We start from the raw sequence: 85575 nt of genomic DNA, 5'->3' as shown, positions 1-85575 counted from the left end.
TTGGGGCCGCTACGCAGCCCATCGCGACACAAGGCCGCTTCCCACGGGGACTGTGTTAAATCAATGAGTTGTAGTTTGTTCTATGAGAGCCGGCTGCCAGCGATGAGGCCGGTACAGGTTGCACAAGACCGTCCCGACAAGATCGATGTCGCGCTCGGCTTGGCCTGTGCTATCACTGCCCCCCGCCTGCCAGCAGCGCCAAAAGCGCATCGGCATCCAGCTTCGCGCTCACTTCACCCCCCTCAAGCAAGCTGTCAGCCAGGTCTCGTTTGCGCGCGTGCAGGCCGACGATCTGCTCCTCGATGGTGTTTTCGGCAACCAGTCGGTAAATCGTCACCGGGCGCTGCTGGCCGATGCGATAGGCGCGGTCACTGGCCTGGTCCTCGACTGCCGGATTCCACCAAGGGTCAAGGTGGATCACATAATCGGCGGCGGTCAGGTTGAGGCCGCTGCCGCCGGCCTTCAGGCTGATCAGGAAGATCTCGCCCGCGCCAGCCTGGAAGGCGTTCACCCGCCGCTCGCGGTCTTTGGCAGGTACGCTGCCGTCCAGGTACTGGTAGGCAATGCGTTTTTCATCGAGCAAGGTGCGCACGATGCTCAAGTGATCGACGTACTGGCTGAACACCAAGGCTTTGTGGCCATTGTCCAGCAACTCTTCGACGAGCGCAGTGAAGGCCTGCAGCTTGCTGCCTGGCAGGGTGGATTGCTCGACCACCAGGGTTGGATGGCAGCAGAAGCGGCGCAGGCGGGTGATTTCCGTCAGTATCTGGAACGACCTGCCAGCTCCGGGAACTGACTCGGACACGTTATCCAAGGCTTGTTGACGAAGCGCTTCGTAAAGATGCGCTTCCTCCTCGGACAACGGCACCTTGTAGGTGATCTCTGTGCGTGCGGGCAGCTCGTCGAGCACCTGGCTTTTCAAGCGGCGCAGGATGAAGGGTTGGATCAGCGCCTTCAATGCCCGTCGAGCCGCTGCATCGCCTTGTTCGATGGGGGTGGCGAAGCGGCTGTTGAAGCTTTCCTGGCTACCGAGCAGGCCTGGGTTGATGAAGCGGAACAGGCTCCACAGCTCACCCAGGTGGTTTTCCAATGGCGTACCCGTAGCAACCACACGCATGTTCGACTGCAAGGCCATGACCGCTTGTGAGCGCTTGGTCTGAGCATTCTTGATAGCCTGGGCTTCGTCCAGCACCACTGTATGCCATTGGCAGGCGGCGAAGGCTGCGCTGTCCTGCTGCATCAGGCCGTAGCTGGTGATGACTAGGTCGCCGGGGCCCAGGTCATCCAGGTTGCGTTGCTGGTGGTACAGATGCAGCTTCAACTGCGGGGCGAAGCGCCTGCTTTCGGCCTGCCAGTTGAGGGTGACCGAAGTCGGCGCCACAACCAGTTGCGGGCCATCGGCCGCGCGCTGCAGCAACAGGGCCAGAATCTGCACCGTCTTGCCCAGGCCCATGTCGTCGGCCAGGCAGGCGCCCACGCCCCATTGCGCCAGGCGTGCCAACCAGATGAAGCCTTCATGCTGATAGGCACGCAGATCGGCTTTCAAGGTTGCGGGTAGCCGAGGCTGGTAATCGCGCAGCGATTGCAGTTTCTGCAGGTGTGCCTGCCAGCTTTTATCGGCAGTGAACTCACCGGCCTCTGCTGCCAGCTCGGCCAGCAGGGGCGTGGTCAGCGGGCTGAGCCGAAGGCCCTGGTCGGTGACCCGATCAGCCAGGTGCGCAAGCTCTCCCAGGCGCTTGCGCAAGGTATCCTCAAGTGCCAGCCAGTCGCCTTCGCCAAGCTTGAGGAAGCGCCCGGGGCTGACCTTGAGCAGCTCCAGAAGCTGACGAAGTTGCAGTACCTTGCCGTCATCGAGCGCGACCTCGCCCTGCAGCATGAACCACTCACCCTGCGCGCGCAGGCCCAGCTTGAGTTCGTTCAGTTTCAGGTGGCCTTTCAAGCGCATGCGTTCGCCTTCCGGCCACACGCAGTGCACTTGGTTGCCGTCCAGTGCGTGCAATTCGCCGAGTACCTGCAAGGCGTCCTGCGGCTGTTCCAGTTGCCATTCCTGGCCGTCGCTGTTGGCGTTGGCAAGGCCGGGGCAGGCCTGCAGCACCTGCTGCAATGCCTGGCGTTCGCCCGCCAGGTCACGGCTGACCTGCAACGGCTTGCCATCGCGCTCGCCGAGCACGTTTTGTGCGCCAAGGCCCGGGCGCAACCAACTGCTTTCGGCCAGCGGGCGCACCAGCAACTGCAAGCGCAAACCCTCGGCAAGTGGCAGCAAATGTGCGTACAGGCGCGTATCTGCGGGCTCTTGGTCGAGCTGCGCGGCGAGCTCGGGCAGGTCCGAGTGCACCGCCAGCAACGGGGCGATCGCACTGACCGCCTCGATCAGGTGCGCCCTGCCTGATTGCGGAACGCTCAGGCCGTCGCCGATAACCTTGACGATCTGGCGCAGGTCGCCGTTAAGCGTAAATATCTGCAGACGGGTGGGCGTTTGCTTGTGCAGGTAGTAGGTGTCGGCATTGACGATGCCCTGCGGCTCGAGGCGCAGATGCATCTGCCCGTCGCGCGCTTCGAGGTGCAGGCTGGCATGGCCGGCCTCAAGCTCGATGCGCACGTCCGGCGCGTCCTGCCAGAACAGCGCCGGGTGGCCGATCAACTTGGGCAGGCCAACGTCGGGAGGCAGCTCGTACTCGGCGCCGGAGTAGGAATAGCGGCTGGCCTGGATCACGCTGATCGCCTGGCGGTCCTGCTCGCACAAAAAGTCCAGCCTGTCGCCTTCCTCCAGCAGCCGCTTGAGCGCCACCGGGCGGCCCTTGCTCCATTGCCCCTTGGCGCCCAGTTTCTGCTCGCGCGGTTCCAGTTGATTGGAATAGCGGTGAAGATCCACCAGCCACGCCAGGCGGGTGGTCTTCTTGGCCACGGGGCTGGCCGGTGTGTCGGCGGGTTTGAGTTGGCTCAGGGCGTCGAGTGCATGCTGCCAGGCTTCGCGGCGCTGGAGCAGCTCGGCCAGTGGTTTGAGCCCAGCTTGGTGATGCACATCCTGAGTGTGCCGAGGTACACCGAATTGCGCTGCGATCAGGGCATCGAACTCTGCGGCCAGCCAGGCGTAACCCCGCTGATCGAGTTGCGCCCGGTAATCTTGCAGGGTCGTGCACCAGTTCTGCTGGCGTGCTACCGGGGCATCCAGCCAGTACAGTGCCAGCGCCAGCATCAGGCCATCGAGGCCATAAAGTTCGAATGAGCGCAGGTACGACAGTTCAGGTGTATTGCCTTGCAGTTGCTCGAAGAATTTGTAGAGCACCGTATAGGCGCTGCCATAGTTCTGCTTTTCGCCCAGCATCAGTGCCTGCTTGAGTGCAGCGTGGTGCTGGCTGTCGTTTTCGGCGAAAAGCGCCAGGCAGTACAGCGCGTTGAGCAGCGGGTGCAGGTCGATCTTGCGTTTTTTGGTTTGCCTGCGCTGCTCGGTGAGCCAGGCCCGCATCCGTTGCAATGCCTCGGTGGTTTGGCCGCGCAGTACCAGCTGAGCGCTTTGCAGTGTCAGCGGGTACTGCCCGCCGAAGTGTTGCAGCGCTTCCCAGTCGCCTCGCCACAGCGCTTGCTGCATCAATTGCAGGCCAAGCTCGGGGGAGGGCGCATGCGCCATCTGCTGCTTGGCCAGCTGATAGCTGCCGTGCGCCTCACCCAGCAGGCTGTTGTGCAGGCAAAGATGATCTTCCAGCAGCAGCCCGCGTACGGTTTCGTCCAGCAGGCCAAACAGCTCAAGGCCCGCAGGGTCGGCCTGCAGAAGGTGCATGGGGTGTTGCGGGGCCCAATTATTCGCGTGCAGTGTCCTGGCCGACAGATACAACAAGTGCGGCACCTGGGCGCTGTTACCGCTCAACAGGTTGAGCCACAGCTCTTGTAATGCCTGGGGCGCGCCAGGGGTTTGCCATGGATTGAGCGCGGGCAGGCTGGCGGCAATCTGCTGCAAGTACGGCGCACTGTCGGCTGTGCCCAGCAGGCTGAGCAACACACTGGTGCGCCGTTGTGTCGCCACGATGAAATATTGGCCTTCCCTGCGCTGCTCCACGTCTACCCAGCCTTGTTCCCGCAATTCTTGCAGCAGGTCTGCCAATGTAGTGGCATCCAGCTGTTTGCCGGCGGCATCACAGATACCCATGGAGCGCAGCAGCTTGAGCAGCGAGGTTTTGCCTTTGCCGGGGAAGGCGGTTGCCAGGGCGTAGAGCAGCGCCCTGCAGTTGTCGGGGAGCGAATTGGGGCTGAGCGCTTGCATCCTGGGCCTCATCTGGAGCGGTCGGGCGATTGTATCTGCAGGCAGCCACGTGCAGGGCAGTTGGTTTTTTCTTTTCTTTGAGCTATTTCTTGCTGCAGGTTTCCACGTCGTTTTGTGTATTCAGTTCGGTGTGAATGCCAAGCCGGTACCAGCAGTAATCGATGATCCACTGACGCTCCTGCTCCGTGAGCCGTTCGACTTGGCGAATCTCCCCATCATTGGCGTGGATGTTGTAAAACTTCATCTGCAACGTCGGGTGCTTTTTCAGGAACAAGATGGTTTCGATGTCGCCATCCTCAAGCGCTTGGTAATACCCAACGTAGAGCACTGTCAGCAGCATCAGAACAATCAGGGCAAACAGTTTCTTCATGGTTGTGGCGCCGTAAGTGGATTTAGCCGGGCTTTCAGTACACGCGCGCTCAAACCAGCAACGCCAGTAGCGCCCCCACGAGCGCAGGCGGCATCACCAACAACCCCAGGCGCAGGAAGCGCCAGGCACTCACGTGCTCACCCTCGCGGCGGATCGCTACCAGCCACAGCAAGGTCGCCAGGGAGCCTGTGATCGACAGGTTCGGCCCCAGGTCGACGCCGATCAGCAGCGCAGCGGTGGTCTGCTGCGGCAACGCCGCCAGCGACCCCATGGACCCGGCAATCAGCCCGGTGGGCAGGTTGTTCATCAGGTTGCTGGCCAGGGCAACCGCGACGCCCGCCAGCCAACTGGCCTTGGCTGGCGAGGCTTGGGCAAGGCTGGCCAGCGCTTGAGCCAGGTGCAGCACCAGGCCGGTCTGGGCCAAGGCCTCGACCAGCACGAACAAGCCCGCCACCAGGGGCAGCACGCCCCACGCCACATGGCGTAGCACCGGCATTGGGCTGCGCCGCTGGCGCAGGTGGACGAGCGCTGCGGTGGCCACCCCGGCGCAGAAGGTCGGCAGGCCCAGTGGCCGGTCCAGGGCCGATGCGCCCAGCAACACGGCCGCGGTAAAACCGATGCCCAGCGCGCACAGGCGGGCGCCGGCGCCGAGGGGCTGGTGGTCGATCTGCAGGGCCAGCGGCTGGCGGATCTGTCGGCGCTGGGTCAAGCGCAGCATCAGGTAGGTGAGGGCGATCGCCGCCAGCGACGGCAGGCTGAACTGCCTCAGCCAGTCCAGCAGTGGCGGCATCTGGCTGCCGAACACCACCAGGTTGGCCGGGTTGGAAATCGGCAGCACGAAACTGGCCGCATTGGCGATGAAGGCGCAAATGAACAGGTAGGGCAAAGGTTCGGCCTTGGCAGCCTTGCACGCGGCGTACACGGCAGGGGTCAGCACCACGGCCGTGGCGTCGTTGGACAAAAACACCGTGACCAGCGTGCCCACCAGAAACACCAGGTCGAACAGCCGTTGCCCCGAGCCCCGGGCGTGGCGCACGGCATAACGCGCCAGCCAGTCGAACAAGCCTTGCTGGCGGGCAAGCTCCGCCAGCACCATCATGCCGACCAGAAACAGGTACACGTCGCCGCCTTCGGCCACGGCGGCCAGCGCGCTGCGGGGTGTGATCAGCCCAAGGCCGACCAGCAGCAACGCGCCGCCCAGGGCCCAGACGTACTCCGGAATACGCCAGGGGCGCAGGATGACGCCGCAGGTGGCCAGGGCGGCAATCGCCCAGATGATCGATGGGGCTGCGCTGACGGGCATAGGGTGTTCAGGTTCCGGCAGGGGGAGGTGAGGGTGGGGCAAATGTATCGTACTTGCTGGCTGCGCACGGTTGGGTATTGGGTCGTGCGCGGTTCTCAACCTGCGGCAGTAGGTGCGGTGACCTTCAAGAGGGTGTTGAGCGACTCGGGAGTGAGGACAGGCTGCAAAGTGGAAGTTGTGTCGCGAGGCAGGTTACTCAAATCGTTCATAGGCTCAAATCCGCTTCCCTGTGGGTGATCCACTGTCGTTTTTCGGGATGGTAGCGTTTGGCCATTTTGAAGTCTTCAGGAAATGACCGGCTTGCCTCGTTTCATGGGGACTGCGCAGCGTTCATTGTAGTTGCCGGCCAACTCGATGCGCCCAAAGCTTGCGCCAGCGTCCAGCGGGGTGATTGCCAGCAGGCGATCCAGGCGTATTTCCTTCCGGCCGGTGTCACCTTGCAGCACAAGAAACTCCTCCTTGCTGGGCGCCGTGCGCGTATCCAGCGCCCTGGCGACGAAGCCTTGCCCTTCGAGCAACTCGACGTGCAGCCGGTAGCCATGCAGGCAGGCAATTTCCAGGTAGTCGTGCAGGTCACAGTCCAGGGGCTGGTACGGGGTCATGGCGCGGGGCTCCTACAAGTCTTTCAGCACGATGATGTGGTAGCCCTGGCGGCTGATCGCGGCGGCGACCTGCGGATGGGCCGGCTGGCTGTGACAGAACTGGCAACGGCTCTGTGCGATATCCGCCTGGGCAACGCCGCGGCTGGCAAGCCAGTCGCGGGCGTAGCGGGCGGCGAGCGCCGGGTCGTTGCTGTCGATGAGCACGTCGAAGTGCAGGTAGCCCCCTTCGGTGGTGCGCACATGGGTATCGAAGACCTGGACGCTCACGGCTTTCCCCTTACTTCAGTGCGTCGATGGAAGCGCCGAAGTTCAGGTGCAGCACCTGGCCCTCGACCACCAGCGCCGGGACTGACTTGACGCCAGCTGCCTCGGCTTCGGCAACGCGCTGTGGCGTGTCGCCCAGGTGAACGATCTCGACCTCGACCTGAGGGTCGAGGAGGTTGAGCAGGGTCTGCTCGGCGGAGACACAAACGGGGCAACCGGCGTGGTAGAAGCGTGCAGTAGTCATGTCTATTTTCCTTTGGGTTGTTAGTATCGAATCGATACCTGATCACAGATTACGCTGGCGCTGCGCTTTGTCAATATGGTTTTTATTCGATACTATATTTCGACAGGAGACATGCCATGACCGCCACGACCTTCTTCGACCTGCTCGAACGCCTGACCAGCCTGATGCGCATCTGGAATCGCCAGCACCCGTTGCTGGCCGAGCTGCAGCCCATTCAGGTCAGCGCGTTGATTTACCTGTCGCGTTGCAACCGCTATTCGGACACCCCGCTGGCCGTCACCGAATACCTGGGGTTGACCAAAGGCACGGTGTCGCAGTCGCTCAAGGCGCTGGAGGCCAAGGGCCTGATCGAGAAGCGCCAAGACCCGCTGGACCGACGCAGCGTGCATCTGCAGTTGACTGCGCCGGCGCGCGCATTGCTGGAGGCGGTAGCGCCGCCGCAGTTCCTGGCCACGGCACTGGCGGGCATGGGCGAGCGGGCGCAAGGGTTGGAGCTGTTGCTTGCGGACCTGTTGCGGCAGATCCAGCGTGATGAAGATGTACCGGGGTTCGGCCTGTGCAACACCTGCCGCTTTCACCAACAACGTGATGGCCTGCCGTTCTGTGGCCTGACCCAGGAGCCACTGCGGCGCAGCGATGCTGCACTGATCTGCCGGGAACACCTTGCGCCGGAGGCCGCATGAACCTGCCCGTGCTGCACCTCGACACCTTGCTTACCGGCCGCGCGCAAGACTTCACCCGCCCCGGTTCGCGCAGTGCCATTGCCAAGTCGCCCCGTCGCGAGGCGCTACGCGTCACCGCCCTGGGGCTTGCGGGTGATGAACAGGGTGATCTGCGGATACATGGCGGCGTCGACAAGGCGATCCATCATTACCCGCGCGAACACTACGCGAACTGGGTAACCGAATTGGGCGAGCATCCTTTGCTCACCAACGCGGGTGCCTTTGGCGAGAATTTCAGCACTGCAGGCTGGACTGAGGAAGACGTGTGCCTGGGGGATCGCATCCGCGCGGGCACGGCGCTGCTGGAAGTATCCCAGGGGCGCATGCCGTGCTGGAAGCTCAGCGACCGCTTCGGCATCAAGGATATGGCCCTGCGGATGCAGGAATCCGGGCGTACCGGGTGGTACTACCGGGTGCTGGAAGAGGGGGTTATTGAAGCAGGCGGCAGCCTGCAATTGGTCGAGCGCCCGCATGCTGACTGGTCGCTTGCGCGGCTCGCCGGGGTGCTGTTCGACAAACAGGTGGAGCCTCGCCTGTTGCGTGAATGCCTGGCCCTGCCGCTGACGCCATCCTGGCGCCGCACCCTGGAGCGGCGGCTGGAAAAGCGTGAGGTCGAGGACTGGAACCCACGCTTGCAAGGCAAGAGTAGCTATCTTTAGCCGGACGTTGCAGGCGAGCGTCCCGGCCATTGAGTCCTTGTCTTTACCAAGATCTGCCAAGCGAGCCGCAGATCCCATGCTGCTTGGCTCTCGCTAATGCGCGAAGCCCCTAAAGACTGTCAGGGTCGCCAAAGAACATTTGGTCATGGCTCTAGGGCGGTATTTCTGCTTCGCAAAATCAAAAATGTACCCGCAAAAATACCCCCTGATACCCTCAGTGGGATGCGCGATCGAGAATGGCGATTTCTGACAGCTATCGAGGTGGTGCTCACTGGACTTCAGTGTACCTCCATGGAGGGGTAGTCGGAAGCAGGGTGGGGCCGCCCATTTGCAGAGCTCTTCGGCCGAGAGGGTTTCAAGGTGGAGCAGGGCCCGGGACCGAATGACGACGGAGTTGATGTCCGGGTTTGGGACCCGAGCCTGCTGGCAGGCAATAGCCCCCTGTGCCTGATCCAGTGCAAAGGCAGAAGGACTAGTTTGAGAAGGACGTCATCAAGAGCCTGCACGCCGACGTGCAGTGGGAGGGCGCGGAGTATGGCGTTATAGTCACGACCTCCTCCGTCAGCCCTGGATCCAGGTAGACAATCGAGGCGCGGGGATACCCGATCCAGGCAGTCGAGCGGGAGGCTGTGTTGAACTGGCTTGGCCAGTTGCGGACGCCGGGCACCGGAATCGTTCGGGTTTAGTTAGACCGGACAGCACCTGAGCCCTATGATGCGCCACAAAATGCAGGCTATGCCGGCGAACTAAAAGGAATGGTTTTGTATGGATAAACGGATATTCAGTGGCCTAACAGGGAATGGCGCCACAAGGGGCGCGAGTATCGTTTGTGCGAGTTTCGTGCTCCTGTCCGGCTGCGGTACCACTACGGTTTCCCCAGTGATTGCCAACAAGCCAGGCGTCGTCACTGGCGCCAACAAGGATGGGTATGCAATCGTCAAGTCGATCACCTTCTCCCGGCAGGCCGCCGACGTAACAAGGGTCTTGGTCTGTATGCAGTCAGAGGTGGACGGACTTACTGGCACTCCGGTTCAGATCGACGGCGCTGCCAAAGCGAACGGCAAGGCCTACGCCACCTTGCAGTACAGCAACTATGTCGCTTTCGCGCTGACGGTTCGCGGCTCTGAGTACCGATTTGACCGGCTCACTAATGCGGGCTTGAATGGGCCAAGTTACGAGCTGATGGGGTCGACCTGGGGAACACCTGAGAATGCTTACGCCGCACTTGAGGACATTGCGAATCGTGTGAGTGGGTGTGCTAGCCACGGCCGCAGTTGATTGTGAGAATTTGGTATCGCAAGCAGATAACTCAAGCTTAAGAGAGGCTCCAGCGCTGAAGCCTCGATGTGCTGGCGTAATCGATCGGGCGTTTCTGTCCACCGGTTAGGCGCACTGCCATCGCTGTGAGGTCGTCTTGGTGGCTGGATAATGCCGGTCGATCGCGCCCGCCTGAGTTCCACAAGGTAGAGGCCTCTCGGAGTAGATTGAGCAAAGGTCATTTGCACCTGAGTCTGAGCGTTCGGCAAGGGGCCGCTAGAGTTACATCTGTTGGAGCAATCTCTTCCACCATATAGCCGTATCATCCCCTGTGGCTGATCCTCGTACGCGGCCTGTAGCTGACGTTCGTGCTGGCAACGGCCGGCGGGTCCGAGTCTGTAGGGGCGTGAGGCAGGCTTTCGGTGTGCACTGGACTGGGCTCGACCAGCCAGGGGGCTTCGGTGGTTTTACTACGAGCGTCAGTACCCCCCGGTGTCACGCAGCAGTGTTTTTACGCTGCATTCCAATACACGTGCCGCCGCCTTCCAGCTCCCTTCAGCCGCTTTGGTTCGTAGTGCCAACTCTGCCTGGAATTGCTTCGTCTGTTCCTCACGGCTGCCTGTCCGGGCCTGCTCGGCAGTTGATGATCCATGGACGACAGCGGACCACTGTTGAAGCGCCTTGTCCAGCCAGCCCGTCGCGCTACCAGGTTCGAACCACGCCATGCACAGCGCCGCAAGGCGCTGCAGATCTCGCAGGTTGCCGGTCAGGGGGTGTTCTGCCAGCCGTTTCTGCAGTGCCTGCGACCAAGGGGCGGCCACTGGAAGGCCTGCATCGACTCGACAATCTGTCCAGACCCGCTGCCAGTCTTCCTGCAGGTCCTCGCGACATTCGCGCAAAGGGGGCAGCGCTACGCAAAGGTGGCTCAGGCGATCGCACAGGTCCTCGTCCAGCCGCTCGCGCAGTTGGGCCATGGTCAGGTTCGAAGCGCACACCAGCTCGAAGTCGGCGCTGTGCTCGGTGTCACTGCCGATCGGCCGGTAGCGTCGCTGGCGGTCCTGGAACACTCGCACCAGCTGGCGCTGCACAGGCCGCGGCAGGTCCTGGATTTCATCAAGAAACAGAATTCCGCCACTGGCCTGCGCGAGCAGGCCCTTGCGCGCTTGCGCAGCGCCGGTGAAGGCGCCCTTGATGTGGCCAAACAACAGGCTTTCCGCCAGGCTCGATTCCAGGCCGCCACAGGCGAGAGTGACCACCTTGCCCTGTCGCTGCTTGAGCGTTGCCACCTGGGTTTCCACCAGGCGGCTCTTGCCGGTGCCGCGCTCTCCCAGAATCAGCAACGGAGCCCCTGCCACCCGGGCATAGCGAAACAGGCAGTTCATTGCCTCGCGCCGTGCTGCCGAGCGTGCCTCTGGATCGTAGGAGGGCACGCCCGGCTCCAGCCGCTGTTGCTGGCGTATCTCGGCGAGGTAGGTACTGACCTCGAAGGGTACGGGGTCAAGCCGTCCGGGTTGTGATGACCACAGGTGTGTGCCCGCTGCGAATGCCCCGCCAGCATGCAGGATCAACCAGACGCTGTGCATGGCAGGAGTACCCGGCGAGAGGTTCAGGTGCAGGCTCCCGACAACCGTCTTCAGCCTGGGCAGTACCTGGTGCAGGATTGCGTCATGGATGGCCTGGTGCTGAGTGGGGTCAGGTAGTTTGATCCTGATCTGTTCGATCCGCGCCGCGCCGACGCTGGGCGGGATGTCGGCATCGCTGTGCGTCTGGACCAGGTAAATGACCCGGCTGATCCGGACGCCAAGCTCGGCAAACTTGCCGAGCGCGGCCTCCAGCACCACCAGACCAGCTCGTTCTGCGTGCCAGCAAAGTAGCGTATCGCTCATCGGCGTGGCCTGCTGTCGATGACCACGGCGGCGGCACCGATTTCACCGAGTAGCTGGACGGCGGAGGCCAGTTCGCCTGGCTGGCTGATCGCTACCGTGAGGCGCCCGCCTGGTTCGCGCAGTACGTTGGGGGCATAGGGCCGAGGTTTCTCCTTGCCTTGCGCGGGGCGCAGGTGCGGGCTTGCCTTCGGATTACTGCAGGGGGCCGTCACGCTCCAGTTGCAGGTCAACTGGTGGGCCGGGTCATTGCTCTGCGAGGGCTGGGAAACGTCCGGGCGTGGTGCCTCCAGGCGATGGGCGGACTCGGCGACCACCTCTCCCAGGTTGACCTCGGCTGCGGCCAGTATCTGCACCGTGTCCAGCCGACCGTTGCGCCACAATTGGACCTCTCCACTCAGGTCCCCCAGCACAGGGGCTGGCAGCAACTGCCAGGGCGCGACGGCCTGCCAGTGTTGCAGGCGCTGCTTGAGCTCTTCGGCCTGGCGCGCATCCAGCAGCGCGCCAAGCTCGAAGCCGTCGTCCAGCCCATGCGGTTCGAGGTTGGCCGACATCACCATGGCACCACCGGCATCGGTCCACAGCGCCTTGGCATGCAACCACTTGAACCCGTGAACCTGCGCACCGCTTTCGGCCAGTGCCAACAGCGCCGGCATGGCCGACGGGCGTACCCTTGCCAGCACCGTCACCTTCAGTCCTTCACGGGCGCGCTGGCACAGCAGTTCGACCACCGGATGCCGCAGGTCCCAGCCGAAGCTGCTGACGATGATGTGGCTTGAGGCATTGTTCAACGCCTGCAGCAGGTGTTGCGCGATGCCCGTGTGCTCGGCAGTGGTTGCGCGGATGCCGGCCTGGGGGGCCGGGTGCTGCACGCCCTGGACGGGTTTGGCAGCCTTGAAGTCGTGGCCGTCGAGCAATTCATGTTCCGCCGTTTGCCACATGGCCCAGCGCAGGTAGCCGGCGATGCCCACGGCTTGTGTCGGGCTCAGGCGCACTGCGAGTTCTTCGTTGCGCGTTAGGGCGCCCTCCGTGAGGTTGGCGGTGAGCAGAATACCGGCCGGCCGGGTGTAAGGGTCGATCAGGACGACCTTGGCGTGAAAGTGCGCAGCCGTGCGGAAAAACACGGACTTGCCCAATGCTTTGAGCATCGCCTTGTGGTGCGCGTGGGTCTTCTGGTCGAACTCGCCCTGGTTCGGCTCCCTGCCCAGGCGCGCTTCCGAAGCCACCATCACATACACGCGCACGCCACGCTCGGCGGTGGCCTTCAGTGCTGCCTCGAAGACGGGGTCGGCGATCAGGAAGCTGCAGATCACGGCCACGTCCACGGCCTGGTCCAGCAGTGCGATCAGTTCGGCGCGCAGTGCGCCCTGGTTGCCGGAAACGTGGATCGAGTGGCCTATCTCCGAGGTTGGCAGGCGCTGCGCCCGGGACCCTTGCCAGGCTGCTGGCATGGGCAAGGCACGTTGGTCGAGCACTTCGGTGTGGGTGCGTACCCAGGGGGTGGTCATTTTGCTGTTCATCACAGTCCCCAATCTTCAGCGGCAACCAAGTGCCAGAGGGTGGTGGCGCGGTTGTTCCCGCGCTGTTGCCAGGTTTGTTCGGCAAGGTCCTTGCGCCGGGGGGCGCTCAGCTCGAAGCTGAGGAATGGTTCGTATGCCTGCGCAGTCCAGGTATTGAAGCGTTCGCTGCTGGCATAGTGATTGACGTGTTCGAGCAGGCGCCATTGTGCCCAGCGTTGGGCATCGTCGTGCGATTGTGGGGTCAGTGCCACGCGGGCGATGCGCAGGTCATCGAAACTACCCAGCTTGGCAAGCTCCGGCGCGGTCACGAGCAGGTCGCCACGCAGGCTGTTGCGCTCGGCATCCAGGCAGCTGTCGAAGGACTTTTTCAAGGCCTGCACCTGATCATCCCAGTCGTCCAGCAGTCCGGTTGACTGCAGCAGTCCCTGCCAGACGGCTTGTGCGCTCAGTTGCGGCGCATCGGACGGGGTATCAATGGGCGTCCCTCCGAGATTGCCGTGCAGCTGCATGCGGCTCAAGTCGACGTCCCAGGTGGCGACCAGCGTCGCCTCGGTCTTCTGCGGCTGCAGGTTCTTTTCCAGAAACTCGATGCGCAGCGCTTCCTTGTTGCCTGGGGGGGTTATGGTCTTGCGCAGGGCCTGGTTCAGCCAGGCCGGGATTTTCTCGTGGGCTGGAGGCTCTTTGCTATAGACATCCTGCCTGGCACGGGGCTCCTCGAACGGTTCGACCAGCAGCACCGGGCACTCCAACAAGGGGTCATTACTGGCCCATAGCCGCCAGCAGGCGTACTCAGGCACGAACACTTGCTGGCGTTGCAAGGCGTCCCGGCCGAGTTCGGTCAGGCTGTAGCTGCGACGCCTGGCGCCCTGTGCGCCGAGCTCCGGCAACGGCTGCAGCAACCCCAGCCCGCAGGCGATGTCCAGCAGACGCTGGGCCGCAGCCTGCCGGGAGGGTTCACAGAACAGGTGCACGGCGATGTCGTGGGCGTCGATGGCTTCCCTCACGCCGGCCCGTTGCAGCACCGGCAGCAACTCCGGGCGCTGGGTGGCCCGCGCCACCTCACCGATCACGTGCCAGCAGAAAATGCTCACCTGACGGCTCAGGACGATATCGCCGCGTTCGGCTTCAGTGTTTTTCATGCAGCGAGGTCTCCCAGGTCTTTTCAGCGGCGAGTTTGCCGAGCAGGCTGTCTTTGGCTTTACCCAGGGCATGGCGATCGCCCACGATGATCCGGCAGTGGCGCGCCCTGGTCAGGGCGACATTCAGGCGGTTCGGGCTGCGCAGGAAGGGGGTCATGTGATTGCGTACCAGCGACAGCAGCACCAGGTCGGCTTCGTGCCCCTGGAAGCGATCGACGGTGCACAGGTCCAGGGTGATGAACGGGCTGCCTTTCGGGCCCCTGGCGAAATGGTACTGTGCATGGCCGTTGGCAGACCACTTGCGTAGCGCGTTGCGCAATGCCCGCTCCTGCCCGCGGTAATAGGTGAGCACCGCGACCTCCCAAGGGTGGCCATCATCCCTGCGGTTTTTGCCGGCCCAACGCTCGAAGCGCTTGAGTTCTGCGATGAGCTCTTCGACCTCGGCCGGATTGCTGTCCGCTTGGCCGTCGGAGCGTGCCTTGACATGCCGCCAGGTGGCGGGGTGCCGGTCGTAGCCCCAGGTACGCTCGGCGGTCATCCGCGCCGGGCTGAACAGCGCCTGGCCCTGATAGATATACTGGTGCGAAAACGCCGCGATATCGGGGTGCATGCGGTGCTGATGACTCAGCCGCACGTGGCGTGAAGCCAGGACCGCCTCGGGCAGGCCATCGCTCAGCGCGTTACCGTTTCGCGCTTGCCGGTTGCGGCCAAATCCTTCCTGCAGGGATTCGAGGATCGAGGGCAGGGCCACCATGCGTACCCGATCGACGTTCCTGTTCACATGATCGGGTGTCGCCCCCGAACCTTCGACCGGCATCAAGGCCTCGATCTGGTGGGCTATGCGCGCCTGTTCTGAGCGGTCTTCCTGGCTGGCGTAGCGTTGCTCGTATTCAGCGTTGATGCGCCACGCAACCTCCATGCTCCAGTCTGGCACGGGCTCTGCGACACTCAGGCGCGGGGTCCGCCGGCGGGCTGCCGCCGCACGGCGCTCGAGCATGGCCGGGGCTTGGCCGCGCACAAGGGTGGTATCCAGCGGTAGTTCATCCAGGCGCGCGCCGAGGGTTTCGCCTGCCCCCAGCACGATCCAGGCATCCTCTAACGAGGCAGGCTCCTCGGCCTGGGCAAGCTTTACCCCCAATGCGTTGGCTTGAGCCACGTAGGCTTGGCGCGCCTGTGCGTCGGGGTTGGCGATCACGCAGCCACGCCTTTTATGGCGGGCCATGAACGCATCGACGCAGGCGTTTCGCAGCCATGCCTTGGGCTGGCAGGCGTCAAGGTTCGCTGCCATGGCCTGTTCATCCACGAAAGGTGCGAGCTGCAGCGGATCGCCAACGATGACCCAGCGCTTTGCCAGTACGGCGGGGACGAGAAATTCGTGAAACGTGGTCTTGGAGGCCTCGTCGAGAATCAGCATGTCGTATGGAGGGTGGTTGCTGCGCCGGCGCTTGAGGTCCGGGTGCTGCAGGATGCCTGTGGTGGTGCCGCAGGTCAGGTTGGCGGTGCTCAGGACCAGCTCGGTGATCAAGTGATCATCCTGGCGCAGTGCATCGAGCAGTGTCCGTTGCGCCTGGCTCGGATTCTGCTGGCGGCTCAATGCCGCTTGCAGGCGCTTGCGCTCGGTTGTGCGAAAAGTCTCCAGCTGCCATTTGCGGGCTTTTTCGGAAACGTTGCGGGTATCGCCGATACGGATGGGGATGATCTGGTCGCGATGGCGGTTTCGGGCGTCCATGAGTTTTTCCAGGACATTGTCGACGGCTACGTGGGTAGAAGCGCACAACAGTACGCGCTTGCCCTGTTCGGCCATCTGCAGGATCAGCTCGCAGATCGCGGTGGTTTTACCAGAGCCTGGCGGGCCTTCCAGCAGCATGAAATCAGTGGTGTGCAAGGCCTGTTCGACGAAGCGGCGCTGCTCGTCGGTACCGGGACGCTCGAGGTCCAGCAGCAGTTTCCAGGCGTCGCCCGCCAGGGCGGGGGCAGCAAGTTCTGGCCAGCGCGCATGGTCGTGGCTCTCCAGCAGGCGCAGCAATGGGCGGTGCGCGACCGAAGGAGTGTCCTGCAGGCAAGCGATGGCTTCCTGCTGGCGCCGGAGCGTATTGGTGTTGGGGCGCAGCAACAAGTGGCTCTCGCTGGGTTGGCGCTCCAGCAACAGCCGCTGGCCGGCCGGGTCGCGGTCGAGGATGCGTAGGGAACGCTGGCGATTGAACCTGAACTGCGCGCCCAGGCCATCGGGCGCAGCAGATTCGTAGACCTCACGCGCGTCTTCGCCAAGAAACGCACGGAAGGTCGCTTCCGGTTCGCTGGGCCGGTCTTCGGGCGGCTCCAGGCTGATCCAGAAGCCCGCAGGGTTGTCATCGAGGCCCTCCGGCCGGAGGGCGGCCGCCCAGCCCAGCCGCTTGACGGCGTGCTCGCTGCTGAGATGTTTTTCAGAGACCTGAAGGAACTCGTTGAAATCTTTGAAGCCATGGAACACCCGGCGCATGAGAATGTCGGGGCGGTGGTGTTGAAGATTTTGGTAATAGAGCAAAGCCATCGGTCAATTCCTGTTGGTACGGTCGGCAGGGTCCTTTGCAAGCGCTGTGCCTAAGTGAATTTATTACTCAACCTGTTGATTTATAAGTTTATTTTATAGAGAGGCGAGCGCATTTTTGGTCATATCTGTCTATTCGAGGACGGATTTGTCCCATTTGGCGAACGAGCTTAACGGGTGATGGCTAAAAGCTATATCCTGTGGCACCTGCGCGAAGAGGACAAGGAGTGAGACAGGGTGTCGAACCGTAGCCAACTGGGATGGGTGGACTTTTCCAACGAAGACCGTGATCGAGTCAAGCATGCGCTCAGCCAGCTTGCGCAGCCCGGCACCTTGGACGAACTGGGCATCGGAGGCTTGCGCGATGCGTTTGCAGACTTGATGTTCCCCGGGTTCTCCACCCTGCAGACCCGGGCCAAGTATTTCATCAGCGTGCCGCGGATCATTCGCGATTACTTACAGCTCAGTTGTGCGCGCCAGCGCAAGCAGCCATTCGGTCACTACCTGGAAGAGCAGGAGGCGCAGCTTTCTGAATTGCTCAGAGAGCGCCACCGTGACTCTGGGCAGATCGGTATATCCGGGTTTTCCCTGCAAAAAGGCGAACGGGTTTCCAGGCAGCCGTCGTCCATTTACTGGGTCGGCTTGCGCACCTGGAAGCTGATCGATACCCAAGGGTCGCTGCGCCAGTTCGCGCAGGCCATCGGCTCGGCAGAGGAGCCCTGGGCCGGGCTGCAGGAAGAGACGGGGGATGATAGCGACGCTCACTGCCCGGCGAGGCTCGTCCACCTGGATCGCCATGAGCCGGCCTGGCTTGACGACATCCGCATAGAGCTGACCGGTTCGGAGGCGCGCTTCTTGAGCGAAAAACTCAAGGCCGGGCCTGAGCACAACCTTGTTACTGAGCTGGAACGGTCCGGTCTGCGCGAGCAGGCGCTGGTCAAGGGCGAGGGCGGCTTTCCTGCGTTGGCAGCCTGGGTGGGCGATCAGGCGCAACTGTCTGGCCAGGCCCGCGACAGCGTGGCCAAGGCGCAGGCGTTCAGTGAGCTGATTTATGGTGCCCATCTGCGCTTGAACATGCTGCTGGTGCGTAACGGCGCCGAACACCGGGCATTGCTGGATACCTACAGCGAATACTGGGACGGCTGGCGCTCGAAGGCTCATGCCCAACCGCAGCAGGTCGATCAATGGCTGGCCCACACCCAGGTTTCGCTGGCCGGCCACACCCGGGCATTTCTTGAAAACTGGGCCAGAGGGCTTGCCGGAAATGCACGGGAGGACGAGTTGGACCGTTTGGTCGCAGAGCAGGCCAGGGCCAACAAGAAGCAGCGCAGCATCCTCAACAGGCGCCTGCCCGAAGACTTCAAATGGCATGGTATGGCGCGGCTGGACTACCGCTGGGCACAGGTGCGTAACGTGCTGCGCGATGTTCAGGAGGGCCTGGCATGCTGAATCCGCATTCCGACCGTATCGACTACGGCGACAAGCTCACCGCGCCTGAAGGTTTTACCTTGAGTCACGCGGTGGCAACGACCTACTCGCTGGATCTTGAGACCTTGCTGTGCCTTCCCTTGGCGCTGTCGTTCAATTGCACGCCCGAAGGCGACCTGAAGGCCGACAAGCTGGCGCTGCTCGAAGCGATCAGTCAGCTCAAGGGCAAGGTCAAGGTGTTCTTCCAGCAGGGCTGCATCAAGGCGCCGCGCCAGTTCAACCTGCTTTTTTCGCTGCTTGAACCTTTGTTGGTGCCCCAGGTGCCGGCGCAAGCTTTCAGCGCGTTCCATCCAAAGCTGTGGCTGCTGCGCTTCACCGATCAGGGCAAAAAGGTGCGCTACCGGCTGCTGGTGATGTCGCGCAACCTGACCTTCGACCGCAGTTGGGACCTTGCGGTCGCCTTGGAAGGCGAGCTGACCAGCGCCCGCAGTGACGACAACCAAGGGCTGGTGGCGCTGCTCAAGTCATTGATGCCGGACGCCGAGGACTTTCGCAGCGAGCTTGCATTGCTGGCCAAAGAGCTGGCGCGGGTCACCTGGGACAGGCCTGATGGCTTCAGTGCCTTGAGCACCTTGCCCGAGCAACCCGGGCAGTCGCCGCTGCTGTCGTGCCCGAATGCTGACACCGTGATGGTCATGTCGCCGTTTCTGCACCCCGATGCGCTCGACCAGTTCAAGCAGGGGCGCGAACGCCGCTGGCTATTCAGTCGCGCGCAGGAGCTTGAGCGGTTGGGCAAGGAAGTGCTGCAAGGTTGGGAGTGCTTCGCGCTCAATCCCCGGCTGATCGAGGGCGAGGACGAACTCAGCCACGCCCGTCCACAGGATCTGCACGCCAAGATGGTATTGCTACAAGAGGGGTCGATCAGCCACTGGCATGTGGGGTCGGCCAATGCGACCAAGGCGGCCCTGGGCAGCATCGGTGCGCCGCCGCGCAATACCGAGTTCATGTTGCGTCTATCGAGCAGCAATGCCCGGCAGTCGGCGCAGCAGTTGCGTGCCGAACTGGTGGGCAGCGAGCAGGAACCCAATGGGATCTTCCTGCCCCATAGCTTTGGTTCATTTGTGTTGCAGCCCGAGCAGCCAACCGAAGAATGCCTGCGCAGGCTGCTTTACCGGTTGATCCAGGCCGACTGGTGCATGCGGGCGGTAGCCGATGCCAATGGCACCTACACCAGCGTCATCGAGTGTCCGCCAGAGCTACTGGAACCCGATGACACTTGGGTGATCGAAGCGCAGCCGCTGGTCAGTGGGCAGCCTAAGGTATTGGCGCCGCGCCTGGTGTGGGAGGGCGTAGGGCTCTCCCAGCTCAGCGCCTTCCTGATACTGCGCGTGGTCGCCGGGGGCGAGTTAGCGAGTGAACTGGTGATCAAGCTGTGCTTGGAGATTGAGGGCGGCGACAACCGGGAACAGCACATCACCACCACCCTGATCGACAGCCCGCACAAGCTGCTCGCCTACCTTCACATGCTGCTGAGCCCCATGCATGTGCACCGGGTCGGCCCCAGCGAAAGGGAAAGGGGAGGCAACGGCAGTGATGTCGACGCGTTTATCGGTCAGATGCTCAACGGGCCGCTGCATGAAGCGCTGCTGCGATGCGCCGCCCGCCAGCCGCAAAAGCTGCAACGCATCGACGACATCCTGGCGAAACTGGCCGAAACCGAGAACCTGATTCCCCCGGAACTCCACAGTTTGTGGGCACAGTACCAAGCGTTTTCGAGGAGCAAGGCATGACTGGGTGTGTATCGGACCGCGAAAGCATCGAGCTTGCTCTGCAGCATACCTGGTGCAAGCTCAAGGATTTTCAGCGCGCCACCGTCGAGCGCATCAGTGCGCAATTCAACGATCCGCAGCATGGTGGGCGGGTGCTGGTCGCCGATGAGGTGGGGTTGGGCAAGACGATCGTTGCCAAAGGCCTGATCGTGTCGATGTTGCGCGACTGGCGCAAGAGCGAGCCCATGCGGGTCACCTATATCTGCTCCAATCTGAGCCTGGCCGCCGAGAACCTGACCAAGCTGGCGGTATTTCCCAGCGGCAGTGGCTGGGTTCGCCAGCCTTCCTATGAACGCCTGGCCCACGTCGCCCTTTGTCAGTCCGAGCACAAAGGTGCGGTGCTGGAAATATGCACGCTCACCCCGGCCACGTCCTTTGCATTGACCAAGGGCACTGGCAATCGGCGTGAACGGGGCATCATCCTGGCGGCGCTGCTGCGCCACCCGCAGCTAAAAGGCTCGCGTCGCAGCTTGACGGCGCTGTTTCAGGACCGGGTGCAGGATGCCAAGGGGTGGGAAGATGAGCTGCGCCAGATCGAGCGACAAGGCTTGCTCAAGTCGATCGTGGAGGCCTTCCTTGCGCAGATCGACTGCGCGCAGCCAGACGAAGGGCCAACCCTACTGGAGCAGTTGCGCAGCGTTGCCTGCCTCCGTGCCCAGCGCCACCGCGCCAGCAAGCGCGAGATGATGCGCAAGCTGCGGGTGCTGTTCGCGCACTGTTGCGCCACGCAGTTGCGTGCCGACCTGTTCATTCTCGACGAGTTCCAGCGCTTCGAAAGCCTGCTGGACCAGGCTGAGGACAACGAGCACTCGCTGATTGCACGGGAGATCTTCAGCCGCGAGCGCGACTGCAAGGTGCTGCTGCTTTCGGCCACGCCGTTCAAGGCCATGAGCACGGTGGCGGACGACGAGAATGATGACAGCCACTTGAGCAAACTGAAGCAGATTCTGGCATTTCTGAGCCTGTCGCCGCTGCAGGCGTATGAGCCGGCGCGCAAGGCATTGCAGGCTGAACTGCTGCGTCTGAGGACCGACAGCGTCAACGCCAGGGCCCTTGATGACGCCCCCAGGAGAGCGGTGGAAGACTTATTACGCCCGCTGATCTGCCGTACGGAACGCGGCCAGATAGCGGAGGATGTCGATGGCCTGGTCGATGCTAAACCCTCGCGGCCCGGGCCCGAACTGCGGGCTGACGATATCCGAGCCTACGTCGAACTCGACCGGCTCGCCGTACTGCTCGAAAACGACAGCGCGCGTCAGCTGGCCAGCCAGCTCATGAGTTTCTTCAAGTCAGCGGCCTGGCCGTTGTCGTTCAGTACCGGTTACAACATCCAGCAGCTGTTACAGCGCCATTACCAGCGTTCGCCGCAGACGCTCAAGCGCATCAACGCCAGCAAGCAGCTTTGGTTGCCCCGAGAGCGGGTGCAAAAGTTCACACTCGATGTTGCCCGCGAAGCACCCAACCCCCAGCTTCGCTGGCTGACCAATCACCTGTTCGCACAAGGGCGCAAAGCCGGCCCGGAAATGCTGTTGTGGCTGCCGCCCAGCTGGCCGCACTATCCGCTAGACGGATTTTTCGCAGGCCATGAACAGTTCAGCAAAACCCTGTTGTTCTCCTCCTGGGCCATGGTGCCGCGGATGGTCAGTGGCCTGGTCAGCTACGAGGCGGAGCGGCGGGTACAGCAGCACATCGCCGATAAGACCGAGTACTTCAGCAGGCGCCGCGCGGGCTTGAGCCAGGACGCGCAAGACACCCATGCGCAGCAGCGGCGTGCCGTGATCAAGCTCGACAGTGGCGACTTGGCCAACTGGTCATTGATCTACCCCGCGCGCTGCCTGATCGAAATTCCTGTCCAGCGTTCGCCAGCCACTCTGCAGCAACGAATTGTCGAACTTACCCGGCACTTCAAGCAGCAACTGGCGCCGTTCAAGCGCAGGTATAGGGAAGGGCACAACAGCCATCATTGGTATCTGTTCGCGCTGATGTTGCTGGACAAAGTTCATGAGGGCTGGACCAGTGACTGGTTCGAAGCCCTGTCGAATCTGGTGTCCGGGGGAGTGCACCAGCGAGCTGCTGAGATTGCTCGTCGCGTCAAGCAACTGGACGACCTGGGCGCCATGCCGGCCGACCTGCCTGAGTACCTTGCCAGGCTGGCGCTGGGATCGCCGGCGGTCTGTGCGCACCGCGCCCTCAAGCAGTATTACCCGCAGCAGGACTGCTTGCATGGGCCTGTCAGCCGGGTGGCGCTGGGGTTCATCAGCCTGTTCAACGGGGTGGCCGGCAGTGCGATCGCCAGGCGGCTGGACGCCGAGCACCCCTGGCGCGGCATTGTCCGATACTGCGCCGATGGCGGTATCCAGGCGATGCTGGAGGAGTACCTGTATCTGCTGTTCCCCAACCGGTCACTCGAGGGCGTTGTTTCGACCCTGGAGAACGTACTGCGCACCTCACCGTCGAGCGTAAAGGTCTGGAAGCTAGACCGGGACCAGGACGACACCCACTTGCGTTGCCATTACGCGGTGCCGCTGGGCGCGCAGAAGTCCACAGATGATGCCGGCCAGGTTCGCATCGTCAGCATCCGGGAAAGCTTCAACTCGCCGTTTCGCCCCTTCGTGCTGGCATCGACGTCCATTGGCCAAGAGGGCCTGGACTTTCACTGGTACTGCAGTGAGGTAGTGCACTGGAACCTGCCCAGCAACCCCATCGATCTGGAACAACGCGAAGGGCGGGTCAATCGGTACCAGTCGCTGGTGGTCAGACGGCGGGTGGTACAGGCAGTGGCTGGGCCTGAAACGCCCCCGACCAGTTGGGAGCAGTTATTCACGTCAGCCGAGAGTCCGGGCTGGGGCACCGACCTGGTGCCTTACTGGCACTATCCGCAGGGTGACGCGAAGATTCGTCGCTTGATCCCAAGCCTGGCCTTCAGCGAGGAGGCAAGGCGTTATCCGAATATGCAGAAGGTGTTGTCCCTCTATCGCCTGGCCTTCGGCCAGCCCGGGCAAAGCGAGTTGCTTGAGCATTTGAAAAGCCTGGACCTTGACAGCGATGCGCTGGCCTACCTGAAACGTCAGCTGATGATCCGATTGGCACCGGTTTTGTACCGCACCGACGAACCGACACTGGGTTAGCCTTTCGAGATGCTCTGTTTCGCAGAGAGCGGGGCAGCAATCACCCGTCTGCGAAGATGGCCAGTCAAACGTGGCTGCAGGCGGCCCCACCACCGTTGAGACCCTAGCGCAGTGCTTATGGGATCGATTAGCACGCAACGGATCGTTTCCCAGGAAGTGGTGTGATTCACGATCGCTCTGCCGGTTTATCGCTACGAAGCAATCCGGCATGACCTTTTCGACCGTCTGGAACTCTATCTGCTCTCGGGTAGGTAAACATTCTTCGAATAGGTTTGCTCGAACAGTACATCGCGTGGTTCGCCGGTCGGGTTGCGGAAGGCCGCGACTAGCATCTTGGTGGATAAGGTGGCGCCCATGTGAAGTTCTCCTGAGATAGTGGGTAGCAACTGATGAGCCCATTTTCAGGTGTGTTCTGGCGTATCAGAACCGCGCACAGGCATAGTTTTTGGTCCACACGTGGTCGACTTTTTGCCCGTGCTTTGCCTTTGGCCTGATGGATCAGGCAGTTGAATATGCCTATGATCCACTCCCTGACTGCCTTCCCGAACGAGCGCAGAACAGTGGTTGAAACCTTGCCATGGGTGAGTGCGCCCCTCGGCCGCAGTGTCTCTACTGCGCATCATTACCCGCGCTGACTCAGCACCTCAAAAACTCAGATGGAAGCGGAACCCGTCATGAAGGCACCTAAGGCAACCCTGGCTCAACAGTGTGAAAGCATCGGTTGGAAGATCACCGACCTGTCCGCTCGCAAGCATGACAAACGCAGTTGGTCGATCGATGGTGGGCCGACTGGACTGCCGGAGGAAATCGTTGGTCAGACGTATGCCGACGCGGGAGCGCGGGTGAGCTACTGCGAGGGCGGTTCTGCTCTGCTCCTGCTGAAGGCTGCAGCTCTGGAGACGCTGGCCAAGTACAACAGCTTCAACGACAGAAACGATGCTGTGGTTCGGTTCCTGGAAGCGCAAATGACCATCCAGGCCGAGCACACCGCTGAGATTGTTGAAACCGTCCGGACCATTAAACCGAATGCCCTGGCCCGCAACGTTGCTGAACTGGCGGATAACGCGCATCTGCGAAACTATTTCCCACGTGTCCGGCATGAGTTCATGCTGGATCTCTACCAGAGAATCGGTAACGACAAGCTGGCGCATCTCATGGAGGCCTTCTCTGTGGCTCCATACGACTACCGAGCCGGCTGGCCTGATCTGATGGTGCTCACTGACGACGAAATCAAGTTTGTAGAGGTGAAGACCAATGACAGGCTCCGCGATACCCAGATCCGGTTTGCAACCGACATTGGGAAACCGATGAGCTTTGACTGCGAGGTCGTGCGCCTTACCGCGATCAAGAGCAAGTAGGGCGTTCCCCCGCCAGTGTCGAACCAAATAGCCCAGAAGCGAATGGAGTGTACGTGCTCCATAGGATGTACGAAGGTTTACGGTGTCACGTCTGCTAGAGGTCTGGTCAAGCCTTCAGCATCACTGGAAGTGAGTTGCCAGACTTTCTGGCAGCGCTTTGAAAAGCGTCGCTTGAGGCCTGAGTTCGGCTTGGCAAGCTATACCTGCGAGGAGGTATTACTCGGTTGCTCACGCACTTGGGCAGAGGAGGGCATCTTACCGGCCTACCTTCACTCCGCAGTGTGTGGGAACAACAAACGAGTGACTTTTCTAGAAGTGAACTGTTGAGCCTCAGGCTGGGGGATCCTTTTCAAACCATCCAAAGCATGCCCTCAAATGTGCCCCCAATGTAGCAATCCACTAGAAGTGAATGGAGCTCCATGGTTTGTGGAAAGGCAAAAATGATCAGATTAACGGCATGCCCGACGACACCTAAAGACTGTCAGGGTCGTCAAACAGTGGTTAGGAGTTTGGTAACCCAAAGCACGGGGCAACACTCAAGCTCTCCCAAGCTTTTGACTCACATGTTTTCATCGCTGCCAAAGAACATTTGGAAAGGCCTCTGTAACGGCGTTTCTGGCTTCAAAAAGCAGAAATGTACCCCCAAAAATACCCGCGATACCCCCAGCAGGATGCGCGATCGAGAATGGCGATTTCTGACAGCTGTCAAAGTCAGCCAGACGGCTTGCACTCGACCTGCCAGGCAGTCCGATGCAGCAACCTTGAAGTGCTCGCAGTCATACGCTTTAACCGTCCTCGGAAGCCGCTGCCATGCCGATCAAGATCGAACCAACGAGCGCCTGTGAAGAGCGCCGCACCAGCAGAAAGCCTCATCAGGCCGGTACCTGTCAATGGACCTGATCTGGCAAACAATCCAGGCCGAATTCGCCGACATTGGCGATGAGCGCGAGATCGTACGAATCCTCGTACGCCTGGTAATGGCTGCCGTACTCGGCGCAGTGCTGGGCTTCGAGCGCGAGCACAAGGGCAAGTCCGCCGGGGTGCGCACCCACATGCTGGTGTCGCTGGGGGCGGCGCTGTTCGTGCTGGCACCGAGCATGGCAGGTGCCGATGCGCAGGCGCTCAGCCGGGTGATTCAGGGCATCGTTGCCGGTATCGGCTTTCTGGGCGCGGGCACCATTCTCAAAGGCAATGGCCAGGACACCAGTCATGTGAAAGGCCTGACCACAGCCGCGGGGCTATGGATGACGGCGGCCATCGGTACGGCAGCCGGGATGGGACGCGAAGCCACGGCGCTGGTCAGCACGGTGCTGGCGCTGTTGGTGCTGGGCACGATGCCCTTGCTGGTGGAAAAGGTCGAAAGGCAAGACGAAGAAAAACAGAAGGAGGAGGGCAGGAAGCACTGAGGGGCGTGGGTCGCCCCCGCAAAGCCTGCCTTCCCTTATTCAGACCGACGCTGATCCATTCAGGCGCTCGATCGCTTCGATCAGGTCGTCATAGCCCACAGGCTTGTTCAGGTGACGGTCGAACCCGGACTGGCGAGACTTGTATTGGTCGGCGCTGGCCCCATAGCCTGTCAACGCGATGGCCGGGATGTAGCGCAGATGCTCCAGGCCGCGCAGCGCCCGGATCAGAGCATGGCCGTCCATGCCAGGCATGCCGATGTCGGAAATGATCACGTCGTAACGCGCATCTGCCGCCGACTGCAGCGCCAGTTTCGGGTCGCTGTAGGCATCGACGTCGGCATCTTCCATCAACAGCAATTGTTCCATCACTTCCAGCACATCGACCGAGTCATCCACCAGCAGGATACGAACCCCTTTCAGCCGACCTTCTGATGGCAGCACTTCGCCTTGCACCTGGGGTTGCTGGGCGTACGCGCACAAGGGCAGGGTGATGATGAACGTACAACCCTGGCCTATTCCGGGAGACTCTACGCTGACCGCTCCGCCATGGGCTTCTACCAATTGACGAACCAGGGAAAGGCCAATACCTAGCCCCTCTCGCCCATGGCCGGTGGGTGCAGCCTGGTTGAACAGCTCAAAAATATCTTCCAGGGAGTTTTTGGCGAGGCCTATGCCCTGATCGATGACTTCAAGTCGCGCCTGCTCATCCTGCCGAGCAAGTCTCAACAGAATTTCGCCATCGGCAGGGCTGAACTTCAGTGCGTTGTTCAGCAGGTTCCAGATGATCTGCTCGACACGGGTGCTGTCGGCCTCCACATAGACCGGTTCCCCATCGGCCGGCAGCGTCAGCCGAACACTTCGGCCGCGCTGCTCATTGCAAGCTACGGAGCAGATACCCTGCAGCACGGCGCACAAATCGACCGGCTGGGTCTTCAGTTTGAGTTTGCCCGTGCGGATGCGCGCTACATCGAGCAAGTCATCGATGATCCGCGCCTGGCTGGTGACCGCTTCGCGAATGACGTTGACCGCTTTGCTCGCCATGCCGGTACTTGTGACCGATGGTATACGTCGCAAGATATCGGCATTGAGCTGAATCAGGTTCAACGGGTGCTTGAGCTCGTGGGACATCACTGCGAAGAACTCGTCCTTCATGTGGCTGGAGCTTTGTGACTCGGCCAGGCGCTTGCTTTGTTCGTCCTGCAGGCGCTTGTGGCCGGTCAGGTCACGGGCGATCTTCACGTAACCGCGCAGGCTGCTGCCCTTGAGGCGTGACACTTCGCCACTGCAATAGAAGCGGCTGCCGTCCTTGCGCACATGCCAGCGTTCGTCCTGGCCGCGGCCATGCAGGCGCGCGGCACGCAGTTCACGTTCTGGTTCGCCATCTTCGCGGTCCTGATCGGTGAAGATCAGCGCATAGTGCTGGCCAATCACTTCATCCTTGGCGTAGCCGAAGATCAACGCAGCGCCCGTGTTCCAATCGATTATCAGGCCCTGTTCATCAAGCAGGATGATGGCGAAGTCATGGGTGCTCTCCGCGACCAGGCGCATGCGCTCCTCACCTTGGCGCAAGCGTTCTTCGGCTGCGCGGCTTTTGGTGATATCAATGAACGTCAGCACGGTGCCATCGACATTCTGCTCGCTGGCCCGGTACGGTAGCAGGCGCGCCAGGTACCAATGCTGGTCCTGGCCGATCACTTCACGCTCGATCGTGGTTTCGCGCTCGATCACCGCACGCGCATCGTCCGCCAGGCCTGGATATTCCAGGCGATGGGTGATGTCGAGCAGCGAGCGGCCGGTGTCGACCGGCAGTATGCTGAAAATGGCGGTGGCCCCAGGGGTGAACCAGCGAATGTGCAGGTTGCGGTCGACAAACACGGTGGCGATCTGGGTGGAGGCGATCAGGTTGCTCAGGTAGTCGTTGATCTTGTCGGTTTCATCGACCTTGGTCTTGAGCTCGTAGTTGACCGTCAGCAATTCCTCGTTGATGGATTGCAGCTCTTCCTTGCTGGTTTCCAGCTCTTCGCTGGCCAGGCGCAACTCTTCGTTGACCGCCTGCATTTCTTCGTTCGAGGCCATCAGCTCCTGGCTGGAGATGTCGGACTGCTCGATGGTTTCCTGCAACTGCTGACGGGTACGCTGCAGTTCGCGCTCCAGGGTGCTCAACACCATGCCTTCGGTTTGCTGAATGGCAGGCGGGTTGTGGGGATCAGCTTCGCGAACCTGGAAAATCACCAGCAGGCATTCGCTGCCACTGGGTTCGTCCTGGTGGGGCTGTACCTGTACCTGGACTTCGACGCGCTGATCGTCGACGGTGATGATCACTGCGCCCGAGCTGACCGGCTGGCCGGTGTTTTGAGCCTGCAACAGGGTACTGCGCAGGGCAGGGCGCAGCGGCGTGAGTACCAGGTTGAGCAGGCTGGGGCTGACTTCGCCACCGGCGTGGCGCAGGAAGCGGCCGACACCATCGCTCATGTGCAAGATGTTGCCGTCAGCATCGACGATCAGGCTGGGCGGTGTGCGCCTGGACAACGCCCGGTGATGGATTTCAGCATAGGACAGCTTGCGCAGGGGCTTGGGTTTGGCGCGTACTGCTGGCGTGTCGGGCGTCTGAAGCCGCCCCGGGCGGCGCGCCGGTTCCACTTCCCTGGCGCGGAAGATGCGATGGCGCTTGTCCACGGCAATAAACAGGTCGGCCGCCACGTCCGCTGATTCCGAACTGCCCAGGAACAGGTAACCTCCTTTACGCAGGGCGAAGTGGAACAGCCGCAGGATTTCCCGTTGCACTTCCCGGTCCAGGTAGATGAGCAAGTTACGGCATACCACCAGGTCCAACTGAGAGAACGGTGGATCGGACAACAGGTTGTGCCGGGCGAACAGCACTTTTTCGCGAATGTCCTTGCGTACGCGGTAATTCTGATTTTCCTTGATGAAGAACTGGCGCAGCCTGGCCGTGGGAACATCGGTGGCGATGGCATCGGGGTAAACGCCCAGCCGGCCGACATTGATCGCGCGCTCGTCGAGGTCGGTGGCGAACACCTGCACCTTGGCACTGCGCTGCTCCATCGCCAATTGCTCGGTTGCCATCATCGCCAGGCTATAGGCTTCCTCGCCGGATGAACACCCCGCCGACCAGATGCGTATTTCGCGCTGCGGATCCTCGCTGTCATCGTTGGCCAGCCCCGGCATCGCCTGTTGTTGCAACGCTTCGAAGGCGTCCCGGTCGCGAAAGAAGTTGGTGACCCCGATCAGCATGTCCGCCAACAGGGCGCGAGACTCCTCAGGATGCCGCTCGAGGTAGTCGCGGTAACCGGCAAGGTCGGTCTGCGCGGTGACGTGCAGGCGACGTTCAAGCCGGCGCAGCACCGTCGCGCGCTTGTAGTGCTGGAAGTCGTGGCCGGTGCTGGCATGCAGCCGGGCGAGGATGTCGTCGAGGAGCGGGTCGCATTGGGCTGGGTCGCCTGAGCGTTCGCCTAGCGGCGGCGGGAGGCTGTCATCCTCGATTTCCGGCAGTTTGACCTTCTGAGCCGAGCGACACAGTTCTACCAGCTTGCCCGGAATCTCGGTCACCGGAAGGATCAGGTCGACCATGCCGGTGGCGATGGCGGCCTTGGGCATGTCAGGGTACTGGGCGTCATCGGGCGACTGCACAAGCGTCACGCCACCTTGTTCCTTGATCCGCGATAGGCCCACTGCGCCATCGCTGCCGCTGCCCGAAAGGATTACGCAGAACGCATGGTCCTTGTGCACATCAGCAAGGTCGCGAAAGAACAGGTCGATGGCGACGTGGTCGCCGCGGCTGCGCCTGGCCGGGCTGACCCGCAGGTAGCCGTCATTGGTGGACAGGCGGTTGGCTGGCGAAATGACATAGACGTGATCACGCTCGATCGGTACCGGCTCGCTTACCTGGCACACCGGCATTCGCGTGACGCGCTGGATCAAGCGGTCTGCCTGGCTCTGGTGGTCCGGCGACAAGTGCAACACTACAACGAACGCCATGCCGCAGTTTTCGGGGACGCGCTGAAAAAACGCCTGGACCGCCTCCAGGCCGCCGGCCGATGCACCGATACCCACCACTGGAAAGTCCAGATGGCTGGGGCTTAGGGCAGGGTTTTGCGGCGAGGCGGGCGTGGGTTTGCTGGACGATTTCATGGGCACGAGCCTTGTGCGAACCGGGAGTGAGCAGTGGCAGCGATTATAGGCCTGGCACCGATCAATCTACGAGCGGGGTTCAAGTAGGACTGCCCATGCTGGCCAAAGTGCCGCTGTCGGTCAAAGGGCCTGGGGCTGCTCGAGGGATTGTGGCAGTGCGGTCACCTTGATGGCACGTACCGGTACGGCAAACTTGGCTCCGATCCTGTTGAAGCGCTCGAGCAGGTGGAAATTGATCGCCTGCTGAATATCCATGTAGAGGTTGTAGCCAGGGGCTCTCACGATATAGACGCATTCGAACTCCAGTGCCTCTTTGCCAAAGCCGCGCAAATGAGCGCGATCAAAACGCACCTGCTGTTGGGCTGTGATCGCCTCTTCGACGATGGCGGGCGCCTGTTTTACCGCATCAGTGGGCGTGTCGTACGACAAGCCGAACTCGAACACGATGCGTCGCTCCTGCAAGCGTTTGTAGTTCTGGATCGTGCTGCTGATCATGCTGGCATTGGCCATGACGATCTGCTCGCCACCCAGGCTGCGGATGCGTGTGGTCTTAAGCCCCACGTGCTCCACCGTGCCCGCCAGTGGACCGATGACGATGAAATCACCGACTTCGAACGGTTTGTCGACGGCGATCGACAATGAGGCGAACAGGTCACCCAGGATGTTCTGCACGGCCAGGGCGACGGCAATGCCGCCCACACCCAGGCTGGCCACGAAGGCGGTGACATTGACGCCCAGATTGGACAGCATGGCCAGCAACACCACCGACCACAACAGCACGCGCGCGCCCCAGGCCGAAAGCGTGGCCAGCGCACTGCCTTGGTATAGGCCGTCGGCGCTGTGCCGGCTGAAGTAGCGGGTGAGGCCCAGCGCGATGGCGCGATTGACCCAGAGGCCGATCTGCAGGGCAGCGACCACGAACCACAAGCTACTGACCCGGCCCAGCCAGCGCTCGGGCAGGTCCAGCATGCTCAAGCCGACCAGCAGCGAAGCGAGCAGCAGCAGGCTGTTGCTGGTGCCGGCCAGTACCTTGGCCAGCACCTGACTCATTGCCCCGTCATGTTCGGACCAGCGCTGCACCCGGCGCATCAACAGGCCGATGACAGCTCTGGCAATCACGAACGTCAGCACAGCAACGCACAGCGCTACCAGCAGGTTGAGGATGGAAATGCCGAAGAATGTGGTGTCGGTGAACAGTTCGATGATTCGATCATTCATGGGGAGCCCACCTCCAGATGGCTCAAGGCAGGGCCGCAGGGCGGCCCCTGGGATTACGTGGTGACGTGTGGGTTACTTGCCGTGAGTGGCTTGCAGCGCCTTGGCCTGTTCCAGATGGTGTTGCAGCGTTGGCAGCTTGTCGCTGGCGAAGGCCTTCAGCTCCGGCTTGTCGGAGGAGGCGGCCTCTTTCTTGAACAGTTCCACGGCCTTTTCGTGCGCGTCGACCTGGTTATTGACGTATGACCGGTCGAACGACTCGTCGCGCCATTCGAGGATCATCTTCTTCACCTTGTCGGTCAGCGCCGCTTCGTCGGGCACGCTGATGTCCAGCTTGCGGGCGATGTCACCGAGTTCCTGGTTGGCTTTGGTATGGTCTGTGACCATTTGCTGGGCGAATTGCTTGATGTCTGCGCTCTGGCTCTTTTCCTGCGCCAGGTTGCCGGTGACCACTTCGGCGATACCGGCTTCAGTGGCCGCATCGACGAAATCGTCCGAAGACGCTGCCTGTACCTGCAGCGAAGCCAAGCCCATCAACAGGGTAACGCCGGCGATTTTCAACAATGGTGTGTTCATGTCTCACTCCTTCGTTCTGTTGGCGCGACCTCAATGTCGCACTCGGTTGAACCGCAGGTGTGGGTGAAGGTTTAGTTTTTCTTGAAAACAGGGCCGCCGTGGCAGCGCAATCTGCGTGTCCGGGCACCGCTCATCCGCTATGTCGTAATCAGAACGAATTCAGGGGGACGGTGAGACTCGTTGGTTTAGGTCTTCACAAAAACGAGTAACCATCATGAAAAACAACCTGTTCGCCATGTTGCTGTTGACTGCCAGTTTCTCGCTGCTCGGAGGTTGCTTCGACCGCGACAGTGATCATCCAGCGAAGGATGCCGACCCAAGCAAACCGTCACTGCAGATGCAGCAACCCAGTGACCCTGTAATTAACCCTCCAGCTGAGACCAAACCGCAGAATCAATGAGTGAGGTACAGGGCATGGTGGCAACCACAAAGGCAGGTATAAGACCTCAAAATGCCGACTTAGGGCTGGAGCATCGCTATCGAGCGCTACTTGAGGGCCCGGAGCCCACCACCGAGGCCTGGCTGGAAGAGCAACTGCATCTGGCCCGTGCGCTTTGCGACGACCTGCCAGATGATCCTGGGCTACTCCCGCAATGGGCCGATAACCATGCGGGACGTGTCGCCAGCGAGCATGCGGCCTACCTGGAACAACGGCGTCAGGGCGGCCCCCGTCGTTTTTTTGCCAATCGGGCCCATGCCTTGTGGTTTCTGCAGCAAGTCGCGCCGACCAAAGCGGTCGACGGCGCCTGGCTACACGGAGCCCTATGGCATTGGCAGGACCCGCGCTTCCATGGGCTGATCCGCACCTTCCTCGAAGAACTCGGAGACGGTGACCCACGCTGCAATCACGTGTTGATCTACCAGCGCTTGCTCAGTCGCCTGGGTTGCCTGCAGGAGCCATCGCTTGACCCCGCTCGCTACCTGCAGGGCGCGTTGCAACTGGCGCTCGGCCAGCACTGCGAGCGTTTTCTTCCAGAAGTGATCGGTTACAACCTGGGTTACGAACAGCCCCCTTTGCATCTGCTGATCACCACCCACGAGCTGGCCGAGCTGGGTATCGACGCCCATTACTTCCAGTTGCATGTGACCATCGATAATGCCGCCAGCGGCCATGCGCGCCGCGCCGTAGAGAGCTTCACCGAGCTGGTGCGGGACGAGAAACCCGCGTTCTACGAGCGTGTCAGGCATGGCTACCGTCTTAATGACCTGGGGATCGACACGCCGTCGTTGATCGCCTCGTTCGACCTGCAGGCCGAATTGCTCGGCGCGCTGGAGCGCAAGCGCATCTATGGCCAGTGCATGCATTCGGACCGTTGTCGCCTGCAAGGACGCACCATCAACCAGTGGCTTGCCGAACCCGGCGCGATGCCTGATTTTCTGGAGGCGCTACAGGTTCAGGGTTGGATCAAGCGCGACAACGATCCCCGACAAAGCCGCTTCTGGTCGCTGATAGAAGGCCCTGTAGCGGCCATGTTCGGTGTGTTCGATGCTTATGAAAAGCAGCTTTGGCATGACTGGATCGCCGGAGACTGGCAAGGCGCAGAAATCCGTCGGGTGCTGCCAGGGCAGTGGGAGCACGCCTTGCAGTTGGCAGATGAAACACCCCTTGCGCCACCGGCTGCAGACATGGCTGCGCTGATCGAAGCGATGGCTGGCAATCGGCATGCTACCCCCCAGGGCCTGCAGGCCACCCGCGCGTTCATTCAGGCCACCGGCTTGATGCAAGGAGGGCTCTACTGATGCTGCTCGACCAAGACCAGATCCGTGCCGATGAGGCCTTGTTGCAGTTGGGGCGTCGCCTGCGTGCCGACGGCTATCGTTTCACTTGCGTGACGCCGGCGACCCAGGCCAGGGTCAATGCCCGGGCCGATGCGCAGCAGGCGCGTACCCTGCGTGATGTGTTCGGCTGGAGTAGGCCGTTCGCCGCGTCACTGCTCAGCCCCGATGAACTGGCGCAGCTGCGCCTCGCTGGCGTGCTGGAGGCCCAAGGTGCGCTGTGGCGCAGCACTGTGCGCTGGTCCAGCCTGGACGATCTGTTGCTGGTACATGCTGCCTGGCCAACGGACAGCCGCGACGCGGTGTTCTTTGGCCCCGACAGCTACCGTTTCGCCCAGCTGATACACGATCATTTGAGCAGCACGCCCGAGCGCGTGCAGCATGCCGTAGACATCGGCTGTGGCAGCGGTGTAGGGGCGTTGGTGATCGCTCGCGCCGCCCAACACGCTCAGGTTTGCGCAGTGGACATCAACCCTATGGCATTGCGCTACACCGCCATCAATGCCGCCTTGGCCGGTGTGGCCAATGTCTCGGTCGAGCACAGTGACCTGCTCAATGACATCGCAGGTACGTTCGACCTGATCGTCGCCAACCCGCCGTACATGCTTGACGCCGGACAGCGCGCCTACCGCCACGGCGGCGGCGCACTGGGTGCCGAGCTGTCGCTGCGCATCGTCGACCAAGCCCGGGAGCGCCTGTCGCCCGGGGGCACGTTGCTGCTGTACACCGGTGTCGCCATCGTCGAGGGGCGCGACGCGCTGCTCGAATCCGTGCGGTTACGCCTGGCAGGGCCTGCGTTCAGTTGGTTCTATCGTGAGCTGGACCCAGACGTATTCGGTGAGCAATTGCTTGAACCCGGTTACGAGCAGGTCGAGCGCATTGCCGCCGTGGCCCTGACCGTCACCCGTCGCGGCTGATAGCGTCGTGGCGCGGCAGTGCACGTTTGGCATCGAGGAAGAATACCTGCTGGTGAAGCTGGCCAGCGGGCAGGTCATGGCGGCTCCGTCAGCAGCCGTGGCCCGCTGTTGTCGGGACGCGTTGGGCCCGTGGTTCGCCGAAGAAATGTTCCATAGCCAGATAGAGATCGCTTCGCCGGTTTTCGACACGTTGCACCAGGCGCGTGAGTTCTTTGGCGAGCGGCGACAGTGCCTGGCCCAGGCGCTGGCCAACGAGGGAGCGGGGCTGTACGGCGCGGCGAGCCACCCCAGCGCCCAGTGGCTGCGTCAGCGCCCACGTGGCTCCCCGCACTATCGCCAGTTGTTCGACGATTACCAGCTGGTTGCCCGGCGCAGCCTGTTGAATGGCCTGCACGTGCACGTCGGCGTACCGGTGGGCATTGATCGGATGCGGGTGATCAATCGGGTGCTGTACTGGCTGCCCTTGTTGTTGGCGCTCAGTACTTCGTCTGCGTATTGGGGCGGTGAGGATACCGGCTACATGAGCTATCGCCGTGCAGTGTGCGGGGAATGGCCGCACATGGGGCTGCCAGAGCCGTTGCCGGACTGGAGTGCCTACCAGCGCTACCGGGCATTGCTGCAACGTACCGGTAGCCTGGCCGAGGACGGTGACTTCTGGTGGGCGATCAGGCCCTCGCGGCGGTTTCCGACGGTCGAGCTGCGTATCTGCGATGGCTGCCCGCGGCTGGAGGATGCCCTGGCCGTTGCCGGCCTGTTTCGCCACCTGGTCGAGCAGGCGCTGGCCCGCCACGATGACCCCGCCAGCCGCGAGATGCGCTGGGTCACCCAGGAAAACTACTGGCGCGCCCTGCGTCAGGGCCGCCTGGCCACCTTCATCGGTGTCCACGCGCAACAGCCGGTCAGCGCCGAGGGCTGGCTGATGCAGTTGCAGCAGCAGTGCCCGGCTGACACCGCCGATGCCGAGCGTTCATTCATCCAAGCGCGGCACATCCTGCGCGAGGGCAGCAGCGCCGATCGCCAGCGCCAAGCCTTCGTACTGGCCCGTGAACAGGGCCTGGATAACCGTCAGGCGATGCGCGCAGTGTACGGGCAAGTGATGAGTGACTTCCGGTAGGTGGCCTGATGGCTGCCCGGCAAATCCGGATAAACCTTCTCGGCGCCGCGCAGTCAGTCACAGTAAGGGCCTGTATTTCTCGGGCCAGGGAGGTGGCTGATGAAATTCGTCTGCCTGCTGCGAGGCTGCCAATGGCGCAGCCTGTTGGTGAGTGAAGTCGCCGGCCTTCACTGCCAGTGTTGCGAACGCTGTGGCGCGTTGCGCTACAGCCATCCCGGCCAATCTTTCGATGCATAGGAACCGACCATGGCGAGGGCAATCTGGAAAGGCGCGATCAGCTTTGGCTTGGTGCACATCCCCGTCTCGCTGAATACCGCCGTGCGCAGTGAGCGAGTGGACTTCGACTGGCTGGACAAGCGCAGTATGGAGCCGGTTGGCTACAAGCGGGTGAACAAGGTGACCGGCAAGGACATCGACAAGGAGCACATCGTCAAAGGGGTGGAGTACGAAAAGGGCCGCTACGTGGTGATCAGCGAGGAAGAAATCCGCAAGGCCAGGCCCGAGGCGACCCAGACCATCGACATCTTCTCGTTCGTCGACGCCGGCGACATTCCGCTGCAACAGTTTGACACCCCCTACTACCTGAGCCCCGATCGTCGTGGTGGCAAGGTCTATGCCTTGCTGCGCGAGACCCTGCACAGCACCGGCAAGGTGGCCTTGGCCACCGTGGTGCTGCACACCCGCCAGCACCTGGCCCTGCTGCGCCCGCTGGAAGATGCACTGGTCTTGATCACCCTGCGCTGGCCGGAGGAGGTGCGCGGGCTGGATACGCTGGAACTGGACAAGAGCGTGACCGAGACTAAGGTCGACAAGCGTGAGCTGGACATGGCCAGGCGCCTGGTGGAGGACATGAGCGGGCAATGGACGCCCGATGAGTACCATGATGCGTTTCGCCAGACCATCCTCGACCTGGTGGAGGAGAAAGCCAGCAAAGGCAAGATCGAAACCGTGGACAAAGGCGAGGGCGCGACGGCTGAGAAGGGCGCCGACATCATCGACCTCACCGAGCTGCTTAAACGCAGCCTCGGCGGCAAGACCAAAGCGAAGAAGCCGGCGGCCAAGCGACCGCGCAAGGCTTCATGAGTTACGCAAGCGGTCCCCCCAGCCCCTTGAGATAGTCCCCAAAGCCCTCGCGCGCACGGCTGTCCACCCGGCTGCTGGTGGTCACGCTGTGCGCTGCGGTCCAGACGATCTGTGCGCCGCTGGCTTCCAGGGCCAGCACCAGTTGCACATCTTCATGCGCCGGCAATGGCTGGAAGCCGCCCACGCGCTCGTAGGCCTTGGCGCATACGCCGAGGTTGGCGCCATGGATATGCCGATGCCCTTCACGGGCCTGATAACGGCTGCGGTACAACTGGCGTAACGCTGCGTTCTGCCAAGGCTGCCAGCGTTCGATGTGCACCGTGCCGCACACCGCGTCCGCGTGCCATTGCAGCTGTGACACCAGCCAATGCCTGGGCACGCGACTGTCGGCGTCGGTGAAGGCCAGCCACTGGGCACCGCGCTCGATCATCCACGCCGCCCCCAGGCGCCGGGCGATGCCGACGTTGCCGGCCTCCAGTTCCAGGGTATGCACGCCGTGGCGGCGGGCGATGCGCGCGCTGGCGTCGACACAGCGATCGAGCACCACCAGCACCTCCACCGCCAGCCCAGCCCCCTCGGCGTGTGCCACGGCCTGTTTGACCGCAGTCAGGCAGCGCCCCAACCGGCGCGCTTCGTTGTGCGCGGGGATGATGACGGCGATCATGGGCAGATCTCGTCAAGGTCCACGACGCTGGGCTGACACGACCAGTATTCGAGCAGGAAATCCGCCTCTTCGTGGCGCAGCACTGGGTAAAGTGGCAGATGCCGGGCCAGCAGGGCATGCACCTCGCGGCCATCCTGCGGGCAGCCGGCGATGGGATGGCGCCAGTGGCAGGCCAGCAAACCACCGTCATACGCCAGGCTGGCCACCGACTGCTCGATCACCTGCAACCAGTCGGTGGGGTCCAGGTAGTAGCCGATCTCACTGAACACGATCAGGTCAAACTGACCGCCCGGCCAGTCGCCCGGCAGGTGGCCCTGTTCGACATGGGCGTGGCTCACGCCTGCAAGCCGTTGACGGGCCAAGGCCACAGCGGTCGCGTCGATGTCCTGGCACGACAGGCTGGCGCAGCGCTCGGCCAGCAGAACGCTCAGCTCGCCGTTGGCGCAGGCCGGCTCGAATACGCGCTCGTAGCATTGGCGCGGCAGGCTGGCCAGGGTCAGCTCGCGCTTGCGCCGTTCGTACCAGCGGGTACGAAAGGCCCAGGGGTCATCGTTGCCGGCGTACAAGTCGGCGAAGTACTGTGCGTCCAGGCTCATGTTGCCTCCGTTGACAGAAAGAGCAGCTCGAATGGTTGCAACAGGCAAGCCTGCAGCTGTTCCGGCACAACCGGTGGGCGATCACCATCAGGCTGCAACTGGCTGGCATGTGCAGCGAGGGCTTGGCGCTTGAGCGCCAGGTGCTCATCGCACAGTTGCACGCGGTGTGCGCGGGGCCAGGGCAGGCGCGGGTCGTCGGGGCTTGCCCAGTGCCAGGCCCAGACTGGGGCCTCAGCGAGTTGTACACGCCTGGTCTGGGCCGCCTGGGCACAGGCGCGACCTGCTGCTTCGTGGTCGCAATGGCCGTCGCCGCGCCACGTGGTCAGCAGCAGGTCGCCAGGTTTGAGCAACTGGTTCAGGTGGTTGACCAAAAAGGCTTCATCGTGGGGCAGCGCGCCATCCTTGAGGTTGAGTCGTCGCCAGTCGAGGCGGTTGAGGTCCAGCCCAAGCAGTTGCAGGGCATGGCGGCTTTCCAGTGGGCGCTGATGGCGCAGGCGGCGCTCTGGCCATTGTGAGGAATGCGGGTGGCTGCCCTCGCCATTGGTGGCAGAAAGAAGCAGCACGTCCTGTTCTCGTCCCTGGAAGCTGGCCAGCAGCCCGCCGGCCATGAGGATTTCGTCGTCCGGGTGCGGAGCCAGCAGCACCAGGCGCCTCCCGGGTGGGCACAACTGCTCGGGCAGCGTCCAGCTGGCGCGGGCCAACTGAGCAGAATGCTGCCAGGCGCTCCACGGTGTGCCTTGCGCGGCCTGTATCAAGTTCTGGCTCATAGTTGCCATGCTCCCGCCGGCAGGCCGGTCAGTTGCCGGCCCAACTCGGCCAGGTCGCGTTCGGCGTGGCTCTGGCGTATGTATACCGGCAGGTCGGCACTGAGCCGGGCGAAATGGCTGCTGCAACAGAACGGCGTGGCACCGAGCGCCCGGCCGGCATGCTGAATGACCTGCTCGACCGCCTGCTCGACCTGGGCGCGGGTGCGCCGCACCTCGAAGCTGGCGTCATCCTGAGGGTGAAGGTCGATCCAGGTGGCGCATTCGCGAAGGGCGGCACGGGCACCGTACAAGGCTGCATCGACTGCGCCCAGATGCGCATCGGCATGCGGGTCGCGCCGGGGTTTGCGGCACTGTTCGTGAAGGTACCCGGCCAGTGCCTCGGCGGCGCCATACCAGCAAGCGGCGATACCCGCGCCGCCTTGCCAGAAGCCAGGACGGGACAGGTACTGGCCGGGCGAACCGATGGCCAGCCCTGGCGAGTCGTCGAATTCGATCACAACGCTGCGGGTGGCGGCCACGCCTACGGCCTGCCAATGTTCGGCCAAGATGCGCTGGCTGGGATGAGGCAATTCGATGGCCACCAACTGAGGCTGGTCGTCTTCCCAGGCCGTCAGCAGGGCACGGTCGACCTGCAACGCGCCCGAACACCAAGCCTTGCGGCCTTGCAGGCGCACGCGTTCACCGTCCCGCTCGACAATGTATGCCCGGGCATCTGGCGGCTCGGCGGCCCACACGCCCCAAATGCCGTTGAAGGCATGCTGGGCGGCGCCGCATTCGGCGAGGATTGCCAAGGCGTCGGTATGGCCTTCATAGAGTTTGGCCAGGCTTAGATCGTAACCGGCGACCCGCGCCAGGACGCGCCAGCGTTCGAGCGTGCAGCCCTGGCCGGGCAACGGGAGTACGTCGAGCCGGTCGCCCTGCAAGGCCTGCATCAGTTCTATTAGCGAAGCGTCGCGTTCGATGGCCTGCGAACGGTGAGCAAAACGGTGTAACAACGAATCGAAGTGGGTCAGTTCCATCATGCAATTCCCAACTGCTTGCGCATACGCAACGTGATCGACTGGCGTGTCTTGCCCATTTCGGCCCACGGGTCTTCGACCTGTGCAAGCCGCGTGTGAAGGTTGCCGATGTTCCACTGGTTGGCACCCTTGAGCTGGCTCAGTTCCTCACGCCAGATCGGCACCGACACCGGCAGGCCCTCGCGGGCCCGCAGCGAGTAGGCGGCGACGGTGGTGGCACCCTTGCCGTTACGCAGGTAGTCGATAAAGATCCGCCCGACCCGGTTCTTCGGCCCGGACACGGCGCTGAGACGATCAGGGAACAGCCCGGCCATGTGATTGACCAGGGCATGGCTGAAGTCCTTCACCTCGTCCCAGCCAGCGCGTCGGGTCAAGGGTACGACGAGGTGCATGCCCTTGCCGCCGCTGGTCTTGAGAAACACCTTCAGGCCCAGTTCGTCGAGCAGGGTAAGGGTCAGCTGGGTGGCCTCGAGCATGGCTTTCCACGGCAGCGCCGGGTCAGGGTCCAGGTCGAGGACAAAGCGGTCGGGTTTATCGAAATCCTTGGTGGTGGCATTCCAGGTGTGCAGTTCAAGCGTGTTCATCTGCACCGCGCCCAGCAGGCTTTCGGCGCCGTTGAGCACCATGGCCGCCTGGCCGGCCTGGGCCTTGTTGTAGCTGAGCACCTTGGGAATATGCAGCTGGCCGGCGTTTTTCTGAAAGAACAGTTCGCCGCTCAGACCATCCGGGGCGCGGACGAGGGCTACAGGTCGGTCCTTGAGCTGGGGCAGCAGCCAGTCGGCGACCTGAGCGTAGTACTGGGCGACCTCGCGCTTGGTGGTGCCCGTGGTTGCGTCGACCACGCGGTCGGGGTGGGTCAGGCGCAGGGTGCCCAGGTTCTCGGGTTCTGTCTGTGCTGCGCGCTTGGTGGGCATTGCTCGCTCCAGGTCGATGGCGGTGGCAGGTTTATCGTCACGCAGGCCGTGGAACACCGAGTGACGCACGATGCCTTCGCGGGTCATCTGGGCATAGGCGACCTCTGCCAGCAGCTGTGGCCTGAGCCAATGCACGCCGCGGGCTTCGGCACCGGTAGGTGGTTTCGGCAAGGGGGATCTGTCGGTTTGCAACGGCTTGAGGCGGGCGTGAATGCTGTCCAGGGTGGCCGCGCTGAAGCCCGTGCCGACCTTGCCGGCGTAACGCAGCTGGCCGCTGTCGTGGTCGTGCAAGGCCAGCAGCAGGGCGCCGAAGCCGTTGCGGCTGCCCTTGGGGTCGGTGTAGCCGACGATCACGAATTCCTGGCGCTGCTTGCACTTGAGCTTGACCCAGTCGCTACTGCGCCGGCCAACGTAAGGGCTGTCGGCACGTTTACCGATCAAGCCTTCGAGTTCCAGTCGGCAGGCGCTGTCGAGCAGTGACTCGACGGGCTCCTCAAAATCGGCGGAATACCTGAGTACCTGCGATGCATGGCCTTCCAGCAACCGGGCGAGGGTTGCACGGCGCTGTTGCAGCGTCAGTGCTCGCAGGTCCTCACCGCCCAGCCAGGGCAGGTCGAACAGGTAGTAGGTGATGCGCTCGTCATGCTCGGTGTCGAAGGCGTTCTGCAAAGCCTGGAAGTCGGCCACGCCGTTGTCGTCGACCACTACCATCTCGCCGTCCAGCCATGCCGAGTCGAGGCCCAGGGCCTTGAGCGCCTCGACCTGCCGGGGCATCTTCGCACTCCAGTCGTGGCCATTACGGGTAAACAGGCGTATGTCGTCACCGTCGATACGCGCCAGGATGCGGTAGCCGTCGAACTTGACTTCGTAGCGCCAATCGCCGCTTGGCGGGGAATCGACCAACGTGGCCAGTTGCGGCTGGAGTATATCCGGCAGGGCTTTGCGGCCGGCTCGCTTGTGCCTGGTGGTGGTCGCCTTGGCCGGGCTGCGCGGGGGCAGGGTGCGCTCGCTCAGCACGCTGTCCGGCAGGGCCTCGACAATGCTGTAGTCCGTTTCACTGCGTGCCTGCCCATCATGGGACTTGACCAGCATCCACTGCTCTTTCTTGCCGGCCAGGTGAGTGCGGAACAGGTTCCAGACCCCTGACAGTTTCTCGCCCTGCAGGCGAAAGCGCAGCTTGCCCTTTGCATAGGCTTCGCGCGGGTCGCCCTCGGGCTCCCACACACCCCGGTCCCAGACAATGACATCGCCGGCGCCGTAGTGGCCTTCAGGGATGCTTCCTTCGAAGTTGGCGTAATCCAGCGGATGATCCTCTACATGCACTGCCAGGCGCCGGACCTTGGGATCCAGTGAGGGGCCCTTGGGGATGGCCCAGCTCTTGAGGGTGCCGTCGAGCTCCAGGCGAAAATCGTAATGCAGGTGGCTGGCATCGTGCTTCTGGATGCAGTACTGCAGCGCATGGGCCGAGCGGGGGCGGGCGCGTTTACCAGCCGGCTCGGGCGTGGCATTGAAGTCGCGCTTGCGCTGGTACTCCTGTAGGGGTTTGGCCATGACGGGCTCCGGAAGGGTTCGCGGGTCTCAGGATTGGGAGGCGGCGGTGGCGCGAGGAGTTCAAAAAATGCGAGGGGTGGGGGGCTGGCAGAAACTCTGAATCATTTGCCGCTGGGGAGGGTCGACCGAGTGAAGCCCACAGACGGAGAACGTTCATGTCCACACCCGATGACCCAAGACCGCCCATTGAGATCGACGACACCGAGGACCGCATGGGCAGCGTCCACGAGCTGGATTTCAGCGAACGCCGCGATGAACGCCAGGGGCGTGTCGGCGACGAGCGACCGGCGCGGGAGATCGCCGAGGATTATCCGCCCCGGCGTGTCGCCGAAAGCGGGATGACCGGCGGCGAGGCGCTGAGCGACAGCCTGCACGAGGACAATGTCACCCTCGATGACCTGAGCCCCGATACGCTGCTCGATGAGACCGGTGCCCGCGATCCGGATGAGCCTGGCAGCGGCGGCCCGGCGGACAAGACCTTGCGCCAGGTGCAGGCCCACGAGATCGGTGGTGGGTTCGGCCTGGACGAGGCCGAACTGGCTCGCTCCGCGCCGCTGGACGGCGAGCTGTGGACCGATGACGTGGTACCCGATGACGAAGGGAGAGAGCCGAGATGAACGAGCAACGCTGTTCCTGCACCCATTGTTCTTGCACAGTGGATGCCAATGCTGTGGTCCAGGATGGCAAGGCCTATTGCTGCGAAGCCTGTGCGAAGGGCCATCGCAACGGCGAGCCCTGTCGTATGAGCGACTGCAAGTGTGGTGAGTTGGCTGAGTCGAAAGAATCCAATGTCGATAATGCACTGGATGAAACATTCCCGGCGAGCGATCCGATTTCGCCATGAGGCCCAGTGGCTGACAGATGTGAGACGGGAGAGCGACAGGACGTTGTTCAGATCATGTGGAAACTCACCCGTCACGCATCTGGTTTGAGTTACGCCCTCAATGGGTCTGCCAGACACCGTTGTTGCGTTCGCAATCGCTACGTGCCTGGCCCAAGCCAGGGGTGTCGTAGTAGTAGGTGATGATCCGCGCATCCTTGGGTAGTGCAGGGCGGGTGGCAGGCTCATCACGCCCAGCGGCATCGGGGTTGGCCAGCGTCTCCTGCGTCAGAGGCGCGATGCAGCTGCCAACGCTGCCGTCGGGGCAACGCTCCACCCGACGCTTCTGGCTGTTCAACATTTCCTTGCTTTCGTTGCTGCACGACCAGGCAATCGCCTCAGCGGGCATGTTGCCGTAGCTGTAACAGGTGTGTTGCTGCACCGGTTTGACCGCCTCGCTGGATGAGCGGGTGACCACGTCGCAACCTTCGGCCAGCACCTGCCCGCTGCTCAGGGTGCCCAGCATTGCCATGTACAGAGCGAATCGCATGATATACCTCCCGGGCACCAGGGCCCGTCAGCGCTTGTCGAGGGCTGCCCCGGCCTGTCTGCGCAAGGCCTTGGCACGCTTTTCGAGGATCAGGTAGGTCACCACCGCCATTAGCAGCGGGATCAGGTAGTACAACGTCCGATAGCCGAGCAGTGCGGCCACCAGGGTGCCTTGGCCTAGCTGGCCGTGGAGCAGCGCCAGGAATACGGCTTCCAGTACGCCGAGTCCGGCAGGAATGTGAGCGACCACGCCGGCGACGCAACTGATCAGCAACACACCCAGCACCGAGGGATAGAACAGCTCAGGGGGCAACAGCAGGTGAATCAGCGCTGCCATCAGCGCCCAGTTGCTTGCGCCCAGCGCCACCTGGCAGAGGGCCATACGCAGGCTCGGCAGAGTGACTTCGTGCCCGCGCAGCGCCCACGTGCGCCGCGTGGCGAAGGCACAGGCGCACAGGTATGCCAACGCTACCGCCACCATCAATACGCCGATCAGGCGCAGGCCGCTGGCACCCACCGCCCAGCTTTCCGGCAGTTTCACAAAGCCCAGGGCGAATACCGTACCGGCCAGCAGCAGGTAGCCCATCCAGTTGGTCAACAGCCCCAAGGTGATGATGCGGGTGATGGTTGGGGTATCCAGGCCCAGCCGGCTGTACAGGCGATAACGCAGGGCAACGCCACCGACCCAGGTGGTGAAGTTGAGGTTGAACGCATAGCAGACGAACGCTACCGGCAGTACCTGTCGGGCCGGCAGGTGGTGGCCTGTGTAGGCGCGGGCGAGCAGGTCGTAGCTGGCGAATACCAGGTAGCTGCACAGGGCCAGCAGCAACCCCAAGGCCAGGGTCGAGGGCCGTTACGCCAGCAGCGACTGGCGGACTTCGTTCCAGTCCAGGTTACGTGCCAGGGTGAACAGCAGTACCGGTATCAACACCAGGAACAGCACGGTCAGCAAGCGCTTGCCCCAGGTCTTCCAGCGTGAAGTGGCCATCATGTCTTGCCCCCGTGGTAGTCGGCCGGGGCCTCGCCGTCGCCTTGCAGCGACTGCAGGCGCTGCCGGTGCGCCGGAAACCAGCCGGCGATCCGCGGGAAATAGCGCGTGATGTGGAAGCCCAGAAAGATCAGCGGGGCACGCCACCAGTAGCCGCGCACCATGCGCTCCAGCGTCACGGTCTTGCAGTGCTCCCGGCTCAGTTCGGTCAAGTGCTGGTACAGGTGTTCGTTGAACGCGGGGTCGCGAATCAGCAGGTTGGCCTCAAGGTTGAACGACAGGCTCAGGGGGTCGAGGTTGCTTGAGCCTACGGTGGACCAGTCATTGTCCACCAACGCAACCTTGCCATGGAGCGGCCGCTGGCAGTACTCATGGATGCGCACGTCGTCGCGCAACAGGTAGTTGTAGAGCAGCCGCGAGAGCGCGCGTACCCAGCGCATGTCCGGTTGCCCCTGGAGGATCAGCGTCACCTCGACCCCGCGCCGGGCGGCGTTGCGCAGTTCGCGCAGCAAGCGGTAGCCCGGGAAGAAGTAGGCGTTGGCCACGACGATACGATGCCTTGCTTCACGGAAAACCTGCAGGTAGCAGGCTTCGATATCGTTGCGATGGCGCTGGTTGTCGCGCTCCACCAGCACGGCGCTCGTCGGGCCTGAAGCGATGCCGCCCGGCTGAACCCTGCTGGCGGCATCCAGCACCGGTGCGAGCATGCGGCAGGAAGAAGCATGCACCTGGGCCACCACCGGGCCGACGACCTCCACGGCGTAGTCCTGCTTGGCCTGTGGGCCGAAGTCATCCAGGTGGTCGGCACTGTAATTGATGCCGCCAATGAAGGCGCGTTGCCCGTCGATCACCAGGATCTTGCGGTGCAAGCGGCGAAACAGGTTGGTGCGCATGCCCACCAGCCGTGGTTGCGGATCGAAGGAATGGAAACGCACCCCGGCCTCGGTCATCGACGAGATGAAATCGTCAGGCAGGTCGGCGGTGCCGTAGCCGTCCACCGCCACCTCGACCCGCACCCCGCGCCGCGCGGCATCGATCAGGGCGTGGCGCAAGGGTTGACCGACCTTGTCGTCGTAAATGATGAAAGTTTCCAGGAGGATTTCCTCGCGTGCCTGGGCCATGGCCTCGAATACGCGGGGGTAATACTGCTCGCCGTTTATCAGCAACTCGACGCGGTTGCCGTCGCACCAATTCAGTTTCATAGCGTCACCTGCGCCACCAGCGGGGCATGGTCGGAGAGGTGGGACCATGGGTATCTGGACAACACCCGTGCTTCGCAAGCTTGTGCGTTACGCAGGTAGATGCGGTCCAGCCGCAGCATCGGCAAGCGCGCGGGAAAGCTGCGTGCCGGCTTGCCGAAAGCTTCCACCAGGTGGCCCGACAGCCGCGCATCTGCTTTCAGGCGCCAATCGTTGAAGTCGCCGGCGACGATGACCGGCTCATCCGGCGGCAGGCTGTCCAGCAATGTCAGCAGCAGGCCGACCTGACGCTGACGATGCTCCTCACGCAGGCCCAGGTGTACGCAGACGGTGTGCACCTGTTCATGGCCCGGCACTTCCAGCTGGCAATGCAGCAGGCCCCGTTCTTCGTTGCCATGGACCGAAACATCCAGGTTGTCATGGGCACGGATGGGGAACTTGGACAGCAGGGCGTTGCCATGGTCGCCATGGGGGTAGACCGCATTGCGGCCATAGGCGAACTGCGGCCACATGCTGTCGGCGAGGAATTCGTACTGGGGTGTCTGTGGCCACTTGGGATGGCGCTCGGCATGATGGTGATGAGTGCCGTGCACCTCCTGGAGAAACACCAGGTCGGCGCCGGTCGAGCGTACCGCCTCGCGCAGCTCCGGCAAAATGAAGCGGCGGTTGAACAGGGTGAAGCCTTTGTGCACGTTGAGGGTCAGTACCGTCAGGCGATGTACGGCGGTGACCTTGTCGATGATGCAGCGGGGGGGCGGGCAGTGTCGGGTTCATAGCGGCTCCTGCGGCTCGACGCCTGGTTCGGTCACCAACTCGCCGTCAAGGCCTAGCTTGTCCAGCAGGCGGCGGGCATCGTAGGGGGCGTGGACTTTCTGGTCGTTGTCGAAGTAGCAGTAGACGTCACGGGAGGTGCGTTTTGCCGGAGCGCGGCGCACCACACGCTGAGCATCCTCAGGCTGGCTGCCCGCAGCCCAGGCCTGGATGCGCAGGCGCCAGCGGCGCAGCGCCCTGGCCGTGTAGCCGCTGCTGTACAGTTCGACATCGCCATGCAGGCGCAGGTACACGAACTCGGCCGTGACCTCTTCGACATAGGGCCATTTGCCGGCGCTGTCGGCGACCACCAGGGCAACCTTGTGCTTGCGTAGCAGGTCGATGAAGGTGTCGCAGAGGAAGCTGGGGTGGCGGATTTCCACGGCGTGGCGCAAGCGCGCATTACCCGGCACGGCCGTGCCGCCGTTGCCTTGCAGGCGTTCGGCGGCGTGGTGCGCAAGGCTGCGGGCGGCTTTGCGGTCGCGTGGCAGCTTGGCCAGAAAGTCGCTGAAGCGCTGCGCGTCGAATTTCAGATTCGGGGGAAACTGCCACAGGAAGGGGCCCAGCTTGTCACCCAGCAGCAAGGGGCCCGACGCGAAGAAGTTGGCAAGCGCCTCGTCGATTTCGCGCAGCCTGCGTACGTGGGTGATGTAGCGCGGCGCCTTGACAGAGAACACGAACCCCTCCGGTGTCTCGTCACGCCACTTGGCATAGCGCTCGGGCGTTTGCAGTGCGTAGAACGAACCGTTGATTTCGATGCTGTTGACTGCCCGAGAGGCAAACGCCAGCTCGTCGTCCTGGCGCAGCCCCTCGGGGTAGAAGTCCTTGCGCCATGGGCCATAGCGCCAACCGGAAATTCCGATGCGGATCTCGCTCACCATAAGTCCCTGCGCTCCTGTATGTAACAGTAGCGACAGGAACCGGGACCGGATTGTTCAGTGCGATTGACGAGTGGATGGCCATGCAAAAGGGAACTTTACCGGTGTTGCAATCCTCCACCGGATGCCTGGGTTCCACTGAGGTACACCATGAAGGAGGCTCAGCCATGAAGTTTGATCGGTTTGCACAATGGCTAGCCAACCATAGCGGGCGGCCGTTGACGTTCGTTATTGCCTTTATGCTGATCATTGCCTGGGGCGTAAGCGGGCCCATGTTTCATTTCAACGACACCTGGCAGTTGGTCATCAATACATCGACCACGATCATCACGTTCCTGATGGTGTTCCTGATCCAGAATACCCAAAACCGTGATAGCGACGAGTTGCACATCAAACTTGACGAACTGTTGCGCACTACCCAACGGGCGCACAAGGCGTTGCTCGACCTTGAAGATATGGGGCCAGCTGAACTCCATGCGCTTCGTAAGCGATACCAGCAACTGGGGGAGCACGACGAAGCGGGGCCAGGCAGGGAGGACTCCCATTGACGTGTTCAAGATCAAGCCACGACATTGTTCAGACAGGGCAAGGCCGTGACGGTGAACAAACCACATTTCTCACACTTCGGAGACTAGATGATGAACAAACCCGACGATCAGCGGCAGAAAGGCCCCCATTCTTCCGATCATGCAACAACTGATCAGGACTTGGGTTTCGACCCGGACTCCCCTGATCTGGACGACCCTCAAGTGGACCCCCAAGGCCCCGCGAAAGCACCAAGGGACGTGGAAAAGAAACCGTGAGCCAAGCTACCGTGGACGCATGTCTGCCGCACATGGCATCCATCTGTTGCCCCGGCTGTTCAAGAGCCGGGGGCAGCACAGCTATCAGAATGTGTACTTCAGCGACAGCATCAGGTTGCGTGGCTCACCGTAAACGTTGCTCGGCACCGCGACAGAGTTGCTGAGGGCGTTGTAGTACTTCTTGTCGAACGCGTTGTTAAGGTTGACGCGCGCATCGATGTGTTCGGTCGGCTTGAACCCCAACATGAAGTCCACCAAGGTGTAGCCATCCTGCTCGATCATGAAGGTGGTGTTCTTGTTGTAGATTCGATTCTGGTGATAAAGGGAGGCTCCGACACGCCACTGGTTGTATTGACCCGGCAGTGTGTAGGACGTGCTCATCTTGAACAGATGGCGGGGTATGTCGGTGTCGAACAGACGGCCCTCGTTTTCTTTCTTGGTATCCTTGACATACTTGGCCTCGGCAAAAGTATAACCGGCAGCCAGTTGCCAATCAGGCGTCAATTGGCCCTGTACCTCCAGCTCTATGCCCTTGCTGCGCACTTTGCCTGCCGCCTCGTAGCACGGGGTAGTCGGGGCAGTAGGGCAACCGTCGGTAAACGATTTCGCACGGTTTTCCTGGTCGATCTGGAAGAGGGCAGCCGATGCGTTCAGTGCCCCGTCGAAGTATTCACCCTTGATGCCCAGTTCATGGTTTTTTCCGGTGATCGGCGCAATGATGTTTTCGGAAGCATCCTTGTAGTTCTGGGGTTTGAAGATATCGGTGTAGCTCACATACACGCTGTGATGCTCGTCGATGTCATAGATCAGGCCGGCGTACTTGGTGACATGCCGGGTGACTTTCAGCTCGCTCGGGGCGGTGCTTTTGTAGGGCGAGGTGGTGGTGTTGTCGTACCAGTCCAGGCGGCTGCCCAGGATCAGCTTCAGCGGGTCGGCCAGGCTCAGGCGTGTGGTGGCATAAACGCTGTTGAGCTTGGCGTTGGTGTTCTGCCAGCCGTACTTGTCCTGGCTCGGCGGTTTTGGTGTGGCGCCAGCATCCCAGTTGTAGAGGTCGATGTTGCTGTTCAGCAAGATGTTGTAGGGCACATCACCGTTGAACACCACCCGCCGGTGGCTGGCGCCGACCACCAGTTCGTGGTCTCGGTCCATCAGGCGAAACGGGCCGCTGGCATAGGCGTCGAAGCTGTTCTGGGTTTCCCGATAGTGCCCCGCGCCGACGAACTGGTTATAGGCCTGGGTGGTGGTGTTAGCGACCAGATAGGTGCCCAGCATGTCGAGGTCGGCCCAGGTTTTGGTGGCCGAGAGGTTGAGCTTCCAGCCATTGTCCAGAATGTGGTCCAGTGCCGCGTAGGCAGAGGTGCTGGTCTTGTCCCAATACTCCCAGTCGCTGCTCAGCGAAGTAGAGCGTGACAAATGCAGGTCGCTGCCGTCAAAGCCCACCGGCAGGCCGGTCCAGCCGTTGCCATTGTTGTTGTCTTGCTGGCGCGATGCACTCAGGGTCAAGGTGGTGCTGTCGTCCAGGTCGGCCTCCAGGATGCCGTAGAACAGGTTGCGTTCGTTTTCCAGTGTGTCTCGGTAGCTGTTGCCGGTCTGATATGCCGTCACCATTCTGCCGCGAACGGTTCCGCTGTCGTTGAGCGCGCCGGAGACATCGACCTCGGTGCGGTAACGGTCCCAACTGCCCATGCTGCCTTCGATGCTGGCCTGGAACTCGCGCGTCGGCCGCTTGCGGATCAGGTTGATCGACGCCGCAGGGTTGCCCGCACCCTGCATCAGGCCGGTGGCACCGCGCACGACTTCGACCCGGTCATACATGGCCATGTCGGCCGACAGCAGGTCCTGGGATACCTGTGAGCTGTCCAGGCTGGTGGGCAGGCCGTCGTACATGATGTTATCGAGGGAAAACCCCCGGGCGTAGTACGAGGATCGTTCGGGGCCAGTCCGGCGCAGGGTGAGCCCAGGAGTGTTCTGCACCACCTCGTTGAGGTTGGCGAGGTTCTGGTCCTCGATGCGTTGGCGCGTGATGACCGTGACCGATTGTGGCGTCTCGCGCAGGGACAATGGCAGTTTGGTCGCCGTCTGCGCTGAACGTGAGGTGTACGAACCTGTGCCTTCGGTGGTGCCAGACAGCAGTGCGCCGGTTACGGTAGTCGCCCCCAGTTCCAGGGCACCTTCGCTGTCCGCTGCCACTTCTATGATGTAGCTGTCCTCACCCTTGAGCACGCGCAGGCCGGTGCCGGTCAGCAACTGGGCGAGGCCATCGCTCACCGAGTAGGTGCCGCTGAGCCCCGGGGTATGCTTGCCAGCGGTCAATTGTGCGTCTGCGGACAGCAAGATGCCGGACTGGCTTGCGAAACGGTTCAGCGCCTGATCAAGGCCCCCAGCCGGGATGGCGTAATGGCGTGTCTGTTCACTTGCGTAGGCCAGTGCGGCAGGCATGGCAAGCAATAAAGGGGCGCCGCCGAGCAAGCTGGCAAGCAGGATGTGGCGGGTCAGCCGTGAACGGGTTGGCGTGGGCAGGTGCGACACTCTGAACGATCCTCTTGAGAAGGCTTGTTGATGGGTTTCAAGAGGTATCCCGTACAACTCGACCAAAACGACAACACCGCACAAACTCTTTTTTGCCATTCCAGGCTGGCAGCAAACGGCCAGCAGTCTTGTGCGTTTCTAAGCCGGGCTGACATTGACCCAGAAGCGCGTCAATCTCTGTATTTTTACGGGCAGCGACTGCTGAACTGCCATCAGCACGCGGTCGGTGTCTGCCAAGGGAAACACCCCCGTCAGTGGCAACTGCGCTACAGCGGGGTCGCAGCGAAGCACACCGGGACGATGGCGAGCCAGCTCGGCGACGAAGTGCCCCAGCGGCATGCGCTCGGCGATCAAGCGGCCGTCTAGCCAGGCGATGGTGTTGAGGTTGGCTGGCCCGAGGTCGCCGAGGCGATTGGCGGAAAACCAGCGACTTTGTCCTGCGTGAAGGCGGCTGGCGGGCGACTGCCGCGGACGCAGCTCCAGCTCGCCTTCAAACAGCTCGACGTGGCTGCCATCCTCACGCTGGTACACGGAAAAGCGTGTGCCCAACGCCTGGATTTCTCCCGCTGCAGTTTCAACGATCAGCGGGCGATGCGCCGGGTCATGACCACTTTCAAGCAACAACTCCCCAGCGAGCAGGCAAATGCGCCGTTCCGACGCGTTGTACCGGATATCAACCGCAGTGCCGCTGTTCAGGCTAAGTTGGCTGCCATCGTCCAGCGAGCGTTGCAAGCGTTCGCCAGTGCCGCTGCGCAGGTCTGCCGTGGCTTCGCGCCAAGGGGATTGTGAATGGACCAGATAGCCGCTCCCGCCGGCCAACAGCAGCGTGCCGAGCAGCTTGAGCGCCTGCCGACGACGCGCATCGGGCAGCTCGCGCAGCACCCCTAGTGCTGTATCCGCTGGGACACCGCTCAGGGTACTTTGCAGGCGCTCCAGGCGTCGCCATGCGCGATCGTGCTCCGGGTCCGCGGCGCGCCATTCAAGAAAGCGCTGCTGTTGCGCCGCTTTGAACTCACCGCTCCATTGCAGCATGAGCCAATGGCTGGCCTGCTCGACGATTGCGGGGGAGAGGGGGGCTTCGCTGACGTTCTTCATTCAGCGTACAGGACCTGATAGCAGGCAGTGATGGCGCGGAGCATGTACTTTTGCACCGAGCTGACGCTGACGTCCAGCCGCGCTGCGATCTGTGTGTAGGTCAGCCCTTCAAATTGCGACAGCAGGAATGCCTCGCGTACCTTTGCAGGCATCTTGTCGAGCATGGCGTCGATCTGCATCAGGGTTTCGATCACGATCGCGCGGGTTTCCAGTGACGGCGTTTCTGGCTCGGGCAGGGCGGCGATGCTCTCCAGATACGCTTGGTGGATACGCTGGCGACGCCACTGGTCTATGACCAGATTGCGGGCGATCTGCACCAGGAATCGACGGCCGTCGCGCTGTTCCGGCAGGCGGCGGGTTACCAGCAGGCGCAGGAAAGTGTCCTGAGCGATGTCCGCCGCCCGCTCGCGATCACCCAGGCGGTGGCGCAGCCAGCCTTGCAGCCAGCCGTGGTGGTCGCGATACAGGCTGTCGATGGGTTGCAGTGGGGCGTCGATGGGCACTTCACCTTTCCGCTAATCAGATGCATATGGGAATTAATCGCGATTGTAAGGTGGTGGGCCGGTTTTGCAAACCGTTGCAGCAACCGTCAGGTGATTGCATGCAAACGGCGCTGGCGTGTTGAACTGGCAAACCAGGTATTTGCCAGTTCACGGGTCGGGCAGCTAGCCAGCAAGGGCCCTGATCAATTGCTCGCTGAAGGCGGGGATATCATCCGGCTTGCGGCTAGTGATCAGGTTGCCGTCCACCACTACCTCTTCATCGACCCAGTCACCACCTGCATTGCGGATATCATCCTGCAATGTCTGGTAACTGGTCATCCGTTTGCCCTTGGCCAGTCCACTCGACACCAGCAGCCAGGCGCCGTGGCAGATCACCGCCAGCGGCTTGCTGGCCGAGTTGTGGCTTTTCACCAGTTTCTGGGCGCCAGGTATCAGGCGGATGGTGTCGGAATTCTGTACCCCACCCGGTAGCACAATGGCATCGTAAAGGTCGAGGTGGGCGCTGTCGAACGTCGCGTCCACCGCAAACTCGTCGGCCGGCTTGTCATGGTTCCAGCCGCGGACAGTGCCTTCCTTGTCACTCAGGATGTCGATCACGGCCCCGTTTTTCTCCAAGGCTTCACGCGGTCCGGTCAACTCCACTTGTTCGAAGCCATCGGTGACCAAAAAGGCTACGCGCTTGCCACTCAGTTTTGCACTCATCGTTCTATCTCCGTTTTCGCCAGGTGTGGATGTGGGACGTCTCGGAAGGGGTGAGAAGTTCCAATGCACTGCTTCAGCGGTAGGGAGGCTGACCGGCTGACCGTTGCAGTTGAACAATTGCGCGGGGCCTGGGCTCTCACTAGCAGGGATAGAACGAGGCGGCCGTCATGAGCATCGAACGCAGCATTCCTGAACTTGAAGCCTGGTACGCGCAGTACGACGACATCAGCTACCGGCGCGAATCGCCGGATGCCTACCACCACGAACTGGTTCGCACCGCCGAGGCGCTGCGGGACGACGGCGCGATTGACTGGGATGACTGGTTGGCGCTGAAGGCACTGGCCGACGAGGCACATATACGGGCACTGGAGGATGCCGTACAGGCTCACGTGAGCGACCCTGACGCATGAAAGCGCTGAAGATCGCCACCTTCAATATCAATGGCATCCGCAGCCGCCTGCCTGCGCTCTTGGCCTGGCTGGAGCGGGAGCAACCGGACATTGCCTGCTTGCAGGAGCTGAAGGCGGCCGATCAGCAGTTTCCGCGCCAGGCCATCGAAGCGGCAGGTTATGGCTGCCTGTATCAGGGGCAACCCTCCTGGAATGGCGTGGCGATCCTGGCGCGCGATAGCGAGCCGCTGGAGGTACGTCGCGGGCTGCCCGGCATGCAGGACGATCAGCAGAGCCGCTATCTGGAGGCTGCGGTGCACGGTGTATTGGTTAGCTGCCTTTACATGCCCAATGGCAACCCGCAACCTGGCCCCAAGTTTGATTACAAACTGCGCTGGTTCGAGTGCCTGATCAAGCATGCCCAAACACTGCAGGGCAGCAGCCACCCTGCGGTGTTGGCGGGCGATTTCAATGTTGTGCCGACCGATCTGGACATCTATAACCCGCGCTCATGGCTCAAGGACGCGCTGCTGCAACCTGAATCGCGGGCGTGTTTCCAACAATTGCTGGCGCAGGGCTGGGTCGATGCTGTTCGTCACCTGTATCCCGAGCAGCGCATCTACACGTTCTGGGACTATTTTCGCAATCATTGGGCGCGCAATGCCGGGCTGCGCATTGATCATCTGCTGCTCAACCCCAGTCTCAGCCCTTATCTGAAGCGGGCGGGTGTGGATGCCTGGGTGCGCAACGAAGCCAAGGCCAGTGATCATGCACCGGTCTGGATCCAGTTGAGCGGGCGTCGCCAGCAGCGCTAGCTGCCAGCGCAGATGCCCGCTGGAACGGGCGGATTGGAAAGGCCTCTGGGCACACATCGGGAAAGTTACACGCACTTCACCTCATCGCGTTCATCTTCAGTCATCAGCGTCGTCTATGCTGATCATTCACCCATGATGCTTGCGATTACACCGAGGACCCGACGTGCGGCTCTATGCGTTCATTACACAGCACATCGAGCTCATTCTCGAGGCTTTTGAGGATTTTGCTCGCACCGTCGAGACCCCTATGCCGGATCTTGATGCTGCAGGCCTGCGTAACCACGCTGAAGCCATGTTGCGAACCGTTGCACTGGACATGGCATCCTCACAGACAGCCCGCCAGCAGTTTGAGAAGTCTCGAGGCATGCAGGCAACGAGCTCGGTCGAAACAGCCGCTCAGGCCCATGCTGTTACCCGGCTGAGTGCCGGGTTCACGCTTGATCAAGTGGTCGCAGAGTATCGTGCGCTGCGCGCAAGTGTGCTGCGTCTTTGGTTTGCGCAGCAGAGGGCTGATGAACCCCATGCTATCGATGATATGGTTCGTTTCAACGAGGCCATTGATCAAGCCTTGAGCGAATCCATCACCTCGTACGGCATCGCGGTGGAGACAACACGGAAACTGGTACTAGGTGTACTTGGGCATGATCTACGAACGCCGATGACGGCAGCCCTTCTGGGCGCCGAGATGTTGAGCCGTGAAGGTCAGCTGAACGAGCGCGACCGAAAAATTGCAGACCAGATTGCGGCCAGTGTGACACGATCCAGGCAAATCGTGACTGATCTACTCGATCTCGCCAAAGCGAACCTGGGGACTGGCATACCCATCCAGAAAGAACCTGTCGACCTTTCCCAGGTGTGCCATACGCTTGTGGACGAGCTTCGCATTTCCCGCCCTGAGATCACAGTTGTCCTGAAGGGCGGCCAGCAAGCATTTGGCCAGTTTGACGTCACCCGGATGGGGCAGGTGTTTTCCACCTGATAGCCAATGCGTTTCACCACGGTGATCATGCCAGGCCCATCACCGTAACACTGACCCAACGCCCTGAGGCAGTCGAGTTCAGCGTACATAACTGGGGCAAACCCATTGCGCCGGATGTTGTGCCTCATCTATTCAACCCTCAGGCCAGGTACTCCCGATTGGCGTCGGAACATCACGAGGCATCCGGTGGGCTGGGTCTTGGCCTGTTCATCGTCGGCGAGATCGTGGCCCGGCATGGGGGGGCTATCGACGTGGCATCCAACTCGTCATCGGGCACCACCTTCCGCGTATCCCTGCCCCTGGCATGAGCTGGTCACGCCGTCGCTTCCAGTTGCGTATTTTTTCGCCAGCCTCGCAGGTTCATGGCACAGAGGCAGAATTGCAGGATGATCAATGCCCAGGCTTCAGCTTGCCAGCCCCAGACGGCCCACAACACGTTGCTTGCGATAAAACAACAGAAACCTGCCTTCCTCCGCCCCGGACGGCGCGAACCGATGCACCACGCTGCCAGCACAGTCATCAACATCGCAGGCCATTCAAGTAACCCAATCCAGTATTCCATGACACCTTCCGACTGATGATGGGGTATCTGAAGCCGATCACCTGCCACGCGCTGAGCGCTGGCAGGTGATCGCTTGACTACGCCGCTCGCTGCTCGCCCTTGAGCATCTTTTTCTGTATTTCCATGGCTTGCCCAAGCTCCTCGAGGGTGTCCTGGCTGAGCAGCTTCTTCGCGGTGGGGAACAGTTCGCCTTCCTCTTCCTCGATGTGATGCTCCAGCAACTCTTTCATGACCTTGACCCGCCCGGCGAATTCGACGGTGCCGGTTTCGGTATGCAGGAGGTCGGGCAGAACGAGGGCGTCGACAGTGCGGTGTTCTTCCTTGGCCTCGTAGTACATCTTCGCTTCTTCCTTGCCACCCGCTTGCTTGATGGCCGGGTAGAGTATTTCTTCCTCGAGCGCGGTGTGGATCTGCAACTCCTGCTCGATCCTGTGGAGTAACTCGGCCCGTTTCTTTACGGCACGCTCGGTAGTGGTCGACAGCTCTTCGAGCAGCTTCTTCACGAGCTTGTGGTCCTGGATCAGTAAGTCGATAGCGTTCATGGCGTTCCTCATCACGGATTGAATCAAGCACTTGCTCGAGGTTGAGTACACGCAGAAAGAAACGGTTCAATGATTAAGATGGCTGGCATCCCCTCAGGCGCGCCCGCTGCCCTCGTTACGCAGACCGCCTCTAGCCATCTCTGCGTCGTGAATGTGTGAGTGTGAAACCCACAAGGACTCCCAACGCCGCTGCACCGATCAGCAGCGGCGTTTTGTGTTTTGACTTCCTCCAGCCTCCGTCGATATCCCTCTTGCCATTCGGAGGCTCAAAGAGGTTTCCCGATGAGTCTTCGGCCTTGGGACTGCGATTTATCCAGGCGCCACTGTCAGGCGCTTCTCGTTCCGTACCCGATGCACCGGGGGCAACTGGGACAATGGTGTCGCTGGCCTCGATCCGTAAGAGCTCAAGGGAAGTGCCATCGACCAGGGTCAATGTCAGCCCTTCGACCGTGCCTGCCTCCCGGTTTGGAAAAACGGGTTCACCTGCGGCATCCAGGCTGTCATAGATGAAGCGTGTACCTTCAAGCCAGCCCACGGCGGTGAGAAGTTCAGGGCCGAGATAATACTTCCCGTCCTGGAAGAAGCCTGGAAACTGATGAGCGCGCTCCACGTTTTGCACGCGATAGCGTTCGCCGGATTTCATGCCTGTCGCTTGATCGATCATGTTGAAAACCCCTGTAAATGCAGCTGGCAGATGTCAGCCTTTGCTGTGCTCGTCGGAGGTGGGCCCTGTACCTCGCTTGATGCCGCGCGGGCCAGCAACGCCCCAGATTCCCAGGCCGACTACCGGCAGCGCGAGGATCAGCAGGGCCCAGGCCGCTTTGACTGCATCTGACTTGTCGCTTCTGAAGACGCTGACGATGGCCCACAGATCGATGAGCAAGAGGATTGCCGCCACGGCAATCCAGAAGTAGCTGGCAAGACCGTTCATGACTTCACCTCCTCTATACGTAGTCAGGGCCCAAGGTGCCGGGTGCAGCGCCTGGCACGAGGATGACCTTGCGGCAGTTGTCCTGCTTCTGATCGAACACCTTGTAGCCCATGGCTGCTTCTTCGAGGGCGAGGCGGTGAGTGACGATCAATTCCGGTTGTAGACGGCCTGCTTCGATGTGTTCCAGCAGTTCAGGCAGGTATTTCTGGACATGGGTCTGGCCCATCTTGAAGGTAAGGCCCTTATCGAACGCGTCGCCGAACATGAACCCGTGAATGAAGCCCGCGTACATGAACTCGTGGCCAAAGATATCACCCGCTTCGGGCTCTGGAATTTTGCCTCGGTCGAGGTGCAAATCGGAGCCGCAAATGGCGGTGGCAGTCACCTTGAGGATGATGTCGTCTTCTCGCTCGATGATGGGATCAGGGACGTTGTCGACCCTGACGTCGTTTGCTCCGTGGTAGGTCAGTGCTCTCATGCTCCTAGCTCCTGCATCACAAAAATCGTGGGGGTATGCAGGGGAAGCTTCCAGGCCATGCAAAGTTCAAAACAACAGCTTCAATGGCGATGCTTGAGAACGGGCAGACTGGTCCTGTCTGGGCCATCCACCGACCGGCGGCTACCGAGATTCCCCGATTTGCCAGCAACTTGCACTTGAGCTCACTAGGGTCATTGGCCCCCAAAATTCGGGTATGCAACTGCTCATGCAGTGCCGGGCTCTGCTGATCTGAGGCGAACCGATGGCTAATACGCCCCTGTGATTGAACGAGTCGCAGCATGGAAACGTCTTCAGGGAAGAAGTCCATTACTCTGTGTCGCGAGAGGGTGGGTGTTGATGGGTAATGATGATACGAGTGTGTGCATGCGGGACAAACGAAAATGCAGAATCAAATCCAGGGCAACGATAATCTGCCTTCGAAGCGGCAGGGTACTGCTTGTTCGGAAAAAAGGCGGCAAATGGAATTTCCCAGGTGGTTTGATTGAGCCTGGTGAGAGCCCTCATGCAGCTGCGGCAAGAGAGCTACGTGAGGAGACATCCATTGAAGGGCATGGCCTGCTTTCTTTGTGTTCAATCAGAGTGGGGTCAGTTGTGCATCACATCTTCACCACCCGATTCCACGAAAATGAGAAGCCCGTTGCCGACCATGAAATTGTCGCGTGTAAGTGGGTGCTTCGCGAAAAGCTTACCCCTGAATTGCTGAATTCCGCAGCTGCCGGGCTCTTGGCAACGCGGTTGCCTGCTCTGACCGCCTGACCAAGGCTGCAAAGTTGTACAGGAAAATAAGTTTGTATCGAAAATCAGACCGGCTGTCTGTTACCTGTATGACTACCGACTACGTCATTGAACTGCCTCCCAGCTTTGCTATGTTGAGGTTTCCGTATAAGACTAAAGTCGTAGGAGGGCGGCATGCGTGTTCGAGGTGATGTGTTTTGGGAATGGGCGGATCCAGTGCTTCATCATCGTACCCATGACGAGGAGCTCGATGACGGCACCACGATTGATGTGCAGGTCAGGCTCTCGCGCACCGGTCAGACGCAAATGTTCATCGGTGTGTATGCCGGCTGTGGAATGGCATTGCACGAAGAAGCGTTCAATTCTCGTCCAGGCGAGTCCATGACTCGAGCTCTGGCCTGGGGTGTTGATAGAGCCAGGCGCCTGGCCACGGATCAATGGCGCAAAGCGGTGCAGGTGGCCTAGGACAGGGTGTAATTCGAGGTTGATCGTTAGACACAGAGGCTGACGGCCAACTGTTCAAGGCGAACTGCTGCATCTGAATTACGGACGGTGAAGAAACCAGGGCTCTCCATCGCCCTGGTGGACTTAGCGGTTGTCTTCCGTCATCCCGCTGTCTTCGTCCTGAATAGCTTGCGACCCTTCGTCCATACCTTGCTCCCGGTCAGATTTGCTGCCAGAGGTATGCCCTCCTTGACCACCGTGTTGGGTTCCACCACCGGCACGCTGAGGATTATCTTCCTTAAGGTTACCGCCGCTGCCTTGCCCTGTTTGTTGATCCTCAGATTTCCCTCCGGGCATTTGACCGCCTTTCTGGCCGGTTTCCGAAGCCTTCTCACGGTCGTTTGCAAAACTACCAGGGTTGGTTTGCGCGGCGCCGCCTTGCTGACCCGCCTTGTCTTGATCGTTCGCCATGATCATGCACCTCGTGTGTTCACACAGAGAGCCTGTGTTTTCTTCCGATGCCCCGCGAGTACTGGAAGCTCCTTTTACTTTTGTACCTGCTGACAGGGTGCGCGAAAGGTCGTCAAGGGCAACCTATTGCGTGATAAAGAACCCTGCCATGGCTTAGCGGTTGTGGCGCGTCGACGATAGCCCAAAGCGGGTGGGCGACTCGGCCCCTGTCCGATTACAGCACTTTATCGAGCGTGATCGGAAACTCCCTTATACGCTTGCCTGTGGCATGGTAGACCGCGTTCGCCACCGCAGCGGCCACCCCGACAACGCCGATTTCGCCTACGCCCTTGGAGCCCAGTTCGTTGACAATGTCATCGTGCTCTTCAACGAAGATCACTTCGATATCCCCGCAGTCTGCATTGACCGGGATGTGGTACTCCGCCAGGTTGTGATTGATGATGCGGCCCAACCGGTGGTCGGTCAATGCGGCTTCGTGCAGCGCCATGCCCACCCCCCAGACCACGCCCCCCAGGATCTGGCTGCGTGCGGTTTTGGGGTTGATCACACGGCCTGCCGCCACAGCGCTGACCACCCGGGCTACCTTGATCGTGCCAAGGTCCTCGTCGACGTGAACTTCCACGAATACCGCCGAATGGGTGGCGGTGGAGAACGGTTGGCGCCTGGCGCCGGGCTCGGCGTCGATCTGCACTTCGAATTTACCGTTGGGGGCGCTCGCCACGATGTCCGCCAAAGCCCAGCGATGGTTGCCCGCGTGCAGGTAGCCCTCGGTGAAAACGATCTGCTGCCGGGGTGTGTTGGCCACCTGGGGGTATATGTTGCGCGCGTGTTCCAGTACCTGGGTGCGCAGGACATGGCAGGCTTGGCGCACGGCCGAGCCCACCGACGACACCGTGAACGATCCGCCCTGAAGCGGGGCGGTGGGCAGTGAGGAGTCACCCAGCATGAAGGTGACATCCTGCACTTTGACGCCAGCTGCGTCGGCGGCGATCTGAGTCATGACGGTATAGGTGCCGGTCCCGATATCGGTGGTGGCACTGCTGACGGTCAGGTGGCCCTGGGCATTGATGCGCGCCTTGGCACTGGCCTTCATCTGCATGGCTTCCCAGACGCCGCCGGCCATCCCCCAGCCGACCAGTTGGTTGCCATTGCACATGCTGCGCGGTTGGGGAGTGCGGTTATGCCAGCCAAAACGTTCGGCACCTTGCTGGTAGCACGCCAGCAGTTCCTTGCTGGAGTAGGGCTTGCCCTCGTTGGCATTGTTGGCGGCAAAATTGCGGCGGCGCAGCTCTACCGGGTCGATCTGCGCAGCACAGGCGAGCTCATCCATGGCGCACTCCAGCGCAATCATCCCGGACGCGGCCCCAGGCGCCCGCATGTCCAGCGGGGTGTACACATCAAGCGAGGCCAGGCGGTAACTGAGCGCAACGTTATCGCACTGGTACAGCATGCCGCTCCATTCGACCAGGTGTTCGGTGAAGTCCTCGAAGCGGGAGGTCTGGCCAAGCGCATCATGAGCGATCGCAAGCAAACGCCCGTTTGCGTCTGCACCCAGGCGCATGCATTGTTCGGTGCGGGGCCGGTAGCCAAAGGTGAACATCTGCTGGCGGGTCAGTGTGACGCGCACCGAGCGCTTCAGGTGCAACGCCGCCATCACTGCCAGCGGCAACTGGTACTGCGGGCGCAAGCCCGAGCCGAAGGCGCCGCCGACGAACGCCGCGCGCACACGAATGTTTGCCTTGGGCAGGCCGAACACCTTGTGCAGGTAGTCCTGGCAGTTCTGCGTGCCTTGGGTCTTGTCGTGGATTTCCAGAGTGCCGTCGGCCTTGTAGTGCACGGTCGATGCATGGGGCTCCATCGGGTTGTGGTACTCGTTGGCCGTCAGGTACGTGGCATCCACCTGCACCGGCGCTTCGGCAAACTGCCCGGCGAAGTCGCCACGCGGCGCCGGTGTTTCGGCGGGGGCGGCATGCGATTTTTGGCATGCGCCCAGGTCTGTCTGGTGAGCCTCCTCGGCATAGTCGATTTTGATCAGCGAGCCTGCATAGCGGGCCAGTTCCAGGGTTTCGGCGATCACTAATGCCAACGGTTGCCCGCTGTACAGCACTCGATCATTGAACAAGGGCCGAAAAGGCGCCCCCTCGGCAGAGTCGGCATCGCTGTAGTCGTCGTCATAACTGGAGACAGGCGGACGATGGCCATGGTCGAGCACGGCGATTACCCCGGGCACGCGCATGGCCTGCGTGCTGTCGATGCCGAGAACCCGACCGCGGGCGATGGTACTGGACACGACGCTGCCGTGCAGCAGGCCCGTCTGGGGGTATTCGCCCGCATAGCGGGCCTGCCCGGTGACCTTCGCCACACCGTCCACGCGGTCCAGGGGCGTGCCGACTACGGGTGTGCTTGTGATCATGGCCGTGCCCCCCCGTTAGCGGCGCCGCGCGCCGCGTCATCCAATGCCCGCACGATTGCTCGCTGGGCGAGCGTTACCTTGAAACCGTTGTGGCTCAGGGGTTGTGCGCCTTGCAGCAACGTTTGCGCGGCGCGGTTGAAGAGCGCTTCAGAAGGCACCTGGCCGGCCAGCAGGCGCTCCACAGCCGGGTCCCGCCAGGGTTTGTGGGCAACGCCGCCCAGCGCCAGGCGCGCCTGCTGGATCACGTCGCCATCGAAGTTCAAGGCTGCAGCGACTGACACCAGCGCGAACGCGTAGGAAGCGCGGTCGCGTATTTTCAGGTAACGGTAATGGCGTTCGAACACCGGGGGCGGCAGCTCGATGCCTGTCACCAGCTCATCGAATGCCAGTTGATTGTCGCGCTCGGGGGTGTCACCGGGCAGGCAATGGAAATCCGCGAAGGGTATCTGCCGTTCGCCGGACCGCCCCTGTACGTGCACTACGGCTTCGAGCGCTGCCAATGCCACGCACATGTCCGAGGGATGGGTCGCGACACAGGCATCGCTGGCACCCAGAATGGCATGGATGCGGTTCATGCCTGCACGCGCAGGGCATCCGCTGCCCGGTTCGCGCTTGTTGCAGGGGGTGCCGGTGTCGTAGAAGTAGTAGCAGCGGGTACGTTGCAGCAAGTTGCCACCGGTGCTGGCCATGTTCCTCAACTGCGGCGATGCCCCCGCCAGGATCGCGTCTGACAACAGTGGATAATGCTGCTCGATCAACGGGTGCCAGGCCAGGTCGTCATTGCTCACCCGCGCACCGATGAATACGCCGCCGCCAGGGGTAACGTGAATGCCGTTCAGCCCAAGGCCGGAGATGTCGATCAGGCGCTCGGGGCGCACCACGTTTTCCTTCATCAGGTCGACCAGGTTGGTACCCCCGGCGATGAAGTGCGAACAGGCGTCAGCCAGGTTCACCGCTTCGCTGACTGAGGCGGGCTTGTGGTAGCTGAAGGGCGTCATGGGTGCTGCCCTCGTGGTGGTTGGGCGCTGTCCGTCATCAACGGCAGGGCTTCTTCTACCGCAGCGACGATGTTGCCGTAGGCGCCGCAGCGGCAAAGATTGCCGCTCATGTGCTCGCGAATGGCCTCGCGGGTGTCGGCACGTCCCTCGTGAACCAGCCCGACCGCAGAGCAGATTTGCCCCGGGGTGCAGTAACCGCACTGGAACGCATCGTGGGTAATGAAGGCGCGCTGCATGGGGTGCAGGACGTCGCCACTGGCCAGCCCTTCGATGGTCACCAGGTCGGCCCCGTCGCACATGATGGCCAAGGTCAGGCAGGCATTGACGCGCTTGCCGTCGCGCAGCACCGTGCAGGCGCCGCACTGGCCGTGGTCGCAGCCTTTCTTGGTGCCGACCAGGTCCAATTGCTCACGCAGCAGGTCAAGCAAGGTGACCCAAGGATGCACCTGCAGTGTTCGGGGCTGACCATTGAGGGTCAGACGGATGGGGTGCTTTGCAGCCCCGTTTGAAGCGATCGCGGTCATGGTAGGTCCTCACGGTCAGGGTTCGCGCAGTCTGCTGCGTCTCTGTTGTGCGACCGGGCCGGCAGATCAAACGTTCAGCCGGCTCGCCGGGGTGCCGATCACTTCTTGCCAGGCAGCACCGAGCCGAGCACCTGCTTGGCTGTCTGCACGATGATGCCCGCCTGGTCGGGGTCGCCCTTTAGCAAGGTACTGGCAAATTTCTTCGCCTGCTCCAGCTTGATGTGGGGTGGCAGGGGTGGCACGTTCGGGTCGGTCTTGAACTCGATCAGTACTGGCCGATCAGCAGCCAGCGCGCGCTCCCATGCAGCGGCAACGTCCTCTTCGCGATCTACGTAGATACCTTGCAGGCCAATGGAAATGGCGAAAAGATGGTAGGGCACGTCGGGGATCGACTGCGAAGCTTCGAACTTGGGGTCGCCCTCCATCACCCGCTGCTCCCAGGTCACCTGGTTGAGGTCCTCATTGTTGAACACGGCACAGATCCATTGCGGGTTGTCCCACTGCTGCCAGTATTTGGCCACGGTGATCAGTTCGGCGAGGTTGTTCATTTGCATCGCCCCATCGCCCACCAACGCAACTACAGCCCGTTGCGGATGGGCGAATTTGGCTGCAATCGCATAGGGCACTGCGGCGCCCATGCAAGCCAGGCCGCCGGACAGCGAACACTGCATACCCTGGCGAATCTGCAGGTCGCGCGCAAACCAGTTGGCACAGGAGCCGGAGTCGCTGGTGATGATGGCGTGGTCGGGCAGGCGAGGGGACAGTTCATGGACCACGCGTTGCGGGTTGATCGGGTCCGCCTTGACCAAGGCGCGCTTGGCCACGGTCTTGTCCCACTGCGTACGCCAGGTTTCCACCTTGTCGCGCCAGCGCCGGTCGGTCTTGTGCTCAATCAATGGCAACAGTGCGCGCAATGTTTCGCTGGCGTCGCCGACCAGGTTGACCTCCATCGGGTAGCGCAGGCTGAGCATGTCGGGTTGCAGGTCGATCTGCACGCCTCGCGCCCGGCCTTCCTTGGGCAAAAATTCGGAATAGGGAAAGCCGGAGCCGATCATCAGCAAGGTGTCGCATTCGGTCATCAGCTGATAACTGGGTTCGGTGCCGAGGAGGCCGATCGACCCGGTGACCCATGGGAGGTCGTCCGGCACCACAGCCTTGCCCAGCAGCGCTTTGGCCACCCCGGCGCCGAGTTTTTCGGCAATTGCAATGACCTGCTCTGTCGCCTGGTGCGCCGGCACCCACCAGTATCGCCACCTTGTGCCCGGCATTGAGCACCTCGGCGGCGCGCTGCAGGTCTTCGTCGAACGGCAACACCCTGGGCTTGCTGTAGCCGATGCCGGAATGCACCGTACCGTGGGCCCTCGGCGGTTCGTCATAGGGCAGGTCCTGCAGGTCGTTGGGCAGGATGATGGCGGTGACGCGGCGTTCGCCGACAGCCGTACGCACTGCACGGTCAAGCAGGTGGCGCACCTGCTCCGGTGTCGATGCCTGCTGAACGAACGCACCGGCCACGTCCTTGAACATCGACAGCAGGTCCAGCTCTTGCTGGTAATGCCCGCCCAACGCCGCCCGGGCCTGTTGACCGACGATGGCCAGCACCGGCTGGTGGTCCATGCGTGCATCGTACAGGCCGGTGAGCAGGTGCGAGGCGCCCGGGCCGGATGTGGCCATGCACACACCGAGCTCACCGGTGAACTTGGCATGGGCGCTGGCCATGAAGGCGGCCATTTCCTCATGGCGGGCCTGAATGAATTCAATCTTGCCGTTGGCCCGGCTCAGCGCGCCGAACACGCCATTGATGCCGTCGCCGGGGTAACCGAAGATGCGCCGTACGCCCCATTGATACAAACGCTCCACCAGAAAGTCGCCTACCGTGCCGGTCATTGCCTGCTCCCGTTCAGTTATCGATAGGCGTCTGGACTTGGCACGTGCCGGGAAAGTTTCAACGGTATGCGCAGCGGTCTGGCAGCTGGAGCCTGGTAAAAGCCGACAGGCTCGAAGGTGAACCGATAACCCACAAAAATGCTGTGGGCCTTGCACCGCGCCAAAAGTTTCCCGTCAACCCAGTTTATGCAGGGCTTCTACCAATTGAGCCTTGTTCATGGTGGAACGCCCTTTGAGATCTTTGCTGCGCGCCTCCTTCATCAGGCTTTCCTTGCTTTGCGATTCCAGCGACGCGCGCGAGGTGCGTGAATGCCCCTGACGAGACTCGGCGGCGCGCTTGGCTGAATCCGTGCGCGCGGTCTTCTTCTCACGCGACGGCGTCTTGCTGCCCGAGCCTCCCGGCTTTTCACCGCCACCGGATTGTTTGTTCACGGTGGCCCAGGCGCGCGCTTCGGCTTCGTCCTTGCCCTCGCCCTTGTCCTCGTACGATTGCTCAATGTGCTCGGCCTTGCGTTTCTGCTTGTCCGTATATTTGTCCTTGTCACCGCGTGGCATGGCATTGACTCCTGAGTGAGTTGCTTGATCAATGGTGAAACCGGAACGCCGGGCCATGGACGGGAGATCCACGGCCATTCGGCCATTCCACCTAGCTGCCCGATCCTGCGCCTGATCCACCACCGGTTGAGCCATCGCTACCACTCCCCGGACCTGCACCGCTACCGTTCCCTCCATTACCGCCGGAGCCCGTTTCAGTATCGGTACCGTCACCTCCCGTGTTGTCCGTTCCATTGTCATGGGTACCGCCATTACTCGTGCCCATGCCATCGGCTGGTGTTCCTGAGCCTGTCGCACCGCCTTGGCCGTTCATGTGCCCATTGCTGTGCGGTTGCGTGCCCGGGGCGCGTTGATCGTTCAGGTCGGTGGCGGCCAGGGCAAGTGGCGCCGTGCAACCCAGGCACATTGCGAGTAGCAGCGCGTATGTTTTTTCTGCGTTCATGGTGAAACTCCGTTTCTGGTTGTTCACCCAGTGTTCGGCCTGCCGTATACCGAAGGGTGCCCTCAGCGCGACGGAAGGTGCAAAACGGATGGACAAATGCCACTTGTCTGGCCGCGGGCACCCGTGAGCCACGCCCGCTTCTCACGTTTAGGTGCAGATACCATCTGCCTCTGAACGGAGAAAGGACATGGACATTGATGCAAACGAAGATGAACCATCCCTCGGTCCCGGGACCAAAGCGGTTGAGGTACCACTGCCGCCAGATGATGAGTCACCCATCGAAGAACAGATGGACGACGTGGATGCAAACAACTCAGTATCCAGTGAGCATCCAGATCCTGGCGGTGCGAACAGTGGATTGGGTATGCCCCGGGATGCTCAACTGAACGAAGGGGCTCAGATACCTGACGACCCGCCCAAACCTGATGGTCCGGGTTCCAGTCCCGGCCTTGGCAATGACAAGGAAAACCAGCGCTCCCCTGGAGTACCGGCTAGCGACCCTGAATCAGGGGTATGATAACTGCTCTCTCATCATCCCTATCAGCGCTTCGTTTTCCAGCGGTTTGCTGAGCAGGAAACCTTGCACTTCATGGCATTGGTCATCGCTAAGGAGGGCCAGTTGCTCAGCGGTCTCGACACCTTCGGCAGTTACCGTCATACCCATTGCGTTGCCAAGATTGATGATGGCCTGGACCACGCTACGGTCACTGCCGCTCTTGCCCAGATGCTGGACGAAGCGCTTGTCGATCTTGATGCTGTCGAACGGGTAGGTACGTAGGTAACCCAGAGAGGAGTAACCGGCCCCGAAGTCGTCCATGTTCAGGCGCACGCCTAGCTCCTTCAGTGCCTGCATGGTATGCAGAGCGCCTTCAACGTCGTTGAGCATGACGTTTTCAGTAATTTCCAGTTCCAGGCGATGGGCCGGCAGGCCGGTGGTGCGCAATGCGTCTCCGACGTCGCGAACGACATCGCTGCGGCTGAACTGGGCCGGCGACATGTTTACCGACACCATCACTGCCTGCGGCCAGCCGCGGGCTTTATCGCAGGCTTCCTGCAACACCCAGTTGCCAAGCAACACGATCAGGTCTGACTCTTCGGCCAGCGGGATGAACCGATCCGGGCGCAGCAGACCCAGGCGTGGGTGTTGCCACCTCACGAGGGCCTCAGCCGAGGCGAGCGAGACCCCGTCGACCTTGAAGCGCGGCTGGAAATGCAGCACAAGCTCGCCACGTGGTATGCCGTCGCGTAGTTCGCTTTCCTGCACACGCTTGTCCATCAATGCTGCATTCAGTTGCGCCGAAAAAAAGCGCCAGGTGTTTTTGCCCGCCTGCTTGGCGCTGTAAAGGGCCACGTCAGCGTAGCGGATCAAATCGGTTGGCGTACCGGGATACTCGGCCGACATCACGACACCAAGACTCACACCCACTTGAACACTATGCCCCTCGACTTGCATGGGTCGCCTGATTGCTTCGATCAAGCGGATGCAGAATCGGTCCATGTCCTTGTGATCCCCTGGCCGTGTCACTACGACGATGAACTCGTCGCCTCCCAGGCGGGCGACAAGGTCACTCTCGCGAGTAACCTGACTTAGGCGGCCGGCCACCTCGAGCAACACCGCATCGCCGGCCGGATGCCCCAGGCTGTCGTTGATCGGCTTGAAATTATCAAGATCCAGTATCAGCAGTGCTACCTGGAGGGGGCCAGTGCCGGTAATGGTTTGTTCGAGGAACCGGAACAGCTTGTTGCGATTCGGCAGCCCGGTAAGGGCGTCGTGCAAGGAGAGGTGCTGAATGTGGGCATGTGCGGCTACTTCGTCGGTGATGTCGCTGCAAGTGCCACGAAATCCGGTACAGACGCTCTGATCCACGATTGCGCGGGAAGCGATTGTGCAAATACGCTGTTGGCCAAGATGATCCTGGTACTGGCAGCTTAGGGTACCGGAAGAGCCTGTCGCAGCCAGACTATGAAGCCAGGTCTGGAGATGGCTGGTATCACACGACAGCAGCTCGGTAATCGGGCGCTGTCGCCATACGTCGACAGGATGCCCGGTCAGTTCGCTAAACCGGTCCGACAGGTAGGTTAGTCTCAGGAGCACATCGGTTTCCCAGATCCAGTCCGACGCGGCTTCGGCCACGGCCTTGAAGCGTTCTTCACTCGATTGCAGGGCAGCTCTGGAGATCTCAAGCGCACGGTGGCTACGATCGATCCTGGTGCTGGCCCGCATCGCATAGCGTGCAAACAAGGCAATGGTCAGCGCAATCAGGAGCACAGCGATAGCGAGGGGCGTGATGACTGTCTTGATCAATTGGGAACCAGGCTGCGGTAAATCCCAGGTAAGGGCGCGACCGATGCCTTCGAGTGCAAGAGCACCGCGCCCTTTACGCTGCTCGGTCGAATCGCTTACAGCCACGCCGGACAACCCCGCCGACTTGCCCAGTTCCCACAGCAGCTTAGGCGAAAGAACACGAATGAATACCATCACCGCCGTAGGTTCCGGCAGGTGGTGGGGTTGGGCCTGTGGACGTATCAGTGCAGCGCTGTACAACGATGGCAGGCCACGAAACATGATGTATCCCGAAGTCGCCTGGTCATGCTGCGCGGCTTGGCGAGCAAGGTGCAAGATCTTGCCAGTACTGTCGGTTAGCTGCTCAAGCCCCCGCTCGCTGAGCTGACCTTCCAGCATGGCGTACCGGGTACCGTCATCATCGAGCACGTATACCCCCTCGTACCCATCGGAGGTGAAGAGCGTGGCTCCTACATTATCCTCGATGTATGCCCAATGCGCGTCGACCTGTCTCCCCAGGTGATCGTAGGCGGCCTGCCAATCGGCGTGGGTCAGCAGAAACGTCCTGTCGTTCCTCTGCAGTTGGTTGATGGCCGAATCAGCATGGAAACGGCTTTGCTCCATTTGTTGAACATCGAGCGCCTCGGCGAGGCGGTAGAGGGAAAACAGCCCCAGCAACAGGGCTAACAACAAGATCAGGGAGAACACCAGGATGAGTTGCCCCACCACATGACTACGGGTCGACATTTCATTGTCAGCAAGCACGTCCATTGGTTCACCGTCGCGGTCGAGGTCTCCAAGGGTTGACCGGGGAGCCGGCTTGGAGGTCAATGGCGCTGACGACCGGTGGTGGGCGAAAGGCGTGGTTGATCGACCGACACTGGCAGCATTGCTTGGCACATCCACTGGTTTCATGCCCGCCACAGGTGAACTGCCAGGCCGGCCAGGGCGCAAGCGAACAGCACTTCGATCACGCCCCGCTTGAAGCGGAACAAAGCAATCGCAGCTGCAGCCGCAATAGCCGCGCATGGCCAGTCAAGCGCTCCACCAAAGCCTTTCGGCCAGAGCACGTGGTAGCCGAAGAACAGGGCGAGGTTCAGGATCACGCCCACTACTGCGGCCGTGATCCCTGTCAGCGGTGCGGTAAATTTGATCGCGTTGTGGGTCGACTCTACCAATGGCCCACCGATGAGAATGAACAAGAAAGACGGCAAAAAGGTGAACCAGGTGACGAGGCTCGCCGCGACGGCGCCAGCAAGGAATGGGTGTTCGCTCCCGAACATCGGATTGACGTAGCCACCGACGAAGCCGACGAAGGCGACCACCATGATCAGTGGCCCCGGTGTGGTTTCTCCCAAGGCGAGACCATCGATCATCTGGGTGGGTGTCAGCCACCCGTAGTGCCCTACAGCGCCTTGGTAGACATAGGGCAATACCGCATATGCACCGCCAAAAGTCATCAGTGCGGCCTTCGTGAAGAACCAGCCCATCTGCGTCAGGGTGCCGTCCCAGCCAAACGACAGTGACAGAAGTCCCAGGGGCAGGACCCAGAGCCCAGCACCTATCAGCAGCAGGCATACCAGATGCCTCAAGCTGAAACGGGCATGTTCGGGTGTTGGGGTATCGTCATCGATCAGGGCAGGGCCATAGCTGTTCTTCGCGCCCCCATGACCGCCACCGATCACGAATTTGCCTGGGGCGAAGCGACCACCCACGTAGCCGATGATGGCAGCCACCAGCACGATCAGCGGGAACGGCACGTTGAGGGCGAAGATCGCCACGAACGAGGCGCCGGCCATGGCCCACAGCCAAGCATTCTTCAGGGCTCGCGAGCCAATCCGGTGGGCTGCGTGGAGGACAATCGCCGTCACCGCCGGCTTGATGCCATAGAAAATCCCTGCGACTACCGGTACTTCGCCAAAAGCGACGTAGACCCACGACAAACCGATCAGGATGAACAGCGAAGGTAGCACGAACAACGCGCCGGCAATTACCCCGCCCCATGTGCGGTGCATCAGCCAGCCGATGTAAGTGGCCAGCTGCTGAGCTTCAGGGCCAGGCAGCAACATGCAGTAGTTCAGCGCGTGCAGAAACCGCTTCTCGCTGATCCACCGCCGGCGCTCAACCAGCTCCTGGTGCATGATCGAGATCTGCCCGGCGGGCCCGCCAAAACTGATGAAGCCCAATTTGAGCCAGAACAGGAAGGCTTCATAGAGGCTAATCGGCTGCAGAGTCGCTTGCGATGGCGGCTGCTTGCTCACTGCAGAGGTGGTCTCAGCCATTTGGGGTTTCCTCAATCGCGAAAGCCGTCAGCAGGCCATCAAAGATGCCTCCGGCGACCATTGTCAGTTGATCGTCATCGCCAATGCTCTCTCTCAGACCGGCGAGGACACGCTCGATACCGGGTGCTTCGGAAGGTTGGTATCCCCCAACATCCAGGTAGTGGATAACACCTGCCAGGCGTGCCAAGCCTGGCTGCTGAACGGCAAAGCTCTCAATGAGGGTTTCGAAGGAAACACGGTGGCCGACGTGGCTGAACATGGCCCCATCAAAATCGAAGCCGAGCGCATCGCTTGGGCAGTCACCTGGACTGTCCAGCCAAATGAATCGGGCGTCGGGATCGATGAAGCGACGGATCAGCCAGGCACATGCCAACTGGTCTACCCATGGGCGCTTTCGCGTTGCCCATCGGCGACCTTGGTATTCGCTGCGTTCCAGCTGGCTGATGGCCTCATCGTGTGCCCTCGGCTCATCGGGGGACAGTGCACGGCTAATCGAGGTCTCAAGCGCCTGCAGGGCCAAATCGGCTTGTGCCTTGAGCACGCCTGGGAAGAAGTCGATCGCCGCCAACTGGCCGAAAGCCTTCCTGAGCTTGCGCACCTGCCGGGCTATCTGCAGTGCATTATCCGGGGACAGGTCAGCCCGCCAGCCTGCAATTTCCTCCAGCAGCTTTTCGTACTCATCGCTTCTGTCGAATAGCCCGCTGAAACGCTCCTCGCGCTCAGACAGCGACAGCAGAAATGCCGTGCCGTTGATGGCCAGCACATCTCGCTGCACGGCTTGAAACGCTTCACGGCCCACGCTTTTTTCAGGCAGCAGGTATACGCCATCCCGTAAAACTGCCGCACCAGAGGCCTTCAGGGTTCTCCAAGCGCGCATTCGCTCGGTAGCGTTCGCCGTGGGCAAACCAAGGATCAAAAGCGACCAATCAAGCATGTAGAGATCTCAACATAAAATGTTTATCTATTTACATTATGCAAGACCCACAGAAAAGCAATCCAACACAGGCGGAAGTGGCGTTGGTCAATATCTTCATGAATGCGCGTGACGCGCTCATCGGCCGCAAGCGCCCGCACGTGTTCATTGCTTGCGCGCAGGGTGAGGCAAGTTCTCGATGGCCCGACCGGCGTGGGGTGAGGTTGCGAGGCTGTCCTGCCTCTGGGCTTGACAGTCTAAGCGTGTTTGCAACGCCTGTAGCAACGTTGATTAGCGCCACTGATCCGGCTCAAGACGTGACGCATTGAACACTCAAACCTGAGTGAACGCCTGAACAGGGTATGGCAACTTTTCTGTCGCCCCTCACTTTCAGGGAGTTCAACATGAAAGCAATCGTGTACAACGGCCCACGTGACGTAGCGGTCAAGGATGTGCCGGACGCAAAAATCGAAAAGCCTACGGATGTGCTGGTACGCATCACGACGACCAACATCTGCGGTTCTGATTTGCACATGTACGAAGGCCGCACCTCATTTGAAGCCGGGAGAGTGTTTGGCCACGAAAATCTCGGTGAGGTCATCGAGGTTGGGGCAGGGGTCGACCGGGTCAAGGTCGGTGATCGGGTCTGCCTACCTTTCAATATCGGCTGTGGGTTCTGTGAGAACTGTGAAAAAGGCCTCACTGGGTTTTGCCTTACAGCGAACCCTGGTGCTGCGGGCGCCGCTTACGGTTTTGCCGACATGGGCCCTTATCAGGGCGGGCAGGCTGAGATGCTGCGTGTGCCTTATGCGGACTTCAACTGCTTGATACTGCCGGAGGACGCCCAGGAGCGTGAAGACGACTACGTCATGCTCTCGGATATTTTTCCCACCGGTTGGCATGCAACAGAACTGGCCGGCCTGCTTCCGGGTGAGAGCATTGCGATTTACGGCGCGGGGCCTGTCGGCCTGATGGCGGCCCATTCGGCAATCATCAAAGGCGCGTCTCAGGTGTTCGTCATCGACAACCAACCGGATCGGCTGCAACTTGCCGCGCAGCTGGGGGCAACCCCAATCAATGCAGTCGAGCAAAAAGCAGTCGAAGAGATCATGAACCTTACCCACGGCAAAGGCACCGACCGGGGCTGTGAGTGCGTGGGCTACCAGTGCTGCGACAAGCATGGCCATGAAGCGAACTACCTCACCATGAACAACCTGGTCGCTTCCACCAAGGCTACCGGTGGCATTGGCGTAGTAGGCGTGTTCGTGCCTGAAGACCCTGGTGCGAAGAACGACTTGGCGAAAGAGGGCAAGATGGCCTTCGATTTCGGTGCGTTCTGGTTCAAGGGCCAGCAGATCCGCACAGGTCAGGCGAACGTGAAGGCCTACAACCGTCGTCTTGCAGAGCTCATCCAGCATGGGCGTGCCAAGCCTTCCCAGATTATCTCTCATCGTTTGAAGCTTGCTGAAGGCCCAGATGCCTACAAGCACTTCGATGCGCGGGATGATGGCTGGACGAAAGTGGTGCTCAAGCCTGCGGCGTGATCCGCTCTCACTGCTTCCAAGGACGGAAGTTTGGTGAGAAGGGCAACCTGCATGTATTAGAAGCAACCCTCACCGGCTTGTCAGTGCGTTATCACCCGGCAATTTCCAGTTGTGTGTTCTTCCGCCATCCTCGCAGATTCATGGCGCAAGCGAGACGGTTCAACGCAGATGATGTCTGGCGTCATCGTTCAGGATGGCAGCCCCCGATAGCCATTGCAGCCTTGAGGGCTGCCAGGTGAGTCAGGCCCTGCGGAAGGTTGCCCAGATATTGCCCAGTCTGCGCATCGATCATCTCCGAGTAGATGCCTACCCCGTGTGATAGCCCTTTCAAAGCATCTGCATAGGCGGCTACGGCGCGATCCTGGTTACCCAGAATGGCCCAGGCTTCGATCAACCAGAATGTGCAGGCCAGGAAGCAACCTTCCTCTTCCTCTGCATCGGTGTAGCGATAATGGAAAGCTCCGGCCCTAAGATCATGATCAATGGCTTCCAGTGTGCTGCCCATACGTTCTTTACTGGGGTAACCGAACCTGACAGCCAGTGCCAGTGAAGCGTCAAGTCGGTCGCTGTCTGGATAGAACAGGTACGCCTGGCGTTCTTCGCTCCAGCAGTGCGCCTCGATCCATGCCTGGATGCGCTGCCGCTCGCGATCCCAGCGTTCCCGGCAGGTGGTGGGAAGGTGGCCACCATCTGCCAGTTCGATGGCCCGGCTCAAGGCTTGCCAGCAACTGATCTTGGACATCGTGTAGTGCTGCTTTTCCGGTAACTCCCAGATACCGGCGTCCTGCTGACGCCAACAGTCGGCGCATTGGTCGGCAAGGTCTGAGAGGAGCATTGCGCTCGGAGAATCAAGAATGTTGCCGCTGTCGATGAAGCAGCGCGCTGTTTCGAAGATATCGCCGAAGACGCCGTGTTGGAGTTGGTCGCGGGCATCATTGCCGACGACTGGCGGGGAGTTCTTGTAGCCAGGCAGATCGACGGGGCGCACGCAATCACCGATAGCACCGTCCAGGGTATAAAACACCCGTGGCCCATGTTCATCCAACCGGCGCAGTAGCCAAGTGAACGCAGCTTTGGCTTCCGGCTGCGCGCCGATACCCAGAAACGCTTCGATGGTGTAGCCGGCATCGCGTATCCAGGCGAAGCGGTAATCGTAGTTCTTGCTGCCGCCAATCCGTTCGGGAAGGGATGAGGTCGCTGCCGCCATGATCGACCCACTTGGAGAGGACAGCAGAAGCTTGAGGGCCAGCGTATTGCGGACTACTTGGGTCTGGTACGGGCCGTCATAGACCAACCCCTTCGACCATTGGCACCACTCCCGATGCGAGCCGTCGATGCGTTCATCGATCAGGGCCAATGGGGGTACCACCAAGGGCTCATCTCGTCCTGCGATGATTGCGACCACTGAGCGTTGTCCTGCTGCAAGGCTAAGGACAGCACGGACGCCCATGTCGTCTTTGCGTTCGATGTGCACATGATGGTCGTGCAGGAACATGCCGAGTATTCGGCCCGCATGAAAAACGCAGGCATTGTCATTCGGCGCCACGTAGGGGCTTACCGTGTCGGCCTGGGTTCCGAAGTCGATAGCTATCACGAAATCGACTTTACCCTCGATACCTTCGATGCGTCTGGCAAGTTCGGCCCAAGGCAGGCGTCCAGCAGGGCCACTGTTCAAGGATTCCGTCAGCCGGGCACGACCCTGACGGGTAATGAAAATTGTCTCAAGGACGTTGCTGTCTGCCAGGTAGCGGCGCTCAGCAACGAATGGCTCGCTAGGGGTGATGGCAAAGAAGCCTCCAGTCTGAGGGGCCAGCAACTTGTCGAACAGGGGGGGTGAATCCATGTGCGGCACACACCACCAGTCGATGGAACCGTCCAGTCCAATCAGTGCCACGGAACGTCCATCCCCGAGCGCACCATACTGCTCCAGGGGCAACCATCCACCCTCATCTCGCTGAGGTTTGCCCTGTTGGACTTCTGCCGGTTCTCTTTCCATCGGTATGCCTACCAGATCATGTGTTCTGCTTCCGACATGGCTACCTGGCGTCTGGTTCGTCTGAATTGAGTACTGAGCAATCGGGGGCAATTCGGGATGAGCGAGGAGCGGCCCCGTGCCTTACTCGGCAGGAATGATCGAAATCTTTCCGTTGCGTTCGACGATAGCGAACTTCACCTGCTCAATCCTCTCGATGCCTTGGCTGTCCCGCGCTGATTCAAGGATATCGTCCTCCGTGAGGCGTGCCCGACGCATGCGGTGATGCAGAAAGCGCCCATTCTCGACAACCAAGGTAGCGTGCCCATCCAGAAACCTGGCCAAGGGCCTGGAGTTCAGCTTCGCGAGTGAAAGGCCGACGTCCAGAACGATCAGCGTGGCAATCACCAGCATGGCATTGGTGAATGAAAAATCGTCACCCAGAAGCGCCTGCTGGGTGGCTTCCCCGATGATCAGCAACAACACGAAGTCGAAGGTCGTCAAATCGGCCAGCGAGCGCCGCCCGGCCACGCGAAACAGCAGCATGAGGGCGACGTACATTCCGGCTGCGCGGAGGATCGAGTCCATGACGCACTCCTAGGGGTAAAGGAATGTGGAGAAGTGAACGGCGCTTTCAGGGCCAGCCTTGACGCTGCACTCCAGAGTCCCCACGTGCTCACTTCGTAGGGTCAGGTACAGGGTGGCGACCCCATCGTGCTTGGTACCCAGCTGGAACAGCATGGCCTGGCCATGCGACATCGAACGTTGCGGCTCCGGTTGTAACGTCTCGATGCTGGCGTCACGGAGCAATGATCCCTCGAGTTGCAGCTCCACCGGCTGACCAGGAATACCCTGAACGGTGATGAAAAGGCTGTCTGTCGTGCCGCTTCGGCTGAGGCGTTGATACTCAACCCGTACCCGGCCATCCTGGCTGACCACCTCGGCATCGCTCAACGGGCCATTACCGAACAGGCCTGCCAAGGCAAGCAGTACGATGGCCACAAGCACATACCATCCCACGCGCTCGAAGCGCCAGACACGCTGCTGCATCGGCATGTCTTCTTGAACAGGATGACGCCTGGATAGCAGTTCATCTTCCGACATGATCACAGCCCTCAGGCGCGCTCGCCGCGTAACCAGCGCTGGTGATAGTGGGAAAGCCGGGTCAACCCGAACAGCGCGCCTTGGCGCATGACCTCAGACCGCTCGCCGAAGAAACGTTGAGTGCGCGTGAAAACGGCAACGGGGTCGCCGGCAAAAGCCCACGCAAAGCACATCGTCCCCGGTGGTATCCCGGACTCGGGCGCCGGCCCGGCTACCCCGGTGGTGGCGATCACCACATTGGCATCGCTGTCTCGCAAGGCGCCCAAGGCCATTTCCCGGGCTACTGCTTCGCTGGTCAGGCCGTATCGCTCGATGGTTTCGGCGCTGACCCCCAGCAGGCGTTTCTTGGCGCTGGGCGAGTAGACGACATAGCCGCTTTCCAGCACCTCTCCGGTACCCGGTATCGCCGCCAACAACGCCACAAGGCAGCCTGCAGTGCATGATTCTGCTGTGCTCAGAACCAGTTTGTTGTTTTTGAGATAGCCGAGGGTGGCCAGTACAGGGTCGTTTTCCATTCCAGCGTCGACTCGCTTGTTTTGCGGTGGACGCGATCCTGGTGTGTTTGGTTCATCTCATCTACTGCCCGGCTATCTCGAGAAGTGAACCTGACATGAACTTTGCCCGTGCTTTGGCTTCCCTTGTTCAAAGGCAAAGGACAGGAGCGCAAGATGAAGAAACAGAGCAACAGGCAAGAGGACGCCGCGCAGACGAGGCCGCCCGGCGAAGAGGAGCGAGATAACGATGCCCATCGTCCGGATGGGTCCACCGGCACATCCCATGACTCGACAGCGCAAAAAACGGCCCGTGATCACGATCAGCACAAACGCTGAAACTGCCACGCTAAAGGGGGTGAGGCTCGCCAGCACGGCGAGCCTCTTTTGGCTAGAGGATCGGTTTGCCACCCGTCACTGCGTAACGTGAGCCACTGATGTAACTGGCCTCGTCGGAGCCCAGCAGCACGTAGATCGGCGCGACCTCCACCGGTTGACCGGGGCGCCCCATCGGGTAGCTGGAACCAAAGTTCTTGACGGCCTCGTCCGGCATGGTGGCCGGAATCAAAGGCGTCCAGATAGGGCCTGGCGCGACGCTGTTGACCCGAATACCTTTCTTGCCTAGCAGCTGAGCAAGGCCCGCAGTGAAGTTGGCAATGGCCCCCTTGGTCGTGGCATAGGCAAGCAGGCTGGGGGATGGATCGTCGGAATTGACCGAGCTCGTGTTGATGATCGAACTGCCCTTGGGCATGGAAGGCAGTGCCGCCTGGCAAATACGGAAGATGGCGGTGATGTTGGTATCGAAGGTCTTGACCCATTCGTCATCGTCAATTTCCTCCAGGGTCTCGTGGGACATCTGGAACGCCGCGTTGTTGACCAGGATGTCGATACGCCCGAACTGGCTGACGGTCTTTTCAACGATGTCGTAGCAGTGCTGTTTATGCGCCAGGTCTCCGGGCAACAGAAGGCATTGACGGCCTGCGGCCTCGACGCAGCGTGCGGTTTCTTGCGCGTCGTCATGCTCATTCAGATAAGCGATGGCGACGTCGGCTCCTTCACGGGCGTAGGCAATCGCTACTGCCCGCCCGATGCCGCTGTCGGCTCCGGTGATGAGTGCAATCTTGCCTTCGAGTCGATTGTGGCCGGTATACGACTGCTCACCACAATCCGGGTAGGGCTCCATCTTGCGCTGTGAGCCGGGGACATTTTGTGGCTGTGAAGGGAAGGGCGGGGTAGGGAAGTCTCGCATGGTAAAAGCTCCTGCAGTTGAGAACGTTCATACCGGTTCGAAAGGCCTGGCCTGCGTGTGTTGGTTTCAATCTGCGGTTGGTACGACGAGCGGTGCGGGCTATCAATTCAATTGAATTCCATGCCCCATCGCCTGTTCTACCGAATTCAGCTCCAGGCTCATCCCGTAGCTCGGAGCCCTACTCCCGGAGCAGCGAGTGCCTCGAATCATTACCCCTACGACCCCTGAGCACGAGATCAGCGAACACAATGCCAGGATGTTTGGCTCTCCCAAGGAGCGTCTGGATTTTTACCGGCGGGAAATCCAGTACGAAACCAGCATCCTCGCCAACCGCACGGACGCCTACCTGGCGGCGCAGTCATTCCTGGTCATCGCCTTCGTCTCCTCCATGGGCAACCTCAATCAAGGATGGGGCGAGATGTTCACCCTGATCGTACCGGCGTTCCTTGCCTTGCTCGGGGTATTGAGCTCGCTCAACGCCTGGCCTGGCATCCGCGCGGCGTACAACATCATCGATCACTGGCAGCTCAAACAAAGTCATTTGCTGCGCAGCGAGCCATTGATGGGACTGGCTTACGACGAATCGCCGCTGTTCTGCGAGGCGGAAACCTCGCGTGCCGGGCATCGAAAGTCATTGCTGTTCTCGCTACGGACGCCGTGGATCTTTCTGGTGTTCTGGGTGCTATTGGGTAGCTACTCGGTATACATCCAGCTGGCCTGAACACGTTTGCGTGAAAACATGGAGGTAACGTTTTGAAGACTGAGGGATTACTGACCGAGCTCCTCAATGCCCGTGGGCCGTGGCGGGCAGGACGAATAGCCCCGGCGCGCCGTCTATACGCAGTGGCTTACCACCTGCCATTTCGATGGAATTATTTGTTCCCTGGTTTGCTCAATAACGCATGACCAGGGAGGGAATTCTGGTGGTCGGTGCTACCTAAGGGGCCTGAGACCTGCATTCCATCAACGTGCTGGAGGTGTTGCCATGCAGCCTAAAACCGAAGGCTCTGAAGAGAAAGGCCCAAGCGACGTACCCTTCATCAACGATCCGGAAAAGCCCACGTCGCCGCCACTGAATGACGCTGATGCCACGGATGCAGCGGAGGCTGAAGAAGACATTCAGGACGATGGCCAATCCCTTTAGAGAGGAGAACCAGCCGATGGACAATTATCACCTCAGCCCGACTTCGGATGGCTGGGAATTGAAGAAAGCCGGTGCTGAGCGAGCCTCGAAACGAGCCGCCACGAAGCAGGAGCTCGTCAGTGTCCTGGCAGATTTCTTCGAGGGCAAGGCGGCGTCCGTGAAGATTCACAAGGCGGACGGCACGCTCGAGGAGGAACGCACCTACCCACGTTCAGCTGACCCGCGCCGTAGCAAAGGTTGAAGACTATAACTGCCTGTGACCTCGGCATTGAGGTCACAGATGCCCAGGGCGTGTTTAGATGGTGGCTAGCGCTGCTGGTTATCTCGAGCAGCTTCATCATCACGCTTCTCACGAGGAGCCTGGTGGTGAGGAGCGCATTCGCTGCCCATCGCCTGATACGCCTTACGAAGTTGATGGATTTCCCGGTTATCGAGCGCTTCGAGATCCAATACTGACTGCTCCGCAGATTTTGTAGCGCGGATCAGTTCGTCGAGCTTCACGTGGATGATGTCGTTATCCCGGTTCTGGGTGTTCTGAATCAGGAAAACCATCAGGAATGTGATGATGGTGGTCGACGTGTTGACGATCAGTTGCCAGGTATCGTTGTAGTGAAACCAGGGCCCAGAGGCAGCCCACATGGCAATCAACACCACGGCGATCAAAAAGGTGCTCGGCTTACCGGCGTGGTTGGCGAGCCATTGGCAGAACTGGGCGAATTTCATGACGTCATCTCCATTGCGATCTATAGGGTTTGACCGCAGCGGCGCGCTGAAATCTTTTTTTACATTTACCCCAGGTATCGGGTTAACCACTAAGCGCAGCGGAACGACGTGGCGTCCTGGAACGTCAAAAAAATACTCGAAATCTTCCCAAGGCTTCTGCGCACATGACCTTCATCGTCTGGTTCGCCATGCTGGGCGCAGTCTTGCTGCTGCTCGCACTCTCATCCTCCTATTTGCGCTGGATCCCTGTGACCTCATCCGTAGTGTGCCTTGCCCTGGGTATCGGGCTGGGTACATCGGGGCTGGGTTTTCTTCAACTGGACTTGAGCAAGTCGAGCGGGTGGATGGAGCACCTCACAGAGGTCGTGGTGTTGTTCTCGCTGTTCTTCAGTGGCTTGAAATTGCGCCTGCCCTTGCACAACCGCCGTTGGTGCAGCGCCTTTTTTCTAGCGGGGCCGGTGATGTTGATCTGCATCGGTGGGGTAACGCTGGTGCTGCATTACGGCCTCAGCTTGGGGTGGGGAGTCTCGCTATTGATCGGGGCGATACTCGCACCCACTGACCCCGTGCTCGCAACCCTGGTGCAGGTGGTTGATGCCCAGGACGATGATCTTGTCCGCTTCAGCTTGTCGGGTGAGGCAGGGCTCAACGACGGCGTGGCGTTTCCCTTCGTCATGCTTGGACTGTTCCTGCAACTGGACAATGGCCAGCCTTGGTTCAGTGACTGGTTGCTCAAGGACATGCTGTGGGCAGTAACCGCAGGCCTCTTGCTTGGCTACTGGATGGGGCGCGGCCTGGGCAAACTCACGCTGTTCTTGCGTCTGCGCAACGACGACAGCACTGTCTCGCCCAATGACTATCTGGCCCTTGCCCTGATTGCGTTGACGTACGTGAGCGCCGAGTCGATACAGGCCTATGGGTTCCTCGCGGTGTTCGCTGCGGGCCTCGGTTTACGGCAGGCGGAGGTCAAGACCGCCAATAGCCCAGAAGGGCCGGCTGCTGAACATCTGGTACAGCCTGTGGTTGGTCACCAGCACGTGGCGCCGGAGCTAGCCGTCAAAGGCGATGTGAAAGGGCTCGACGACTCGCAGGTAGCAGCGGGGATCATGTTGGGTGACATGCTGGCTTTCGGAAGCATGATCGAACGGGCAATGGAAGTGTTTCTGGTGACCCTGCTCGGGGTAGTGCTCATTGAGCATTGGGACTGGCGGGCAGTGCTGGTTGCCAGCGCTTTGTTTTTTGTCATTCGCCCGTTCAGCATCCTGCTGTTCCCGGCTCGAGGAATGCTGGATATCCGCCAGCGCGGGCTTTTAGGGTGGTTTGGCATTCGAGGTATCGGCAGCTTCTATTACTTGTTCTATGCCCTCAATCATGGGCTGCTTCCCACCTTGGCCGAGCAGAGCATCAACCTGGTGCTGTCAGTGGTGGCGTTGAGCATTCTGCTGCATGGGTTGAGTGTCCAGCCGCTCCTTGCCAGATACGAAGCGTGGAAGGAGAGGGTTTCCTGATGGCTGTTCAACAGAAAAGTGCCAGGGCAGCTATTGCCCTGGCACTGTATCACCCGCAGTTAGCGATTTTCGCTACCGCGTCCGCCGCCGTGGCTGTTTTGCCCGCCTTTACGGCCTGCCTCGGAGGCACGCTCACGGTCGTTGGCAAAATTGCCGCCTGAACTCTGCCCGCCTTTGCGACCTGCCTCTGACGCTTTCTCGCGATCATTGGCAAAATTGCCAGGATTGTTCTGAGCAGTACCACCTTGATTGCCACGGTTGGTTTGGTTGTTAGCCATGATCTTTCACCTCATGTCGTCACACAGGAAAGTCTGTGTTCAACTCGGACGTCAGGGCGCGGGGTGTTTACTTCGTGTTTTTTCGCCGAGGCCGACGGGTTGCGCGAAAGAACCGGTGCAAGTGTGTGTGGCGTCATTAAGCTTTGCTCGCGAACATTTGGGAAGGATCAAGCTTGGCGCCGACCTTCCAGCCAGGCCGGCGTGGTTAAGCGACCTTCTGGGCGCATCGACGCCGCTGACACGCTATACTGAATCCCTGAGAGCGGTAGCAGGGGAAGGCTATCACCCGGTTAATCGCACGAGCTCGTCAGCAGAGTAGGGATCGAACGTGATTTCGCAATGAAACCACGCTCATTCCTCTGTAAGCAGAGCTCCCGCTAGCTATCCCTGCGTCGTGAGTGTGTGAGTGTATAACCCACAAGGATTCCCAGTGCCGCTGCGCCGATCAGCAGCGGCGTCTTGTCGTTTGCCTCCCTCCAGCCTCCGACGATACCCCTCCTGCCACTTGGAGGCTCAAAAAGGTTGCCTGATGATGCTTCGGCTGTGGGGCTGCGATTTATCCCCCAGCGCGTCAGCTTCCCTGACAACAGAGGCAGCCCTGGTATCAGGTAGCTGGCCAAATGCGCGATGCGCGCTGCGGCGCCAACGGTGGTGTGAGCCCGAGGCGAGATTGCGCAGGCCACCATAGCCTTTGCCACCCTCTCGGGATCGTATACGGGGCCTGGCGGTCTCAGTGTATGTCCGGTGTAGTTGCCGCCGTCTCGGAAGCCTGGTGTGTCCATGACTGCTGGATAGATATCGCAGACATGGATGTCGGGATATTCAGTCAACTCGCCTCGCAATGCCTCGGTCAGTCCACGCAAGCCGAACTTGCTCGCCGAATAAGCGGCGGCATAGGGTTGGGCCATCCAGCTGCCCAGCGACAGCGTGTTGATGAGAATGCCGCTGCCCTGTGCCTTGAAGAAGGGAAGGGCGACGTAGGCGCCTCGCAGATATCCGATCAGATCTGTCTGGATGACCTGCTCGTGTGCCTCCAACGGCGTTTCTTCAAACTTGCCGACCGCGCCGACCCCGGCATTGTTGACCCAGATATCGATTCGTCCATGGCCAAAGTCTGCGGCCTGAGCAGCCAGCGCTTGAACCTGATCGCTGTGGGTGACATCGGTCATGATAGCTATGGCATCCGTACCACAATCGGTGCATTCATCCAGGACGTCGAACAACGCCTCTTCGTCGCGTGCTGCGAGTACCAGGCGAGCACCTTTGCACGCAAAGGCATGCGCGGCGGCCCGGCCTATACCGCTGGATGCGCCGGTGATGACCACAACCTTGCCGCCCAGAGGCCCTTTGAGCGTAGCGCCACGGTCAGGTGCTTCTCGTTCCGCACCCGAAGCGGCGGGGTCAAGGTGGGCAATGGTGTCGCTGGCCTCGATCTGCGAGAGCTCAAGGGAGGTACCATCGACCAGGGTCAATGTCAGCCCTTCGATCGTGCCTGCCTCCCGGTTTGGAAATACGGGCTCACCTGCGGCATCCAGGCTGTCGTAGATGAAGCGCGTACCTTCGAGCCAGCCCACGGCGGTGAGAAGCTCAGGGCCGAGGTAATACTTCCCGTCTTGAAAGAAGCCTGGAAACTGATGTGCCCGCTCCACGTTTTCCACGCGATAGCGTTCGCCGGATTTCATGCCTGTCGCTTGATCGATCATCTGACAGCCTCCTGTAGGGTCAGCCTTTGCTGTGCTCGTCGGAAGGGCCCAAGGTGCCCGCTGCCGCGCCTGGCACCAGGATCACCTTGCGGCAGTTATCCTCTTTCTGATCGAACATCTTGTAGCCCATGGCCGCTTCTTCGAGGGCCAGGCGGTGGGTGACGATCAGCTCTGGTTTCAGGCGCCCTGCTTCGATGTGCTGCAGCAGTTCGGGCAAGTATTTCTGGACATGGGTCTGGCCCATTTTGAAGGTGAGTCCCTTGTCGAAGGCATCGCCGAACATGAAGGCGTGGATGAAGCCGGCGTACACCCCCGGGACACTGACAACGCCGCCGCGACGCACTGCAGCAATGCTCTGGCGCAGCGCCTTGCCACTGCTGCCTTCGATCTTCAGCGCCGTCATCACCGTTTCGGCAGTGCTGCCTTTGGCCTCGAAACCGACCGCATCGATCACTGCATCGACGCCGCGCATGCCTGGCGTCTGGCGGATGATGCTGTCTGCGGGGTCGTCGTCCTGCTCGAAGTTGATCGGTATGACGCCGTAGGCCTCTCGGGCGTAGGCCAGGCGGTAATCGTTGTCATCGACCATGAAGATGGTCTGAGCCCCGAGCATTCGCGCACAGGCGGCGCTCAGCAAGCCGACTGGCCCGGCGCCGTAGATGGCTACCGATGAACCCTGGCCAATCTCGGCATTGATGACCGCCTGCCAAGCGGTTGGAAGAATATCCGAGAGGAACAGTACCTTGTCATCGCCCAGCTCGGTGGGCACTTTGAACGGGCCGACGTTGCCCTTGGGAACCCTGACGTAGTCAGCCTGGCCACCAGGAATACCGCCATAGAGATGGCTGTACCCGAACAGCGCTGCGCCTGGGGGAATGCCCTTCTTGTTGATGATCGCGCCACGGCCTGTGTTGGTGGTTTCACAGGCAGCGAACAGGTCGTGCTGGCAGAAGAAACAGCTGCCGCAAGCGATCACGAAGGGAATCACTACGCGGTCGCCGATCTGCAGATTGGTGACGGCACTGCCGGTATCTTCGACGATGCCCATGAACTCATGGCCGAAGATATCGCCCGCTTCGGTTTCTGGAATTTTGCCTCGGTAGAGGTGCAGGTCAGAGCCGCAAATGGCTGTGGCGGTGACCCTGAGGATGATGTCGTCTTCCTGCTCAATGATGGGATCGGGGACGTTATCGACCCTGACGTCGTGTGCTCCGTGGTAGGTCAATGCTCGCATAAGGTCAGCTCCTGCAGTCGTTTTTCCGTGATAGGTATGCAGGGGAAGCCATGACAGATGGCAAAGTTCAGACCAACAAGTCCAGTGGTACTTAAAACTCATTCTCGACCGCTATCGAACGATCTGAGCCCGTGCCAGAAGAGCCAGGCCGTTCAAACGAGGGGCGTGGCGATGGACGACAGGATGTTGGCATTCATGGTGTTCGCTGCCTCACGACCTGACGTGCTTGAGCAGGTACATAATATTCAGAGAAGGTGGGTCAGGTGGGCGATCTCGCACTTTTACATTTGAGTGCCCACGTTGGGGGCAGGGGCAGGGGCAGGCGATCTGCGCCGCTTGTTTTCATCTGCGCTCTAGCTGGCGCCATAGTTTTTCGTGAAAATAGAATGCTAAGGTGTTACATGCCGGCTCAATTACAGCTATCAGTCCGCCTGTGAGCGCTGAGCCTGTAAGTAAATATGCAACTGTGAATGCAATGGTGAAGTGAAGAATGCTAAAGCTGAACGTTTTCCATAATGGGCCTTTCGTTCGTCCGGAGCAGCAGCGTGTGTCAGATAGGCTTCGCATTGGCGCCCCTTTATCAGTTGTTTGCGCCGCCGGGTATCGCAGACGGCGCAAATATTGGGTCATCGTTTCGCTTCTTCGCCAGGTGTGGCCGACCGGCTCAGGAATGCGCGGGTGATTTCTGGCAAGTGCTCCCTCAACCAGTCGGCCATCGCGACCTCCTCCTTCAAAATCGCTCGGCACGCTTCGGCAGTAAGCTCATCACCTGAGGCCGTTGCTGCCTCAATAAGCACGGTATAGGAGGCGATTTCAAGGTTCTCAAATACATAACCAGACATAGCCCCT

At 61.1% G+C, this 85575-nt stretch carries 78 protein-coding genes and 6 pseudogenes (1 of these 84 only partly in view); 32 read left to right on the top strand and 52 right to left on the bottom strand.

Annotated elements, in window-relative coordinates; translation table 11 throughout:
- Positions 1 to 172: 172 nt before the first annotated feature.
- The 6 genes from ACI2KK_RS11345 to ACI2KK_RS11320 form a co-directional block, all read right to left on the bottom strand.
- Entirely contained in the window at positions 173 to 4258 is a 4086-nt protein-coding gene (locus tag ACI2KK_RS11345; protein ID WP_404668973.1) for a DEAD/DEAH box helicase, read from the bottom strand.
- Between the two features lie 82 nt (positions 4259 to 4340).
- A complete protein-coding gene (locus tag ACI2KK_RS11340; protein ID WP_404668972.1) occupies positions 4341 to 4628 on the bottom strand; it encodes a hypothetical protein in 288 nt (95 codons plus the stop codon).
- Between the two features lie 49 nt (positions 4629 to 4677).
- Entirely contained in the window at positions 4678 to 5931 is a 1254-nt protein-coding gene (locus tag ACI2KK_RS11335; protein ID WP_404668971.1) for an arsenic transporter, read from the bottom strand.
- 284 nt (positions 5932 to 6215) lie between these two features.
- Positions 6216 to 6533: a Rho-binding antiterminator gene (locus ACI2KK_RS11330; protein ID WP_404668970.1), complete on the bottom strand. Its 318-nt coding sequence runs from the start codon at positions 6531 to 6533 to the stop codon at positions 6216 to 6218.
- Between the two features lie 12 nt (positions 6534 to 6545).
- Positions 6546 to 6800, bottom strand: coding sequence for a DUF2024 family protein (locus tag ACI2KK_RS11325; protein ID WP_404668969.1), 255 nt, complete (start codon positions 6798 to 6800; stop codon positions 6546 to 6548).
- Between the two features lie 10 nt (positions 6801 to 6810).
- Positions 6811 to 7041: a thioredoxin family protein gene (locus ACI2KK_RS11320; RefSeq protein WP_404668968.1), complete on the bottom strand. Its 231-nt coding sequence runs from the start codon at positions 7039 to 7041 to the stop codon at positions 6811 to 6813.
- A 116-nt stretch (positions 7042 to 7157) separates the two neighbouring features.
- On the opposite strand from ACI2KK_RS11320, the gene ACI2KK_RS11315 reads away from it, so the two are divergent.
- The 4 genes and pseudogenes from ACI2KK_RS11315 to ACI2KK_RS11300 all read left to right on the top strand — a co-directional run bounded on the left by ACI2KK_RS11315 (position 7158) and on the right by ACI2KK_RS11300 (position 9700).
- Entirely contained in the window at positions 7158 to 7724 is a 567-nt protein-coding gene (locus ACI2KK_RS11315; protein ID WP_404668967.1) for a MarR family winged helix-turn-helix transcriptional regulator, read from the top strand.
- Positions 7721 to 8422 carry an MOSC domain-containing protein gene (locus ACI2KK_RS11310; RefSeq protein ID WP_404668966.1) on the top strand — a complete coding sequence of 234 codons (702 nt, stop codon included), beginning with the start codon at positions 7721 to 7723 and terminating at the stop codon, positions 8420 to 8422. The genes ACI2KK_RS11315 and ACI2KK_RS11310 overlap by 4 nt, the downstream gene beginning before the upstream one ends.
- A gap of 342 nt (positions 8423 to 8764) precedes the next feature.
- A pseudogene (locus ACI2KK_RS11305) lies at positions 8765 to 8968 on the top strand (hypothetical protein); the annotation flags it as partial.
- Positions 8969 to 9301: 333 nt separating this feature from the next.
- Positions 9302 to 9700 carry a hypothetical protein gene (locus tag ACI2KK_RS11300; protein WP_404668965.1) on the top strand — a complete coding sequence of 133 codons (399 nt, stop codon included), beginning with the start codon at positions 9302 to 9304 and terminating at the stop codon, positions 9698 to 9700.
- Between the two features lie 458 nt (positions 9701 to 10158).
- Here ACI2KK_RS11300 and ACI2KK_RS11295 read toward each other — a convergent pair whose 3' ends face one another.
- From ACI2KK_RS11295 to ACI2KK_RS11280, 4 genes are read right to left on the bottom strand one after another with little or no spacing between them, the layout of a single operon-like run.
- On the bottom strand, positions 10159 to 11565 hold the full coding sequence (locus tag ACI2KK_RS11295) for a sigma-54-dependent transcriptional regulator (RefSeq protein WP_404668964.1): 1407 nt from the start codon (positions 11563 to 11565) through the stop codon (positions 10159 to 10161).
- Positions 11562 to 13070, bottom strand: coding sequence for a phosphatidylserine/phosphatidylglycerophosphate/cardiolipin synthase family protein (locus ACI2KK_RS11290; RefSeq protein WP_404668963.1), 1509 nt, complete (start codon positions 13068 to 13070; stop codon positions 11562 to 11564). Before ACI2KK_RS11290 ends, ACI2KK_RS11295 begins: the two co-directional genes overlap by 4 nt.
- An 11-nt stretch (positions 13071 to 13081) precedes the next feature.
- Positions 13082 to 14221: a hypothetical protein gene (locus ACI2KK_RS11285; RefSeq protein WP_404668962.1), complete on the bottom strand. Its 1140-nt coding sequence runs from the start codon at positions 14219 to 14221 to the stop codon at positions 13082 to 13084.
- The gene (locus ACI2KK_RS11280; RefSeq protein WP_404668961.1) at positions 14208 to 16751 is read right to left on the bottom strand and encodes a DEAD/DEAH box helicase family protein; all 2544 of its coding nucleotides are present in this window, start codon (positions 16749 to 16751) and stop codon (positions 14208 to 14210) included. Before ACI2KK_RS11280 ends, ACI2KK_RS11285 begins: the two co-directional genes overlap by 14 nt.
- A 234-nt stretch (positions 16752 to 16985) precedes the next feature.
- On the opposite strand from ACI2KK_RS11280, the gene ACI2KK_RS11275 reads away from it, so the two are divergent.
- The 5 genes from ACI2KK_RS11275 (at position 16986) to ACI2KK_RS11255 (ending at position 25897) form a co-directional block, all read left to right on the top strand.
- Positions 16986 to 18197, top strand: a complete 1212-nt coding sequence (locus tag ACI2KK_RS11275; protein ID WP_404668960.1) for a DUF6361 family protein — start codon at positions 16986 to 16988, stop codon at positions 18195 to 18197.
- 119 nt (positions 18198 to 18316) lie between these two features.
- Positions 18317 to 19966, top strand: a complete 1650-nt coding sequence (locus tag ACI2KK_RS11270; protein ID WP_404668959.1) for a phospholipase D family protein — start codon at positions 18317 to 18319, stop codon at positions 19964 to 19966.
- Positions 19963 to 23133, top strand: a complete 3171-nt coding sequence (locus tag ACI2KK_RS11265) for a DEAD/DEAH box helicase (protein WP_404668978.1) — start codon at positions 19963 to 19965, stop codon at positions 23131 to 23133. The genes ACI2KK_RS11270 and ACI2KK_RS11265 overlap by 4 nt, the downstream gene beginning before the upstream one ends.
- 674 nt (positions 23134 to 23807) lie before the next feature.
- Positions 23808 to 24491 (top strand): VRR-NUC domain-containing protein, encoded by a 684-nt coding sequence (locus ACI2KK_RS11260; protein ID WP_404668958.1) that lies wholly within the window; start codon positions 23808 to 23810, stop codon positions 24489 to 24491.
- 890 nt (positions 24492 to 25381) lie between these two features.
- Positions 25382 to 25897, top strand: a complete 516-nt coding sequence (locus tag ACI2KK_RS11255) for an MgtC/SapB family protein (protein WP_016486311.1) — start codon at positions 25382 to 25384, stop codon at positions 25895 to 25897.
- Positions 25898 to 25936: 39 nt separating this feature from the next.
- Here ACI2KK_RS11255 and ACI2KK_RS11250 read toward each other — a convergent pair whose 3' ends face one another.
- The 3 genes from ACI2KK_RS11250 to ACI2KK_RS11240 form a co-directional block, all read right to left on the bottom strand.
- Entirely contained in the window at positions 25937 to 30046 is a 4110-nt protein-coding gene (locus ACI2KK_RS11250; RefSeq protein WP_016486312.1) for a CheR family methyltransferase, read from the bottom strand.
- A gap of 120 nt (positions 30047 to 30166) precedes the next feature.
- A complete protein-coding gene (locus ACI2KK_RS11245) occupies positions 30167 to 31264 on the bottom strand; it encodes a mechanosensitive ion channel family protein (protein WP_404668957.1) in 1098 nt (365 codons plus the stop codon).
- 72 nt (positions 31265 to 31336) lie between these two features.
- Complete coding sequence (locus ACI2KK_RS11240; RefSeq protein WP_016486314.1) at positions 31337 to 31837, bottom strand: DUF4142 domain-containing protein; 501 nt, start codon at positions 31835 to 31837, stop codon at positions 31337 to 31339.
- A 214-nt stretch (positions 31838 to 32051) separates the two neighbouring features.
- On the opposite strand from ACI2KK_RS11240, the gene ACI2KK_RS11235 reads away from it, so the two are divergent.
- From ACI2KK_RS11235 to ACI2KK_RS11210, 6 genes are all read left to right on the top strand, one after another.
- Positions 32052 to 32237, top strand: a complete 186-nt coding sequence (locus ACI2KK_RS11235) for a hypothetical protein (RefSeq protein ID WP_016486315.1) — start codon at positions 32052 to 32054, stop codon at positions 32235 to 32237.
- A 14-nt stretch (positions 32238 to 32251) separates the two neighbouring features.
- A complete protein-coding gene (locus ACI2KK_RS11230; protein WP_016486316.1) occupies positions 32252 to 33577 on the top strand; it encodes an iron-containing redox enzyme family protein in 1326 nt (441 codons plus the stop codon).
- Positions 33577 to 34530, top strand: coding sequence for a class I SAM-dependent methyltransferase (locus ACI2KK_RS11225; RefSeq protein ID WP_332729563.1), 954 nt, complete (start codon positions 33577 to 33579; stop codon positions 34528 to 34530). The genes ACI2KK_RS11230 and ACI2KK_RS11225 overlap by 1 nt, the downstream gene beginning before the upstream one ends.
- A 7-nt stretch (positions 34531 to 34537) precedes the next feature.
- Positions 34538 to 35644: a carboxylate-amine ligase gene (locus ACI2KK_RS11220; protein WP_404668956.1), complete on the top strand. Its 1107-nt coding sequence runs from the start codon at positions 34538 to 34540 to the stop codon at positions 35642 to 35644.
- 99 nt (positions 35645 to 35743) lie between these two features.
- Positions 35744 to 35881, top strand: a complete 138-nt coding sequence (locus ACI2KK_RS11215; protein ID WP_016486319.1) for a PSPA7_2676 family Cys-rich small protein — start codon at positions 35744 to 35746, stop codon at positions 35879 to 35881.
- A gap of 9 nt (positions 35882 to 35890) precedes the next feature.
- On the top strand, positions 35891 to 36727 hold the full coding sequence (locus ACI2KK_RS11210) for a Ku protein (RefSeq protein ID WP_016486320.1): 837 nt from the start codon (positions 35891 to 35893) through the stop codon (positions 36725 to 36727).
- A gap of 1 nt (position 36728) precedes the next feature.
- Here the strand turns inward: ACI2KK_RS11210 and ACI2KK_RS11205 are convergent, their stop codons facing one another.
- The 5 genes from ACI2KK_RS11205 to ligD are packed head-to-tail and all read right to left on the bottom strand — an operon-like array spanning position 36729 to position 42238.
- Positions 36729 to 37391 carry a glycosyltransferase gene (locus tag ACI2KK_RS11205; protein ID WP_404668955.1) on the bottom strand — a complete coding sequence of 221 codons (663 nt, stop codon included), beginning with the start codon at positions 37389 to 37391 and terminating at the stop codon, positions 36729 to 36731.
- On the bottom strand, positions 37388 to 37987 hold the full coding sequence (locus tag ACI2KK_RS11200; RefSeq protein WP_054888249.1) for a bifunctional 2-polyprenyl-6-hydroxyphenol methylase/3-demethylubiquinol 3-O-methyltransferase UbiG: 600 nt from the start codon (positions 37985 to 37987) through the stop codon (positions 37388 to 37390). The genes ACI2KK_RS11205 and ACI2KK_RS11200 overlap by 4 nt, the downstream gene beginning before the upstream one ends.
- A complete protein-coding gene (locus tag ACI2KK_RS11195; protein ID WP_016486323.1) occupies positions 37984 to 38754 on the bottom strand; it encodes a PIG-L deacetylase family protein in 771 nt (256 codons plus the stop codon). Before ACI2KK_RS11195 ends, ACI2KK_RS11200 begins: the two co-directional genes overlap by 4 nt.
- Entirely contained in the window at positions 38751 to 39776 is a 1026-nt protein-coding gene (locus ACI2KK_RS11190) for an acyl-CoA dehydrogenase (RefSeq protein ID WP_404668954.1), read from the bottom strand. Before ACI2KK_RS11190 ends, ACI2KK_RS11195 begins: the two co-directional genes overlap by 4 nt.
- Positions 39773 to 42238 (bottom strand): DNA ligase D, encoded by a 2466-nt coding sequence (gene ligD, locus ACI2KK_RS11185; protein ID WP_054888250.1) that lies wholly within the window; start codon positions 42236 to 42238, stop codon positions 39773 to 39775. Before ligD ends, ACI2KK_RS11190 begins: the two co-directional genes overlap by 4 nt.
- A 155-nt stretch (positions 42239 to 42393) precedes the next feature.
- Between ligD and ACI2KK_RS11180 the strand changes: the two genes are divergently transcribed.
- On the top strand, positions 42394 to 42855 hold the full coding sequence (locus tag ACI2KK_RS11180) for a hypothetical protein (RefSeq protein WP_054888251.1): 462 nt from the start codon (positions 42394 to 42396) through the stop codon (positions 42853 to 42855).
- A complete protein-coding gene (locus ACI2KK_RS11175; RefSeq protein ID WP_016486327.1) occupies positions 42852 to 43082 on the top strand; it encodes a metallothionein in 231 nt (76 codons plus the stop codon). Before ACI2KK_RS11180 ends, ACI2KK_RS11175 begins: the two co-directional genes overlap by 4 nt.
- 97 nt (positions 43083 to 43179) lie before the next feature.
- On the opposite strand, the gene ACI2KK_RS11170 is transcribed toward ACI2KK_RS11175, so the two are convergent.
- From ACI2KK_RS11170 to ACI2KK_RS11150, 5 genes and pseudogenes are all read right to left on the bottom strand, one after another.
- Positions 43180 to 43608: a hypothetical protein gene (locus ACI2KK_RS11170; protein WP_016486328.1), complete on the bottom strand. Its 429-nt coding sequence runs from the start codon at positions 43606 to 43608 to the stop codon at positions 43180 to 43182.
- 27 nt (positions 43609 to 43635) lie between these two features.
- Positions 43636 to 44595: pseudogene (locus ACI2KK_RS11165) on the bottom strand (lysylphosphatidylglycerol synthase domain-containing protein).
- Positions 44595 to 45797 (bottom strand): cardiolipin synthase ClsB, encoded by a 1203-nt coding sequence (clsB, locus tag ACI2KK_RS11160; protein ID WP_274094539.1) that lies wholly within the window; start codon positions 45795 to 45797, stop codon positions 44595 to 44597. The pseudogene ACI2KK_RS11165 and the gene clsB overlap by 1 nt, the downstream one beginning before the upstream one ends.
- Positions 45794 to 46537: an endonuclease/exonuclease/phosphatase family protein gene (locus tag ACI2KK_RS11155; RefSeq protein WP_332729996.1), complete on the bottom strand. Its 744-nt coding sequence runs from the start codon at positions 46535 to 46537 to the stop codon at positions 45794 to 45796. Before ACI2KK_RS11155 ends, clsB begins: the two co-directional genes overlap by 4 nt.
- A 27-nt stretch (positions 46538 to 46564) precedes the next feature.
- Positions 46565 to 47485, bottom strand: a complete 921-nt coding sequence (locus ACI2KK_RS11150; protein ID WP_016486332.1) for a DUF72 domain-containing protein — start codon at positions 47483 to 47485, stop codon at positions 46565 to 46567.
- A 164-nt stretch (positions 47486 to 47649) separates the two neighbouring features.
- Between ACI2KK_RS11150 and ACI2KK_RS11145 the strand changes: the two genes are divergently transcribed.
- On the top strand, positions 47650 to 48030 hold the full coding sequence (locus ACI2KK_RS11145) for a low affinity iron permease family protein (protein ID WP_404668953.1): 381 nt from the start codon (positions 47650 to 47652) through the stop codon (positions 48028 to 48030).
- A 90-nt stretch (positions 48031 to 48120) separates the two neighbouring features.
- On the top strand, positions 48121 to 48285 hold the full coding sequence (locus tag ACI2KK_RS11140) for a DUF6021 family protein (RefSeq protein WP_176393845.1): 165 nt from the start codon (positions 48121 to 48123) through the stop codon (positions 48283 to 48285).
- An 84-nt stretch (positions 48286 to 48369) separates the two neighbouring features.
- On the opposite strand, the gene ACI2KK_RS11135 is transcribed toward ACI2KK_RS11140, so the two are convergent.
- The 4 genes from ACI2KK_RS11135 to ACI2KK_RS11120 form a co-directional block, all read right to left on the bottom strand.
- Positions 48370 to 50814, bottom strand: coding sequence for a TonB-dependent receptor (locus ACI2KK_RS11135; RefSeq protein WP_016486334.1), 2445 nt, complete (start codon positions 50812 to 50814; stop codon positions 48370 to 48372).
- Positions 50815 to 50952: 138 nt separating this feature from the next.
- Positions 50953 to 51909 carry a FecR domain-containing protein gene (locus ACI2KK_RS11130; RefSeq protein WP_404668952.1) on the bottom strand — a complete coding sequence of 319 codons (957 nt, stop codon included), beginning with the start codon at positions 51907 to 51909 and terminating at the stop codon, positions 50953 to 50955.
- Positions 51906 to 52412 (bottom strand): sigma-70 family RNA polymerase sigma factor, encoded by a 507-nt coding sequence (locus ACI2KK_RS11125; protein WP_016486336.1) that lies wholly within the window; start codon positions 52410 to 52412, stop codon positions 51906 to 51908. Before ACI2KK_RS11125 ends, ACI2KK_RS11130 begins: the two co-directional genes overlap by 4 nt.
- Positions 52413 to 52574: 162 nt before the next feature.
- Complete coding sequence (locus ACI2KK_RS11120) at positions 52575 to 53114, bottom strand: type 1 glutamine amidotransferase domain-containing protein (RefSeq protein ID WP_016486337.1); 540 nt, start codon at positions 53112 to 53114, stop codon at positions 52575 to 52577.
- Positions 53115 to 53281: 167 nt separating this feature from the next.
- On the opposite strand from ACI2KK_RS11120, the gene ACI2KK_RS11115 reads away from it, so the two are divergent.
- The 4 genes from ACI2KK_RS11115 (at position 53282) to ACI2KK_RS11100 (ending at position 55605) form a co-directional block, all read left to right on the top strand.
- Complete coding sequence (locus tag ACI2KK_RS11115; RefSeq protein WP_016486338.1) at positions 53282 to 53524, top strand: hypothetical protein; 243 nt, start codon at positions 53282 to 53284, stop codon at positions 53522 to 53524.
- On the top strand, positions 53521 to 54318 hold the full coding sequence (xth, locus tag ACI2KK_RS11110) for an exodeoxyribonuclease III (protein WP_054888256.1): 798 nt from the start codon (positions 53521 to 53523) through the stop codon (positions 54316 to 54318). Before ACI2KK_RS11115 ends, xth begins: the two co-directional genes overlap by 4 nt.
- A 163-nt stretch (positions 54319 to 54481) precedes the next feature.
- On the top strand, positions 54482 to 55297 hold the full coding sequence (locus ACI2KK_RS11105; protein ID WP_404668951.1) for a sensor histidine kinase: 816 nt from the start codon (positions 54482 to 54484) through the stop codon (positions 55295 to 55297).
- Complete coding sequence (locus ACI2KK_RS11100) at positions 55294 to 55605, top strand: sensor histidine kinase (RefSeq protein WP_404668977.1); 312 nt, start codon at positions 55294 to 55296, stop codon at positions 55603 to 55605. The genes ACI2KK_RS11105 and ACI2KK_RS11100 overlap by 4 nt, the downstream gene beginning before the upstream one ends.
- 5 nt (positions 55606 to 55610) lie before the next feature.
- Here ACI2KK_RS11100 and ACI2KK_RS11095 read toward each other — a convergent pair whose 3' ends face one another.
- From ACI2KK_RS11095 to ACI2KK_RS11075, 5 genes and pseudogenes are all read right to left on the bottom strand, one after another.
- Positions 55611 to 55859 carry a hypothetical protein gene (locus tag ACI2KK_RS11095; protein ID WP_080641017.1) on the bottom strand — a complete coding sequence of 83 codons (249 nt, stop codon included), beginning with the start codon at positions 55857 to 55859 and terminating at the stop codon, positions 55611 to 55613.
- Positions 55860 to 55936: 77 nt separating this feature from the next.
- A complete protein-coding gene (locus ACI2KK_RS11090; protein WP_404668950.1) occupies positions 55937 to 56401 on the bottom strand; it encodes a hemerythrin domain-containing protein in 465 nt (154 codons plus the stop codon).
- Between the two features lie 316 nt (positions 56402 to 56717).
- Positions 56718 to 57065: pseudogene (locus ACI2KK_RS11085) on the bottom strand (short-chain dehydrogenase); the annotation flags it as partial.
- A gap of 33 nt (positions 57066 to 57098) precedes the next feature.
- Positions 57099 to 57332 (bottom strand): PLDc N-terminal domain-containing protein, encoded by a 234-nt coding sequence (locus ACI2KK_RS11080; RefSeq protein ID WP_016486342.1) that lies wholly within the window; start codon positions 57330 to 57332, stop codon positions 57099 to 57101.
- Positions 57333 to 57345: 13 nt separating this feature from the next.
- Positions 57346 to 57810 (bottom strand): alcohol dehydrogenase catalytic domain-containing protein, encoded by a 465-nt coding sequence (locus ACI2KK_RS11075; protein ID WP_016486343.1) that lies wholly within the window; start codon positions 57808 to 57810, stop codon positions 57346 to 57348.
- A gap of 357 nt (positions 57811 to 58167) precedes the next feature.
- Between ACI2KK_RS11075 and ACI2KK_RS11070 the strand changes: the two genes are divergently transcribed.
- Positions 58168 to 58587: an NUDIX domain-containing protein gene (locus ACI2KK_RS11070; RefSeq protein ID WP_223817393.1), complete on the top strand. Its 420-nt coding sequence runs from the start codon at positions 58168 to 58170 to the stop codon at positions 58585 to 58587.
- A gap of 153 nt (positions 58588 to 58740) precedes the next feature.
- Positions 58741 to 59031 (top strand): hypothetical protein, encoded by a 291-nt coding sequence (locus tag ACI2KK_RS11065; protein WP_016486344.1) that lies wholly within the window; start codon positions 58741 to 58743, stop codon positions 59029 to 59031.
- A 123-nt stretch (positions 59032 to 59154) separates the two neighbouring features.
- Here ACI2KK_RS11065 and ACI2KK_RS11060 read toward each other — a convergent pair whose 3' ends face one another.
- The 6 genes and pseudogenes from ACI2KK_RS11060 to ACI2KK_RS11035 form a co-directional block, all read right to left on the bottom strand.
- On the bottom strand, positions 59155 to 59481 hold the full coding sequence (locus tag ACI2KK_RS11060) for a KGG domain-containing protein (protein WP_024717780.1): 327 nt from the start codon (positions 59479 to 59481) through the stop codon (positions 59155 to 59157).
- A 214-nt stretch (positions 59482 to 59695) separates the two neighbouring features.
- Positions 59696 to 61894, bottom strand: coding sequence for a xanthine dehydrogenase family protein molybdopterin-binding subunit (locus ACI2KK_RS11055; RefSeq protein ID WP_210015125.1), 2199 nt, complete (start codon positions 61892 to 61894; stop codon positions 59696 to 59698).
- Positions 61891 to 62892 carry an FAD binding domain-containing protein gene (locus ACI2KK_RS11050; protein WP_404668949.1) on the bottom strand — a complete coding sequence of 334 codons (1002 nt, stop codon included), beginning with the start codon at positions 62890 to 62892 and terminating at the stop codon, positions 61891 to 61893. Before ACI2KK_RS11050 ends, ACI2KK_RS11055 begins: the two co-directional genes overlap by 4 nt.
- Positions 62889 to 63416 (bottom strand): (2Fe-2S)-binding protein, encoded by a 528-nt coding sequence (locus ACI2KK_RS11045; protein WP_016486348.1) that lies wholly within the window; start codon positions 63414 to 63416, stop codon positions 62889 to 62891. The genes ACI2KK_RS11050 and ACI2KK_RS11045 overlap by 4 nt, the downstream gene beginning before the upstream one ends.
- Positions 63417 to 63514: 98 nt before the next feature.
- Positions 63515 to 65300, bottom strand: a pseudogene (locus ACI2KK_RS11040) (thiamine pyrophosphate-requiring protein).
- A gap of 174 nt (positions 65301 to 65474) precedes the next feature.
- Positions 65475 to 65855 carry a termination factor Rho gene (locus tag ACI2KK_RS11035; RefSeq protein WP_404668976.1) on the bottom strand — a complete coding sequence of 127 codons (381 nt, stop codon included), beginning with the start codon at positions 65853 to 65855 and terminating at the stop codon, positions 65475 to 65477.
- A 629-nt stretch (positions 65856 to 66484) separates the two neighbouring features.
- Between ACI2KK_RS11035 and ACI2KK_RS11030 the strand changes: the two genes are divergently transcribed.
- Positions 66485 to 66814 carry a hypothetical protein gene (locus ACI2KK_RS11030; RefSeq protein ID WP_080641019.1) on the top strand — a complete coding sequence of 110 codons (330 nt, stop codon included), beginning with the start codon at positions 66485 to 66487 and terminating at the stop codon, positions 66812 to 66814.
- Here the strand turns inward: ACI2KK_RS11030 and ACI2KK_RS11025 are convergent.
- The 3 genes from ACI2KK_RS11025 to ACI2KK_RS11015 all read right to left on the bottom strand — a co-directional run bounded on the left by ACI2KK_RS11025 (position 66803) and on the right by ACI2KK_RS11015 (position 71797).
- Positions 66803 to 69352, bottom strand: a complete 2550-nt coding sequence (locus ACI2KK_RS11025; RefSeq protein ID WP_404668948.1) for an EAL domain-containing protein — start codon at positions 69350 to 69352, stop codon at positions 66803 to 66805. The genes ACI2KK_RS11030 and ACI2KK_RS11025 overlap by 12 nt on opposite strands.
- Positions 69353 to 69492: 140 nt before the next feature.
- Entirely contained in the window at positions 69493 to 70863 is a 1371-nt protein-coding gene (gene chrA / locus ACI2KK_RS11020) for a chromate efflux transporter (RefSeq protein ID WP_016486352.1), read from the bottom strand.
- On the bottom strand, positions 70856 to 71797 hold the full coding sequence (locus tag ACI2KK_RS11015; RefSeq protein ID WP_332729522.1) for a chromate resistance protein ChrB domain-containing protein: 942 nt from the start codon (positions 71795 to 71797) through the stop codon (positions 70856 to 70858). Before ACI2KK_RS11015 ends, chrA begins: the two co-directional genes overlap by 8 nt.
- 383 nt (positions 71798 to 72180) lie before the next feature.
- Here ACI2KK_RS11015 and ACI2KK_RS11010 point away from each other — a divergent pair, with 383 nt between their 5' ends.
- Complete coding sequence (locus ACI2KK_RS11010) at positions 72181 to 73320, top strand: glutathione-independent formaldehyde dehydrogenase (RefSeq protein ID WP_404668947.1); 1140 nt, start codon at positions 72181 to 72183, stop codon at positions 73318 to 73320.
- Positions 73321 to 73501: 181 nt separating this feature from the next.
- Here the strand turns inward: ACI2KK_RS11010 and ACI2KK_RS11005 are convergent, their stop codons facing one another.
- The 4 genes from ACI2KK_RS11005 to ACI2KK_RS10990 form a co-directional block, all read right to left on the bottom strand.
- Positions 73502 to 75256 (bottom strand): glycoside hydrolase family 15 protein, encoded by a 1755-nt coding sequence (locus tag ACI2KK_RS11005; protein WP_024717778.1) that lies wholly within the window; start codon positions 75254 to 75256, stop codon positions 73502 to 73504.
- Positions 75257 to 75436: 180 nt separating this feature from the next.
- Positions 75437 to 75880 carry a DUF421 domain-containing protein gene (locus tag ACI2KK_RS11000; protein ID WP_054888264.1) on the bottom strand — a complete coding sequence of 148 codons (444 nt, stop codon included), beginning with the start codon at positions 75878 to 75880 and terminating at the stop codon, positions 75437 to 75439.
- 9 nt (positions 75881 to 75889) lie between these two features.
- The gene (locus ACI2KK_RS10995) at positions 75890 to 76396 is read right to left on the bottom strand and encodes a hypothetical protein (RefSeq protein WP_024717777.1); all 507 of its coding nucleotides are present in this window, start codon (positions 76394 to 76396) and stop codon (positions 75890 to 75892) included.
- An 11-nt stretch (positions 76397 to 76407) separates the two neighbouring features.
- A complete protein-coding gene (locus tag ACI2KK_RS10990; RefSeq protein ID WP_054888265.1) occupies positions 76408 to 76911 on the bottom strand; it encodes a CinA family protein in 504 nt (167 codons plus the stop codon).
- 153 nt (positions 76912 to 77064) lie between these two features.
- On the opposite strand from ACI2KK_RS10990, the gene ACI2KK_RS10985 reads away from it, so the two are divergent.
- Positions 77065 to 77226, top strand: a complete 162-nt coding sequence (locus tag ACI2KK_RS10985) for a hypothetical protein (protein ID WP_016486359.1) — start codon at positions 77065 to 77067, stop codon at positions 77224 to 77226.
- Between the two features lie 52 nt (positions 77227 to 77278).
- Here ACI2KK_RS10985 and ACI2KK_RS10980 read toward each other — a convergent pair whose 3' ends face one another.
- On the bottom strand, positions 77279 to 78136 hold the full coding sequence (locus ACI2KK_RS10980) for a glucose 1-dehydrogenase (RefSeq protein ID WP_016486360.1): 858 nt from the start codon (positions 78134 to 78136) through the stop codon (positions 77279 to 77281).
- A gap of 196 nt (positions 78137 to 78332) precedes the next feature.
- Between ACI2KK_RS10980 and ACI2KK_RS10975 the strand changes: the two genes are divergently transcribed.
- The 3 genes from ACI2KK_RS10975 (at position 78333) to ACI2KK_RS10965 (ending at position 79521) form a co-directional block, all read left to right on the top strand.
- Positions 78333 to 78857, top strand: a complete 525-nt coding sequence (locus tag ACI2KK_RS10975; protein WP_016486361.1) for a hypothetical protein — start codon at positions 78333 to 78335, stop codon at positions 78855 to 78857.
- A 264-nt stretch (positions 78858 to 79121) separates the two neighbouring features.
- The gene (locus ACI2KK_RS10970) at positions 79122 to 79280 is read left to right on the top strand and encodes a hypothetical protein (RefSeq protein WP_016486362.1); all 159 of its coding nucleotides are present in this window, start codon (positions 79122 to 79124) and stop codon (positions 79278 to 79280) included.
- A gap of 16 nt (positions 79281 to 79296) precedes the next feature.
- A complete protein-coding gene (locus ACI2KK_RS10965) occupies positions 79297 to 79521 on the top strand; it encodes a DUF2188 domain-containing protein (RefSeq protein ID WP_210015130.1) in 225 nt (74 codons plus the stop codon).
- 65 nt (positions 79522 to 79586) lie between these two features.
- Here the strand turns inward: ACI2KK_RS10965 and ACI2KK_RS10960 are convergent, their stop codons facing one another.
- Complete coding sequence (locus tag ACI2KK_RS10960) at positions 79587 to 80003, bottom strand: low affinity iron permease family protein (RefSeq protein WP_210015131.1); 417 nt, start codon at positions 80001 to 80003, stop codon at positions 79587 to 79589.
- A gap of 164 nt (positions 80004 to 80167) precedes the next feature.
- On the opposite strand from ACI2KK_RS10960, the gene ACI2KK_RS10955 reads away from it, so the two are divergent.
- Positions 80168 to 81511 carry a cation:proton antiporter gene (locus tag ACI2KK_RS10955; RefSeq protein WP_404668946.1) on the top strand — a complete coding sequence of 448 codons (1344 nt, stop codon included), beginning with the start codon at positions 80168 to 80170 and terminating at the stop codon, positions 81509 to 81511.
- Positions 81512 to 81570: 59 nt separating this feature from the next.
- On the opposite strand, the pseudogene ACI2KK_RS10950 reads toward ACI2KK_RS10955, so the two are convergent.
- From ACI2KK_RS10950 to ACI2KK_RS10930, 5 genes and pseudogenes are all read right to left on the bottom strand, one after another.
- Positions 81571 to 81765 (bottom strand): annotated as a pseudogene (locus ACI2KK_RS10950) (general stress protein); the annotation flags it as partial.
- 401 nt (positions 81766 to 82166) lie between these two features.
- Complete coding sequence (locus ACI2KK_RS10945; RefSeq protein ID WP_016486367.1) at positions 82167 to 83492, bottom strand: SDR family oxidoreductase; 1326 nt, start codon at positions 83490 to 83492, stop codon at positions 82167 to 82169.
- A 19-nt stretch (positions 83493 to 83511) separates the two neighbouring features.
- Positions 83512 to 84726: a zinc-dependent alcohol dehydrogenase gene (locus tag ACI2KK_RS10940; protein ID WP_016486368.1), complete on the bottom strand. Its 1215-nt coding sequence runs from the start codon at positions 84724 to 84726 to the stop codon at positions 83512 to 83514.
- Between the two features lie 342 nt (positions 84727 to 85068).
- Complete coding sequence (locus ACI2KK_RS10935; protein WP_080641021.1) at positions 85069 to 85293, bottom strand: DUF2061 domain-containing protein; 225 nt, start codon at positions 85291 to 85293, stop codon at positions 85069 to 85071.
- Positions 85294 to 85352: 59 nt separating this feature from the next.
- Positions 85353 to 85575: pseudogene (locus ACI2KK_RS10930) on the bottom strand (ferritin-like domain-containing protein) (its annotated part continues 275 nt past the right edge of the window); the annotation flags it as partial.

Origin of the sequence: Pseudomonas sp. NPDC089406 (genome assembly GCF_044900265.1) — a bacterium.
Lineage (GTDB): Bacteria > Pseudomonadota > Gammaproteobacteria > Pseudomonadales > Pseudomonadaceae > Aquipseudomonas > Aquipseudomonas fakonensis.
This window is presented reverse-complemented; position numbering and strand designations above follow the sequence as displayed.

What these genes read in the sequence shown, in the direction of transcription:
- ACI2KK_RS11060 (WP_024717780.1), bottom strand. Translation starts at nt 59,481, where the DNA reads ATGGCGAACGATCAAGACAAGGCGGGTCAGCAAGGCGGCGCCGCGCAA.
- ACI2KK_RS11095 (WP_080641017.1), bottom strand. Translation starts at nt 55,859, where the DNA reads ATGGAATACTGGATTGGGTTACTTGAATGGCCTGCGATGTTGATGACT.
- ACI2KK_RS11340 (WP_404668972.1), bottom strand. Translation starts at nt 4,628, where the DNA reads ATGAAGAAACTGTTTGCCCTGATTGTTCTGATGCTGCTGACAGTGCTC.
- ACI2KK_RS11210 (WP_016486320.1), top strand. Translation starts at nt 35,891, where the DNA reads ATGGCGAGGGCAATCTGGAAAGGCGCGATCAGCTTTGGCTTGGTGCAC.
- ACI2KK_RS11075 (WP_016486343.1), bottom strand. Translation starts at nt 57,810, where the DNA reads ATGAGAGCACTGACCTACCACGGAGCAAACGACGTCAGGGTCGACAAC.
- chrA (WP_016486352.1), bottom strand. Translation starts at nt 70,863, where the DNA reads ATGGCTGAGACCACCTCTGCAGTGAGCAAGCAGCCGCCATCGCAAGCG.
- ACI2KK_RS10985 (WP_016486359.1), top strand. Translation starts at nt 77,065, where the DNA reads ATGAAGAAACAGAGCAACAGGCAAGAGGACGCCGCGCAGACGAGGCCG.
- ACI2KK_RS11070 (WP_223817393.1), top strand. Translation starts at nt 58,168, where the DNA reads ATGGGTAATGATGATACGAGTGTGTGCATGCGGGACAAACGAAAATGC.
- ACI2KK_RS11255 (WP_016486311.1), top strand. Translation starts at nt 25,382, where the DNA reads ATGGACCTGATCTGGCAAACAATCCAGGCCGAATTCGCCGACATTGGC.
- ACI2KK_RS10970 (WP_016486362.1), top strand. Translation starts at nt 79,122, where the DNA reads ATGCAGCCTAAAACCGAAGGCTCTGAAGAGAAAGGCCCAAGCGACGTA.
- ACI2KK_RS11315 (WP_404668967.1), top strand. Translation starts at nt 7,158, where the DNA reads ATGACCGCCACGACCTTCTTCGACCTGCTCGAACGCCTGACCAGCCTG.
- ACI2KK_RS11260 (WP_404668958.1), top strand. Translation starts at nt 23,808, where the DNA reads ATGAAGGCACCTAAGGCAACCCTGGCTCAACAGTGTGAAAGCATCGGT.
- ACI2KK_RS11090 (WP_404668950.1), bottom strand. Translation starts at nt 56,401, where the DNA reads ATGAACGCTATCGACTTACTGATCCAGGACCACAAGCTCGTGAAGAAG.
- ACI2KK_RS10980 (WP_016486360.1), bottom strand. Translation starts at nt 78,136, where the DNA reads ATGCGAGACTTCCCTACCCCGCCCTTCCCTTCACAGCCACAAAATGTC.
- ACI2KK_RS11015 (WP_332729522.1), bottom strand. Translation starts at nt 71,797, where the DNA reads ATGCTTGATTGGTCGCTTTTGATCCTTGGTTTGCCCACGGCGAACGCT.
- ACI2KK_RS11205 (WP_404668955.1), bottom strand. Translation starts at nt 37,391, where the DNA reads ATGATCGCCGTCATCATCCCCGCGCACAACGAAGCGCGCCGGTTGGGG.
- ACI2KK_RS11065 (WP_016486344.1), top strand. Translation starts at nt 58,741, where the DNA reads ATGCGTGTTCGAGGTGATGTGTTTTGGGAATGGGCGGATCCAGTGCTT.
- ACI2KK_RS11175 (WP_016486327.1), top strand. Translation starts at nt 42,852, where the DNA reads ATGAACGAGCAACGCTGTTCCTGCACCCATTGTTCTTGCACAGTGGAT.
- ACI2KK_RS11145 (WP_404668953.1), top strand. Translation starts at nt 47,650, where the DNA reads ATGAAGTTTGATCGGTTTGCACAATGGCTAGCCAACCATAGCGGGCGG.
- ACI2KK_RS11290 (WP_404668963.1), bottom strand. Translation starts at nt 13,070, where the DNA reads ATGACCACCCCCTGGGTACGCACCCACACCGAAGTGCTCGACCAACGT.
- ACI2KK_RS11045 (WP_016486348.1), bottom strand. Translation starts at nt 63,416, where the DNA reads ATGACCGCGATCGCTTCAAACGGGGCTGCAAAGCACCCCATCCGTCTG.
- ACI2KK_RS11335 (WP_404668971.1), bottom strand. Translation starts at nt 5,931, where the DNA reads ATGCCCGTCAGCGCAGCCCCATCGATCATCTGGGCGATTGCCGCCCTG.
- ACI2KK_RS11150 (WP_016486332.1), bottom strand. Translation starts at nt 47,485, where the DNA reads ATGGTGAGCGAGATCCGCATCGGAATTTCCGGTTGGCGCTATGGCCCA.
- ACI2KK_RS11285 (WP_404668962.1), bottom strand. Translation starts at nt 14,221, where the DNA reads ATGAAAAACACTGAAGCCGAACGCGGCGATATCGTCCTGAGCCGTCAG.
- ACI2KK_RS11055 (WP_210015125.1), bottom strand. Translation starts at nt 61,894, where the DNA reads ATGATCACAAGCACACCCGTAGTCGGCACGCCCCTGGACCGCGTGGAC.
- ACI2KK_RS11140 (WP_176393845.1), top strand. Translation starts at nt 48,121, where the DNA reads ATGAACAAACCCGACGATCAGCGGCAGAAAGGCCCCCATTCTTCCGAT.
- ACI2KK_RS10990 (WP_054888265.1), bottom strand. Translation starts at nt 76,911, where the DNA reads ATGGAAAACGACCCTGTACTGGCCACCCTCGGCTATCTCAAAAACAAC.
- ACI2KK_RS11240 (WP_016486314.1), bottom strand. Translation starts at nt 31,837, where the DNA reads ATGAACACACCATTGTTGAAAATCGCCGGCGTTACCCTGTTGATGGGC.
- ACI2KK_RS11050 (WP_404668949.1), bottom strand. Translation starts at nt 62,892, where the DNA reads ATGACGCCCTTCAGCTACCACAAGCCCGCCTCAGTCAGCGAAGCGGTG.
- ACI2KK_RS11320 (WP_404668968.1), bottom strand. Translation starts at nt 7,041, where the DNA reads ATGACTACTGCACGCTTCTACCACGCCGGTTGCCCCGTTTGTGTCTCC.
- ACI2KK_RS11295 (WP_404668964.1), bottom strand. Translation starts at nt 11,565, where the DNA reads ATGAGCGATACGCTACTTTGCTGGCACGCAGAACGAGCTGGTCTGGTG.
- ACI2KK_RS11215 (WP_016486319.1), top strand. Translation starts at nt 35,744, where the DNA reads ATGAAATTCGTCTGCCTGCTGCGAGGCTGCCAATGGCGCAGCCTGTTG.
- ACI2KK_RS11195 (WP_016486323.1), bottom strand. Translation starts at nt 38,754, where the DNA reads ATGAGCCAGAACTTGATACAGGCCGCGCAAGGCACACCGTGGAGCGCC.
- clsB (WP_274094539.1), bottom strand. Translation starts at nt 45,797, where the DNA reads ATGAAACTGAATTGGTGCGACGGCAACCGCGTCGAGTTGCTGATAAAC.
- ACI2KK_RS11200 (WP_054888249.1), bottom strand. Translation starts at nt 37,987, where the DNA reads ATGAGCCTGGACGCACAGTACTTCGCCGACTTGTACGCCGGCAACGAT.
- ACI2KK_RS11170 (WP_016486328.1), bottom strand. Translation starts at nt 43,608, where the DNA reads ATGCGATTCGCTCTGTACATGGCAATGCTGGGCACCCTGAGCAGCGGG.
- ACI2KK_RS11120 (WP_016486337.1), bottom strand. Translation starts at nt 53,114, where the DNA reads ATGAGTGCAAAACTGAGTGGCAAGCGCGTAGCCTTTTTGGTCACCGAT.
- ACI2KK_RS11035 (WP_404668976.1), bottom strand. Translation starts at nt 65,855, where the DNA reads ATGCCACGCGGTGACAAGGACAAATATACGGACAAGCAGAAACGCAAG.
- ACI2KK_RS11030 (WP_080641019.1), top strand. Translation starts at nt 66,485, where the DNA reads ATGGACATTGATGCAAACGAAGATGAACCATCCCTCGGTCCCGGGACC.
- ACI2KK_RS10965 (WP_210015130.1), top strand. Translation starts at nt 79,297, where the DNA reads ATGGACAATTATCACCTCAGCCCGACTTCGGATGGCTGGGAATTGAAG.
- ACI2KK_RS11225 (WP_332729563.1), top strand. Translation starts at nt 33,577, where the DNA reads ATGCTGCTCGACCAAGACCAGATCCGTGCCGATGAGGCCTTGTTGCAG.
- ACI2KK_RS11130 (WP_404668952.1), bottom strand. Translation starts at nt 51,909, where the DNA reads ATGAAGAACGTCAGCGAAGCCCCCCTCTCCCCCGCAATCGTCGAGCAG.
- ACI2KK_RS10955 (WP_404668946.1), top strand. Translation starts at nt 80,168, where the DNA reads ATGACCTTCATCGTCTGGTTCGCCATGCTGGGCGCAGTCTTGCTGCTG.
- ACI2KK_RS10995 (WP_024717777.1), bottom strand. Translation starts at nt 76,396, where the DNA reads ATGTCGGAAGATGAACTGCTATCCAGGCGTCATCCTGTTCAAGAAGAC.
- ACI2KK_RS11000 (WP_054888264.1), bottom strand. Translation starts at nt 75,880, where the DNA reads ATGGACTCGATCCTCCGCGCAGCCGGAATGTACGTCGCCCTCATGCTG.
- ligD (WP_054888250.1), bottom strand. Translation starts at nt 42,238, where the DNA reads ATGGCCAAACCCCTACAGGAGTACCAGCGCAAGCGCGACTTCAATGCC.
- ACI2KK_RS10940 (WP_016486368.1), bottom strand. Translation starts at nt 84,726, where the DNA reads ATGCGAGCATTGACCTACCACGGAGCACACGACGTCAGGGTCGATAAC.
- ACI2KK_RS11245 (WP_404668957.1), bottom strand. Translation starts at nt 31,264, where the DNA reads ATGAATGATCGAATCATCGAACTGTTCACCGACACCACATTCTTCGGC.
- ACI2KK_RS11310 (WP_404668966.1), top strand. Translation starts at nt 7,721, where the DNA reads ATGAACCTGCCCGTGCTGCACCTCGACACCTTGCTTACCGGCCGCGCG.
- ACI2KK_RS11345 (WP_404668973.1), bottom strand. Translation starts at nt 4,258, where the DNA reads ATGCAAGCGCTCAGCCCCAATTCGCTCCCCGACAACTGCAGGGCGCTG.
- ACI2KK_RS11025 (WP_404668948.1), bottom strand. Translation starts at nt 69,352, where the DNA reads ATGGACGTGCTTGCTGACAATGAAATGTCGACCCGTAGTCATGTGGTG.
- ACI2KK_RS11265 (WP_404668978.1), top strand. Translation starts at nt 19,963, where the DNA reads ATGACTGGGTGTGTATCGGACCGCGAAAGCATCGAGCTTGCTCTGCAG.
- ACI2KK_RS10960 (WP_210015131.1), bottom strand. Translation starts at nt 80,003, where the DNA reads ATGAAATTCGCCCAGTTCTGCCAATGGCTCGCCAACCACGCCGGTAAG.
- ACI2KK_RS11230 (WP_016486316.1), top strand. Translation starts at nt 32,252, where the DNA reads ATGGTGGCAACCACAAAGGCAGGTATAAGACCTCAAAATGCCGACTTA.
- ACI2KK_RS10945 (WP_016486367.1), bottom strand. Translation starts at nt 83,492, where the DNA reads ATGATCGATCAAGCGACAGGCATGAAATCCGGCGAACGCTATCGCGTG.
- ACI2KK_RS11115 (WP_016486338.1), top strand. Translation starts at nt 53,282, where the DNA reads ATGAGCATCGAACGCAGCATTCCTGAACTTGAAGCCTGGTACGCGCAG.
- xth (WP_054888256.1), top strand. Translation starts at nt 53,521, where the DNA reads ATGAAAGCGCTGAAGATCGCCACCTTCAATATCAATGGCATCCGCAGC.
- ACI2KK_RS11190 (WP_404668954.1), bottom strand. Translation starts at nt 39,776, where the DNA reads ATGATGGAACTGACCCACTTCGATTCGTTGTTACACCGTTTTGCTCAC.
- ACI2KK_RS11010 (WP_404668947.1), top strand. Translation starts at nt 72,181, where the DNA reads ATGAAAGCAATCGTGTACAACGGCCCACGTGACGTAGCGGTCAAGGAT.
- ACI2KK_RS11280 (WP_404668961.1), bottom strand. Translation starts at nt 16,751, where the DNA reads ATGGCTTTGCTCTATTACCAAAATCTTCAACACCACCGCCCCGACATT.
- ACI2KK_RS11180 (WP_054888251.1), top strand. Translation starts at nt 42,394, where the DNA reads ATGTCCACACCCGATGACCCAAGACCGCCCATTGAGATCGACGACACC.
- ACI2KK_RS11250 (WP_016486312.1), bottom strand. Translation starts at nt 30,046, where the DNA reads ATGAAATCGTCCAGCAAACCCACGCCCGCCTCGCCGCAAAACCCTGCC.
- ACI2KK_RS10935 (WP_080641021.1), bottom strand. Translation starts at nt 85,293, where the DNA reads ATGCGAAGCCTATCTGACACACGCTGCTGCTCCGGACGAACGAAAGGC.
- ACI2KK_RS11330 (WP_404668970.1), bottom strand. Translation starts at nt 6,533, where the DNA reads ATGACCCCGTACCAGCCCCTGGACTGTGACCTGCACGACTACCTGGAA.
- ACI2KK_RS11235 (WP_016486315.1), top strand. Translation starts at nt 32,052, where the DNA reads ATGAAAAACAACCTGTTCGCCATGTTGCTGTTGACTGCCAGTTTCTCG.
- ACI2KK_RS11080 (WP_016486342.1), bottom strand. Translation starts at nt 57,332, where the DNA reads ATGAACGGTCTTGCCAGCTACTTCTGGATTGCCGTGGCGGCAATCCTC.